Source organism: Moraxella caprae DSM 19149 (genome assembly GCF_000426885.1).
Lineage (GTDB): Bacteria > Pseudomonadota > Gammaproteobacteria > Pseudomonadales > Moraxellaceae > Moraxella > Moraxella caprae.
In genome coordinates this window covers 1-100364 of sequence record NZ_AUGF01000008.1, presented here as the reverse complement: position 1 = coordinate 100364, position 100364 = coordinate 1, and the positions used below count along the sequence as shown (strand labels likewise).

Sequence of the window (100364 nt, the reverse complement as noted above, 5' to 3'; positions counted from 1 at the left end):
AACCACATCAACCAAAAATTTACCAAAGTAGGCAGACCACAAACCAACGGCAAAGCTGAACGAGTGATACGAACATTGATGGAGCTTTGGCATAATCAATATGAGTTTGTCAGCAGTGAACACAGAAAGCAAGAATTAACCAGATTTCTTAATTTCTACAACACTGTTAGACCACATTCATCTTTAACCAAGAAAGATGAGATTACAGGAAAAACTTTAACTTTTACTCCTTATGAGTGGTTGGAGTTTTATTTTAAACAAAGTGTAAATAACGGGTGAGTTTCTTACAATTTAACCCCTTAAAGACATCCACGTTTTGTTTGTTAAAAAACTCAGCTTCTTTATGAGATTGCCATCGCCGATGACGATATAAGACATCATTAATAATTAGCTTTAACCAAACCCTGTCTCTGGGTGCCGAAATTGTCTCATTAGCTTGATACTCCCAACGCTCCACCAAGCGATGAATGGCAGGACTGGCAAGCCTTCTTAATTCTCGTAGATGATACGCCTTTAACAAATCATAAGCTTCCAAACTTTTGCCACGGGAGTTTTGCGAATCAAAATACTGAAAAGCTTCGTCAATCTCGGTTAAAATAACAGTTGCAAAGGTGCATTTGTCAAGGATGAAACCCTTAAAATTCTTAAAATCATCGCCAAGTCCCAAATCCACCACATAGCTTTTTAGATACTCGTAATTTTGTTTAATATGCTCAACACTTTGACTGTGGTTGAATTCATTGTTAAGAAAATTAGGTTCGCCAAATGGATTTTTGTTATCATTTAATACATATAACAATAAAAACAAACTGGTCAATCGTTGTTGCCCGTCCACGATGTTATATTCATCTTTACCTTCATCTTTATGCAAGACAATCACGCCCAAACGGCATTCTTGATTTTTATCCTTTATAAAATAAGAATAAATATCATCAATAAGCTGTTTGATGTGCTTGGTCTGCCATTTATAGGGGCGTTGGTAATCAGGAATGGTTAGCTGATATTCAAACATCTTATTGACGGTTTCGATTCCAACTTCTACATTTCTTTCGGTCATAATAACTCCTTTCTTTCGGTCATAATAACTCCTTGGGGTTGTATGGTTTTGGGGTTTGGCTATGCGGTACTTACTCGATAATAGACATTATCGCACGTTACTACGATAACCCTATAAGGCTCTCCAGCCCCAAGTTTTTGCTGTTTTTTACTTATACGTGCAGGACTTGACTACATCATCTTGCTCTAAAATTACACAAAAAACCATTCGCCTTAAGCTATGTCTGTGGGTGAAGCGGTTTTTTGTTATGGGTAGGTATAGCTCACCACGGATGAAAAACCTTTGTTGTATTTTGAGCGGATTGACTATAAATATCTAGGTAAATGTATTTCTCAGACACGCTCCGTCTTGCAAAAAGTATCTTATCGAACAATGCCAATTATATTAAAGTTCAAATTTATTCTTGTCAAACAACAACCTTGCATAAAAAAATAAGGGCAATCACTCGCCCTTATTTACATACCCTCGATTTTTGATTACTTCGGTGCAACCATCTCAACAGGTCTCACCCATTCATCAAATTCTTGCTCGGTTAGCAATCCAAGCTCCACCGCCACTTGTTTTAGGGTTTTGTTTTCTTTGTAAGCGGTTTTGGCAATTTTGGCGGCATTTTCATAGCCCACATGACGGTTTAGGGCAGTTACTAGCATGAGTGAGTTGTGTAAAAAATAATCAATCTTTTCACGATTTGGTTCAATACCCACCGCACAGTTATCATTAAAGCTGTTGCAAGCGTCCGCAAGCAGGCGAATGGATTGCAAGAGATTATAGCCAATCACAGGCATAAAGACGTTTAATTCAAAATTACCGCTCGCCCCTGCCATGTTTATCGTGGTGTCATTACCCATGACCTGAGCGACCACCATGGTCATGGCTTCTGACTGCGTGGGGTTGACCTTACCGGGCATGATAGATGACCCTGGTTCGTTCTCGGGAATGGTAATCTCGCCCAGACCACAACGAGGACCACTAGATAGCCAGCGGACGTCATTGGCGATTTTGTTTAGGCTACCTGCTAGGGTTTTTAATGCCCCAGAGGCGAACACTTCGGCATCACGGCTTGCCAACGCTTCAAATTTGTTGGGAGCGGTTACAAAGGGCAAACCTGTCAGCTCGGCAATTTTTTGGGCAGATTTGACGGCATAGTCAGGGTGGCTGTTTAGCCCTGTCCCCACGGCTGTCCCACCAAGTGGCAACTGATACAAGCCTTGCAAAGCGTTGTCAATACGCACAAGTGTCAAGTCAAGCTGTGCCACATAACCACTAAATTCTTGCCCAAGCGTGAGCGGTGTGGCATCTTGCAAATGGGTGCGTCCGATTTTGACGATGCCTGCAAAGTTGGCAGATTTTTTGGCAAGCGTATCACGCAACGCCTTGACAGCAGGGATAAGCGAGCGGTTAATTTCTACCGCTGCTGCCACACGAATGGCGGTGGGGAAGCTGTCGTTGGTAGATTGGGCGTGGTTTACATGGTCGTTGGGATGGACGGGTTTATAAGTGCCTTTTGGATTGCCTGCGATTTCATTGGCTCGGTTGGCGATGACTTCATTCATGTTCATGTTGGACTGCGTGCCAGAGCCTGTTTGCCATACCACGAGCGGAAACTGGTCGGCAAGACCGCCTGCAATCACTTCATCACACGCCTGCACTATCAAATCACGCTGGCTACTCTCAATCCGCCCAAGCTCGGCATTGACAATAGACGCACTTTTTTTGACGGTTGCCATAGCGACAATCAAAGGGCGTGGCAGGGTATCACCCCCGATTTTAAAATTATCACGGCTACGCTGGGTTTGAGCCCCAAAATAGGCATTGGCAGGGACTTGCACTTCGCCCATGGTGTCTTTTTCAATACGAAAGTCGGTCATAAATTTTCCTTGTTTGGTGGATAAAAACTGCTAAAATGTTGATATTACTATAACACCATCAAAAACAATTTTCAATCATCAATCATTATCATTTTTAATAATACTTATTGGAAAAACTCATGCCAAACACCCTACTTCGTACTTGTATCCGTAAAGAGCGTAAAGCCTTGACCGCCAAACAGCGTGCCAATTTTGCATTTATGGCAAGTCTGCACCTACCTAAACTCTTGCCCCATTTACCCAAAAATGCCAAAATTGGGCTATATCTGGACGATTTTGGCGAATTGCCCACCGCACCGATTTTGGCATTTTGTCAAAAGCATGGTTTTACGCCGTTTTTACCGATTACCATTAAGAATAAGCCTTTACGCTTTACCCCTGTTGTTTTGCCATTAGCCAAAACACCCCTAAAACGCCACAAACTTGGCATGCAAGAACCCTTTGCCAGATATGACATAAGTGCAGATAACATGGACATGATTATTTGCCCGCTTGTGGCGGTGGATAGGCAGGGCAATCGACTTGGCATGGGGGGCGGATTTTATGACCGCACCTTTGCTCACTTTCGTGGGGTTAAGGTAGGTTGGTGTTATCATTTTCAAGTGGTTGAAAATTTAACGGTTAATAAATGGGATAAGGACGTGGATATGGTGATGACGGATAGGGGTGTAATAAGATGTTAATTATGCTATAATAAATGTACGTCTATTATACTTACATTTAGGAAATGCCATGCAAGCCACCGAACGCATTAACCTTAGAACCACGCCCCACATGAAAGCCATGATTGAAAAGGCAAGCCGTCTTATGGGCGTAAGCATGAGCCATTACATCGCCACGACCATGTACGAAAAGTCATTATACCTTGTCAATAATGCCATTGCCCACGACCCCGACCTTGTGGACGCTTTGGGTTTGATGAGTCATGCCGAGCTGTGGGAGCTGACCAACAAGGACAACGCACTCATCAAATCCCTACTAGACACCCCCACCACGCCCAATGACGAGATGAAAGCACTCATGGCAATGCACGACAAGACATTGGGGTAATCATGAACTTTGACATCAGCCCACTTGCCACATACCACGACCGACAAGGCTTTGACTGTGGGAATGACGACATCAACCGCTACCTGCGGACAATGGCAAATCAGCATAATAAGAAAAACATCGCCAAAACTCATGTTTTGACAAATTTGGATAACCCTAATATTATCATGGGATTTTATACGTTATCGGCGGTGGAGCTTGATGTCGCCATAAAAGGCTATCCTGCCAAAATCCCTGCCATGATGATTGGCAGACTTGGCGTGGATAATCACTATCAGGGTCAAGGTTTGTCCAAACTACTGCTTGCCAACGCCCTATCCAAAATCAAACGCCTAAGTCAAGATGCTGGCATTGCCTTTGCTGTGATAGATGCCAAAAATGACACGTTGGCACATTATTATCAAAAATTTGGTTTTCGTCCGACCGAGCTTGGTCATCGGCTTATTATTGATGTAAATGGGATTGGATAAAAACCGCCTCATGACGGAGCGGTCTATTTTTACAGCCATCACAAAACAAGCGAAGCCACCCACCCAAACACAATAAGCGGAATATTATAATGGATAAAGGTCGGTATCACGCTGTCCTTAATATGGTCGTGCTGTCCGTCCATATTTAGTCCCATGGTAGGGCCAAGCGTTGAATCAGAAGCAGGCGAACCTGCGTCCCCAAGCACGCCTGCGGTCGCAACCAAAGCCAAAGTCGCCATCGGACTAAACCCCATCGCCATACAAAGCGGCACATAAATGGTTGCAATAATCGGCACGGTAGAAAATGACGAGCCAATCCCCATCGTAACCACAAGCCCCACCATGAGCATGGCAAGACTTGCCAGAGCCTTATTCGCCCCAAACAAATCCACCGCCGACTGCACCAGTGGCTCGATATGCCCTGTGGCGGTCATCACCTCAGCAAAGCCTTGGGCGGTAATCATGATAAAGCCAATCATCGCCATCATCTTAATGCCGTCATTAAAGACATCGTCTGCCTTACTCCAGCCGACCACGCCTGTCGCCATAAAAATGGCAAAACCCGACAGCGAGCCAAGCACAAGCGAATCGGTTTTTAGTTGAATGACAAACGCCACAATGATAGCGATGAGCGTTACGATGATTTTAAAGCCCATTTTGGTATCATTGACCAAAGGCACATCATCGCCTTTTACCGCTAGGGTTTTGGCATTGTCATATACTTTGGGTTTACGATAACTTACAAAAATCGCCACAAGCAACCCTGTCAGCATACCGAGTGCAGGAATTGCCATCGCTTTCATTACCGAAATGCCAGACGTATCAAGCCCTGATTTGGCAAGGTTTGCCATGATAATTTCGTTTAAAAATATGTCGCCAAACCCATAGGGGATAAACATATAAGTATTGACAAGCCCAAAGGTAATCAAGCAAGTAATAAGCCGTCTGTCTAATTTTAATTCATTAAACACCGTCAAAAGTGGCGGAATAAGTAGCAAAATAAAGGCAATGTGAATGGGGATAAGATTCTGACTTAGGCAAGCAAACAGCACAATCACGCCAAACACCGCCCATTTGATACCGCCATTTTTGGCATTTTTGACCGCCAAGATGACTTTATCCGCCAACGCCTTTGGTACGCCCGAATGAGCAATCGCCATGGCAAACGCCCCAAGCATGGCATACGACAAAGCAATGCCTGCTCCGCCCTTAATGCCGTTTTGAAAATGCGTCAGCACGCCTGTCGCCCCATTTTCTACGTCCGTCAAGGGCAGTCCTGCCAGCAGACCACCCACAACCGCCCCCACAATCAAACTTAGCACCACATGGACACGAGCAAGCGACAGCCCCACCATCATGATGACTGCCAACAGTACAGCGTTCATTTCTCACCTTCTATCATTAATCAAAAGTCCGATTATACCCCATTTTTACAAAAATACACAAGATAAAAACGTTTTGGTATGATTTAAAAGGCGTTGTAGACCAATCGTACGACAGCCATCGACAAATCTACAACAAACCATTAAATGCAATTAATCAGGACAACCGTTATGCTCACAAACCCATTAATCAGCCATCTTAGTGCATGAACTTAATCATAGACCCAAAAAGTGTTTAAACTGGCAAACGCCTCATGAGGTTTATTTTGATAAAGTATTGAGGTTGGTTTGACAATTTAACACCTTAACATTTTGATGCCCCTTATCCTTTAAATACACCGCTTGCAAACCGCTCATCACGCCTTTTTTGCAGTACAAAAGATAAGTTTTGGTTTTATCCAATTTGTCAAATTCTGTGGCAAGTTTATAAAATGGAATACAAATATGCGGTATGCCAAGCGGGTCATCGTCCGTCTCATCTGTCGCCCGAATGTCAATTACCACGTCATCTTTGCCAATGGTGTGTGCCGTATCAATGGCATGGATATCGCTCGCTTGGTCTTTGATGGTGCGAATGTCAATGGTCATGGCGGTGTCAATGGCATTTTGTAACACACCAAAATCAAACTCGCTTTCGGTGGCGATGAGTTTATGCTCCACCGCCTTGACCGTGGGACTTTTTGAGATAACTCCACAAAACTCAGGCATGAATTTAGCGATGTCTGCTGTGCCGATTTTTTCAGCCGTGGCGATGATGTCTGCCTTGTCTTTGGTGATGAGCGGGCGTAACACCAGCACATCGCTTGCCTTGTCTATCATGGCAAGGTTGGTGAGCGTTTGGCTTGCCACCTGCCCCAAGGCTTCGCCCGTTACCACCGCTTCAATGCGGTTTTTTTGGGCAATCACGCTTGCCACACGCATCATCATTCGCTTTAAGACCACGCCCATTTGATCGTCATCAATCTTGGTCAAAATCTCGCCCACCACAGGCTCAAAATCCACCGTGGTAAAGCGTACCTTATGCGATGAACTGTACCGCTCCCACAGCTTGTACGCCATTTGTTTGGTGCCAATCTCATGCGTGCGACCGCCCATGTTAAAGAACAAATAATGCACCCGACTGCCACGTCTGATAAACTCATAGCTTGCCACGCCCGAATCAAACCCACCCGAGATAAGCGACAACACGTCTTCTTGGGTACTCATGGGAAATCCGCCCATGCCGTCATGGCGTGCCTTGATAAAGAGCATTTTGTCGTGTTCAATCTCAATCTTGACAGTGATGTCGGGGTTTTTGAGTTGTACCTTAGCACTGGCTATCGCCTGATTTAGCCCACCGCCCACATATTTGGCGATGTCCATGGACGTAAATGGGTGTGTGCCACGTCTTTTGACTCGCACGCAAAAGGTTTTGTTTTCAAGGTTTTCTCTCACTTTAGGCAAGGTCTGCTCAAAAATGTCATGCAAATCGGCAAAAGGCGACTCTTCGACTTCTAGGATATGATGAATGCCTGAGGTGCATTGCAATTTGTTGAGCAGTATCGGGCGTGCCGACTCATTGCGATGACGCACTTCAATATAGTCCCAATGCTGGACGACCGCCACCGTCTCATCAAGGGGTTTTAGGACATTACGCAAATTTCCTGCCAAAATCTTAACAAAGCGTTTACGCACGGTGTCGCTTTTCATCATGATTTCAGGGTGGAGTTTAACAATATATTTCATAAAAATCAGGCAAAAGAAAAAGGCGTATTATACACCTTTTTGTTGGTTTAAAAAAACTTTCCATAACGCACCAAAAATCATGCAAACAATAAACGTATTACGGCATTTAGACGTTCTCGGTCTTTTTGATTGTGGGCGTGCTGTTTGATAAGCTCCAACACATCATTATCAAGTAAAGCGGTAATGTCGCTGTCATGATCCTGTTTTGCCTGTAAAAATCGGCTCATTTTGGGATTGGCGTGATTGCGTTTTGCGTGGCTCATGTCCCAATCTTTATAGATTTCATAAATTTCATCTTTCATAATCTTTTTTATCCTGTGCTGTTGCTCGCCAAGCAGAAATAATGCGTGTATTTGGGTCTCTATCCATCCAAATAACTTTTAATAACCTGTTTTGATTACTCATACCAACCATAATAACGGACTTCCCCGTCATAATTACGATAATCTTCATCAGTAATCGCATAAGGGTCAAAAAGACGCTCACCGCTTCTGAAAAATAGACTTTATGCTCTTTTAAATGCTAGGCTTTCTTTGTCTTCGTCCCATTCAAAGACCAAGCCATAAGCATTCATGATAACGGTTTTACCCATAATTTTCCTAGTTTAATACAAATAAATTCAACATTCAAGCCAAAAACTTCCCACAACACGCCTTAAACTTCTCGCCACTGCCACACAGGCACGGCTGTTTGTTGGTTAAGGTAACAGGCACGGTTGGGTCAAGAAAATACCACCGCTCGCCTATTTTGACAAAAGCGGATAATTCATCATGCACCTGCTCGCCATCGCCATTGTCAAAATAGGCTTTAAAATACACTTGGGCGTGGCGTTTGCCGATTTTGTTATGACTTATCACGTCAAGGCGTGTCCAGTTCATGCCGTCTGCCCATGCTTGCAAGGCGGATTTGTCAAGCCTATCTTGCTGGCTTGGGACGGTGGTGGCGATGATATAGTCCACGTTTTTTAGATAAAAAGAGCCAAACCTTGATTGCATAAGATGCTCGGCGGTGGGGGCAGGTGTACCGTCATGATAAGGCTGACAGCACACTGCATAAGGGTTGCCCGAGCCACAATAACAATCCATCAGGCACGCTCGCAGATTTTTTCTAATAGGCACTGCTGGGCGTCGTGAATGTCCGTGCCGTCTTTATCATGATGAACTTGATTCCACTCGCCACGCCCATCAAGCTCCCACGCCTGCACGTTATCGCCAAGGTAGTTTATCAGTCCGTCTTCATAAATGCGTTTAAAGAGTCTCTCATCCAAAATCGGAAACGCCACCTCCACACGATGCAGTAGGTTTCTATCCATAAGGTCAGCACTCGAACAGTAGAGCTTTTCATCGCCATCATTATAAAAATAATAGACACGAGTATGCTCCAAGAACCGCCCCACGATAGAGCATACACGGATATGCTCCGACAAGTTCTTGACCTGTGGACGCAGACAGCAAATGGAACGGACAATCAGGTCAATCTCTACCCCTGCACGGCTTGCCTCATAGAGCTTATTGATGATACCACGTTCGGTGATGGCGTTGCATTTTAGGATAATACGTCCTTTTTTGCCGTTCTTGACGTGATTAATCTCATCATCGATGAGGCGTATCAGCCCATCATGCAGGGTAAAAGGTGCGTGCATGATGTGATGGGATGGTAGTGGTCTGCCCATGCCTGTCAGCTGTCCGAACACGCCTGCCACATCGGCACAAATCTCTTCGTGGGCGGTAAACAGCCCATAGTCGGTATAGGCTTTGGCGTTGCCAGCATGATAGTTGCCCGTACCCAGATGAGCATAACGGCGGATTTTGCCATCTTCTCGACGCACGATGAGCATGAGCTTGGCGTGTGTCTTGTAACCGACCACGCCATATACCACAATGGCTCCAGCATCGGTCAGCATATTGGCGACAGCGATGTTACTGGCTTCATCAAATCTGGCTCTAAGCTCGATGACGGCGGTCACTTCTTTGCCATTACGAGCAGCGGCAGCTAGGGCTTGGACGATTTCTGAGTTGGTGCCAGAGCGATAAATGGTCTGTTTGATGGCAAGCACATCAGGGTCGTTCGCCGCCTGCCACAAGAGATTGACCACAGGTGTGAACGCATCAAAGGGATGGTGTGCCAGCACGTCTTTGTTTTTCATGACATTAAACATGGACGTGTTATCTTTGGCGACCTTGACCGTCTCCATGCCCTTAAATGGCTTGGGGATGGCGTGCATGAACGGGGTAAATTTTAACTCAGGCTTATCAAAACTTGTCAGCATGCGAGTCAGGTTCACAGGACCATTGACCCGATAAAGCTGGCTTTCATCAAGCTCAAATTCTTTTAATAGTAGCTCATACAGCTCTTTGGGACAGTTGGTACTTACTTCTAGACGCACCTTATGCCCAAAACGGCGGTTATCCAGCTCACCTTCTAACGCCTTGGCCAGGTCTTCGACATCATCGGACAGGTCAAGGTCGGCATTACGAGTCAGTCTAAATTGATGACAACCGGTGACTTTCATGCCCAAAAACAGCTCACCCACATGCTCATGAATCACCGCTGAGAGCATGATATGGTGGTCTTTGCCCCCTGTCAGCTCATCGGGCAGACGTATCACACGGGGCAGTGAGCGTGGGGCAGGCACGATGGCAAGCGACAAATCCCGCCCAAAGGCATCTTTACCTTCTAGACTGACGATAAAATTCAAGGACTTATTGACCACTCGGGGGAATGGATGTGCAGGGTCAATACTAATAGGGGTTAAGACAGGCAACACTTGATTAAAAAAGTACTCCCGCATCCACGCCTTTTGGGCATCGGTCAGCTCATGACGTTTAAGATAGCGGATGTCCGATTTGGCAAGCTCAGGCAAGATGTCTTCATTTAAGATGCGGTACTGCTCTTCGACCGCACGGTGTGCCACTTGGCTAATCTCCGCCAGTAGCTCGGATGGTTTTCGCCCGTCCAGACTGCTTGACTTATCGCCATTTTTCATTTTTTGGATAAGCCCTGCCACCCGAATTTCAAAAAACTCATCCATATTTGATGAAAAAATGGTCAAAAAGAACATACGCTCCAACAGCGGATGATGTGGATTGGTCGCCTGAGCCAACACTCGAAGCTGAAACCGTAGCGTGGACAAATCACGATTGATAAAGCAGTCAGGGGTAAAATTGCCTGATTCATCAACAATCTGTTCAATGTAGTGCAAATCGGTCGGTGCAGGGGTCTGCCCGAGCACACTTTGCATGGCTTGGTTTTCAATACTAGGAGCGGTGTCGGCATTTTGGTGCGTGATGGCGTTGGGCTTGCTGATTTGCTTGGCGGTCTTTGGGGCGTGTGGTGCGGTCATGGTGTCTCCTTTTAACTTTTTAAAAATAAACTTTTTTTAAAATAATAAAACAACATCATCTATCTTATCATCATTTTATGAAAATTTGATAAAATTTTAAAGCCCCATTCCGCCATTTTTTCCCCAATTTAAATGGCTTTTATCGTGGCGTATTTATCATTGTTTATTTTGGTTTATTTTGTAAATTCATCTCAAATTTTCATTGCTTTTTTGTGTTTGATTGGTTATAATGACCGCTGTTTTTTGAGAGCCCTTCGTTTCCCAACTCACAAAGCAAGTAAAATCAAGCCTTTGGGCTTTTTTATTTGTTCAACTCTCAAACGTAACTAAATATAGGTTTTATATGACTACTACTATTAGCGCCAAACCCGCTGAGGTTGTACATGACTGGTATGTCGTGGACGCAGAAGGCAAAACACTAGGTCGCCTAGCCTCTGAGATTGCTTCTCGTCTACGTGGCAAACATAAGCCATCGTACACCCCCCACGTTGATACTGGTGATTACATCATCGTCATCAATGCTGACAAAATCGCTGTTACTGGCAAAAAAGCTCAGGACAAAAAATACTATCGCCACACAGGCTATCCTGGCGGTATCAAAGAGACCAACTTTACCAAACTTCTTGCTCACAAGCCAGAAGACGTGCTACATAAAGCCGTTAAAGGCATGCTACCAAAAGGTCCTTTGGGCTATGCGATGATTAAAAAGCTAAAACTGTATGCAGGGAATGAACACCCACATACCGCCCAAGCCCCAAAAGTACTAGACATCTAAGGAGATACACATGGAAAAGAATTACGGAACAGGTCGTCGTAAGACTTCTACCGCTCGTGTCTTCTTATCAAAAGGCACTGGCAACATCATCATCAACGGCAAGAGCCTAGACGAATACTTTGGTCGTGAGACTTCTCGCATGGTTGTACGTCAGCCCCTAGAACTTCTAGAATCTGCTGACAAATATGACCTATACATCACCGTTACTGGTGGTGGTGCAAGCGGTCAAGCAGGTGCTATCCGTCACGGCATTACTCGTGCTTTGATTGAGTCAGACGAAACGCTAAAACCTGCCCTAAAAGCAGCTGGCTTTGTAACTCGTGACGCTCGTGAAGTTGAACGTAAGAAATTGGGTCTACGCAAAGCTCGTAAACGCCCACAATTCTCAAAACGTTAATTTTTGCGTTTTCAAAAAACTCTCGAACTTCGAGAGTTTTTTTATATGCGTTATTCTTGATTAAAATAACTTAACTTGACATAGATTTTTCATTGTTAGATAAATTCACAATTGATATAAAATCTTGTTATTAATGTATGACATAGATTCTTTATTTTAATCAATAGTAACAAAAATTTACATAAAGTTGCAAATAAAGCTGAGTATTTTAGTGGGCATTGTCTAATTTTTATGCAATTTTAAACTTTTTTGTAAATTCATGACAATTTTTATGGATTTTTTTCACAACTTTGTAAAAGAACGATTTATTTTATTACAAAAATAGCTTAAAATAGTCATGTTTAGAAAAATAGGCACAGCAAATGTGGTTTTTTGATAAAACTGTTTTATCATAACCACACACCCAGTATGGGATAACCCCCATTCATTTTCTGGAGGAAGTTTTAATGAGCCATGCCGAAGGCGTGAATGTTAAACGCCGTAGAGTCCTGATTGCGTCCACTGCTGCCGTTGGTGCGGTTGGTGTCGGTGCAATAGCCACCCCATTTGTGCGTTCTTGGTATCCAAGTGCCAAAGCGGAAGCTGCTGGTGCCGCCGTTGTTACCGATACCGCCAGCATCGAAAATGGGCAGATGATTACGTTAAAATACCGTGGCAAACCTATCTTTGTCGTCAAACGTACCGAAGATATGCTTGCCAACCTAAGCAAGGTAGCTCCCAAGCTTGCCGATCCTGAGTCCAACGGGTCTGTACAACCTGACAACTGCAAAAACGAAACACGCTCCATTCAGCCTGAGATATTGGTTGTTGAGGGCGTGTGTACGCATTTAGGTTGTGCTCCCATGTTCCGACCCGAAGTTGGTGTGGCGGACTTAGGCGGTGCTGACTGGATGGGTGGTTTCTTCTGCCCCTGTCATGGTTCTATGTACGACTTAGCTGGTCGTGTTTATAGTAGCATGCCTGCACCTTTAAACCTACCTGTACCTATCTACAAGATTGAAGACACCATCTTGACCGTTGGGGAGGCATAATCATGAGTATTGCTAAGAAATTTATGGGTTGGGTCGATGCTCGCTTTCCCGCGACAGAGACTTATGAATACCATATGTCCAAATACTACGCACCAAAGAACTTTAACTTTTGGTATTTCTTTGGCGTGTTGTCCATGGTCGTACTTGTCAATCAGTTGGTGACAGGTATTTGGCTAACCATGATGTTCAACCCCAGTGCCGAAGGAGCATTTGCTTCACTTGAATACATCATGCGTGATGTCAAAGGTGGTTGGCTCATTCGCTACATGCACTCCACAGGGGCATCCGCTTTCTTCGTGGTTGTCTATCTACACATGTTCCGTGGTCTGATGTACGGCTCTTATAAAAAGCCCCGTGAGCTTGTTTGGATTATCGGCATGGCGATTTATCTGTGTCTCATGGCAGAAGGTTTCTTTGGTTATCTACTGCCTTGGGGCAACATGTCGTTCTGGGGTGCTCAGGTTATTCTAAACCTACCTGCCGCCATTCCTTTTATCGGTGATGGTCTGGCTGAATGGGTCAAAGGCGACTACATCATCTCAGGCATTACCCTAAACCGTTTCTTTGCCCTGCATGTTGTGGCAATTCCTTTGGTATTGGTTGGTCTAGTTTTCATGCACTTGGTTGCTCTGCATCATGTTGGCTCTAATAACCCAGACGGTATCGAAATTAAGAAACTTAAAGACAAAAATGGCGTACCGCTAGATGGCGTACCTTTCCATCCTTACTATACCGTGCATGACATGGTAGGTATCGTGGTGTTCTTTATGTGCTTCTTTGCCGTGGTGTTCTTCGCCCCAGAAGGTGGTGGTTATTTCCTAGAAAAACCCAACTTTGAAGTTGCCAACGCCCTAAAAACACCTGCTCACATCGCTCCTGTTTGGTACTACATGCCATTTTATGCCATGCTTCGTGCCACGCCATCCATGTTCGGCTCTGCTCTACCAGGTGTAATTGTGATGTTTGGTGCGATTGCCATCTTGTTTGTCATGCCATGGCTTGACAAATCGCCTGTGAAATCCATCCGCTATAAAGGCATTTTATCTAAGATTGCCCTAGCTGTCTTTGTGGTTAGCTTCCTAATCTTAGGTTATCTTGGCGGGGTTTCTTCCACACCAACAGGTACGCTAGTTGCTCGTATTTGTACTATTTTATACTTCTTGTACTTCATTCTCATGCCGTTCTACACGTCCATGGAAACATGCAAGCAACCACCAGAACGTGTTACAGGAGGAGGTCACTAATGAAAGCATTTACTCTAAAATCGCTTGGTGCTGGTCTCCTGCTTGCAGGTGGCATGATGGCAACATCTTCTGCCCTAGCGGCAGGCGGTCACGGCTGTGGTGAGTTCACCGAAGCCGATGGCACCAAAGTTACCCTAGAATGTAGCAAAGCCCCCATTGATCTAACCAATAAAGGCTCGCTACAACGCGGTGCTCAGACGTTCATGAACTACTGTGTGGGCTGTCACTCAGCCCAGTATGTGCGTCATTCACGCATTGCCAAGGACTTGGAAATCCCACCAGAGCTTATGGAAAAATATCTCATGGTAACCACCGACCAAATCGGTGACCATATTACTGCTGAGATTGACCTTGATACTCAGGCTCTATGGTTTGGTGCTGCACCGCCAGATTTATCGCTAGAAACTCGTCTGCGTGGCGATGACTGGGTATATACTTACCTACTGTCATTCTACGAAGACCCAAGCCGTCCTTGGGGCTCTAACAACCTAGTGCTTGCCAATGCTGCCATGCCCCATGTGCTACACAACATGCAAAAAGAGCTTGGCAAAGAAGAATATGAAGCTCGTGTGGGCGACCTAGTGAACTTCATGGCATGGATGGCAGAGCCTGTCCGTCATGAACGTAAAGTCTATGGTGCATTCGTACTACTGTTCTTACTTGTGCTACTTATTCCAGTATATCTACTTAACAAAGAATTCTGGAAAGACGTCAAATAAGCCAGCACTGACCAAAAAGACCGATACACATCGGTCTTTTTTATTGACAAAATTTACACACTTTTACCAAAATTTTTGTTACACTTAACACCCAAAAACAGACTCATTCATATCATGGCAGATTTTTCTCATCTTTTACCCACCCAGTTCCTACTCTATGGTGACGATGGCTATGACAGCCATGTGGTGCGGTTTTTGCTAGAAGAAAAAGGCGTGAATCATCAATTCGCCCACCTCCCTGATGAGCGACCCGAATATCTTGCCGAGCTAAACCCTTACAACACCCTGCCTGTACTTGTGGGACGGGATTTGGCATTATATGAGCTGATGGCGATCTTTGAATATCTAGAAGAACGGCACGGTGCCAATAAACTCCTGCCACCCACCCCCAAAGAGCGGGCAAAAGTGCGTCAGTTGGCTTGGCGACTGCGTCAAGACTGGCTCTCGCTTGGGCGGATTTTGATGACTCATCCCGACAGCTTTAATCCAGCAGAAGCGACCCACGCCAAAAAAACCTTGACCGATTCGCTCATCACGCTATCACCCCTATTTGCTCGTCATGACTATTTTATGCAAGATGAGTTTGGGTTGTGTGATGTGTTATTATTACCACTTTTGCACCGTTTACCAATGCTAGGCATTCATTTACCTGCCAAACTGTGTAAACCACTACTGGCATATCAAGCACGCCTATCGGCAAGGGCAAGTTTTCAAAAGACACTCATCACCCCTGCTGTTTATAGCGATGATGATTTTTAATAATTTAACACTCATCAGTTCACTTTAACCAATAACAAGGACATAACCATGCTTACCCCAAAACGCCCCTACTTCGTTCGTGCCATGCATGAATGGCTAACAGACAACGGCTTTACCCCATATCTCATGACGGACGCCACTCACCCTGAACTTCTCGCCCCCACCGAGTACGCCCAAGACGGCAAATTGGTGCTTGCCATATCTTACCAAGCCACCAATAATCTCTTGATTGACAATGATGGCTTATCATTTCAAGGGCGGTTTGGCGGTGTCTCAAAAGACATCTGGATACCCATGCAGGCAGTGGTTGGTATTTATGCCAAAGAAGACCCCAGTGAAGGCTTTTTCTTTGACCCTAGCGAATATGACGGCTACACCCCACCTGACAACCCTGATGACATAGACGACACTGACGATGACGGCGATGATGAGCCACCCAAAAAAGGCGGACATTTAAAATTTGTATAAATTCATTTAACAAATAAAGGCAATTTAAAAACAAGGGCGATATAATTACCGCCCTTGTTTTATTCTAAATGAATTTATTTTAATTTATTCGAGTGCCCAATCTCTCATATTTTTTGCCCTTTTGATAATCGCACAAAGTATACCCACCACTAATAACACAAAAACCCCCACCACAATCGCCACATTAATATCACCGCTCTTGATATATTCAAAAACAAAAACCAATAAAAATAACGCAATCGGAGAAAATATATACAGCCAAAACCAGCCAATCACACTAATATAATGATAAATACCTGTTAAATCATATTCTTCCAAATCCGCCAATTCTTCATATTCACTCATCTCATAATAATCGTCCACCTCTGCTTTGGCGTGCCTGCTGGGTAACGTTGTTAAATAAGCAAAACCCACCATCAATAATAGATAGATAACCACGCCCACATAAGAGTCCATAACAAGCATCACAAAAGCCAATAAAAATGTTACCACCGCCAATAAAATACATAACATCGACCAAGCAATACCACCCCCACCAATACGTGCCTTGATTTGCTGTTGTTTTAATCTTTGAGCGGATAATTTGTTATGTAATCGCTGTTTATAATCGGCATTCTTTTTATTAAATCTATTATGACCCAAATCGTGTTGTCTTTTTTCATCTGCTGATTTGTCGGCATTATTGGCATTTTTAAATTTAATATTTAAAGGTTTTTTAGTAGACTTCCTGCAAAACCCAAAAATAAGGAAAACCGTTCGTGGTGAGCTTGTCGAACCATAACGGTTTTCCGCCACCACTCAACAAGCTCGGGGTGAACGGAAAACCTAGTTTTGCAGGAAGTCTAGTTTTTTCTTTTTTATCATCTTCGATGATTTCAATATCTCGAATGACCCGTTTATTTAAAAAGAAAAACACCAAAGACGGAATACCAAATAATACCAATGACGTGATAAATTCATAGATTTTCTTTTGTCTGTCATGTTGGAATTTGGCAAGTTGTTCATTAAATTCATATATCTTTTTTCCGTCCACTTCCATATCATATAACAGTCCGTCAGCATATAATACCGTTGCTGTTTGGTCTTTGTAGGCATACGCTTTTTCACATTCATCATAATTATCATCAGAGCAGTGTAATTTAACATCGCCAATGACAAAATAATGATGCGTGCGAGAGTATTTACCACCACCTATTCGTACATATTCATATTCGGCAGGTACGGTGGCAATAACGCTGGATAATTGTGATTTATCCGTGATAAAGTCATCTTGGAATAATATGCCTGAATTAATGACAAAACCATACGCCAAAGCAAAAATGGGCGTGGTAAAGATAAATTGATTATTTCTAATGGGCGGATTTCTGTAATGATATACCGAAGATAAAATCAACACCACCATGATGATTATGATAAATATCTGCCAAAAACCCAATAGCAAATATCCACAAATCAGCAGTAGCGACCACACCACCGCATTTAACCAAAAGAACATGATTGGCGTGATACTATCAACAATGTCCAGTAATTCTTGTTTTAATGAAATAATCTTTTGCATAGGACTGCCCCAGAAATTTGCCCCATTATACCCCATTTTGTCATGGTTTTATCACGGCTTTTACGCTATAATAACGCCCATTTATCCTAATTTTCATCCGTTTAAAAAGGTACATCATGACAGCCAAACGCCAAATTCTTGTTACCAACGCCCTGCCCTACGCCAACGGCTCTATCCACATGGGGCACCTTTTGGGCTATATCCAAGCCGATATTTGGGTGCGTGCCATGCGGTCTATGGGGCATGACGTAATTTATGTCTGTGCCGATGACGCTCACGGGACGGCGATTATGCTCCGTGCCGAAGCAAACGGTATCACGCCCGAAGAGCAAATCAAAGGCGTGCAAGTAGAGCATGAACGAGATTTCGCTGGCTTTGGCGTGTCTTTTGACTACTACGACAGCACGCATAGCGAGACCAACCGCAAGCACAGCGAAGCCATTTACCTTGCCAATCACAAGGCAGGCAACATTGCCGTCAAGCCCGTAACTCAGCTATTCGACCCTGAAAAAGAGATGTTCCTATCCGACCGCTTTATCAAAGGCACCTGCCCAAAATGCAAAGCGGACGACCAATATGGCGACTCATGCGAAGTGTGTGGCACGACCTACAACGCCACCGAACTTATCAATCCACGCTCCACCCTAAGCGGTGCAACGCCTGTGGAAAAAACGTCCGACCATTACTTTTTTAAATTGCCAAACTTCACCGAATTTTTGCAAAAATGGACACGAGATGACGGACGACTGCCTGTTTCTATCGCCAACAAATTGGACGAATGGTTTGAGGCTGGGCTTGCCGACTGGGACATCAGCCGAGACGCTCCGTATTTTGGCTTTAAAATCCCTGACACGGACGACAAATATTTTTATGTGTGGGTGGACGCTCCGATTGGCTATATGGCAAGTTTTGAAAACTACTTGACCGCCCACCGCCCTGATGTGTCATTTGATGATTATTGGAGTCCCGACAGCACCGCCGAAGTGTATCATTTTATTGGCAAAGACATTGTTTATTTCCACGCCTTATTTTGGCCTGCCATGCTCACAGGGGCGAATTATCGCACACCCACGAGCCTATTTGTCAATGGCTTTTTGACCGTCAATGGCGAAAAAATGAGCAAATCTCGTGGCACATTCATCAAAGCCGAAACATACCTAAACCACCTAAATCCTGAATATTTGCGTTATTATTTTGCGTCCAAATTGTCTGATAAAGTAGAAGACAGTGATTTAAATCTTGATGATTTTATCGCCAAAGTCAACTCCGACCTTGTCGGTAAAGTCGTGAACATCGCCAGTCGCTGTGCTAAATTTATCAACACCCAATTTGATAATAAATTGTCCGCTACCTGTGCCGAGCCTGAATTGGTAAACAAATTTATCCAAGCTGGCGACAGTATCATCAAGCACTACGAAAGCCGTGAATTTAGCACCGCCATTCGTGAGATTATGGCACTTGCCGACCTTGCCAATCAGTACATTGACGACAAAAAACCGTGGGCGGTTGCCAAAGAAAACCCGAACAGTAAAGAAGTCCAAGACATCTGCTCTGTGGGGCTAAACCTATTTCACAAAATCATGGTCTATCTGTCGCCTGTGCTACCGACACTTGCCGAACAGTCCAAAGAATTTTTGAACGTGGAGAGCATGAATTTTGATGAACGTTTTAACGTCTTAACGCATTCTATCAATGAGTTTAGGCCACTTATGCAACGCATTGACCCCAAAAAAGTGCAAGCCATGGTTGATGACTCAAAAGAAAACCTACAACCCACCGACACCAAAAAAGCCCAAAAATCCAAAGAAGAGAGTAAGCCTATGGAAAATACCGACCAAAACACCTTTATCGGCATTGATGATTTTGCCAAAGTTGAAATGAAAGTCGCCAAAGTGCTAGAATGCAATCACGTTGAAGGGGCGGATAAATTACTGCAATTTACCCTTGATGTGGGCGATACTGATGAACAAGGCGAAAAGCAAACTCGCAACGTATTTAGCGGTATTGCTAAGTTTTACAAGCCCGAAGAACTACAAGGTAAAACGGTGATTTGTGTAACCAACCTTGCCCCCCGTAAGATGAAATTTGGTATCAGTGAGGGCATGATTTTATCAGCTGAAAAAGACGGACAATTGACCGTTGTAATACTGCCTGATAGCATGGTGGCGGGGGCGGTTTTGGCGTAATGAAGGCATTTAAAAATTGCCACTATTTTTGTAGTGGCAATTTGGGGCGTGTCGAACATTGATAACATCATTTACAAAATATGATGAGAATTTAATGCTTTCATTAATTTTTGCATGAAAAATGGCTAAATCTTGTGGCTCGAAGTCAAAAACTTGTCTGATAGAATGACTATCAGCCTACGTTTTTTTCCTTGAAAAACATGCGATTTTTCTCATTTTTCATGGCAAATACCAAAGTTCAATACGCCCTAATGACAAAGGCAGAATAAACATGTTAAAAAATATCGCCATTCTTATTGATGCGGATAATGTCAGTCATCAAAAGATTGATTGGGTTTTTGATAAAATCAGTACGCTTGGCACAATTACTGTCAAACGAATTTACGGTGATTTTACCAAGCCAAATCTGTCATCTTGGGAAAGTGCCATTTTAAAATACGCCATTGAGAAAAAACATCAAACCAGTTATAGCACAGGCAAAAATTCTAGCGACCTTACCCTTGCCATTGATGCGATTGATTTATGGCATACGGGCAGGCATGATGGCTTTTGTATCGTCTCATCGGACAGTGATTTTATTGGTTTGGCATTACGTCTAAGGCAAAACAATATTCAGGTATTTGGTTTTGGAGAAAACAAAACCATTAAAGAATTTACTATTGCTTGTGATGAATTTTTTGAAATCCCAAGCGAACAGGCTAATGACAGTATCACTACCAAGACAACTAAAAAAGATAAACTCAATCAAACCAATACGCAATCAAGCACTAAGAAAAAAGTCGACTTAAAGTCTGATAACAAAACACAAGAGCCATCAAAACCAAAAATCAATCGATTGACAAGCGAGCAATTAAAAAAACAGGCACTCCTCATTAATGCCATAAAAGACAGTATCAATAAGATAAACGGATATTCAGAATTTAAAAAAGTTGTACAATACTTAAATACAAAGTACCCAGCGATAAAAGTCAGTGATTATGGTTATGCAAAATGGCGTTCATTGCTAAATCAATTGGATTTTTTTGAAATAAAAACAGTTAATGAAGTTCTATGCATCCGAACTAGAGCTCCCCACATCGCACCAATAAAGCAATCGACACCCCAAATCAAATACATCACAAAATCTTTAAAGCATAAAATAATGCTCATGATTGACAAAGCTCCCGTTAAAGATAAGTATGGCTATACTGATTTAAATTACATTGAAGAACAGCTTAAAATTATGAATATCAATATTGAAGATTATCACTGTAAAGACATCAAATCTTTTTTAAGAAAAGTGGGCTGTATTTTAAAAGATTGATTTACCATCAATCTTTTAGACTTAATTCATCATGCGTAAAATCATCCACCTAGACATGGACGCTTTTTTTGCCAGCGTTGAGCAAAGGGATAACCCTGCCTATCGTGGCAAGCCCCTTGTGGTGGGCGGTGACCCTAATGGACGTGGTGTGGTCGCGGCGGCAAGTTATGAGATTCGCTCCTTTGGCGTACATTCGGCAATGAGCTGTTATGAAGCCAAAAAACGCTGTCCCCACGCCATTTTTGTCCGCCCCCGTTTTGATGTCTATCGTGGCATCAGCACCCAGATTCGAGACATCATGGGACGGCTAACCGACCTTGTCGAGCCATTGTCGCTCGATGAAGCCTATCTGGACGTTACAGGTCAGCCCCATTGTGGTGGGTCAGCCACACTCATGGCAAACTGGCTCCGCCAAGCGATTTTTGATGAAACGGGGCTGACAGCCTCGGCAGGGGTGTCTTTTAACAAAATGCTTGCCAAAATCGCAAGCGACATCAACAAACCCAATGGCATTGCCGTCATCACGCCTGACATGGCGGATAAATTTTTGTCAGAGTTGCCCATTGAGCGGTTTTTTGGTATCGGCAAAGCAAGTACCAAACGCCTGCACGAGATGGGAGTCAGTACAGGGGGCGAGCTTCGTAAACTCCCCCTTGATGAGCTGGTTCAACTGTTTGGCAATAAGCGAGGGCAGTTTTATCACGACATCGCCCACGGCAAAGATGAGCGAGCAGTCAAACCCGAACGTGTGCGTAAATCCATCGGCACAGAGATTACCTTTTTGCACAATTCTAATGATGATGATTTTATCCTAGCTCAGATTTTCGGAGAAAATGAGAGTACCTTTGCCGACCTTGGTAAGCGAAAATTGACCGCCCATACTGTTACCTTAAAAATCAAATACAGCGATTTTAGCCAAATTACACGCTCGGTCTCTGTCAAGTCCCCTTTTAAGCACAGCGACAGCGTCAAGCCTTACCTGATTGATTTATTTCACCACATCCCCAGAGAGCTTCCCATTCGCTTGGTCGGGGTTACGTTCTCAAATCTAACTCATCTTGATGATATGGTAGAACAGCTTGATTTGTTTGACGGGTAATTTATCAAGTCAAAATAAAACCCCCAAACTAGGCAGTTCGGGGGCTATCTTATAAATGATGATTAATTATTCATCATCTTCATCAGCTTTTACTTCGCCATCTTCTGACAAAATGGTAACCAAAATGTCAGCAGTGATGTCATGGTGTAGCTGAATGGTAACTTTGTATTCGCCTACTTGACGTAGTGTACCTTCTGGCAACTTCACTTCTGCACGGTCAACTGGCAAGCCAGAAGCGGTCAGTGCGTCAGCGATGTCACGAGTGCCGATAGAACCAAATAGCTTGCCTTCATCGCCTGCTTTGGCACGCATGATGACATTCACGTCTGATAGAGCATCAGCACGTTTTTGGGCTTCTTGTAGTTCTTTGGCTTCTTGTGCTTCTAGCTCGGCACGGCGTGCTTCAAACTTAGCAATGTTTGCTTCGTTGGCAGGCAGTGCTTTACCTTGTGGGATTAGGAAGTTACGACCGTAACCTGCTTTTACATCAACAGTCTCGCCAAGTTTACCAAGATTAACGACACGCTGTAATAGAATAACTTGCATGATGGTCTCCTAATTACTTGTGGTTGTCGGTATATGGCAATAGAGCCAAATAACGAGCTTGTTTGATGGCAACAGCAAGCTGACGTTGGTACTTGGTAGAAGTACCAGTGATACGGCTTGGGGTGATTTTACCATTTTCGCTGATGTATTGTTTTAGAAGTTCTACATCTTTATAATCGATGTGGGTAATGCCTTCTGCAGTGAAACGGCAGAATTTACGACGACGATAGAAACGTGCCATGAGTTATCTCCTTAATTATTCGCTTGCATTGTCTTCGCTCTCAGTCTCCTGAGTGCGGACATCATTACGGCGGTTGGCTTTGCGAGTACGCTTGTCTTCGGCTTCTTTTGCCAAAGGCGATTGCTCGGTAATCGCTTCATCACGGCGAATAACTAGGCTACGCAAAATAGCGTCATTGTAACGGAACAATTCTTCTAGTTGAGCCAAAGTCTCATCGTTACATTCGATGTTTAAAAGAACATAATGAGCTTTGTGGATTTTGTTGATTGGGTATGCCAATTGACGACGACCCCAGTCTTCTAGACGGTGGTTGTTACCGCCATTTTCTTCGACGATAGAACGGTATTTGGTTACCATGTCGGCAACTTGGTTGCTTTGGTCTGGGTGTACCAGTAGCACCACTTCATAATGTCTCATAAGGACTCCCTACGGATTAAAACAGCCATTATCACAGATAACAGCAAGGAGATTGAAAATTGATTGATATAAACCAATCTTTTAACAAAGTCCGCTATTATACACGAACTTTTTTATAAATAAAAGGGGAATTTAAGACTTTTGGGCGTTTTTCTCAGCTTCTTCAAGCAGTCGCTTTTGTTCTTGAATGCGTGCTTTTTCTTTGGCTTTGGCAATGTTCACTTCAATCACACCACGCAAAACCTGCCAAATCGCCCCGACAAAGAGCAGAACAATAAACACCATCAAAATCGGCAAAAAGGCACTGACCGCCCCCGACATGTCGCCCATCAAGACACTGTGAGCCACGCCCGCCACCGCAGGAGCAATTTGCCCTGTACCTGTCAGTGTATCACCAGGGGTCAAAAGTACCGCCACCGCCAATGCCCACAACATACCACCAATGGGTCGTGGCATGACACGCACCACAAAGATAAGCAAAAGTAGCACTAAAATAGACGCACCGACATACGCCAAAAATGGCAAATCATTATCTGGCACGTCCTTGACCAGATTTGACCACCAAATCACAAGCTCAGCAATGTACTCACTAATGGTATCCAGTGGCAGACTTTTGACAAGATTTTTTAGCCAATCCATAATTTATCAATCACAAAAACAATCGCCCTATTTTAGCATATTTTTTTGCCAAACTTCACAAATTTTCACTCAAATGCCGTCATTATCGTCATCAGTCATATTTTTTATCTTGCAAGGCTTTGGCACGGGCTAAGGCTTGCTGTGCTAGCACATCGCTTGGCGGAGCTTGCACATAATAGCCCTGCTCGGCAAGGCGGGCTTTGACTGTCTCAATGTCCGCTTGGGCAAGTTTGGTGCGTTCTGCCAAATCTAAGTGCATGACAAATTGACCAAGTCCCAATTTGGCTCGTATGTCGGACGGCAACACCCCAAGCCAATCACGAATCTCATCGGTGTCGTCAGGATAATTTGGGCGGGCGATATAGACATACCAGTCGGGGCTTTTTGGGAATTTATAAACATCACAGTGCATTTTTGTGCCTTAACATTACTAGTTAATTGAAAAACTCAATTAGACTTCTTGCGATACTAGGTTTTCCGTTAGCCCTGAGCCATGCCTGCAGGTGGCGGAAAACCGTTATGGTTCGACTTAGCTCACCACGAATGGTTTTCTTTAATTTGGGGTTTCGCAAGAAGTCTATTGGAAAAACTCAATTTTACAAATTATTTTATAAAATTTGCAAATTTTGCTTGTAAATTGTAGCATTTTTTTTCATAATAAGGGACGTAAATTTTCAGGAGAGATTTTTTTGCAAGATTGGTTTTTATTAAAACCAATCGATGATATTTAAAATATCAAGCGAAAAAACACCGAAGGCGTAAATTACCCCTACAATCGCTCAGGTAAAAGGACTGAAAAATTTAGATAATTCAAAAGGTTGTAGAGTTATCACAAAATCTGGAGAAGGCAGGTCATGCCTACCGAAGGGAAGAAAATGGTTAAATGTTAATATCTTAGCCATTGAAAATCTCAGGTAACAGGACAGATAGGGTGCTTAAAAATTGTTAAATCTTGGTTTACAATGGGCATGTTCAACACGCCCCTACTATCGCCAAATTTTAACAAAACGATTTTAATTTATTGTTTTATAAGCACTTTTAAAAAGGAAATCCAGATGTCTCTACAACGCACCCCCCTATTTGATGCCCACACCGCCACAGGTGGCAAACTTGTGGATTTTGGTGGTTGGGAATTGCCTGTCAATTACGGCTCACAAATTGAAGAACACCACGCTGTCCGCACGGACGCAGGTATGTTTGATGTCTCACATATGCTCGTTACCGATGTGGCGGGCGACAACGCCAAAGCCTTTTTACAAAAACTGCTCGCCAACGATGTCGCAAAGCTCGGTTTTGTTGGCAAAGCCTTGTATTCTGGTATGCTAAACGACAATGGCGGTGTGATTGATGACCTTATCGTCTATCGTATGAATGAAGACGAAACCGCTTATCGTATCGTCTCAAACGGAGCAACCCGTGAAAAAGACTCGGCTCACTTTGCTAAAGTCGGGGCGGAGTTTGGCGTAACCCTTACCCCCCGTTATGAACTTGCGATGCTTGCCGTACAAGGTCCAAAAGCTACCCAAAAACTACTCACCGTCAAGCCTGACTGGGCGGAAAAAGTAAACGCCCTAAAACCGTTTGTCGGTGTGGACTTGGGCGGTGATTGGTTTGTCGCTCGCACAGGCTACACAGGCGAAGACGGTGTGGAAGTGGTAATGCCAAAGGATTTTGCGGTAGAATTTTTCAATGATTTGGCAAAAGCAGGTGTACAACCTTGCGGACTTGGGGCAAGAGACACCCTAAGAATGGAAGCAGGCATGAACCTATACGGCAACGATATGACGGACGATGTCAGCCCACTTGAAGCAGGCATGGGCTGGACGGTGGATTTAAAAGACGAAAACCGTGATTTTGTCGGCAAATCAGCACTTGTGGCATTAAAAACTGCAGGCGTTAAAGCCAAACAAGTCGGTCTTTTACTAGAAGAAAAAGGCGTAATGCGTGCAGGAATGGAAGTTATTACCGAAAGTGGCAACGGCATGACCACAAGTGGTGTATTCTCCCCAAGTCTAAATCAATCCATCGCCATTGCCCGTGTGCCTGCTGACTTTACAGGCGAGCGCGCCAAAGTGATTATGCGTGGCAAAGAAGTGGAAGTACGAGTGCTTAAATTGCCATTTGTAAGAAATGGTAAAAAGCAGTTTGAGTAACAAAAGGGTGTAGATACACCTTAATTACCTGAGAGAAAAAAATGCGTTATTTATCATTTGTCATCGTATGTGTATTTGCCCTAAGTGGCTGTGGTGCCAAAGACCACTGTTTGGACTATGGCGGTTCTTATAATGAAACCACCAAACAATGCGAAAAGTAATTTTAACCCACTCACTAGGAGAGACCCATGAGTAATATCCCAAGCGATTTAAAATACGTTGCCAGCCACGAATGGCTAAAACTAGAAGATGACAGTATCATCACCGTTGGCATTACCGACCACGCCCAAGATTTGCTTGGCGATGTGGTATTTGTGGAATTGCCAGAAGTCGGTCGCACCGTCTCTGCCGATGAAGAGATTGCCGTTGTAGAGTCTGTCAAAGCAGCGAGTGATGTCTATGCCCCAATCGCAGGCGAAATCGTGGAGATTAACGAAGAGCTTGTAGATGCACCAGAGCTTGCCAATGAAGACCCTTATGGTAAAGCATGGTTCTTTAAAATCAAACCTACCAATCCTGCCGATTATGATAGCCTAATGAGTGCGGACGAATACGAAGAAAGTCTGTAATTAAAAAAATGGCGTAAGTTCAATTTGGGCTTACGCTATTGGTTTTATGGCAAGGTGCGTATTACGCACCGTTTTGGAATGATTTTTAAATTGGTGCGTGATACACGCCTTACCACAAAACTTGATTAAAAATTTAATTTAAAATGGTATTTTAAAAATAGTATTTTCAATTAAATTTAACCCAACCCTAAAAGGATAACTTATGTCATTTAACACCTTTTCCGACCTATTTTATGAAAACGCCTTTGTGCATCGTCATCTGGGCAATAGCACCGATGAAGAACAAGCCCTACTTTCTGTGGTGGGGGCAAAAACCCTAGATGAGTTTGTGGATTCTGTCGTGCCACAGTCGGTGCGTTTAAATAAAGCCCTTGATTTGCCCCTTGCAATGAGCGAGCATAACGCCCTTGCCAAACTGCGTGGTATGGCGGACAAAATCACGGTTGCCAAAAGCTATATCGGTCAAGGCTACTCGCCTGCTCGCCTACCTGCCGTTATCCAAAGAAATGTCCTAGAAAACCCCGGCTGGTACACCGCCTACACCCCTTATCAAGCCGAGATTGCCCAAGGGCGTTTGGAAGCCTTGTTAAATTTCCAACAAATGTGCATTGATTTGACAGGTATGGATTTGGCAGGGGCAAGTTTGCTGGACGAAGCGACCGCCGCCGCCGAAGCAATGGCAATGGCGGGGAGATGTAGTAAGTCAAAATCCAATGCCTTTTTTGTGGACGAGCGTACCTATCCGCAGACCCTAGATGTCATCAATACTCGTGCCAAATATTTTGGTTTTGATGTGGTGGTGGGCGATTTTGACGTTGCCAAAAATGGCGAGTTTTTTGGGGCGTTTTTCCAATATGTCGGCAAGGACGGTGATGTCGTGGACTTGACCGATGTGATCAGTGCGGTCAAAGCCAAAAACACCTACGCCATTGTCGCCAGCGACATTATGAGCCTTGTGCTACTCAAATCCCCTGCCCAAATGGGAGCGGACATTGCCCTAGGTAGCACTCAGCGTTTTGGCATTCCAATGGGCTTTGGCGGCCCGCACGCGGCTTATTTTGCCTTTAAAGACAAGGACAAACGAAGTGCCCCCGGACGCATCATTGGTGTAAGTAAGGACGCACAAGGTGGCACAGCTCTAAGAATGGCACTCCAAACCCGTGAACAGCACATTCGCCGTGAAAAAGCCAACTCCAACATTTGCACAAGCCAAGTCCTGCTTGCCAACCTTGCAGGTATGTATGCCGTCTATCACGGGGCGACAGGGCTAAAACGCATTGCCAGCCGTATTCACGCTTTGGCGGTGGCGTTTTATAATGCTGTAAAAGGGGAATTTACTACGGCTTCCGATGTGTTCTTTGACACCATAACCGTCAAAACCGACAAGGCAAGCGAGCTTGTCAAACTTGCAAAATCAAAAGGGTATAATCTGTTCCACAAAGGCGACTTGGTGGGCGTATCGTTCCACGAATTGACCGACGAAAAAGAATTTAATGAGCTGTGTGAAATTTTTGGCGTCAGTGGCAACCTTGACAAAGTGGAAAATGTACTGGGCGAGCTAAACCGTACGGACGACATTTTGACCCATCCCACCTTTAACAGCTACCACACCGAACATCAAATGCTCCGTTATCTAAAATCTTTGGAAGACAAAGATTTGGCGATGAACCGTTCAATGATTTCACTCGGTTCTTGTACAATGAAATTAAACGCCACGAGCGAAATGTTGCCGATTACTTGGGAAGAGTTTGCGGGTGTACATCCCTTTGCCCCAAGTGAAGACACGGTGGGCTATATTGAGATGATTGAAAGTTTGCAAACGCAGTTAAAGGCGATTACAGGCTTTGATGAAATTTCAATGCAACCAAACTCAGGGGCAAGCGGTGAGTACGCAGGACTTTTGGCAATTCGCCGTTATCACGAAAGCCGTGGCGATAACAACCGCACGGTCTGCCTAATCCCCCGCTCGGCTCACGGCACCAACCCTGCCACCGCCCAAATGATGGGAATGCAAGTCGTGGTGGTTGCCACAGATGACAACGGCAATGTGGACTTTGCTGATTTGACCGCCAAATGTGAAGAGCATTCTGCCAATTTGGGGGCATTGATGATTACTTATCCGTCCACGCACGGGGTGTTTGAAGAGGGCATCAAAGACATTTGCGACCTAATCCACAAGCACGGTGGACAAGTGTATATGGACGGGGCGAACATGAACGCCCAAGTCGCCATTATGCAACCTGCCGAAGTCGGTGCCGATGTTCTGCATATGAACCTGCACAAAACATTCTGCATTCCACACGGTGGTGGTGGGCCGGGTATGGGTCCGATTGGTCTAAAATCGCACCTTGCTCCGTTTATCCCAAGTCACAGCGTAAACCCTGTGTTTAACACCCAAAAAGATGAGAATGGGAACGGTCAAACTGCCGTTTCTGCGTCTCCGTATGGCTCGGCAAGCATTTTGCCAATTTCGTGGATGTACATCACAATGATGGGACGAGATGGCTTGCTCTCGGCAACCAAACGCGCGTTATTGAACGCCAACTATGTCGCCACAATGCTAAAAGACGACTACCCTGTACTCTATACAGGCAAAAACGGACGGGTGGCTCACGAGTGTATCATTGACATTCGCCCCTTAAAGGCGGAAACAGGCATTACCGAGACCGACATCGCCAAACGCTTGATGGACTATGGTTTCCACGCTCCGACCATGTCATTCCCTGTGGCGGGTACGCTGATGATTGAACCAACCGAATCCGAGAGCAAAGACGAGCTAGACCGCTTTGTCTCGGCACTCAAACAAATCAAGCAAGAAGCCTTAACAGTACAAAGAGGCGAGGACGGCTGGACGGCGGACAATAACCCATTGGTGAACGCACCACACACCCAAGCCGTCATCGTGGGCGAGTGGGACAGACCGTATAGCCGTGAAGTGGGAGCATTCCCATTGCCTTATGTCAAGGCACATAAATTCTGGCCGACTGTGGGGCGTGTGGACGATGTCTATGGCGATAAGAATTTGATTTGTAGCTGTCCGAGTACCCAGAATTATGAGTAAGTTTTGCTTATAGTTTGAAGTAAAAAATGCCACTCAATGAAAATTGGGTGGTGTTTTTTGTTGGTTAAAATTAATAAAAATCAGCGTTGCGGTATAAACTCTATCGTTGGCAAATGAGCTTTACCGCCATTATTCTTATGATAATGTTCTAATAAACTTTTTAATAGAATTAAATATTCACTGGCTTTGTCATAATTAGTACGAAAATCTCGAACAGCAAATCGTTTTTTCTTATAAAAGAGCCCATCATCACTATAAGTTATATGTTCAATCATTACCAAATAATGACAGTAATTTATTGCATCAAATTGTAGTATTGTAATGCATTCAATGTAGCTGTGATAAATGTCTTTAAAATGAATAACTTGTGTGCGGTTATTTTTAAAGTTAAACGGACTTCTTTTGATGACGGTGATTTTATTGCCATCAATCAAAACATCTTTTAAGCCATTTTTATGTTGATTAAAAATTAATATGGTAAAAGATATCAAGGCAATAAAAATCATTAACCACCAAATATTTTTATTATCAAACATCAATAATAAAAATAAATACAATATCGTTATGATGATAAACACAACAACAAAAATCGTGCTAATGATAACAAATATTTTTGAATGCTGTTTGCCGATTGGTAGGGCAAGATTAGTAATTTTATCATCACCTAATAGCTCACTTATCCCAACATCATCGCCAATGATTTTGGTAACATCACGCCCAATGTCCGCCACTCGCCCTGTCATATCAGGCGGAATGGGGGGCGGTATGACGAATGGGGTTATCTGTGGTATTCATAAAAAAATTGTTGCGATGATATTTGGCGATAGGGGCTAATTTTATCTATAATACGGCATAGTGTCAATTGGGAAAACTGATGAAAACCAACACCCTACTTGCCATTATCATTGTGCTTTTAACGATTTTAATTGGTTTATTATTTTATATGTTTAGCGGTCAAGCCGAAAAACGAGCCATTAACCACATCAAACAAGAGCTGAGTATTAAAAATGATGAAAAAATGGCAAAACTCAAACAAATCGCCTTTGACCACGAAAGCATACAGCTTGCCCAGTCCGCCATCAGCCATTTAAAAATGGAAATGCAAGTTCATCTAATAGACAGGGGGCAACTACCCACATCGCTTGCCGAGCTTAATTTGCCATCCAACTGGACACCCAGCAGTAAAATCAAGTCGATTACATTGGATAATCACTCAGTCTTTACCATTAAAATTGACAATGCCACCAGTAAAGGCACGCTGATTTATACGCCCGCCATTCATCAAAACAGCTACATTGACTGGCAATGCACCACACCTGATATTAAAGACATTGAGCGACATTTGCCAACATGTTCTTATACAGGCACGCCCTAAACTTGCCACATGAAAAATCCGCCTATCTTTATCATCATTTGGCATAGTTAAATTTTGGCAAAATTCTATAAGATATGGCTACTTTTATCAACGTAGCCAACAGGAATGAGCCATGACCGACCTATCCACCCTATCCGCCCAAAACGAGCAAGCGTTTAGCACAGATGACATCTATAGCGACCTTGTGCCACCGCACGGCAGTCCCACCCTTAAACCCCTTGTATTGACAGGCGATGAGCTTGCCAATGCCCTACAAACTGCCGAAAATTTACCCAAAATCACGCTATCTAGCCGTGAGCGTGGCGACCTTATCATGCTGGGTATTGGCGGATTTACACCCCTTGACGGCTTTATGGGGCAAGCCGATTATGAAGGCGTGATAGCGAGCATGACGCTCGCCCAAGGCGGTGTGGACGGCACTTATCAGGGCGTGTTTTTCCCCATTCCCATTACCCTATCCACTGACACCGCCACCGCAAACACCCTAAGCCTAGGCGACAGCGTGGCTCTCGTGGACGACACAGACGCACTCATGGGCGTGCTGATTATTAGCGACATTTACACCCCCAACAAACCTGCCGAATGCCAAGCCACCTTTGGCACGACCGACCCCAACCATGTGGGCGTGGCACAGGTGCTGGGCAGTGGCGATGTGTATTTGGGCGGAAAAGTACAAGTGTTTAGTCAAGGCGAATTTCCCACCGACTATCCCGAAATTTACAAAACCCCTGCCCAGACTCGGGCAATGTTTAAGCAAAAAGGCTGGAAAACTGTCTCTGCCTTTCAAACTCGTAACCCCATGCACCGCTCGCATGAATACCTTGCCAAAATCGCCATAGAAATCTGCGACGGTGTACTCGTGCATTCGCTCTTGGGCAAGCTAAAAGCAGGGGACATTCCTGCCGATGTCCGCCAAGAAGCCATTGGCGTGCTGATTGACAACTATTTTAAAAAAGACACCGTCATTCAGGCAGGCTACCCCCTAGATATGCGATATGCAGGCCCCAAAGAAGCCCTGCTTCATGCCCTATTCCGCCAAAATTATGGGTGCAGTCATCTCATCATAGGGCGAGACCATGCAGGCGTGGGCGATTATTATGGAGCGTTTGACGCTCAAAAGATTTTTGACACCATTGACAAGGACGCACTTATTACCAAGCCCTTAAAAATTGACTGGACGTTTTATTGTCATCGCTGTGGCGGTATGGCAAGCACCAAAACCTGTCCGCACGACTCGTCTCAGCACGTCAAAATCTCAGGCACAGCGTTAAGAGTTGCCTTATCAAATGGCGATGACATCCCCGAAACATTTAGCCGACCTGAGGTATTGGCGGTGTTAAAACGGTATTATCAGGGGGTGTGATTTTTATTTTTAAACTGCAGGGGGCAATGTATTTGCCCCTTTTTTTATTCAAATTAAAATTGGCAATTTTCCAAAATTTAACCCCATTTTCCCAGCCATAAATTCCCAAACTGAATAACGATTTCCCATTTTTATGTTAATCATTTTAAGTATTGTATTTTACAATAACTCATCTTTTTTAAATTGGACTAAAATTGGACTATCTCATGAAAACCGCCCTTTTACCCCTAAGCCTTACCTTATCCGCCCTTGCCCTAACCGCCTGTGGCAACAACCAAACCGCCAATCAAGCCACGACAAGCAACGCAAGCGGTCAAGTGGAGCTGTTAAACGTGTCCTATGACGTGGCACGGGATTTTTATAAGGATTATAATCCCATTTTTATCAAGCATTATCAAGGCGTAAACCCTGACATCAAGGTCAATATCAAACAGTCGCATGGCGGGTCAAGCAAACAAGCCCTATCGGTCAAAAATGGACTAGAAGCGGACGTGGTTACGATGAATCAAGGCTCGGACGTGGAACTACTTGCCGAGAGTCAGCTTGTGGACGGTAAATGGCGACAGAACCTGCCTAACAACGCCATTCCTTTTACCAGTACGATTGTCTTTATCGTGCGAGACGGCAACCCTAAGGGTGTAAAAGACTGGGCGGATTTGGCGACAGACGACAAGGAGATTATCATCGCCAATCCAAAAACATCGGGCAACGGTCGCTATGCATTTTTGGGAGCGTACGGCTATGGGCTACACGCCTTTAATAAGGACGAAGCCAAAACACATGAGTTTGTCAAGGGCTTACTTGGTAACGTTAAAGTCTTTGAAAATGGCGGACGAGCGGCAACCACGACATTTGCCCAACGTCAGATAGGAGACGTACTAATTACCTTTGAAAATGAAGCCAACGTCATCAAAGAAAAATTTGGCAATATCCAAATCATTTACCCAAGCTATACCATCAATGCCGAAAACCCTGTGGCAGTGGTGGACGCAGTTAGTGCCAAAAAAGGCACAACAGACGTGGCAAAAGCCTACCTAGAACACCTATACAGCGATGAAGGGCAGGAGCTTGCGGTCAAGTATTTCTTACGTCCAAGCAATCCCGACATTCTTGCCAAGCACGCCGATAAATTCCCCCAAATGCAGACCTTTTTCCCCAATGATGTATTTGGCGATTGGCAGTCTATCATGACGACTTATTTTAAAGAAGGTGGCGTATACGACACATTGGCGGTGGGGGCGACAGGGCAATTATCGCAATAAGCCAAAAGCATATTAATGATGTTAAGTCCGTTTTATGCGGGCTTTTTTGGGTTTAAAATGGCAAAATATTAAGCGTGTTTTAAGTGATTTAATATTGCCTATCACACCAATTTGGGCTAACATAACCCAAACTTTTAAGAAAACCCTAAGACAAACCCATGAAAACCAAATTTATTATTTTTGCTCTAATTGCTACACTAACAGGCTGTGTAAACCAAATCCAAGTGCAAAGCCAAGCACAAAACCAAAGTTGCCAAGAGCTTTATCTTACCAATCCCCAATCCGCCATTAACATTTGTCAAAATGAGCTAACACAAAATCCTAATAATGCCGAATTGCAGTTTTATTTGGGATATGCTTATGTAAACATAAAAGATTATACCAAAGCCATTGGACTACTTACCAAATCCGCCAATCAGGGATTAGCCCCAGCTCAATATAATCTTGGGGTGATGTATTACAACGGACACGGTATAAAACAAGATTATCAAAAAGCATTTGAGTGGTACACCAAATCCGCCAATCAAGGATTGGTTGAAGCCCAATACAATCTTGGCGTAATGTATGAAGGAGGGCAAGGTGTAAAGCAGGATTATGTCCAAGCCCTTGAATGGTTTGTCAAATCCGCCAATCAAGGATATGCCCAAGCCGAGTACAATCTTGGGGTGATGTATTACAACGGACACGGTATAAAACAAGATTATCAAAAAGCATTTGAGTGGTACACCAAATCCGCCAATCGAGGATATGCCCAAGCCGAGTACAATCTTGGGGGAATGTATTATAATGGTCATGGAATAAAACAAGATTATACCAAAGCCCTTGAATGGTTTACCAAATCCGCTAGTCAAGGAGATACTTTTGCTCAAAATAATCTTGGGGCAATGTATCATAGTGGAGAAGGCGTAAAACAGGATTATGTCCAAGCTCTTGAATGGTACACCAAATCTGCCAATCAAGACAATGCCGAAGCCCAATATAATCTTGGAGTGATATATCACAACGGAGATGGTGTAAAACAAAACCCAAACACCGCCAAGCAATGGTTTAACAAAGCCTGTGAAAATGGCTTGGAAATCGCTTGCCAATACCGCTAACCCATACAAAGATAAATAAGCCCGTCAATGTACGGGCTTATTTATGTCAATTTTGTATAAATCCCAAAACCGAAAATTCATATTCCTTTTTGTCAGTATCATAATTTTGCCAATCTTTTAAAATAAGCCTACCATTTTTACACACAAGATACCATGACAATCCACACCACACCAACCACACAAGTCACCCCCGTCCGCAACAAGCAAAGACGCATCATGCCGTTTTTTGGGCTAAGTCTGGGCGTGAGCGTGTTTGCGTTGTCGCTACTGGTTGTTTTGCCGTTTGTCATGATGATTTTGACCACGCTTGGCATGGGGTTTGGCGAGATTGTCAGCACCATAAAAGAGCCACAGGTTTTTTATGCCATTAAATTATCCCTATCCATGGCGATTTTGGCGACCTTGACCAACCTAGTCTTTGGCACGCTCATCGCTTGGGTGCTGGTGCGGTATGACTTTTGGGGCAAGTCGTTCATCAACGCCCTTGTGGATTTGCCCTTTGCCCTACCGACTGCGGTTACAGGCATTTCACTTGCCACGCTCTACGCCCCTACAGGGTTGTTCGGACAAGTGTTCGCCAAACTTGGTATGGCTACCACAGGCGAGCCGATTCGCATTGCCTTTACGCCCATTGGTATTTGGCTGGCTTTGGTGGTGGTGTCGTTTCCTTTTATCGTGCGAGCGGTGCAACCTGTGCTTGCCGAGCTGTCGGTAGAGTTTGAAGAAGCGTCTGCCGTCATGGGGGCGAGCCGTTTGACGACTTTTGTCAAGGTCATCCTGCCCGAGATTGCCCCTGCCATGCTCATCGGTTCAGGCATGATGTTTGCCCGTGCCACAGGCGAGTATGGGTCGGTGATTTTTATCGCAGGCAACATTCCCATGCAGTCAGAAATCCTACCGCTTATCATCGTCTCAAAATTGGAGCAATTTGACGTGGCGGGAGCGTCTTGCGTGGCGTTGTTTATGCTCCTTGTGTCGCTGGTTGTTTTGTTTGCCATTAACTTTGCTCAATGGAAACTCTCGGCACGACTTGGGGCAAAAACGAATTAAACAAAAGCCAAATGAAAAATAAATTTATTTTTAAAATAAGGGCAAATTTTTAATGATAAATTTGATATATATGGTCGATTAACCCCAATTTGCACCAATACTAAATTTTAAAAAAATTCATTTGTCGCATGGTAAGGTGCGTAATACGCACCTTGCTGTCATTGGTGTATCTTGAAGTTAATTGATTATAAAATAGATTTAAAAATGATAAAAATTGCAATTATTCCACAAGGGCGAATAAATTGCCCCTACACGTCCAATTTAAAATATGTATTTATTTAATCATAATTGAAAATTGCAAAAAGTAAATTATCATTTTGCATTTACCCAATTTTTAAAACCCATTTAAACCCAAACCCAACACGGAAAAAACATGGCAACCCAATCCACCTACGACTACCAACACCACCCCACCACCAAAGACCCTGCATGGGTCAAATACACGCTCATCGCTTTGGCGGTGTCGTTTATGGCGGTCATGCTCGTTGTGCCACTTATTGCCGTGTTTTATGAAGCCCTAAAAGACGGCGTGAGTGCCTATCTGTCCGCCCTTACCGACCCTGACGCATTGCACGCCATTAAGCTCACCTTAATCACCACCGCCATTGTCCTGCCTATCAATACCGTGATTGGCGTAGCGTTAGCATACCTGATTACTCGGCACAAATTTCGGGGCAAATTTATCATCACCACCTTGCTAGACTTGCCCTTTGCGGTGTCGCCTGTCGTGGCAGGTTTGATGTTTGTCTTGCTATTTGGGGCAAATACACTCATCGGCTCGTTTTTTGAAAGCCTAGGCATAAAAATCATCTTTGCCACCACAGGCATTGTGGTTGCCACACTGTTTGTAACCTTTCCCTTTATTGCCCGAGAGATTATTCCGCTCATGCAGTCCATTGGCGATAGCGAAGAAGAAGCAAGTCTCACGCTTGGGGCGAACGGCTGGCAGATGTTTTGGCACGTTACCCTACCTAATATCAAATGGGCGTTGCTCTACGGCATTATCCTAACCAACGCTCGGGCAATGGGCGAGTTTGGGGCGGTGTCGGTGGTGTCGGGGCATATTCGAGGCGAGACGAACACCATGCCACTGCTCATTGAGATTGCCTATAACGAATATGCCTTTATCACCGCTTTTGCCCTGTCAAGCCTGCTTGCCTTGCTTGCTCTTGTTACCCTTGCGGTGCAAAATGTGATGAGTCGTAAAAAGGTTGGGCGAAGTTGAGTTTTTTAATTTGGTTAAATTGGATTTTTAATTAAAATTTAGGTAAACCAATTACCACTTATCAAATATTTTTAACTTGTAAAATCAATTCATCATCAACACGGATACCACCATGAGCATTGATATTAAAAACATTCATAAACGCTTTGGCGAATTTACCGCCTTAAATGACGTAAGTTTTTCGGTCAATTCTGGCGAACTTGCCACGCTACTTGGACCATCAGGCTGTGGTAAAACTACCTTACTGCGGATTATTGCAGGATTAGAGACGTCCGACACAGGGCGGATTTATTTTGACGGCACGGACGTAACCGACACGCCCGTACAACAGCGTGGGATAGGCTTTGTTTTTCAAAACTACGCCCTATTTCGCCACAAAACAGTCGCCCAAAACATCGCTTTTGGCTTAGAGCTACTGCCCAAACACCAACGTCCCACAGGGGGCGAGATTGATAAGCGAGTGGCACAGCTTCTTGATTTAATTCAGCTTCCCCACACCAAAGACCGCTATCCGCATGAGCTGTCGGGTGGTCAGCGTCAGCGTGTGGCATTGGCTCGGGCGATTGCCACAAACCCCAAATTATTACTCCTTGATGAGCCGTTTGGGGCGTTGGACGCCAAAGTGCGTAAAGAGCTACGCACGTCCCTACGCCAAATCCAAAAGGACATTGGCATCACGTCCATCATGGTAACGCACGACCAAGAAGAAGCGGTTGCTGTGTCGGACACCATTGTCATCATGAATCATGGCGTGGTGGAGCAACTGGGCAAGCCTGATGAGCTATTTGCCCGTCCTAATAGCGAATTTGTGGTGGATTTTTTGGGGCTTTAAAATATCATTCTATTTAGCTGATTAAATGGTGCGTATTACGCACCCTACCGCCATTTGGTGTATTTTGACGTTAAATGATACACCCAAGAAACTTTAAAATTACTACAAATACAATGATGTGTGGGCGTAGGGGTGTGCTGAGCACGCCTTGTATAGTCATATCATCAAAGGGTGTGCTCAGCACACCCCTACAAACCCGTGGTAAATATCAAGTTGGTTGGGTGTAATATAAAAACTACCTTGTAAATATTTTAGGATTATGTTAAATAAATTAAGCATAAAAAAACACGCCCCATTGGACGTGCTTTTAGGGCGTGCCTGACTTTGGTATTTGCAATGAAAAATGCCTGTTAAAAAAGCAGGGGAATCGCCCGTTTTTCAAGGAAAAAACTTGAAGCTGATAGTTATTCTATCAAGCAAGTTTTCGCCTTCGAGCCACAATCCGACCACTTAATTTTAAAAATTAAGTAAAAAATCTTAAAATTTACACAGTTAAGTGGTCGGATAGCCGTTTTTCATGCAAAAATCGATAAAAGCGTTAAATTTTCACCTTATTTTATAAAATGTTATCAATGGCAGGCACGCCCTACTAGTTAATGAAATTAACCTTTTAACACCGCAAAAATCTGCTCTTTGACCGTATCAATGGCTTGGGTGCCGTCAAACTGGTGATAAGACGGAGCATTCTCGCCCGACTGAGCCACCGCTTGATAATGCCCCACAAGCGTGGCAGTTTGGGTGTGATAGACTGACAGGCGGTCTCTGACGACTTCTTCTTTGTCATCATCACGCTGTACCAGCTCTTCGCCCGTTACGTCATCTTTACCGTCCACTTTTGGCGGATTGTGAATGATGTGATAAGTGCGACCTGACGGCAAATGAGCTCTGCGACCTGACATACGGCTGACAATCTCATCATCAGGCACGCTAATCTCAATGACATAATCAATGTCCACGCCTGCATTTGCCAGTGCTTCGGCTTGGGGAATGGTGCGTGGAAAACCGTCAAAAATACAGCCATTAGCACAATCAGGTTCGGCTAGGCGGTCTTTGACCAGATTAATGATAAGCTCATCAGAGACCAACTGACCTTCATCCATCACGCTTTTGGCAAGCTTGCCAAGTTCCGTGCCGTTTTTAATGGCAGAGCGAAGCATGTCGCCTGTGGAGATTTGGGGAATGTTAAACTCCTTTGAGATGAACTGAGCTTGTGTGCCTTTGCCCGCCCCTGGGGGACCTAATAAAATAATACGCATGAGTACGCTCCAATGAATCTGAGATAAAATAACACTATAAACCACATTGCCCTATTGTTCAAGTGGTATTTGACCACTATTTATTATAAAAATAATGGCATTTGCCAAACTTACGGCACGATTTGTGAGATTTCCAAATTGACCGTATTTTGCCCTTTTTGCAATATCACAGGGTTCGCCATCAAGTCGCCCGATTCGCTGACCGCCCCACCACTGTGGCTGATACGAGCATTGACTGCAAGGCTAACCCCTGCTTCACGCCCTGCCGTCAAGGTACGCTCGGGCATCATCGCATCCAAATCACTAAGCGACACCGTTACTCCCTGCACCAACTCACGCACCGATAAGCGTTTGACCGCATAAGGAGCACCGCCTGCCACGTCCGAGATAGAGACGAACAGCACGGCATTCTCATCGATTTGGGGGAGCAGACTACTTGCCACACTCACATGGACATTGACCCCTGCCATCGCTTTGGCTTCTTGGGCGTGAATGGTCGCCATCAGCTCATCTAGGCTTGCCAATGCCGACTGCCTGTCCGCACCGCCCTTACTGGTGATACTCTCACGCAGTTTGGCAACCCATGCCTTTGCCATCGTAAAGTTATTGGCACGTGTCTCGCCCATCGCCATCATCATCATCGCCCCTTCATGGTCTGGGGTATTTGAGAGTATGCCATGCAGGACATCACGAGCGGTCGCATCTAGCACGCCATTATTAGCAAAAAAGCTGGACTGAGCATAAGTAATGGCAATCTCATCATTGCTCTGGTCAAGACGATAGGCACGAGCTAAGGCTTCTAAGGCTTGGGGCGTGGCTTCTAGTGCCATGAACAGCTCGGACAGTCGCATCCAGCGGTTGGGGTCATGGGCGTGATGATGAACGTTGGTCTGCATGGCACTGATGAGTGCGGTGCTATCAGCGGTCGCCCACTCGGGGGGCGTGTCTATCTTGCCCGTTAGCAAATCGTCCGCCACTTGTCCCACGCTGTCTTGGGCTTGCCACAGCTTAAACACAGACGTGCGGTCAGCGGTTGTCAGATAAGCAAGCCCTGCCAGCACAGGTATCCACACCATGACAATGGCACGGCTTTTGATACCCACAGGGGCATAGGTCTCGGCATGGGTCTGGGCATCTAACAGTTGGCGTTTGAGTTCAATCTCGCCTGCCTGAAAAGTCGCATCATCAATCCGCCCTGCATCTTTATCCGCTTGTAGTTCGGCAATCCGCTCGCCAAACACCGCCACATTGACCGCCATGAGCTGATTGTCCACCGCCTTTTGTCCTTTAAGCCACGGATAAATCACCACCAATGCCAATACCACGCACAGCAGTACGGCTAAACTAAAAAACAAGAACAGCGTGGGGGTCATGGCGTATCCTTATCGGTTTGGGTGTGGGAATTTTGGGAATTTTGAGCATTAAAATGTTGGGCTTGCTCTGATTTGGAACTTTGGTGCTTGGCTAAAATCTGAGCAACTCGCTCTTCTTCGGCTTTGGATAAGGTAGCAACTTCATCAACCGCCACCGTCCGCCCTTTTTTGGCTTTATAAACCCAGCCTAAAATAAACACCACCAACAAAATGGGCGGAAAAAACCACAAAATCCACGTGGACGGGCGTACAGGCGGTTTATAACTGATAAAATCACCATAGCTATCAAACATAAACTGGCGAATCTCGGTATCGCTCCTGCCATCCTGTATCATCTGATAGGTTTGGTTTTTTAAATCCACCGCAATCGGAGCGTCCGACCCTGCTAAGTTTTGGTTTTGGCATTTAGGGCAACGAAGCTCTTCGATGAGTGCCTTATAACGGGCTTCGTCTTCGGCGCTTTTAAATTCATAAATCTCAATCGCCCCAAAACTTGCCGTACTTATCATCAAAGTCCCGACCACTGCCAGTATGGATAAGGTGTGTTTTAAATAAAATTTCATCATTGGCACGCCTGTGTTCTTTGGATTTGGTTCGCTTGGGGATTGGCTAGGGCATCCATACATGGCTTGATACTTGCTGTCCAGTTGCCTTCGTGTATCTCGCCTGTGATGTGCTTATAGACCACGCCATTGCCGTCCACCACGAACGTCTCAGGGGCTCCTGTCAGTCCCAAACTTAGCCCATATTTACCGTCCAAATCCTGCACCGAGTACAAAAACGGGTCTTTGTATTGGTTCAAATAACCCAACGCATCGGCAAGCTCATCTTTGTAGTTCATGCCCACCATTGGCACGCCTTGAGCGTGTAGCTCCATTAAAAAGGGGTGTTCCACCTTACACGTCGGACACCATGACCCCCACACGTTCATTAAAAATGGCGTTTTTGGCAAATTGTCATTGGTCATTATTCGATTGGGGTCGGATAATAAGGACAAGCTAAACGCTGGCAAGGGCTTATTCATGCTTGTAGTAACCACGATGTCTGTTGGCTTACCCAAACGGTTAAAAAACATCACCATGAGTAAGGCAAAGATGATAAAGGGAATCAAAAAAATCATCATGCGTTTTTGAGTGCGGTTCATGGTGTCATCTCCCCTGCATTGTCATTGACTTTTGTGGTTTGGCTGTCTTTGTCGTTATCTTTGCTAACGTTTTCATCATCTTTGATAACCTTGCCATTATCTTTGCTGTTATTTTTGCCATTGTCTTGATTAACCGTTGTTGGGCTTAGTTTGCTCTTTGCCAAGTCTGCCTTGACTTTTTTCATGCGATAGCGTTTATCAAGCATGGCAATAAACCCACCCAACGCCATGATGATAGAGCCAAGCCACAGCCAACGCACCATGGACTTGACATGTACACGCACCGCCCATGTGTTATTATCCACCTTACCGTCTTTGACAATCGGCTCGCCTAAGGCGACATACAGCTCATTAAACAGGCTCGCTCGCAGTCCCACTTCGGTCATCGGCATCATGGAGACGACATAGTTTCGCTTTTCAGGATAGAGCTTGGTAATGAGCCTGCCGTCTGCTTTGACTTGTATGGTCGCCCGTGTGGCATCATAGTTGGAACCTTGCACTAGGTCAAAATCTTGTAGATAAAAATCATAACCCTGCACGTGCGTGCTGTCGCCCACCGTCATCGCCACGTCTTTTTCCATGCTTAACGCACTCACGCCTGCCACGCCCAGTGCCGTAACCAGCACACCGATATGGGCGATTTGCATGCCATAATAGCTTGGGCTAAGTTTACGCAGTCCATTGGTAAACCCCTTAGCATGGCGAGTTTTGTCCTTAATGTCAAGCCCGATAAACAGTAGCACCCACGCCGACAGACTCGCCGTGATATAAATGGTATGGTCAAAGGACGTATTCTCACCCAGTAGGTTTATCATATACCAACCCACCACACCCAGTAGCAAGCTACACACTACCGTCATCATAAGTATTTTTAACATCGGACGGCTGTCGTATTTATACCGCATGGTTGCCCCCACCCCCATAAGGGCAAGTAACACCCATGATAATGGCACAAATAACGCATTAAAATACGGCGGGCCCACCGAGACTTGACCGAGTTTAAAGGCATCAGCGATAATCGGATACAGCGTGCCTAACAACACCACCAGTGTCGCCACCAGTAGAATGATATTATTAATAACCAGTATGGTCTCACGAGATTTTAACTGATAAAAACTCTCCACGGTCAAACGCCAACCACGCAGAGCAAACATCAATAAGCCCCCGCCAATGACCGCCCCCAAAATCGCCAAAATCGCCATGCCACGAGTCGGGTCAGCGGCGAACGAATGCACAGAGGTAATCACGCCCGAACGCACCAAAAACGTCCCCAAGAGCGACAGAGCAAAGCCAAAAATGGCAAGCATAATCGTCCACGCCTTGAATACGCCACGTTTTTCGGTAACGGCAAGCGAGTGCATGAGAGCAGTACTGGCAAGCCACGGCATCAAGGACGCATTCTCCACAGGGTCCCAAAACCACCAACCGCCCCAACCTAGCTCATAATACGCCCACCACGACCCAATGGCAATCCCTAAGGTCAAAAACACCCACGCCGCCACCGTCCACGGACGAGACCACCGTGTCCACACCGCATCAAGCCGACCCGCCCACAGGCTTGCCATACAAAAGGCAAATGGCACGGCAAGCCCCACATAACCCATGTACAGCATGGGCGGATGAAAAATAAGTCCGGGGTCTTGGAGCAGTGGGTTCAAATCCGCCCCGTCCACAGGCAGATTTGGCAGTGTCCGCACAAAGGGACTTGAGGTAAAGGTCAGCATAGCAAGCATCATCACTTGCACCCCACCAAGCACCGACAGCACTCTGGCTCGCATGTCCAGCGGTAGCCCACGGCTACACACCGCCACGAGCATACACCACGTTGATAGTATCGTCAGCCACAGCAGTAGCGAGCCTTCATGTCCGCCCCATGTCGCTGATAGCTTATAGTACCACGGGAGTAGGCTGTTAGAATGACCTGCCACATACACCAAACTAAAATCGTTGTACAAAAACCCTGCCATGAGTGCCACAAAGGACACCAGCATCACCAAAAACCCTGCCACGGCAAGGCTTGGGGCAAGGCGTTGCCAAGCGGTCTGATGTTTTATCACGCCCAGTGCAGGCAGGACGGTTTGTAGTATCGCAAGCACCAACGCAAGCAGTAAGGCAAAATACCCCAGTTCGGTGATTAGCATAAAGACATTCTCATCAAGTTAGCGACGGCTATTTGGGTTTTGTTTTTACTAATTTTTAAAAATAAAATTGATAAAAATTTGTTTAAAAATGAATTTTAAAATAAATCATCATATTAATGATGTTTAAAATTTATAAGATAATTTTTTAAAAAATAAATTTAGCCATTTGAATTTTATAAATAGATACAGCCAACAAAATTGAATTTTACTACGGAAACCGTTCGCCACAAGCTTGCCTGCAGGTTGGTTTCCGTCATGGTTCGACTTAGCTCACCACGAACAGAAAACCGTGGTACTTTTTCATTTTGTAGAGTGTAAATGGCAGAGTGCATGCCATGCACCATTTAATGCCATAACCATCAAATGTGGCAATAATTTATTTTAAATTTAAAATAAATATTCAAGCCACTCAAAAAAACACCGCAATCAAATGCAACCACCCTGCCAACAGCCCCGTTATCGCCCCCAAAATCACCAATGTCATCTCATCTTCTTTAAAGGCAGGTCTTAGCAGGTTTTGAAATTCATGGGGCGAGAGTTCTCGAATGCGAGATTCAAACAGCCCAAAGATTTTGCTTGCCCGAGATGTGTTAAGTTTGGGGTCTCTAATGGGTATCATGGTTGCATCAATGGATTTGTCAATAATGGTGTCTTTAAAGGCACTTAGCTCTTTGTTATCCATACCCACTTTTAAAATGGATTTGACCACAGGCGACTCTAACAGCTCATATAAGTGCGATTTCATGAGTTCACGGGTTTTTGCCGAGCGAGTGCCGTACATCATCTCACTCATGATGTTCTCTAAAGTAACCAGCTCATTTACGACAATCTCAGCAAACACGCTAGACACTTCATCTTGGCGTTTCATAAAACCGCCCTGCCAGTCATAGACATGAAAATGGGGCAACATGGGCTTGACCCGACCATTGTCATAGCGGAACAGGCGGATAAAGAGGACTTTTTTGGGCTCGACAGGGTTAAACACCATCCAAATGGCAATCCAGTTGGTTAATGCTCCCCAAATCGCCGCAAAAAACGGCACCGTCCAATGCTGTGGCACAAAATAAAAAATCCCCATCTGAATAATCCCAAAACCAAAGCCAATCACGGCACTGATTTTCCAGATGAAGTTAATCTCTTTTTTACCCACTCGCAAAAACATGTCTACCATGAGTTTACGGTCGCTCTCCATGCGTTTGACAATCATCGCCCTCATGTCCACCAGCTCTTCAACATTGGCGGTTAGGTCAATGACTAAGGACTTCATCACCGCTGGCATCTCACTGTGAGCATGAGCATAAATCCGCCGTCTGATGGCGTACGGGGTATGTGTCCACAGGGCGTAGTAGCGTTCGAGCATAATCTCATCAATGAGACTCTCTAAATTCTTATCCACCGTCTCGGTGATGAACTGTGCCATCTCCTCAGGCTCCATCGCCTGCAAAAACTCATCGATATTACCAAGTTTGGATAAGGTCTGATCAACGATGACCCCAGAGATTTTGCCTGCTTTGGCAGGGACAATGCCTTGCCAGCCTAAGCCCTGCAAGCCCCACGGCATACCACGCACACGAATACCCCAAAACTTAATGGGGTGAAATAACATCTCTAACGCCATCCACACATGAGCCCACGTTACAAAAGCCGTAACGGGCGGAATGGTGAGCATGGCGATAAATTCGGGGTGTTCAGCTAGGGCTTGCCAGATGGAATTAAACATAAATCATCACTTGTTGGGGTTTGGCAATGGGCTAGGCGATTGGCTAATTGACAAAATCAAAATTTAACAAAATAAGCAATAGGGTAAAAAATAAAACGGCTAATTCTACCACAGTTTTGTCTATTTTGCCAAAATCAATCCTTTAAATATTCGCCCAACGCCTGCCTTGGATAAATATTTAAAAACGGTAAATATCATGTTTGCCGTTCTTATTTTATCCACAAGGCGGTCATCATGTCATGAGCGTGAAACATGATTGTCATATTGGGATATTTGCCAAAAATTTATGACATAACTTATTGATTTTAAATAGAAAAAATTTGACAAAAAACTGTATAAATTTTATACAATCAACTGCCATTGCCGATTAATCATGGCATAACGCCCCAAATTTTAAAGTTATCCACAGGCTTATCCACAGATTTTGGGGAAAAGTGGGGAAAAGATGGAGAGATGGTAGGGAATTTTTAAAAATATAATAAAAATCAAAAGGTTGTGATGATGTTTTTGGATGTAAAACAATTGTTTTGATTTTAAATGAGATTTGTTCTTGGCGATGTTTCACGGCTTTACGATGGGTTAAAATGCTGATGGGTGAAAAGTGGCGAACAAATCACAACAAAACAACAGCGACCAAACAGCAGGAGTGTGCTACAATAATTTGATAAACATTATTTATCAAAGCATTAAAGGAAAAAATTATGTCTTACGTCAAGCCTGCCAAATCCTTACTTTTTAGTATCATCGCCTTGTCCGCCCTGAGTGCTTGTACTGCCACGCCCACGCCCACAAACGGCACGGCACCGACAACCGTCAGCCAAATTCGCCTTGATGACTATCTGGGTAGATGGTATGAAATCGGACGCTTGCCCATGTCATTTCAGGACAAATGCACCCATAACGTCACCGCCACATACAGCCTAAAAGACAACGGCAAAATCAACGTCCTAAACGCCTGTGCCACCAAAGACGGCATGACATCGGTCAATGGCGAAGCGTACGCCACCGATGAGACTAATGCCAAACTGCGAGTGAGCTTTTTGCCCAGTTTTCTAAAAAAATTACCCATCGGCAAAGCCAATTATTGGGTGCTGGCAAGCGACCAAGATACAAGCGGACGCTATACATCCGCCCTAGTCGGCACGCCCAACCATAAATATCTGTGGGTGTTGTCTCGCACGCCCACGCTGGACGATGCCACTTATGAGCGGTATCTGGGTATTGCCAAGCAAAACGGCTATGAGCTTAGTAAGTTTACCAAAACGCCACAGAAATAAGATGATTAAAAAAGAAGGTTTTGTTGGTTTTTAATATACCCAAGAAACTTTAAAATTGCTACAAATGCAATGATGTTTGGGTGTAGGGGCATGCTGTGCACGCCTATAAAACTGATAGCATTAAAGAACGTGCAGAGCCAGTCTCTACAAACCTGTGATAAGTATCAAATTTGTTAGATGTATTCTTTGAGCGTCTTTTTAAACATCTTTATCAAGCACCATTAAGGAACCCCATGCACCACGTTTTTGGACATACATCGCCCGACACGGACGCTTTTGTCTCGGCATTTGCGTTTGCCCATTGGCTAAATGCCCAAGGCATATCAGCACAGGCATACCGTCTGGGCGAGCCGAACCTTGAAACGGCATTTGTGCTTGCCCGTTGGTTTGAGCGTTATCCCAATGATGAGTTACCCGCCAAGCTTTTGCCGTATCTAGACGCCAGTCGCCCGACCGACATTGTGGGGCGGGGCGATAAAGTGGCATTGACCGACCATAACGAACCTGCCCAGTCCATCAAGGGTTTGGCGGAGTTTGATGTCCGCTACGTCATCGACCATCATAAGCTTGGGCTGACCACGCCCACCCCTGCTTATGTGCGTATCCATCCTGTGGGCTGTACTTGCACCATTTTGTATGAGATGTTTACCACCCAAAAGGGCGTGGACATCACGGAAAGCATGGCGTGGCTCATGCTCTGTGCCATCATCTCGGATACGCTAAATCTTAGCAGTCCCACGACGAGCGATGATGACCGTTTCGTGGTGCAAAAGCTCTGTGAGCTGTGTCAGATGAACGTGGCGGATAAGGATAAACTGGCAGATGAGATGTTTTCTGCCAAAAGTGACGTCAGTCATCTGTCCGCCCGTGATATTTTGCTGATGGATTATAAAAGCTATGAGTTTGGGTCGACGAGGTGGGGCATTGCAGGGATTGAGACGGTCGCCCCCAGTCAGATATTTGCCAGAATCGATGAGCTAACAGCCACTGCCAAACTCATTCAGGCAGAAAAAGGCGTGGATCATCTTATGATTGCGGTGGTGGACATCAAGGAGCAAATGGGCTATGCACTCGCTCATGACCCTGCCCAAAATGTGATTATCTCCAAGGCATTCGGGGTGAACTGTGATGATAAGGTCTTTACCTTGGCAGGCGTGGTCAGCCGTAAAAAGCAAATCATCCCTGCCTTGGAGCGGTATTATCAGTTGTAGGTTTAAGCATGTTTGTTCTTGTCTGTCATGGATTGATGTCTGATTTATATGCCTGATAAATGGCCATAAAAAAGACCTGATGGTGATTCAGGTCTTTTGTTTTAAACACCTTAACGGTTTTAGCTTGCTTTGGTACATTCAACAATGACGGTATCATCTAGCGTGGTGATTTTGGCTTTATCGCCGTCAATGGTCAATGCCATGCCTTTGTCGTCGCCAGCAATGCTATCATCAGAAGTAAAGCGTCCTTTGGTTTGCACGTCTTGGGCTAAGTCATAAGTGATGTCATCGGTGGTTAGGTGAGCTTCGATTTCACCTTCGTGGTTGTGGACGGCGATGTGGGCGGTTTTGTCGCCACATTGGTATTTGTCGCCATCAGCATGGTGGTGATGTCCATTATCATGAGCATGGTCGTGGCTGTGGTCGTGAGCGTGTTCACCATGTTTGTGGTCATCGTGGTCATGACTATGTTCGCCATCTTTGTGTTCGTGGTCATGCTCGCCATGAACGTGGTCATGCGTGGCGGTTTGTTCGGCAGGGGCGGTGGTCTCTGCTTTTGGTTCGGCAGGGGTTTCTTCGGCTTTTTGGCAAGCGGTCAGAGTAAGCGTGGCAATAAGACTGACAACAAGTAATTTTTTAGTCATCATGCATCTCCCAATAAAATTGGTATATTATAACCAATTTATCAAAAATTGCAATGGCTTATCTAACATCATGCAGAGCAATCGCACTAAAAAAATTTTACATAAATTGATTAAAAATCAAGCAAATTGAGCATTTATAGTTAATTTTATCTAAATATATTTTTAACAAATTATTCAAATTTTAATTGACTTGGTGAGCTTTTAAATAATTTTGCATCTAAAAATTACCAATTTGTTTAAACCATCATTTTAGTTACCAAAAATTAAATATGGTGCGATTACCCTGATGATGAATCATAAAATTGAATACACCTTTGAAAATATGCTATAATTAGGGGTTTTTTGCTGTTCTTTTGTGCCAATCATGACCTCATCACGTCCTAACGATTCTGACATCAGCACTCGCGTCTTTGTACGCCGAGTGATCGTGGCGTCGTTATTTGTGCTTATTGGCATGATTGGGCTGTTTGCTCGTTATGGTTTTTTACAGGTTTATCAATACAATAAATACCAAACCAACGCTGATAACAACCGCATCAAACTCATCTCCGACCCGCCATCACGGGGTTATATTTATGACCGTAATGGTGTGTTGCTTGCCGATAACGTACCGGTTTTTTCTGCGGTCATCAGTCCCGATGAGATTGAAGACCCAGCTTACACCCTAAAACTACTTACCCCCATCTTTGGTCTGACCGATGAAGAGATTACGGACATTTTGGCAAGGATAGACAAATCCAAAAACAACCCCATTACCATCAAAATGGATTTGACCGAAGAGCAGATTGCTCAGTTTAGCGAGCGAAAACCTTTTTTTCGAGGGGTGAGCATTCAGACCAAACTCACCCGTGTCTATCCCCATGACGAGCTGTTTGCCCATGTCATCGGTTATGTCGGGCGCATCAACGACAAAGAAGCCAAAAAAATCGCCGAAGACGATCGCAAAAAAGCCCTGTATGCTGGCACCGACCTGATTGGCAAAATCGGCATCGAGGCCCAGTACGAAGAAGTCTTGCTTGGCAAACCAGGCTCTCAGTCGGTAGAGACCAACGCTCACGGCGAGATTCTACGACAGCTAGACACCAAACCCCCTGTGGCGGGCAACGATTTGTATCTAAGTCTAGATTATGGACTACAAATGGCCGCCCAAAAACAACTGGCAGGACGACGTGGAGCGATTGTGGCACTTGACCCCAAAAATGGTGACGTCCTTGCCTTTGTCTCAAACCCCAGCTACGACCCCAACCCCTTTGTCTCTGGCATATCCAACAAAGAGTATGGCATGCTTCGAGATGACATTGACCAGCCTTTATATAACCGTGCCTTACAAGGACTCTACCCGCCTGCTTCCACCATCAAACCCTTTGAAAGCATGGGCTTTTTGCATTATGGCATCATGGGTTGGAATGACACCATTTTTGACCCTGGTTATTTTAGCTTACCGGGGGACAGTCACCGTTTTCGTGACTGGAAAAAAGGTGGGCACGGCACGGTCAATATGAGCAAATCCATCATCATGAGCGTGGATACCTATTATTATAAAAACGCTCATCGCATGGGCATTGACAAGCTTCATGATTGGATGAGTAGCTTTGGTTTTGGTAAAAAAACAGGCATTGACCTACCCAACGAAAAAGGGGGTATCATGCCATCGCCCAAATGGAAAATGGACACCTACGGCAAAGAATGGCTACCAGGCGAGACCATCTCTGTCTCTATCGGACAAGGAGCATTTTTGGCAAGCCCCCTACAAGTCGCCAATGCCACCGCCATGACCGCCATCAAGGGCAAACACCTCACACCCCACCTGCTCAAACGCTCCGAAGGGCAGGCTCCCGTGACCATCATTGACAAACCTGACGGGGTCATCCCCTTTAATGGCACCGAAGCCGACTGGGACAGAATGCATACCGCCATGGAAGACACTGTCAAACGGGGTACAGCAAAGAGCATCTACACCACCCGTTATCGCATGGCGGGCAAAACAGGTACAGCACAGGTCAAATCCATCGCCCAAGGCAAAAGTTATAACAAAGCCGCCATCAACTCCCGTCACTGGGACCATGCGTGGTTCTCAGGTTTTGCCCCCGTGGATGACCCCCAAATCGCCATCGCAGTCATCGTTGAGAACGGTGGTGGCGGTGGTAAAGTGGCAGCCCCCATCGGGCGAGCCTTGTTTGATTACTGGATTCTCCAACGTGAGACCAATCCCATCACACCGCCCAGTGATGAAGAACTGGTAAAAATCCGTGCCGCCAAGCGTGAGGCCATCAAAGCCAAAATCGCCAAGGCAGAAGCCGAAAAAGCCAGAGCAAAAGCCGAAGAAGAACACAAAAAGACAGAAAAAAACAGACAAGCTCATCAGCCATGAAAAAACCAACCAAGTCTCATTACAAAACCACCAATCAAGTTCGTATCATCGGCGGACAGTTTAAACGCCGTAGTATCAGCTTTGTGGACGCTGATGGATTAAGACCCACCCCTGACCGTTTGCGTGAGACACTCTTTAACTGGCTCATGGCAGACATTCATGACGCCAAAGTGCTAGACGTCTGTGCAGGCTCGGGCGTGCTAGGCTTTGAAGCATTATCACGAGGGGCATCTCATGTCGTCATGATAGAACCAAACCCCACCCAAGCACGCACCATCAAACACAATGCCGACATCCTAAAACTCACCCACAGCCAGTTATCCATCATCAATGGCACCGCCCAAACCGCCCTACCCACACTCGGCACGCCTTTTGATATCATCTTTATTGACCCGCCTTATGCCCTTGATATTTGGCATGACATTATCAGTAGTATTATAGAGCATGGACTCTACCACGCTGACACGCTGTGCTACATTGAGAGTGATACCGCCCTAGATGACATCCTCGCCCCTTTTTCTACCAATCTATACAAATCCGTCAAAGTTGGACAGGTTTCTGCAGGGGTGTTTACCCTGCCCATTCATTAGAAAATAGCAAGGCATACCCCCATTGAGAGATTAAGTGACATACTCCCCTTGCTAAAGCAAGGGGCTTCCTCCTGCGAGCGTCTGATGTCCCAGACGGAGTATGTTCTTAGCTCCATTAACATCTCTGTCATGGGTAGCTCCACAACAGCTACATGTCCATACTCTTATTCCAAGACCTGTTCTACCTTTGGGGCTATTGTCTGATATGGTTAGACAATGCGAACAAGTTTGGGTTGTGTACTTTTCATTAACTTCTACTAAGAGACAATTTGCATTCTTGCACTTGTATTCCAGTTGTCTTTTAAGTTCAAACCAACTTGCATCATAAACAGACTTTGCTAGTTTGGTTGATGTGAAGTTTGATGAATTTAATTTGCCAATCACGATTAAGGCATTTTGTTTAATAAGTTTACTTGTAAATTGGTGAATGGTGTTAAGTCTACTGTTTTTAATTTTAGCATGAATGGCTTTTACTTGCTTTTTCTTGTTTGCTCGTTGAGCTTTGGCAAGTTTGTTAGCGTATTTGTGGGTGAACTTGGTAGTGAGTGTGCTACCATCAGAACAAGTAACGGCTGTTTTACAACCTAAGTCTAATCCTACTGACTTTGTGCCACATTGTTGTTTAGGAAAGTCTTTAACTGTAATACAAGCATACCATTTACCACAACTGTCTTGTACGATTTCACAAGTGTTTAAGTCGTAATTGGATAGGTTATATTGGTCAAAGACGGTAATGATGAGCTTTTGACCTTTGGTAAGGGATAGTTGCAGTTTGGATTTTAAGGCTTTTTTGCCTGTTTGGTAGGTCTTGATGAGTTTTAGGGCAGACTTCTTAAAAGGTATCCAGCCCAAAGACTTTCTCTTGGCTTTGGGGTTATTGGTACGCCATGATAGTTTAGCCTTTTTAAACTGCTTACGACTTTTGGTGTGTGTTTCGTTGATGGCTTGGAGGGTTTGGGAGTGTAGATTTAGGTATTCACCGCTACCTTTGGTGTATTCGTTTAGGTTATAGGCAGATAGAAACTTGCCTGTGCGTTGCAAGTAGTTAAAACCAAGCTCGTTGATATAGTTCCACACAAAGTTTACCGAGCTTGACAGTTTTTCAAGTTGGTTTGAGTGTTTGGTGTAGATACGGAGTTTAAGGGTTTTCATGGGGGTATTGTAGCATAGTAAATGCCTTATATCCACCGCCTAAAGTCGGTGGTTTTACGGCGGGGTGGGGTAAATTAACCTTTACCAAAACAATTATTACCAAAAAACACTTGATAAAAACATTTACTTTTGGATGAATTTTATTTAAAATGACCTAAATTGTTTATATTAAATAGTATCGTTGCTTTTTTAGGGCGTGTTTAACTTTAGTATTTGCAACAGACTTCCTGCAAAACCCAAAAATAAGGAAAACCGTTCGTGGTGAGCTTGTCGAACCATAACGGTTTTCCGCTACCCCTCAACAAGCTCGGGGCGAACGGAAAACCTAGTTTTGCAGGAAGTCTAATGAAAAATGAGAAAAATCGCACGTTTTTCAAGGAAAAAACTTGAGACTGATAGTTATTCTATCAGACAAGTTTTTGACTTCGAGCCACAAGATTTAGCCATTTTCATGCAAAAATTGATAAAAGCGTTAAATTTTCATCTTATTTTATAAAAATGTTATCAATGGTAGGCACGCCCTAGTTCTTTGTTCGAATTTTACTCCAATCATTTAAACATCATAAATTTGCCCACCTATTTAATATAAAATCTTTGCTCATCTTATTTTGCCATCACACCCTGTGTGATTTTTATTTAGCAGGTTTTCATGAAACGCATTGTTCTTAGCACATCTTCTTCTAGCTTAAACTACATCAACACGCCTCATACCGTGCGTTTAGTGCCTTTTCACGTCATTATTGATGGCACAGACCATCTTGATATCAGAGACATTGATACCGCACGCCTAAGTCAAATGCTCTACGACAACCCCAATCTGTCGGTCAAAACCAGTCCACCCACCGCCGATGAGATTAATGCCTTATTTGACGAATTGTACGCTGAAGGCTATGAAGAGGTATTGGTTTGCACCATCTCATCCGCCATTAGTAAAAGCCATGAAATTTTTAATACACTAAAAACTAAATTTGTTGGCAAAATGAACATCTATGTGTACGACACCAAAACCCTAAATATTGACGAGGGGGCATTGGCATTTGAGGCAGACTTGATGATGCAAGAAGGTAAATCCATGCTTGACATTGTCAATCGCTTAGATGAATTACGCAAAAACAGTCTGTTTATGTTTACCTTATCTGACCTAAACTTTATCATCCGCAACAAAAAACTATCTGCCCCTGCTGGTTTCATTGCCAACCTATTCGGCATCAAGCCCATCATGTGGGTAGATGAATCAGGACGTGTCATCCCTCGCGATAAAGTCCGTAAAATCGAGCGTAGCATCAACTACATGGCAGAGACAGCCATCGCCCATATTGGCAATAAAGATGCGTTTATCTACATGGTTGATACCTCCATGGGTTTCTTTACCGATGACTTTAAAGAATTGCTAGCAAATGAATATGGACTGCGTGACGTACCTGTGATTCCTGTCTCTACCGTCTCTCTTGCCAACCATGGACCGACAGGCGTGGGATTGGGTGTATATTATGGTAAAGCACCCAGAATCGTTAAATACCTTAAATAATCAAAAGCGGACTTCTGTTCGCTTTTAATCATGTTTTGGCGGTAGCCTAAAAAGCAGGCAGTTAAACCACCGCCAAAAAATTAAAAACCAATCGGTACAATGCCAATTGGTTTTATTGCAAAACATCAAACAATCAAAATCAAACCAACGATTTCACCGCTTCCACGACTTTATCAGTGGTAATACCAAAATGATTAAACAAATCTTTGGCAGGGGCGGACTCACCAAAGGTTGTCATGCCGATGACTTTGCCGTCAAGTCCAACAAATTTATACCAATAATCGGTAATGCCTGCTTCCACCGCCACACGAGCACGGACATCGCTAGGCAATACACTTTCAATATAATCACGGTCTTGCTTGACAAAGATTTCGGCACATGGCATAGACACCACACGCACGCCCACGCCCTGCTCACTTAAAACCTTATGAGCTTGCATTGCCAAGTCCACCTCCGAACCTGTGGCGATGATGATGGCTTGTAAGTCGCCTTGTTCTTTGGCAAGGACATACGCCCCTTTTTCAATCAAAGCAACCTGTTCGTCCGTGCGGTCTTGATGAGCAAGGTTTTGGCGAGATAGGATAAGGGACGAGGGGGCATTGGCGGTTTGTAGAGCAACTTTCCATGCCACCGCCGTCTCCACCGTGTCGCACGGTCTCCAAGTGAAATGGTTTGGCGTTTGGCGTAGGCTTGCAATCTGCTCCACAGGTTGATGGGTCGGGCCGTCCTCACCAAGCCCAATGCTGTCATGGGTATAGACGTTGATGACACGCTGTTTCATGAGTGCCGACATACGCACGGCATTACGAGCGTACTCCATAAACATCAAAAACGTGGCAGTATAAGGGATAAAGCCACCATGCAACGCCACCCCATTGGCGATAGCGGTCATACCAAACTCACGCACGCCATAATGCACATAGTTGCCGTCAGCGTGGTCTTGCACACCCTTAGCACCGCTCCACAAGGTCAAGTTTGACCCTGCCAAGTCTGCCGAACCGCCCAAAACTTCGGGCAATAATGGGGCAAACGCACCGATGGCATTTTGGCTTGCCTTACGAGTGGCGATGGTGTCGCCTTTGGCTTGGCAGGCTTTGATAAACTCGTCCGCTTTGGCGTCAAAATCGCTTGGCAACTCGCCTGACAGTCTGCGTTGCAGTTCGTCCGCCTCACTTGGATATTTGGCTTGATAGTCGGCAAATTGGGCGTTCCAGTCGCTTTCTAACTTATTGCCCTTATCGCACGCATTCCACGCTTGATAAATTTCATCGGCAATTTCAAATGGGTTATTGTTTGCCCAACCCAGCTCGGTACGAGTCAAGGCGATTTCATCGTTGCCCAAGGGAGCTCCGTGGCTATCTTCTTTACCTTGTTTGTTGGGACTGCCAAGACCAATGACGGTTTTGCAGATGATAAGCGTGGGCTTGTTGGTTTCGGCTTTGGCTTGTAGGGTTGCTTCACGGATGGCATCGGCATCATGTCCGTCCACACGCAGTACCTGCCAGTTGTAGCTTTCAAAGCGTTTGGCGGTGTCGTCTGAGAACCAGCCCTCCACCTCACCATCGATAGAAATACCATTGTCGTCATAATAGGCGATGAGCTTGCCAAGTCCTAACGTGCCAGCGAGCGAACAGGCTTCGTGCGACACGCCTTCCATAAGACAGCCGTCCCCCAAAAAGCAGTAGGTATAGTGGTCAATGATGGCGTTGTCGGGCTTGTTAAATTGTCCTGCCAAAGTCTTTTCAGCCAAGGCAAAACCCACCGCATTGGCAATGCCCTGCCCCAAAGGTCCTGTGGTCGTCTCAATGCCGTCCGCATAGCCGTGTTCGGGGTGTCCTGCGGTTTTGGCGTGGAGTTGGCGGAAATTTTTGATGTCGTCAATGGTCAAATCATAGCCCGACAAATGTAGCAAGGCGTACAATAGCATAGAGCCATGTCCGTTTGACAATACAAAGCGGTCTCGGTTTGCCCATTTGGCGTTTTTGGGGTTGTGATTTAAAAATTCACGCCACACAACTTCGGCAATGTCTGCCATACCCATGGGAGCCCCAGGGTGTCCTGAGTTGGCTTTTTGGACAGCGTCCATGGCAAGGATACGAATGGCGTTGGCGTTGTGTCGCTCATTTAGGGAGGGATTAAAGGTGGGGAGAGAAGTCATAATAAGGTCTCAAAGCGTTGGAATGTGGGGGTATTTTAACATATTTTGGCAAATTATGGATAAAAATTGTTTGTTTGTAAATAAAGATAGGATTTACAAAAAACAATAGCAATCAATGATAAGTTTACTGATAAATTATTATAATGTAATAATTCGTACTAAAATTTTATCGGCACAAATAATGCTTTTTATCTTATAAAAAATTTGCTAAAATCAAACAACGCTCTTGGGAGCAAATAATGAACATCATTCATCTATTACCGACTGCCCTTTTGGGCTTGGCATTGACTGCGTGTCAATCTTCCAAAGATGACCCATTTAATACCACGCACACCGCTCCCACCGTTCAAAGTTTTTAAATAAAATTAAACACGCCATTAAATATACGATTGGGTAAAATTGTGAAATTAAAAACGCTTTTATTAATAAGCATTGTGGGTATTGGATTAAATGCTTGTCATAGCAATCAAAATATTGTTAAAGACAACCCTTTAAACCCCACCACACAATCCCAACCAGCCAAATTCCAGAAAGAACGCCTGTGCAATTTAATGACATTCTTTATAATGAAAAATATGCCGACATTCAATGTGGTTCGGTATATCAGCCAGTTTGCGTTACCATTCACCAAAATGGACAAACTTTTAAAAAGACTTTCGACAATCAATACCAAAGCATTGGCGTATTAAATGTGGTTGATAGAACAGATGGGAAGTGTGAGTAATTGTTTAAAATAACCATTTTGACAGCAAAAACAAAAAACACACCCTTATTTAAGCGTGTGTTTTTTGTTTAAACAATAATCCCCTCATAAACCGTCAAATATGACACAGGCACGGATTTAATTAGCCAAACGCCATTTTCGGCTTGATAAAATTCATAACCGTCTTGGTGCATTTTTTTGCTGTCAATTTGTAAAATTTGCACTCTGCCGTGTCTTTTACCAACAGCTTTGGCGGTTTTAGTATCGCCTGACAAATGCACATATTGGCGAGACTTAGGCAATAAACCGTCTTTTAAAATGGACGGTATAAATTGATGAGCCGTGCCGTGATACAAAACATCGGGCGGTAAAACAGGCTCAAAATCTCGTTCTACCACCCGCGTTGAATGCCCTTGCACTGCTCGGATTTGGATGTTGTCTTCGGATATTTCAAAGCGTTTTTTGTCATTGGTGGCAACCACTTCATAAAGTTGTTCATAAGTCAATTTAAAACCCAAACTTGTTTTTTGATTGGTGTTTTTGATTAACTCATCAATATAAGCAAAGCCTTGTTTGTCCAAAGTCAGATTAATGGTTTCTGGGCGGTGGCGTAAAATAAGACTTAAAAATTTACTGATTTTTTTGGCTTTTTGTTCGTTTAGTTTCATTTAACTCATTACTTTTTTTATAAATGGTTAATCCAATTCCCAATCATCAGTATCCGTTGCTCTGGCAATTAAATCATATTAAAAATTGTTAAGCCTTTTAATAAGGATTGGGCATATTTTTTGCTTTTTTGGTGTATTGTCCGCAGGAATTTCTTTAAAAAATACTTCAAAACCTTCATTCTAAATTGCTCTGGTACAGCAATTTGACTAACAGGCGTACGATAAATGGCTTGATAAGCTTGAATTATATTCTTTATCACTTAAAGAATCATTAAACATAAAGTACCCATTACACACCCTACCTTACAATCACCCCATTAAGTCGTGGCGAACAGCACCCGAATCATTGTATTTAATCGCATTCTGTCTTGTGGTGAATTGTGTAATTTTAGCGTTTCTTGTACATCGCTATCAAACAAACTCATTAAATCATCTTGGGGTGGTGCAATTCCCAAATTATCTTGTAATCGCTTAATTTTGGGGTTTTGGCGTGCGGGACGAGCCTTACTCATATCCAAACTTTTGTAGCGTTCAAAATCAAAATCTTGCATTATGATAACCCTTTATTTGTTCGTTACTTGGGAAATAGGCGGTAATAATCCTAAAAGTATCGCCCCTTTCGGTATAAACCACCGCCAACAATCTTGCTTGATTGCTCATACCAATGATGATTGTTCTTTGTTCATTGTAATCACCAACATCTTCAAATTCAATGGCACAATAATCAGCAAATACACTCACGACTTCTTCAAAAGTGATTTTGCGTTTATTTAGCACAAGCTCATATTTTGGGTCGTGCCATTCAAAAATCATTCCACCAAATTCAAGAATTGGCATACCTCACCCAATCACTTCCAAGCCACCCATATAACTCACCAATACCTTAGGCACAGTAATTGTCCCATCGGCATTTTGATAATTTTCCATAATGGCAAGCAAAGTCCGCCCCACCGCCAAGCCAGAGCCGTTTAGGGTATGGACAAGCTCGGTTTTTTTGTCCACTTTGGTGCGGGCAAGCATACGCCGTGCCTGAAAGTCGCCACAATTTGAACAGCTAGAAATCTCACGATACGTATTTTGGCTGGGTAGCCACACTTCAATGTCATAAGTTTTGGTGGCACTAAATCCCATATCTTTGGTACATAGCGTTAGCACACGGTAGGGAAGTTCTAACGCCTGCAAAATACTCTCCGCCTGTACGGTCATCTCTTCTAAGGCTTGCATAGAAGTCTCGGCTTTGACAATTTGCACCATTTCCACTTTTTCAAATTGGTGCTGGCGAATAAGCCCCCGTGTATCACGCCCTGCACTCCCTGCCTCACTTCTAAAACACGGCGTGTGGGCGGTCAATTTAATCGGCAACTCGCTTGGCTCAATGACCGTATCTCGCACGGTGTTGGTCAAGGGAATTTCACTCGTTGAAATCAGATAATAATCTTTTTCACGCAAACGGAACAAATCTTCTTCAAATTTGGGTAATTGCCCTGTGCCTTTTAGACTTTCGCTATTGACAATATAAGGCACATACATTTCGGTGTAGCCACGGGCTATGTGGGTGTCCAGCATAAACTGCACCAAGGCACGGTTTAATTTGGCAAGTTGTCCTTTTAAAACGCTAAACCGTGAACCTGTAAGTTTGCTCGCCATTTCAAAGTCTAAGAGTCCCAAGCCTTCGCCCAAATCGGTATGGTCTTTAATCTCAAAATCAAACGCTCGTGGCACGCCAAAGCGACGCACTTCTACATTGTCGTTTTCGTCTTCTCCCACAGGTACAGACTCGTCTGGTAGATTGGGGATTTTTAGGCTCTCACTTTCAATTAGAGCAAGAAGTTCACGCAAGTCGTCTTCACAGCGTTTCATTTCATCGCTGACTTTTGCCATTTGAGCCATCAAGTCATCGGTATTTTGTCCGTTTTTCTTTAACAGACCGATTTCTTTTGCCCCCCTGTTTTTTTGGGCCTGTAAGTTTTCGGTTTCTACTTGCAAAGATTTTCTTTTGTTTTCAAGGTCTTGCCAAAAAGCAATGTCAAGTTCATAACCCCGAGTGGCGAGTTTTGCTTTCAAATTTTCAAGGTCAGAGCGGAGCAGTTTTGGGTCTAGCATTGTGCATTCCTATATTAATGAACCCAAAATATGATACGGTTTTGTAGGGGCGAATTGCAATTCGTCCGTACGGGACAATGGTTTATTTGTATCATTTTTTAAGTTCTTTTGGTATAAAATTTGTTAAATGTCGTCAATTATAACAAATTTTTTGACAAATTCCCATTAGGATTTTTAATGAAAATTTGCCACAATAGTGCTACAATACCCCATCTTATTTTAAGGAGATACAATGAGCAAGCAAAAAGCCCTTTACCCTTATACCATACAGCCTGTCGCTATGGCGATGACCGAGAGCGAATTTAAATCCGCCCAGCTCGCCCTATTTAACAAATCCAGTCAATCCTTTGGGCTTAGCTCCGTCCGCACCAAAGAATGGCTGGTGCTTGGCGTGCTGGCGGTAGCGAGCATTTTGGGCATTATTTTTGTGTCGGGCTATTCTACGATTTTGTTTTGGCTAACTTTGGGACTGTGCATTGGCTATTTAATTGCCCGCACAAAAGGATTGCAATGGTATGCCAAACGAGAATTTGACAAACAGCTCAATGAGATTAAATTACCGCCTGAGCTTAACCAAATGAAATTGGGCGTACAACCACAAGGCTTGGTGATGAACGTACCGATGGCGAGCGAGCAATTGGAACAAATCCAGTCTGTGAACAAAAAACGTGGACACACCACCCAAGGCTTCACGATGAAAGCCGCCCCAATGCAACAGGCGATTATCCCTTGGACGGCGGTAACTTCATGGGACGAGACCGATGAGTTTATTTTTGCCATGTTTGAACATCAAGGGCAAAAAGGCTCACAAATTATCCCAAAACGCCTAAAAAACAATCACTTACCGATTGATACCATTATCAAGCATTTGGGCGAGGTTACACCAAAAGGGTTAAAGATGGAAAATGTGGCTTAGGACGTGCCTGCTTTTGGTGTTTGCACTAAAAATGACACGTTTTTTAAGGAAAAACTTAAGGTTGATGGTCATTCCATCAAAAGACCCCTTCAAAACCCTTTGATACACTAAAATATCCCAATAAACCATAAAGTATTACTAACCCTGACTACATTAAACTTGATTGGGGTTAAGAATAACAAACTTTCTGTTAAACGCCGTAAAATAAGAGTGTGTAGAATAAGTCTTATCTTGATTGGTTGTTGTTTGGTCGGGGGGTGTAGTGCGATTGCTCTGAACCACCGCTTATTTTATAAAATTCATTCACTTCCACTTTTTGACCGTTTGGTAATTCGCAAATATTGACTTGTTTGCCGTTCACGGTAGTGGGATTGACAAAACCTTTTTGTTTTAAACAAAACTCGGTGGCAGGGGTAGAAATACCAACCATTTGCACGCTTTGCGGTTCAAGATGTACCGAGCAAGCGGTTAGGGTAAAAAGAAGGGTTAGGGGGGAATAAAAGTTTCATAAAGCACCTATTGAGTGGTTGGGTTGATGATTGAAATTGGGTTAATTGTCATTACTGTGATTTGTTTGGGTAAAGTCTTTACTGTCCACCAAATAAAAATAGCCTTTATCATCTATTTTGTAACTATTTTCTTGGGTAGGGTCGCCATCGTGAAAGTCGGTTACTGTGATTTGCTCTTTTGTTAATAGGGAGGTTACTGTCCAATTATGCTCTCTCACACCATCTAAAGCAATTTCTAATACATCAATAATATGACCTTTGTTATCCATGTTGATGAGTTTGGTGGAGAGAATGTCTCTATTTTCTTTAATGGCAACAATCAAACTTTTTATGGTAGGTTGATAATCTACCACACCCAATAAATAAATTTCTTCTGCATTGGGGTAGATGCCTGAAAAATATTTGGCAGTTTTTCTATCTATTTTATTTAAGTTATTATTAAAGCTGATATTCACTTCTAAGGGTAAGGATTGATTGGGAATATTAGAAAAGTCCATTTGATGATAGGACGTATCAGATTTTAAAGTAATTTTATAATAACCCATCACTTTTGTTGGATAACCTTGAGATTGAATGGCATATAAGGTATTATCGTCAGCAAAAAATGTATCGTCCAAAAAACATAACGAACTTTGATAATCCAATTTTAAAACATAATTAAAAATGTCATCAAGTTCTATGATTTTAATCCATTCGCCATTGACTTTCTTTTGGATAAAATGGGTGTGGCATTCTTGTCCACCATAATAAGCGGTCATTTTATAATTGCCACTTGGCGATGATAATCCGTCATAATTGGGATTGCCAACGACTTCTGTTGTTTTTCCTGTATTAAGATTAAAACTCATATCGCTAGAATGCCCACCTTCGGCAAGCAAGACATTATCGTCAGGATAATAGGCGATAAAAGACGCATAGGGCTGATGAATACTGCCGCCGTTTTTAAAATGGATGCTTTTTATAATGCCATCAGCTTCTGTGTTTTCTTCAAATTCTACAATGTCTTGTAATAAAGTTTTGGCTTGTTCCAAATCTTTAATCACGGTGGGTGTTGGCTTTTGTTTTTGGGTAAGTTTGTTAAAGGCGGATTGGTATTCTTGTTTGCTGATTTTTTCAATCAATAAAGGATAATCATCAATGGTAAACCCATTATCAAAAATATCACTTGTAATTATTTCTTTTGGCTTATTGGTTTCTTGCTGGATTTCTTTATTGTCTTGGGGTGTAACTTCTATTAAAGGGGCGGTATTTTGTTTGGATTGTGTATTGTTAGATTGAATGGGGTTTGCTGGCTCTTGATGATTGGGGCAAGCAGTAAGCAATAATAGGGCAGTTAGGGGTAAGGCTATTTTCATAAAAACTACCTTATTCATTTAAACTTAATATGAATTTATTGATTGGCGTAAGGTGCGTATTACGCACCATTTTTTTGGTTTATTATTTAAATGGTGCGTAATACATACTTTACGATTACAATTAAGAACGCTTAAATTCTGGCAAATCAATATTTGCCACATCAAAAGGCGTATTGGTATAAAAAGATAAAAAATGATTGGTGGGTTTGCTTAGATTTGCAACCACCTTCCCATTTTCAGCAAATTAAACTTCTTTGCCATATTCAACCTGTTGTTTGACTTGCTCGGTAATGGCAGGGGGTAATAATGCCAATTCTATTATCATCATTTCTCCTTGTTTTAAATTGATGGTGTGTATATGCTTTTATTTCTGCCAATAAAACAGCGATAAAATCCCTGCCGCAATCAGCGGACCGACAGGCACGCCACGCAAAAAAGCCACGCCAAGCACCGTGCCAATGAGTAGCCCTGCAATCACTTGCGGTTCGCTTATCATCAGCTTAACACCCCGTCCGCCCAGATAAGCAACCAAGAGTCCGACCAAAATGGCAATGAGCGATTTTGGACTGACAAAAGATTGCAAAATCGTCTCACTGCTCAATTTACCACTGGCAATCGGGGTAAGCACGCCAATGGTCAAAATCAAAATGCCCAAACTTAGCCCATATTTGTTCACATAGGGCAACAGCACAGCACCAAAAGGGCTGACTTTGATGATGATTAAGAGAGCGGTCGCCAAAACAATCGTATTATTTTGGCTAAACACGCCCAAGCCCAGCAAAATAAACAAAACAATTAAGCTGACATCAAGGTTGGCAAAGTTCGGCATTTTGATAGCTTATTTAGACATTAACCTGCTTATACATTGAAACGGAAATGCATCACATCGCCGTCTTGTACCACATAGGTTTTGCCTTCTAAGCGTGATTTGCCTGCCGAGCTTGCCCCTTTTTCGCCTTGATATTCAATAAAATCATCAAAGGCAATCACTTCGGCGCGGATAAAGCCCCGCTCAAAATCGGTATGAATGACCCCTGCTGCCTGTGGTGCGGTCGCCCCGACAGGCACCGTCCACGCCCGCACTTCTTTGACCCCTGCGGTAAAGTAGGTTTGCATTTTTAGAAGCTCATAGCCTGCCCGAATCACACGGTCAAGCCCCGCTTCCGCCATTCCCAAACTTTCCAAAAATTCTGCCTTTTCGTCTTCGTCAAGCTGGGCGATTTCTGATTCTAGTTGGTTGCAAAGTGGCACGACAATGGCATTGTCATTTTTGGCAAATTCACGCACCGCATCTAGGTGGGGATTATTTTCAAAGCCGTCTTCACTCACATTGGCAATGTACATCACGGGCTTTAAGGTAATTAGCCCGTACGATTTGATGAGTTTTTTCTCATCGTCGTCTAGATTTGCCATTCTAGCAGGTTTGCCATCTGCCAAAAACGGCTCAATTTTTTGGAACACATCAAGCATTGCACGGGCTTCTTTGTCGCCCCCTTTGGCTTTTTTGGAGGCGTTGGTGATGGCACGGGTTACGGCTTCAAGGTCGGCAAGAGCAAGCTCAGTGTTGATAGTCTCAATGTCGGACAAAGGATTGACTTGTCCGTCCACATGAATGACATTGTCGTCATCAAAACAGCGTACCACATGGGCAATGGCGTCCGTTTCACGGATATTTGCCAAAAACTGGTTGCCCATGCCCTCGCCCTTGGATGCCCCTGCCACAAGCCCTGCAATGTCCACAAACTCCATGCTGGTCGGCAGTACTCGCTCGGGCTTTACGATATCGGCAAGCTGTTTTAGGCGTGGGTCTGGCACAGGCACAATGCCTGTGTTTGGGTCTTTGGTACAAAAGGGGAAGTTTTCGGCGGCGATGCCTGCCTTGGTGAGTGCGTTAAACAAGGTGGATTTGCCCACATTAGGCAAGCCCACAATACCACAATTAAAGCCCATGAGTTATCTCTCTGTTAAATTTAAATCTTTTATTATAGCAAAGTTTAGGCGATAAATTAAGCAAAATTTACGTATTTTCAAACCAACGCAGTTCGATTGGTTTGAAGGTTTGCAGCAAATGGTTAATCTATTTTAAAAATTGTGCTAAAATAAAGTATTTCAAATTAATAGAGCAACCGCCATGAGAACAAGCAGATACCAGCTTATTGTCATCCAAGACCAAACAACCGAAACTCATGCTTTAAATAGCAAAAAACCCCTAAAACTTAAAGCCAAGAAAAATACTGTTTATCAAATCATCAATGAAGAAGGCGAGGTTTTGCACAATCCTGTGATGGAAGTGGTAGGCGATGACATTTATGTGTACTTGCCCGAGGATATTAATGCATCTTTGCGTCTTGAAAATTTTCAAGATGCTTTGCCCATCACCGACCTCACCGCCTTAAGTGATTTAAATGCCAGTCTTGCCACAGCAAATACAACAGCAGGCGGTGCTTTGCACTCGTCTTGGCTGGCTGGGCTTTTTGCCACAGGACTTGGAGCAGCCATTTTACACCACAACAAAAGCACAAATAACCAGCCTATTAAAAATATAGATGATAATCATTTCGTTTCAACGCCCGTGCCTGAGCCAACGCCTACACCCACCATTCCGCTTGAAATTACCATCAACGCCATTGACGATGGTGTGATTAACATTGCTGATAAGGCTTTAAACTTTACTTTAACAGGCACGGCAAATTTTGACCCGACCACCACAGAGCAAAAGGTCATTGTTAAAATAGGTGGACAAGACCACCCTGCCACTTTGACGGGCAACACTTGGACGCTTGATGTATCAGGCGAAACCTTAGCCTTTGCCGAAGGTAGTCAGACCTTGACCGCCATTTTGACCGCCAAAGACCACACAGGGACGGACATTACCACCAACGCCACAGGCGGTTATAATGTCGATACCCAAATTGACACGCCTGTGATTACCTTTGACAATCTTGCCAATGACAACATCATCAACCTTGCCGAAAGTGAGCAAAATTTGGTGGTTTCAGGCACGGTAGAAAACGCCAAAGATGGCGACCTTGTCAAAGTCATCATTGGCGGGGTATCGCAAGATGTGCCAGTACAAGGGGGCAAATTTAGCCTAACCGTGGCAGGTTCTACCCTAAAAAATCACACGCAAATTTCTGCAACCGTCATCACCACCGACACCGCAGGCAACCGTGCCACAGGCGATAAAACCCACAGTTATGAAGTGGATACCGTTGCCCCCACGCCCAAAATCACCCTAAACCCAATTACAGGCGATAACCGCATTGACCTAACCGAGAGTGCCAAACCCACAACCACCATTACGGGTAATATTGGCAATTTTGTCAAAACCGATACCAACGAGTTTGTGCTGATTTGCCTATGCTCCACCTGTGCCAATAACAACCAAAAAACCGTAGAAGCCCATCTCAATGACGATGGCACATTCAGTGCCGACATTGCCACGGATGAGCTGACCAAATACGACAGCGTCAGTGCCACCATCAAAAGCACCGACAAAGCAGGCAACCAAGGCGAAGACAGTGCCAGCCAAACTTATACCGCTGAAAAACCTGTAACACTATCACCTACCACCCCTGCCATTACCCTAAATCCGATTGCAGGCGACAACATTGTCAATGTTGCCGAGTTTAATTATGGCAGTGCCAATCTCAACATTGCCATTACAGGTAAGATTGAGCGGGCGGAAGTGGCAACTTCTACGGTCAAATTGGAATTTTATAAAGCAGGCGTGCTTGCCAAAACCGTGGATGCCGAGCTTGGGGCTGATGGCGTTTATACTTATCGCATTAGCGGGGCGGAACTTCACCGCTCTTATGACACCGTCAAGGCGATTTTGACCACAGGCGGGCAAAGTTACGACCACAGCCAAAGCTATAAGGCAGCCGCTTTCTCGCCAAAATGGGGCAATCCCGCCCTTGTGCCGACCGCCGTTTCTGACGACAATGTCATTGACCAAAACGACACTTGGCACGACACTACCACCATTACAGGCACTTTTAATGCCATTAGAAATACGCTGACCGCCCAAGGCATTGAAAATGCGGTGGACATTACCGTAACCGTGAATGGCAAGCCTTATGCGACCACCGTGACGGGGCAAACAGGCACCTTTACACTCAATGTCAAAACTGCCGACCTACTTGCCGACACCGACAAAGTTGCCGACATCTCCGCCTATTTGTACGACAACGCAGACAACAACGCAGGCGGTGCAATCCGTGCCACGCTTGGCTATACGGTCAATGATAAGCACATTAATCAGCCAATTGTTACCGTCAATCCAATTGACAACATTAACCTTGCCTACCAAACCGCCAACCCAAGCACCACCTTGATAGGTTCGTTCGAGCTTGATGGCGATGTGGCTCTTGCCAATGCTCCTTTGACGGTTGAAATTGGCGGACAAAGTTTTACCGCCCAAAAAACCGTAACCAGCTCTGGCAATGGGCAAAAAACCATTGGCACTTGGACACTTGATGTGCCAACACAAACTTTGATTGACGCAAATGGCAACCTAACCGCCAAACTCTCCGCCACCGACCACACAGGCAACCAAGCCCAAGCAAACACGCCTGCCACTTATAAGGTAGACGTCAATGCCCCAAGCGTGGAAGTCAAACTAAACGCCATTACAGGCGACAATGCCATTACGCCTAATGAGATTGCCGATACCTTTACCATCACAGGCACGGTAACAGGCGAATTTGTGGCAAGTGATAAAGTGACGCTAAACATTGGCAACGAAACTTATAGCCTTGATGTGGTGGGTGGGCAGTTTAGCCAAACCGTGCCAAAAGCGGTGATTTTGGCAAATACAGCTATCAACGCCACTTTAACCACACAAGATGAGCTTGGCAATACAGGCTTTGATGACGACAGCCTAATTTATAATGTTACTGCCCAAGATATTAAGATAGAGCTTGACCCAATTACCACCGACAACCTTATCAATGTCAGCGAACAATCCACGTCCATTGATGTCTCAGGCAAGGTAACAGGGGCAGACGCTAAGGCAGGACAAACGGTGGAAATTAAAGTAGGCGAGCATACATTTACCGCCACCGTTGGCACGGATTTGACCTTTAAAACAGCGATTGACGGGCAACTGCTTGCCAAACACCAAGGCTACACCTTGTCCGCCCAAGTGCTTGAAAATGGGAAATTTTTGGCGTCCAATACCCACAATTATGATGTGCAAAACGATGTCTCAGCCAGCATTAAAATTACCGCCATTGGCGACAATACCAGCGACAATGGCATAGCAGACGGCTTTGGTTCGGTGCGTGTGGCAGGTAAATTAAACCTAAACGACAGCATTTTTGGGCAGGGTTATAATGCCGATGCAATTAAGGCGGTGGTAATTGACATTGGCGACAAGTCCTATATCGCAGGTTTTGACCAAAAAACATTTGCCTTTCACCTAGATTTGAGCAAAGCAGACTACCAAGCGCTCAATGGTCAGCCCATCAAACATCGCTTTATTGCCGATGGCAATATTCAATATTTGACAGGCACCGACACCGCCAAAACCATTCGCCAAAGCAGTGCCAAATCCACGCTTGCCGAAGAAGAATTGAGCAAAATTCGTATTGACTGGGACAACACCTACATCCAAACCCAAGACAACACCACCCTGCTAAATGTTGGCACTCACAGCACAGACATTTGGGGCATTGTGTCTGGCACCGCCCAAATTGGCGATGTGGTAACCGCCAAAGTTGGCAACCAAAGCTATCAAACCAAAGTGTTGGCAGATAAGACCTTTAAACTAAGTGTGGACAGCCAAGCACTGTTGACCGCCAACGGTCAAATCACAGCAAGCCTTAACACGCAAGACTTAGAAAAAAATATCATCAGCGTATCCGACACTGCCCGCTTTGAACAAACAACAACTTCTACAGGTGAATTTGTCAATCAACACACACCTGTTGATACTCGCAATGTACAACATTCTGCTGATAATTACAATTTTGCTTATATGATTGATACGGTTGCCACCAAAAGCACAGGCGGCTTTTTGAGCTACAAACATACACCATTTGGTGGTTTTAGCTCTGATGGCAGTCCCACCAAAATCAAATACTATTTTGGTCAAGAAAAAGACTATGTCGCAGACTGGAGTTATCAAGGCAAAGCATTTGTAGCCAAGGATTCCACCAAAAATTTTACCGACAATCTAAAAACCACCGTACGCAATATCTTGGCAGAATATGAAGCGGTTGCCAACATTGAATTTGTGGAAGTGGGCAGTTATCAAGAAGTTGGCAGTGGTGGGATTAACTTTATTTATGGCGATACAATTGGACCGTTTGCTAGTAGTGGGGCGTTTGCTTATGAAGGTGGCAATGTTGTCTTTGATGTTGCCAACTTTAGCGACAATCCAAACCCCAGCAACTACCACAAATATCTGGCATTACACGAAATTTTCCACACTTTTGCAGGCAAACACACCGACAGCAGATTTACCCAGCTTGGTTTTGCCACGCCAGAAGACCGCACTTCTGAATTTTCTATTATGTCCTATCGTCCCACTTACCAGACAGGGCGAGACAATGGCACCTTGTCCATCTATGATGTGATGTATATGCACTATCGCTTTGGTGTTGCCAAAACAATAGGAGTGGGCGATACTGTTTATGGTTTTAATCATTATACTTCCGCTACCCAAAATGGTACCATCTATATCGCTGATGCCAGTGGCGTGGATACTTTTGACGCTTCGCACGAAAACACAGGCGTTACTGTCAATTTAACCCCTGGTTCTTGGATTTATCATACTAACAAATTCTCAGACACCTTTATCAACAAAAACAAAACCACCATCAGCGACAATGCCACCTATTTCTTTGAGCAAGATTTGACAGGGGTGGAACTTAAAGGGCAAATCCGCAATCACACCCACGCTGAACGAGTGACAGGACAAGGCTTTATTGGCTATGGCACGCAAATTGAACACCTAAAAGGTTCAAACTTTGCCGATGTCTTAACAGGCAACAATGCAAATAACAACATCTTTGGTAATGACGGCGATGATATCATTTATGGCGGGCTTGGCGATGATTATCTGGATGGCGGTCAAGGGGCGGACACGCTGATTGGCGGTCAAGGCAATGACAGCTATGTCATTGACAACGCAGGCGATAGCATTACCGAGCTTGCAGGCGAAGGCACAGATACGGTGTACAGTTATATCAATTATAGCTTAATTGATAATTTAGAACACCTAACTCTGCTTGGCGCAGACAACCTAACCGCCACAGGCAATAGCGAAAATAATACCCTGATTGGCAACAGCGGTAACAACACCTTGATTGGCGGTGCAGGTGATGACACCCTAGACGGTGGGCGTGGCAGTGACGCCTTGACAGGTGGCAATGGGGCGGATTATTTTAGATTTAGCACCCTACTTGATGGCTCGGTAGACACCATCACCGACTTTGATGTCGCCAGTGACAAAATCGTCCTTGATGACGCCATCTTTACCGCTTTGGCAGGTCAAACAACTGTGGGCGACTTTATCAAATACGACAGCACGACAGGCGATTTGAGCTATGATGCGGACGGTACTGGTGTGGTCAATGCCATTGTCTTTGCCAACCTTGGCGCGGGACTTAATGAAAATCAAATCCAATATCAGATTATTTAATCCGATAAAGGTAAATTTGGGGAATGCAAATGCATTCCCCAAATTTTTTTAACACAACGCTCCAACCTTCAAAACACACCGCCAAACAAGCATGGTTGCAAAATCCCATCATTGCAGATGACCAGTCATACTTTAATACTTACATCATGCAATTACAATTAATAATTAATTTTATTTAAAAAAATTTATTTTTCATTTAAAATTCAAATTATAAAAATAATGATTATTTGCTTAACATTTTAAGCCCTTTTTGTTATTATGGTATTTGTTAGCACAGGCTATCATTTTTACAACCCAGTAGGAGAGAAAATTTATGAGCACCAATCAAATCGGTCTTGAAAAAGCAGAACTTACCCCCGTCATCAAAGCCCTAAACGCCCTACTGTCTAGCTACCATCTGTTTTACATCAACGTACGTGGCTATCACTGGAACGTCAAAGGCGAGCATTTTTTTACCCTGCACCCAAAATTTGAAGAGCTGTACACCGAGCTACAACTACAAATTGACGAAATCGCTGAACGCATTCTAACCCTAGGTGGCACGCCATTACACGCATATAGCGATTTTGCCGAGCGTTCTAGTATCAAAGAAAACAAAGGCGTGTTTGATGGTCGTGGCTGTGTAGAAGGCGTGGTTAAGGGCTTGCAAACACTTATCGAAGAGCAACGAGCCGTTGCTGAGCTTGCCGAAGAAGCATCCGACCAAGGCACGTCCGACATCGTAACAGGCTACGTCCAAGCCCAAGAAAAAGAAATTTGGATGTATAACGCCTTTTTGGGCTAATCCAATCATCTACCCCATCATTCAACCCAAATAAAAAGCCCTTAACTTTGATTAAGGGCTTTTGCCATGCCTGTTTATAAAAGTGAATAACAACATCAGCCAAACGCCGGCACACGCTTAGGAATGGCACTCAAAAATTCATTTCGTGCTTGATTGTCCGTCTCATACACCCCAAGCATACAGGTGGTGCGGGTGGTGGACTGTTGTTTGCCCACGCCACGCATCATCATGCACATATGGCTTGCGTCCATGACGACTGCCACACCACGACAGTCTGTGAGTTCATGGATGGCTTGGGCGACTTGTTTGGTTAGGTTTTCTTGGATTTGTAGGCGTTTGGCATACATGTCAACAATGCGAGCCAGTTTGGATAAGCCTAGCACCTTACCATTTGGCAGATAACCGATGTGTGCCACACCAAAAAACGGCAAAATATGATGCTCGCATAACGAATAAAATTCAATGTTTTGCACAAGCACCAAATCAGCATTATCACTGGCAAAAATGGCATCATTGGCAACCGTATGCAGGTCTTGATGATAGCCTGCCGTCAAGTCCCGAAAGGCTTTGGCGGCACGCATGGGCGTATCAAGCAGTCCTTCACGGCTTAGGTTTTCGCCACTGGCAGAGATGATATTGGCGTAGTTCTGGGCGGTGGCTTCTACATCAAAAGAAAAGGCGGAAGTGGCGTGGCTGTTGCAATGTTGGCACATGGTATTATCAAATAAAAATAAACGTGATATTATAGCGAAAAAGACCAGATTTGCCAAATGGTTTATGTGCTTTGCGGTGTCAATGGGTTATAATTTTTGCTTTTTAAAATACCCTTTTAAAACAACCAAATTAAAACAAATGGCGATTTCATTAAAAGTTTACAATCGTTCCTAAATTTTCCCCATTTGCCAAAATCTGTGGTATAATGCTAACAATTTTAACTAAATGCGTGGAGCGACTGATGTTATTAAAAGGTCAACGATTTGTGGTAACGGGCATTGCCAGTAAGCTGTCGATTGCGTGGGCGATTGCCGAATGCTTGCACCGTGAGGGGGCAGAGCTGATTTTGACTTACCCCAATGACAAAATCAAAAAACGGGTGGATATGGCGGCCGAGACTTTTGGGGCGGTGGCGGTGTTGCCTTGCGATGTTAGCTCGGACGATGAGATTGCCAAATGCTTTGATGAAGTGGCTCGCATTTGGGACGACGGGGTGAACGGTGTGGTACACGCCATTGGTTTTGCCCCCGCCGAGCAGTTGGACGGCGACTTTACGGACGCCACGACCCGTGAAGGCTTTGCCATTGCTCATGATGTTTCCAGTTATAGCTTTGTGGCACTTGCCAAAGCCAGTCGTACACTCCTTGCCAAACGTCAAGGTTCACTACTTACTTTGACTTATGAAGGCAGCATTTCTGTATTGCCAAATTATAACGTCATGGGACTTGCCAAAGCCAGCCTAGAATCATCGGTGCGTTATTTGGCAAGCTCGCTTGGCAAAGAAGGTATTCGTGTCAATGCCATTAGTGCAGGTCCGATTCGCACGCTTGCCGCCAGTGGCATCAAGTCATTCCGCAAAATGCTGGACGTTACCGAAAAAGTAACGCCCCTACAACGCAATGTTAATCAAATGGAAGTGGGTAACGCCGCCTTATTCCTGCTATCGCCTTGGGCGAGCGGTATTACAGGCGAGATTTTGTTTGTGGACGCAGGGTTTAATACTGTCGGACTAAGCAGTGAGCTTATGGAGCTGGTGGCGGACGATACCGAGTAAGGCACGCCCAAGGTTTGTAAAATTTTGTAACATTTTAACAGCACACAATCAAGCACGTCTTGTGTTGTGTGCTTTTATTTTTGTCCAAAGTTTTGTAAACTAATTGGTTTGTTATCACTCATTTATCGTTCATGCAAAACCAACTTCCCACTTGGGTACTGTGTGGGGCGGTGGTGCTGGCATTTAGTGCTGGCATTTTGAACACAACCGCACTCATGGGGTTTACCCACGTTTCGGCATCACACGTTACGGGCAACATCAGCCTGCTGGCGGTAACGTCCTTTCATCATGACTGGGAAAACCTGTGGCTACTGCTCGTGTCGGTGGGCTCGTTTTGGCTTGGCTCGGTGCTAAGTGGCATGATTATCGGGGGCAGTGAGCTCCACATCAAACGTCATTATGGCTATGCCATGTACCTAGAATTTGTCCTGCTCTGTGGCAGTCTGTGGCTGTATCTATCGGGCAACGACTACGGGCAAATGCTCATCGCCATGGCGTGTGGACTACAAAACTCCATGGTGGCAACCTATCACGGGGCGGTGGTGCGTACCACGCATCTGACAGGGGTAACGTCCGATTTGGGGGCGACGGTGGGGCATTGGCTTGTGGGGCGAAAGGTCAGCCTTGCCAAAGTGGTGCTACAAAGTGCGTTATGGTGGGGATTTTTTGGCGGTGGTTTGGTGGCGGTGTGGCTGTATGCCAAATATGGCTATTGGTCAATGCTCCTACCCATTACCATTATTTTTCTGTCAGCAATCAGTTATGTGCATATGGAAAAATGGTTTCACCGCTCCGAGCGTATGATTAAATTTATGATAATAAAACGCAAAAGAAAAAGATAGGGCAGAGATTATTATTGGTAGGGTTTTGAAAATATTGGGGAAATTTTAATATCAATGGTTATAACTTTATAATTAAAAATATGATTAATTAAATACTTACAATTTTTAAAATGTATTTTCAAATAAAATACTTGGGCGAATATAATTCGCCCACTACATATCCCAATTTAATAATACCAAATTAAAATAAAATAAAATGATTTAAAAGAAATTAAGATAATAATTTATAAAAAACCCAATATTATGAAATCAGTCATTTTAATATCAGCCCTACCCGTCCACTTTAAAATTTTCCAAATCAGGCAATTCGGGCAATTCTTTTAAATCAGTCAAACCAAATGCGTCCAAAAATGCCTTTGTGGTGTGCAATAAGGCAGGGCGACCCAACACGTCTTTATGCCCCTTCTCCATAATCCAACCCTTATCAAACAGTTGGCGTAAGATATGGCTAGACACGCTCACGCCACGAATATGCTCGATGTCCGAGCGAGTTACAGGCTGTTTATAAGCGATGACACTTAGGGTCTCTAACAGGGCTTGGCTTAGGGTCTCTTGGCGTTCGGGGAACACCTGATGAATAATGCGACTGTATGAGTCCTTGATTTGCAAGCGATAGCCACTGGCGGTCTTGGCAAGGGTCAGCACGCTGTGCGACAAACGCTCTTCTAGCACCGCCAGTGCCACGTCAAATTCATCTTGGCTTATCATTAAATGCTTTTTTAAATCATCTGCCGTCAAAGGCGACTCGCTGGCGTGCAGTAGCACTTCAATATAGCGACTTAACGCTGTGGCAGTGGCGTGGGTGTTTTTGATGTCGTCAGCGATATTGTCGCTATCGCTGTTGGGTGTAAGCGTGGATAAAGGTTGGTTGTTTTGCATACGATTGCCTAATGATTAATGAAGCCAATATAAAGTCTGCTCGGACAAGTCAAAGCCGGTATTATTGATGTTAAATAAAGGGTCTTTTTGCTTGCCTTTTTTGGACGTGGGGGCGTCCATGACTTCAAGCTGAAAACTTTGGGCGATGTCCACATTTATCTCGCTTTTTAGTAGAGCGTCATCACCGTCAGCAAAGCCAATCAGCCCCCGTTTTAGAAGTTCAAGTACCGCCACAAAACTCACGACCACGCCCACACGCCCCTGCGTTTCATCGAGCAATTCGGCAAACGTGCCAGAACCTTGTTGGCTTAACATCAGGCTAATCTTGGCGATACGCTCAGGCAGTGGCACGGGGTCGGTCTTGATATGGTGCATTTGATAATCAGGCTTGATTTGCATATTAATCAAGCTGTTGATGAGTATCTGGGGCGAGTAGCTTGGCAGTTCGGCTTTCATGGCTTCGCTACTAGGCAGGCTCGTAAATGCCAAAAACACATCACGTTCTAGGCGGATTAGGCTATCTAATCGACGACTGGCTTCTTTGATTTGGGCATATTCTTCTAGCCGTCTGATGAGTCGTGCTTTGGGGCTTAGCTCTTCGCCTGTGATTTGTGGTTGGGGGAGCAAAAGTTCGCTTTTTATGGCGATGAGCGTACTTGCCATAAGCAAATAATCGCCCGCTAACTCAAAATAAGTATCATCAAGCTCTTTGATATAAGTCAAATACTGCTCGGTAATCGGCAAAATGGCAGTTTCGGTCAAATCAAAATTATTCTTTTTGACCAAATACAACAAAAAATCAAGCGGACCTGCAAATTGTTCAAGCCATATCGCAAATGCTTGGGGCGGAATATATAAATCATCAGGTAATGATGAAACAGGCGTATCAAAAATACGGATAGGGGTGTCGGGTTGGGTGGTGTCGGTCATTTAATGGGTTTGCCTTAAATGTTTGATGTGTTCTTTTTTATTGATTTTATTATTTTTCAATCTTTTCATGTTTAATAAATGAATTAAACGCTCTATCTCATCTTGGCAAAGTATGGGTTCTTTTATGGATAAAATATAATCCGTAAAATTTGATAAGTAACAAATGTTATCAGGAAAAGAGCTTTTTAATTCACAATTACCAGCAAAAACAATAACAGAATGAAAATAATCATTTGCTAAATTCAAAGTTTTTTCTAAGGCTTTGATATGTCGGTAATTTTGATGTAATGGGTTTTGAAAGAATTGCTTTTTACCATAAATATTTTGCACCCATTTTTTATCATGAACTTTGCCAAAAATCCAACCTTGATAATTTTTGGTTTCCACCACAAAAATACCAAATTTAGAAATATAAATATGGTCAATTTGTGTAATGCCAAACTCATCTTGAATTAAAACATCATGAAAATCATGATAAATATCTGTTGATAAAGTATTATTTGATTTTATATTGACCAATTTTTCGCCAAACCACCCTTTAAAAAAGGGTGATTTCAAAAAGGCAATGAGAAATAAAATTGGCAAAAACCATAAAAGTGGTTTGAGCGAATTTAAAAAAATGGGTAATATGTCCATTATTTTAACTTCACTTATACTTTAACGCTTCTATTTCTTTTTGGTGCTGTTTAATAACCCGTCTGGCAGAATTTTTAATCAATCTATGTACCGCAGGATTCTGACTGTCCAAATCCATAGGGATAATTGGCTCAATTTCCTGTTTTTGAATGTCAAATTTTAAAAATTCTTCAAAAGAAATTCGCATGACTTTTCCTTATTTCAACTTCGCAAGCGGTTTAATCCCAATCGCACGTCTGGTTTTATCCAGTTGTTTTTGGGCGACACGGCGAGCCTTAACCGCCCCCATTTGCAAAATCTCTTCAAGCTCCTTAGGATTTGCCATAAGATGAGCGTATTTTTCACGCATGGGAGCAATCTCACCGTCAATCTTATTAAACAAAATCTCCTTAGCTTCGCCCCAACCGATACCACGTCTATAATGCTCGGCAAGAGCATTTATCTCATCAGGCGTGGCAAAGGCTTTATAAATCTCAAAAATATTACACTCATCAGGATTTTTGGGTTCTTCAGGAGCTTGGGAGTTGGTTACGATTTGCCCGATTGCTTTTTTTAACGCCTTTTGTGGGTCAATGGTGGGGTTGCCGTCCCCAAAGAGCGGAATGGTGTTGCCATAGGATTTGCTCATTTTGCGACCGTCAAGCCCTGTCAGTAGGGGCGTGTTTTCATCCGTTACGGCAGTGGGAAGCGTGAACAGCTCTTTGTATTTAAAATTAAACGTCCCTGCAATGTCTCGTGCCATTTCAATGTGTTGAATCTGGTCTTTACCGACAGGGACGTGCGTAGCGTTAAACATCAAAATGTCCGCACTCATCAGCACAGGATAGCTAAACAGCCCCATGCTAATCCCAAAATCAGCATCCGTGTCTTCTTTGGCAAGATTCATATCCACGCTCGCTTTGTAGGCGTGGGCTCGGTTCATGAGACCCTTGGCACAAGAGCAGTTTAATATCCACGCAAGCTCGGGAATCTCAGGAATGTCCGACTGGCGATAAAAGGTAACTTTTTCGGGGTCAAGACCGCACGCAATCCAAGTGGCGGCAATGGCACGGGTGGAGCGATGAATCTCATCAGGGTCAAAACATTTGATAATCCCATGATAATCCGCCAAAAAGAAAAAAGCGTCATCATCGGAATTTTGTACTGCTTGAATGGCAGGACGAATCGCCCCAACATAGTTGCCCAAATGGGGAATGCCCGTGGTGGTAATGCCTGTTAAAATGCGTTTGGTGGTTGGTTCGGTCATGATTTTCTCTTAATGTTAAACGTTAAATGTTAATGTTTATATTAAATTATTGCTCAATTAAACTTTTGACAGTTTGGCAAATGGGTGTATTATCAATGCATTTAGATTTATTGATAAATCGTTTATCAAAACTGCTTAATGGCAAATAATCATACTGTTTGGCAATGGCTAAATGAATAATTTTCAGCCTGCCCTAATACGTTTATCATCGGCATTGAGCATTGCCATGATGCGTTTACTTTGCTCGTCAATATTTTCATTATCATCGGCAACATCATTTTTTAAAAAAATTGGCGTATTTGGCAATTTCTGGCAAAATGGATTTTTTGGTTGGTTTTTGGGCGGATAATAAAAGCACAGTATCATCATCAAGCACAATCAAGCGATGATAGCCAAATTTTTCAACCAATTCTCTTGTGGTAAGTTGCATGGTTTTATCCTTATCAAAATGAACGTAAATTATAGCAAATTTTCTAAAAATTTTCTTTAAAAATAATTAACCATAATAATCCGTCCCGTCCGCTTGTGTTTTAAACCGCCGATGAAACCACATCCATTGGGTAATGTCTTTTTTAATGTTATGTTCTATCATATCATTAATACGCTGTGCGTCCGCCACTTCATCATCGCTTGGATAATTTTCAATGACAGGCGATAGGCTAATATGATAATGTGGACGTTTGCCTTTGGGGATATTATCAGGCGTTTGGCGAATCATATCAAAAGCGATAAAAACAGGCGGATTTTTTTTATTCATGCCGGCAAATCGCCTTTGGGCGGTAATGGTTGCAGACGGCACACCAAAAAATGTCACCATAATACCATGCTCTAGCCCAAAATCTTGGTCGGGTGTATACCAAATAATCTTGCCTGCTTTTATTCGGTTTATCAATTTTTTTATATCACGATTGGCAATCTGTTCATCATAAATTTGTCGTCTGTTATTAAAAATAAACCATTCCAAAAGTGCATTATTCTGTTTGCGATATACGCAGTCCACTGCAAAAAACTGTGTGGCAATTCGCCCCATTAAATCAAGCGTGGTATAATGCCCACCCAATAATATCACTGCTTTATTTTCTTTTTGGGCAGTAATTAAATGCTGTAAACCTGAAATGCTAAACGTGTGTTTAAAGACATTGGGGCGAAACCATGCGTTTAGCGTCTCAAAAATACCAATGCCTTGATTGACAAAAACTTGTTTGGCGATTAGCACTTTTTCATCATCAGATTTATCAGGGAATGCCAAAGTTAGATTCGTGAGCGTATCTTTTACCCGTCTTTTTATTAACATATATGCCAATTCGCCAATTTTTCTGCCAAGCCAAAACTGGATACGCAGGGGCAAATAAATGAGCGGTAAAAATATCATCAAGGCAAACCAAATCCCCCAATATTTTGGCAATAAAAATTCCCATTGGAATACAGCTTTATCCGCCACGTTTGTTTGTTTGTGCGTGGTGGTCAAATCGGGCATTTTTTTAATGTCAATTTGTGGGTTATTTGATTGTGGGGTTTGGTTGTCGGTGTGGCAATTACCCCCACAGCAGTTTTTATTGCTCATTGTTTTTGCCTGTGTTTATTTTACCAAATTTTCCAATTCGTCCCAACGCTCCAACTTCTCCATTAAAAGCTCGTCAATCTCGCCAAGCCGTTCGCTGTATTGGGTCGCCAATGCCAAATCGCTAACGAATAGCGAACCGTCCGCCAACTTTTCATTCAATTCACTTTGCTCGTTTTCAAGTTCGGCAATTTCATTGGGCAGACTTTCCAATTCACGCTGTTCTTTATAGGAGAGTTTGCGTTTTTGTTCAGGTTTGGGCGTGTCGGATTTTGGTTTGTCGGCTTTGATTGTTTCTGATTTTTCAATTTTATCCGCTTTGAGCTTGGTTGGTTCACTCCGTACTTTTTGGGTGAGATAATCTTGATAACCGCCCACATACTCATCAATCACGCCATGACCGTCCTTGTCCGTGCCAAATACCCACGTCTGCGTTACCACATTGTCCATAAAGGTGCGGTCGTGGCTGATGAGCAAAATCGTACCGTCAAATCCTGCAACAAACTCTTCCAAAAGCTCCAAAGTTGCCATATCAAGGTCATTGGTCGGCTCATCAAGCACCAAGACGTTGGCAGGTTTTAGTAAGTTTTTGGCGAGCAATACACGGGCTTTTTCGCCCCCTGATAGAGCCTTGACAGGCGTTCTGGCACGGTTTGGCGTGAACAAAAAGTCCTGCAAATACCCCAAAATGTGCGTGCGTCTTCCGCCCACGTCCACATAGTCCGAGCCTTCGGAGACGTTTTCGGCAACGGATTTATCAAAGTCTAATTGGTCTTTTAATTGGTCAAAAAAGGCGATATTTAGGTTCGTACCGAGCTTGACTGTGCCGCCTACTTTGGCAGAATCATCAAGCCCAAGCACGGTGCGGATTAGGGTTGTTTTGCCCACGCCATTATTGCCGATGATGCCGACTTTATCGCCACGCATGAGCAGGGTTGAGAAGTTTTTGACCAGTATTTTGCCGTCATATTGCAGGCTTAAGTCCTTGATCTCACAGACGATTTTTCCTGATTTTTCGGATATGTTTTGGGTGAGTGAGACGCTGCCGACAACATCACGACGTTGCTTTCGCTCTTCACGAAGTGCCTTTAGTGCACGCACACGCCCTTCGTTGCGAGTACGCCTTGCCTTAATGCCTTGGCAAATCCAGACTTCTTCTTGGGCAAGTTTTTTGTCAAATTCTTCAAAGGATTTGGCTTCGCTGGCAAGCTCCAACTCCTTTAATTCTTGATAACGAGCATAGCCCTTGACCCCTTGTGTTACGTCATAAGTGGAGAGTTTTCCCCGGTCTAGCTCCACAATGCGAGTGGCAAGATTGTCCACAAATTTGCGGTCGTGCGTGATAAATAGCACGGTCAAATTTTGCCCGAGCAGGTAGTTTTCTAGCCAATCAATACTCTCCACGTCCAAATGGTTGGTCGGCTCATCAAGTAGCAACACATCAGGCTTAACCACCAACGCCCGAGCGAGTAGGACACGGCGTTTTCGTCCGCCTGATAAGTCGGCAAGGCGGTCTGTGGGATTTAGCCCCATGTTGTCAAGCAAGGTGCGGGCGTTGCGTTCTAGCTCCCAGCCGTGCAGGGCGTCAATCTCATGTTGTACGTCCGTCATACGCTCGCAGGCGGTCATGTCGCCCATCCCACATTTGTCCGATAGGTCGTGGTATTGGCGAAGCAGGGTTGCCACTTTTTCATCGCCATTCATGACAATGTCAAGCAAGGTACCGTCATCGCTTGGCACGTCTTGGGCAAGCATGGCAACACGCAAGCCGTCTGCGATGATAATCTCGCCGTCATCAGGGGCTTGCGTGCCGTCAATGAGCTTAAAGAGCGTGGATTTGCCTTCGCCATTTCGTCCAATCAGACACACCCGCTCGCCTGCATCAAGGCTAAAATTAACATGGTCTAAAATGGGGGCGACGCCAAAGGCAAGGGAGATATTTTTTAGATGAATGAGTGCCATAATTTATTTTCAATACGGATTTTCAATGATAAAATGGGGTAATTATAGCAAATTTTACACCTTAAAGGGGAAAATAAAATGACCGCCACCCACGCTGATATTACCGATTTGCAAATCAAAATCGCCTATCTTGAAAATACGGTAGATACCCTAAATGATGTCATCACCCAGCAAGATAAGACCTTAAAGGACTTACAAGACCAATTAAAGCTCTTGTATAAATTCTTAGAAAGTCGTGATGATGACGGCATTGCTCCGTTTGATTTACTCGCAGACAGACCACCACATTATTGAGTAGGTAAAATAAAAAACGGTATTTAATTTATAATAATTATTCTTATTTGTAATATTTTATCCATAATTACAAAAATTTCTGATAAACGGCAAAAAATAGCGATTTTTGCTATTGCGTTCGTGTTTATTTTGTTTTAATATGTAGCGATGAAACATTTGTTAAAACGTTTGTTATACGATTGTAAAAACAGTTGTATGAAGTTTTAACCAAATTTCTAGGCGGTATGTGCGACATACGGAAATTTTATGGTAATCATTGGAGTGGTTTATGTTTAACTACAAATATTTAGCGGTGGCAATCGCATCTATTGGTGCGTCAGGTGTGGCAAGTGCCGCAGGTCTTGACCGTTCTGGGCAAGATGTTACAGCATTTTTGCAAGATGGCACCTATGGTGAGGTGGTTTATACCTATATCGATGCTGATGTGTCAGGCAAGGATATCAGTGGACGCTCAACAGGGGACATCGCCGAAGCCTATGACTTTGCTCGCTTTGGTGTGAAAGCGGACATTAATGACACGTTTAGCGTGGGCGTACTCTATGATGAGCCATGGGGTGCGGCGGTACAGTATGGTGGTGATAATAATTTTGTCTCCAAAGGTGCAGATGATATTGTTGCTGTTTTATCAGAAGGTAGGGTTGGGTCTGTTACTGAGGCACAAGTGGGTTTGGCTCAGGCTCAACAAGGCATTACGCAACTGCAGACAGCCATTGCTAATGTGCAGGCGGCAGGTGGAGATGCAACCGCCTTACAAACGCGATTGACGCAAGCACAGGCACAAGCTGCAAGTTTAGGTCAGTTGGTGAGTGCCTCTCAGGTAATGTCCCCAGCTTTGGCAGGTCAGCAAGGTCAGGGTACCAATGTAGAGATTCGCACCCAAAATGCCACCTTATTGATGGGGGCAAAATTAGGTCAAAATAAAAACTTTCAAGTTTACGGTGGCCCTGCTTTGCAACGCCTAACTGGTGAGGTTCATTTACGTGGCAATACTTATCAAAGAGCTACAGGATATGATGCTAAAATTAGTACCGATACCACGACAGGTTGGGTGGCAGGGGTTGCTTACCACAAGCCCGAAATTGCTCTAAAAGCAGCTCTTACCTATCGCTCTGAGACTGAACATGAGAGTAATATTGCTGAGGTGTTTCCAACTGCGACTCTTTTACGGCAAAATGCCAATAGTTCTTTGCCGTTTAGTGTAACTTTGCCTGAGTCTTGGAATCTAGACTTTCAAACTGGTGTCAACCCAACCACACTCTTGACTGCCAAAGTGCGTTATGTACCATGGTCGGATTTTGACATTCGCCCAACGAGATATACACAGTTAAGTGGATTGCCAATCATCAGTTATGACAAAGACCAATGGTCGGCCGAAGTTGGTTTGGGCAAGAAACTTAATAATAAACTTGCTGTATCAGGCAGTATCGGCTATGACAGTGGAGCAGGCAATCCTGTTAGTACGCTTGGACCCATCAAAGGTTATTATAGCCTAGGACTTGGAGCCAAATATAACGTTACTCCAGAATGGTCGGTATCGGTGGGTGGCAAATACCTGAAATTTGGTGATGCTACCGCTCAGTTGCCTAATGGTGTAAAAGTGGGTGAATTTGATGATAATGATGGCTTTATCGCAGGTGTGAAGCTAGCCTATCAGCAAAAATAATCATGGCAAAATGTTTAAGACAAGTCAAAGCAGATGTTTTGGCTTGTTTTTATTTTTAAAATAAGTAAAAATCTGCTATCATAAGCCAAATTTTAACTTTATTATCTAATATGAAAATTCTACCCCAAAAACCATTTCTCATCGCTCCGTCCATTTTATCAGCCGATTTTGCTCGCTTGGGCGATGACACAAAAGCCGTGTTAGACGCAGGGGCGGACGTGGTGCATTTTGATGTCATGGACAACCACTATGTACCAAATTTGACTTTTGGGGCGATGGTCTGCCGTGCCTTAAAAGACTATGGCATTACCGCTCCCATTGATGTGCATCTTATGGTAAAGCCTGTCGATAGAATGATTGAAGAATTTATCAAGGCAGGGGCGGATATTATCACGTTCCACCCAGAGGCATCGGAGCATATTGACAGAAGTTTACAGCTTATCAAGGATGGTGGTATCAAGTGCGGACTGGTGTTTAACCCTGCCACGCCCCTACACTACCTAGATTATATCATTGACAAACTTGACCAGATTTTGATTATGAGCGTAAACCCCGGCTTTGGCGGACAAAAGTTCATTGACGGCACGCTTGATAAAGTGCGAGCGGTTCGCCGTATGATAGATGAGCGTGGGCTTGACATTCGCTTGGAGATTGACGGCGGTGTCAATCCTGACAATATCCGTGCGATTGCGGATGCTGGCGTGGATATGTTCGTGGCAGGTTCGGCGATTTTTGGTAAAGATGATTATAAGACGGTCATTGACAAAATGCGTGATGAGCTTGCCAAGTCCGATTTGGCTAAATGATGGTACGGTGAATCTATGTCAGAATTAAACACCAATCCCAAATCCCTAAGTCCAAAACCCCCAAGCCTTGTCCCCATTGGTGTAACCATTGGGCTTGCTGTTTTTGCCCTTGTACTTGCCTTGGCAGGATACGGTTTTCGCTTGTTGGCAGGGCATGACGTGGGGGCGGTGGTGCGTCATGCGTCTGTGGTGGTGTCGTTTTTTATGATTGTTGTGCCAGCCTTGTTTGTCGGTGGGGCAAAAATTTTAAACAAATTTAACGGGGCAAATATCCAAACCCAGAACGCCATCACGCTTGGGTATCTTACATCTGTTGTGGCGATTTTGACGATTATGGGGCGGTATAGCTGATGGCAAATTTTAAAATAAGCAACATTTTACCTGACAGCCTTGTCCCCAAAGATATTCCCAAAGGCTTGATTTTGACCCTTATCATCGTTATCATGCTTATGAGTCTGTCTGCTTATCGTTACGGCAATGGCGATACTGTACAAGGCATGCTCCATGTCCTAGAAAACTGGGTGCTATACCTTGTGTTAATCCCAAGCTGTACCGCCCTTGTCAGTCTGCCCATCAAATACCGAGACAACAGCTTTGATGTGCGGATGGCGTATTATCTAGGAATGTTTGTGGGACTGCTGTTTATGATGGCAAAACTTAGATATTGGCGTTAAAACAGTTGCAATTACTAGCTATTTTTGGTATAATGCCAAGCTAACAATTTGGCAAAAAGCCAATCACAGATGACAGAACACCACCCCAATCGGCGTGGTGTTTTTAGCTATGTATTGACAATTATCAGGAGAGACCATGCAACGCTATCCCATGACCCCACAAGGACACGCCGCCCTAGAAGCAGAATTAAAACAGCTAAAAACCGTGGAGCGTCCACGCATTACCGCTGCCATTGCCGAAGCTCGTGAACATGGCGACCTAAAAGAAAATGCCGAATACCATGCCGCTCGGGAACAGCAAGGGCTGTCCGAAGCACGTATTCGTGACATCGAAGCAAAACTTGGCGGGGCTCAAGTCATTGACCCAACCACCCTACCCCAAGACGGGCGTGTGGTGTTTGGCGTGACCGTGGTCATCGAAGACGTGGATTCGGGCGAGCAAAAACGCTACAAAATCGTGGGCGAAGATGAAGCGGATGTCAAAGTCGGTAAAATCTCGGTCGGCAGTCCCATCGCCAAAGGTTTGATTGGTAAGTCAGAAGGCGATGAAGCCAAAATCCAGACCCCAAGTGGTTTGGCAGAGTATGAGATTGTTGAAGTCCTATACGAATAATGAGCTTTGCCAGTCGTCGCAGATAACACAAACAACACAACTTACTAAGGTCGTCTTATGAAACACTTGCATTTACTCATGGTTGTAATTACCATTGGGCTGTTTTTATATCAAGCAGGGCTGATTTTCGCAGACGGTCAAGTAACCCAGTCACGCACCTTTAAGATAGCAAGCCACGTCATCTATCTGCTACTGGTCGTCAGTGGGCTGTATTTGATGTGGCAGTTGTGGCAAGTGGCAGGGGCTCAGTATTGGGCGGTTGTCAAGATTATGCTGTTGGCTGTGGCAATCTCTGCCAATATCAAGGCTTTGCGGGCTCCGCTACTGAGTCAAAAAAAGGCGGGCATGGTGATTACAGGTATCGCCTATGTGGGGATTTTGGTGTTGGCAGTGACTAAGCCCATGCTGTGATATATGATGGCATTCAATGTGCTTAATACCATCCTGTCACGACCGATGTTTTGTGGGTAGCGATATTTGTTGATGTTTATTGGCTGAGGGCAACTAAACACCCCAGCCATTTGCCATTTAAAAATACAATTACCACAATTTTTTCACAAACGTTTTTTCACATACTTTTTCACACAAAAACCTTTTGCACCAATATCATATACAAAATCGTCCCCACACCAATGGAGATAAACATATTTTTTCGCCATAGGTGTAGCCCCACGACCGCCACCCCTGCGATAAACTCCGCCATGCCGTGATGTTGCCCCAAAATATCCACGTTTTTATAGCAATACACCACAAGCAGTCCAAACACCGCGGACGGCAACGCCTTGCCCAAATATTGCACAAAATCAGGCACTTTCTTGTGAGCAGGAAACGCCCAAAACGCCACCCAACGGCACAGCTGAACAGCAACAATGGCAGTGGCAATGGTCAAAAGTTGTTCGTTTAGGGTCATTTTGCCACCTTATTGGTCAATTTGTCATGTAGTGCCGAGCGTCTAACGGTCAAATACACAAAAATGCCAAGCATGGCAGGGATTAAAAAATTACTCTTGCCAAACACCACCAACGCCAACGCCGTCATGCCAATGCCAAGTAGTGAGCTTTCGTGCATAGCCTCCCTACCCCATTGCTCCACAAAAATCACCAAAAACAGTGCCGTCATCGCAAACTCCGCCCCCTTCAAATCAAAGGGCAACACTACCCCCATGACCGCCCCCAGTGCCGACCCCGCCACCCAATAAATGTGCAAAAACAGCGTAACGAGCACCATAAACCACGCCTTATCCACACCCGCCTTGTCCGTGTCGGCGGTGTAGTTAATGGCAAAGCTCTCGTCCACCATGCCTGCGATGAGATACCAGCGTTTCCACCCTGTAATACCCCGAAATTTATCCAACATAGAAATGGCATAAAAAATCTGTCTGGCACTAATCATCACCACAAGCAAAAACACCGATGACGGGTTAAACGCCATGATAAGTAGCCCCGCCACGATAAACTCCACCGACCCTGCAAAAATCAGTACCGCCATGATGATGGGATGCCATGGCGAAAAGCCGAGCGAGTGCATATACACCCCATACGCCATGCCCAAAAACAAAAAGCCCGACAAAATGGGCAAGCTCTGGGTAAAGGCGTATTTGGCGGTGGTTTTAAAACAACAATCGGTGGTCATGGTGTGGGCAGTTCATAAAAAGAGAAATATTTTACTTGAAAAGACGACAACTTATCATGACAAATTATTATCCTTTAAAAAGGAAAAAGTTTGTCATACTGAGTTTGTACAAATCAAGCGATTTTGGCAAAATTATGTTAAAATAACCTTTTATTATTTTGTAATTTTATGATGAAAACCTTATTATTTAGCCTAGCATTGGCACTCACCCTAACCGCATGCGGACAAAAAGGGGCATTATATCTGCCCGAAAAATCCCCCACTCCACCCCACTCCACCCCAACGCAAGGCGAGCCTGTGGATATGCCTGTTAGCACCGATTCCAATGATTATTGATTTTATAAATTTAAACAAATGAAAAAGAGAATCCCATGAGTAAAGTTATCCCCCTATTAAACAAAGACGGCATTGAAAAGATGAAAGTGGCAGGACAACTTGCCAGTGAAGTCCTACAAATGCTAGACCCTCACGTCAAGGCAGGGGTAAGCACGGGCTTTTTGGATGATTTGGCGTACAAGCACATCACCGAAGTCCAAAACGCCATTCCTGCTTGCCTAAACTACCACGGCTACCCCTACACCCTATGCACGTCTATCAACCATGTGGTGTGCCATGGCATGCCCGACCACGAGCGTATCTTAAAGGACGGCGACATCATCAACATTGACGTAACGGTCATCAAAGACGGCTACTATGGCGACACGTCCGCCATGTGGATTATCGGCGAAGGCTCAGTCATGGCAAACCGCCTATGTACAGTCGCCCAAGACGCTCTGTATGCTGGTATCAGTGTGGTCAAAAACGGAGCAAAACTTGGCGACATCGGGGCGGAGATTGAAAAGATTGTCCTACCCGAGCGGTTTTCTATCGTGCGTGAGTTTTGTGGTCATGGCATTGGCACGGAGTTCCACTGCGAACCCCAAGTACTACACTACGGCAAAGCAGGGACAGGCGTGGAGCTAAAAACCGGCATGGCACTGACCATTGAGCCGATGATTAACCAAGGCGTATGGCAAACCAAAATCATGAAAGACGGTTGGACGGCTATCACCAAAGACCGCAAACTCTCCGCCCAATGGGAGCATACACTCATCGTTACTGATAATGGCTGTATCATCACCACAGGGCGACCTGACGAGGATTTGAGCTGGGTGAAAAGCTAGATACCAAGCCTGACACCAAAACAAAGACTCGACTGAGCCATTGGTTTTTCTCGTTGAGTTTTTGACCTACCATGCCACATTTGCACTCCTGCCAATACGGTCGGTTTTAGCAAACAGCTCGTCATGCACCTAGCACAAACCCGACCCTTTTATCACAAACCAATTTTAACCACTCACCATTTTAAGCAATCAAACAGTCATCAATAAACAAGAACAGCAATATGTACACCGACACCCACGCCCATTTGACCTATTTAGACACTTACCAACACGACAAACCTGCCCTACTTGCCAATCTAAAAGAGATGAACGTAAGCCGTATCATGGCAATCTGCTGTGAATTTGGCGAGATTGACGACATCAGACAGTGGGTAGATTTATCCAATAACGACATCAACATCGGCATGAGTATCGGCTTGCATCCTTGCCAAGACAAGGCGATTTTAAAGGCGGTGAGCGTGGACAATTTTGTGCGGTTAAATGACGACAAGGTATGGGCATTTGGCGAAACAGGGCTTGATTATCATTGGGACGACACCAAGAAAGCTGAGCAAAAACATAGCTTTGCCACGCACATTCACGCAAGCCAAACCCTAAAAAAGCCCATCATCGTCCACACCCGCAGTGCCTATCACGACACGCTTGACCTACTAAAAGCTGAAAAGTGCGAACACGGCATTATCCACTGTTTTACCGAAGATTATGCCTTTGCCAAAACCGCCCTTGATATGGGGCTTTATATTTCGTTTTCTGGCATTGTCAGTTTTAAAAAGTCGGTGGAACTGCAAGAAGTTGCCAAAAAATTACCCCTTGACCGAATTTTAATAGAGACCGACAGCCCCTATCTTGCCCCTGTGCCAAAACGTGGGCGGGATAATGAGCCGTCTTTTGTGCCATACGTGGCAAAGGCTTTGGGCGATATTTTTGGCAAATCGGCGGGGAAGATTGGGTTGATGACTGCCAAAAACTTTGATGAGCTGTTAAATCAATATGATTAAATCAGGTGCGGTACATCAGTTTGGTTCAGTTGATGGACTGATAATGCCAAAATATCTGCCCTGCACCAATCTAAACACTGTCAAAATAAGCAGGGCAATCAGGGCAATGTTGGCAAAAACAAACATCATCACACCCAAAGACGATAATACATTGTGCTGATACAGGGCGATGCCAACGCTTGCCATTGATGCTAAGCCAAACGAAAAGCTCCACAAACTTGCCCCAACCCCTGCCTTCAACACCCAAGTAAATAACCTTGCCAAAAACAGCAGTTGCAAAATGCCATAACCAATCAGCATTCTGGCGACCATATCCACCTGCCCTGTCGTGGCGATATAGGCATTTGCCCCCACAAAGGCAGGGGCTAAAATGATACCAAAAGTAGCTCGCAGTTTGGTGGGGATTTCTTGGGTGCGAAGATGTTGCAGTAGCGCAGGCTCAAACATCAGCCAAGCAAGCAATCCTGCCCCAAAAAACAGCATTGCCCAGTCATTTAGCCCAAGCAAACTTAATGCACCAGCACTGGTAAAATTGCTGGCAACGGCTGGCAAATAAAAGGGCGGTAGGGTGGATTGTTGCTTAAATTCTTCGCCCTGCCAAAGCGTGGCAATCCGCCAAACACCGTATAATAACTGCAAACCCACAAACAAATAAATCAGCGATTTGCCCAAAAATTCATAATGCCAAATCATCAAAAGCTCGCCGACAATCATACCACTAACAAAAATCAGCACCACAAAGGCAAAGCGAACAGGGCAATGCAGCTCATCAAGCCAATGTCTGCGATGATAGAGGGCTTTGTGTAGGTACAATCCCAAAAACAACAGCCAACACCCAATCGCCAATATGCCAAGTGCTTGACTGATCATATCGCCAAAGGCAAATGTTTTGTTTGTGTGGTGCCAAGTCAAAGCAAATGCCCCAAGCCCAAGTGGCATAGCGAAAAATGACGCTGGCAGGGGCGTTTTTCCCAAAAATATCTGCTTGTCGGTGTTCATTGTGCAAACTTTTAAGAGATTGTATGTTAATTATTGCGTTAAAATTATAAATGCCAAAACCGCCTTTTGCCCGTATCACAAAAGACGGTTTGAATGCCAATTTAGGGTTTTAAGGTCAATTCAAACAGGCAATCACACCCCCATTTTCTTGACCGTCTCTTTGGTTGTCCATAGGTCATTGGCAATCAGACGGAAGTTTACCAGAGCTGCCAAATAACCATCACCTTCTGGAATACGAGGCCCTGCGGTGGCATCTTTGACCACAGTAACTTCAAAGCCTTGTTCTACAAGTTCACGCAAGTGCGATTCAATGCACAAGTTGGCTGCCATACCCGCCAAAATCACTTGGTCAATTTTGCGTTTTCTAAGCTGTAACACCACATCGCTGGTTTCAGGGCCAAAGATTTTGTGCGGTGAGCAAATGGTGGTTTTGCCGTCAAAAATATAAGGCTTATAGCGTTCCACAAAGTCCGCTCCAGAGCCTTCAAAGCCGTCCATACTGTATGCACTTTTGCGAGCGAACATATTGGTTTTGTGCATAAAGTTTTCGCCTGGTGCCATAAACTCCCATTGGTGGTCAGTTGGGTAATAGTAGTGGGGCGAGACGATGACGGGCATATCCACTTTTTTGGCAGCTTTAAACAGGCTTTCAATATTTTCAACGGTGTTGTTTTCAATGATACTGTCTTTTAGCACGCCCCACATCACGCCATTTGGGCTTAAAAAGTCGTTTTGTGGGTCCACCACCACCAACGCCACTCGTTTTGGGTCAATTTTCATACCAGGGCGTTCAAGTCCGTACTCGTCAGGTTCGGCATAGGGGCTTTTGGTAACGGTTTTGCTTGCTTTGGGAGCGGCGTGGGCAAGGCTACCAAGCCCCATTGCTCCAAGCACGCCTGCACTCATTGCGATTTTGGCGACACTACGGCGAGTAGTATCAATGGTTTCTTGTTCGTTGATGATTTGTTCTGACATAATTACACCTTTTAAATTGCACCTTTAACATTGTTATTTAAAATCAATCATTTGATAATCTGCCTTATCAAACTTGGTGCTTATTATAGGATTATTTTTCCTTATCAATTTAACCAATCGCATTGATAATTTAACCAAAATCTTATTTTGTTGTTGTGTATCGTACTTTTTGTTAGAATAATTCTTATTGATGAAAAAATCTATCTATGGACGCTTTAACCCATTTATTTACCCAATTTTCCTTTCGCACCGAGCTGTTTTTTGTGGGGCTATTGTGCCGTATGGGGCAGTTTGATGAGCCAAATAAGGGCTATTTACACTTTATTTATCAAGGCAGTTGCCGTTTAATTCAAAAAGGACAGCCGCCGATGGTCATTGACCGTCCTTGTGTGCTGTTTTCGCCCGCTGGCTGTTTACACCGTGTTGAGCCTACCAGCGATGATTTGCAGGTGTTTTGTGTCAGTTTTGATTTTGGGCAAGACATTCAAAATCCGCTCATTTATGATTTGACGCAGATTGCCATTTTGTTTTTGGACGATATGCCCCATTTGATGACGGTGGCACAGCAGATTTTTAAAGAAAGCCAGTCGCCCAAATGCGGTCATCAGGCACTCATTTCGTATCTGTGTGGCTATGTGTTGATTTTGGTGGTGCGAGAATGCTTAGAAAAGGGGCTTATTAAAGTGGGGCTATTAAGGGGTTTGACCGATACCGCCCTTGCTCCGCTGTTGCTGGACATTCATCAAAATCCTGTCCACGCTTGGGATTTACAAACGATGGCGGATAAGGTCTTTATGTCCAAAGCCAAATTTGGCAACTATTTTAAGGAAGTGATGGGGGTGTCGCCCAGTGATTATTTGACGACTTGGCGGATTAGCCTTGCCCAAATGCTTTTAAAAAAGGGCTTGCCTGTGGCGGTGGTTGCCCAAAGGGTGGGCTACAGTCATAATGCTTCTTTGACACGAGCCTTTGTCAAGGAAATTGGCAAAACACCAAGTGAGTGGCTTGGCGAAAATTTTGATAAAAAATGGTAGAAAAAAGCTGTTTTTTTGTATATAATAACCAAAATCTACGACAAGCGAGTGATTATGAAAATACAACTTTACTTTTGCCCCTTATTTGAGCAAAGTTGAGTTTATTTTTAATCATTCGCTTTTTTGTGTCTAGGGCGTGCCTGCCCTTTATAACACAATTTAAAATTTACAAATTTCGTAGAAATAAAATGATGTTTTTGCATGAAAAATGGCTAAATCCTATTTTTCATAATAAAAGCTCGTTTGATAGAATGACTATCAAACTTCACTTTTTCCTTGAAAAACGGGCGATTTTTCTCATTTTTCATTGCAAATACAAAAGGCAGGCACGCCCTAAATTTTAGATTATGGCAGTTTTGCCAAAAAATTTTGTCTAAAATTTGCCAACAATAACATTTCTTATAATATTTATCATCTATTTAGCGGAGCGTGTCATGACCAAAAAAGCCATTTTAGCCCTACAAGACGGTACAATTTTTCACGGTGTTAGTATTGGGGCGGACGGTGAGACGGTCGGTGAAGTCGTCTTTAACACCGCCATGACAGGCTACCAAGAGATTCTCACCGACCCAAGCTACGCCAAACAAATGGTTACGCTGACCTATCCGCACATCGGCAACACAGGCTGTAACGAAGAAGACACTGAGTCTGGACGCATTCACAAAGTATGGGCAAGCGGTCTGATTATCCGTGATTTGCCACTGCTTCATAGTAATTTTAGAAGCCAGATGTCGCTGTCTGAATACCTTATCAAGCACAATGTTGTGGCGATTGGCGATATTGACACTCGTAAACTGACCCGTATTCTGCGTGAAAAAGGGGCTCAAAACGGAGCAATCGTTGTGGGCGATGACGTGGAGCACGCCTTAGAAAGAGCATTGGAACTTGCCAAAAACGCCCCTGACATGAACGGACTTGATTTGGCAAAAGAATGCTGTGATAAAGATGGCTTTACATGGACACAAGGCTCATGGGAGCTGGGCGTGGGCTTTACCAAGCCTGAGCTGAAATACCACGTTGTTGCCTATGATTATGGCGTAAAAACCAACATTTTGCGTATGCTTGCCGATAGGGGCTGTCGCTTGACGGTCGTCCCTGCCCAAACCCCTGCCAAAGACGTACTAGACATGAATCCAGACGGCATTTTCTTATCCAATGGACCTGGCGACCCGTCTGCGTGTGATTATGCCATTGACAGCATTCGCACCATTATTGAAACCACCAACATTCCTGTGTTTGGTATTTGTTTGGGTCATCAGCTTTTGGCATTGGCAAGCGGGGCAAAAACCCTAAAAATGAATCACGGTCATCACGGTGCCAACCACCCTGTACAAGATTTGGACAATGGCACGGTGATGATTACTTCACAAAATCACGGCTTTGCGGTAGATGAAGCGACCCTGCCAAGCACTTTGCGAGCGACCCACCGCTCGCTGTTTGATGGCACCAATCAAGGCATTGAACGCACCGATAGAGTGGCATTTAGTTTTCAAGGACACCCAGAAGCAAGCCCTGGTCCGCACGATTGTTCACCGTTGTTTGACAGGTTTGTGAGGGAGATTGAGAAGTTTAAGGCGTAAAATGAAGATTGGTTGGTATTGCTTGTTGTGGCAATACCAACTTTATAAGCATTGGATTAGAAGATAAATGGTCATAAATAATCACAATCAATCACGAGTTTGGGTACTGCGTTTGATGACGGATAACAAAATCCGAAAATCACAAGAAATTTATCAAGAAGTGATTGATTTGGCAAAAATTAGTGATGATGAGGTGAATCAAAAAATTTCATCAGGACAAAGTCGTTTATTGAATTCATTGGCTTGGGCGGTTTCTAGCTTTACCAAAGCAGGGATTTTAAATCGTATCAGCCGTTCGACTTATCATATTACACCACTAGGTTTGCAAATGTATAATGAGTGGAAAGATAAAGCAGAAATTAGTCAAAAAGAATTCATAGGATTGACTGAATGGGATAATTATCAAAAAAGTATTTTAGAAAGAAAACAATCTCAATCTAAGGATATTGAAAAATATTTTGACAATAATGACAATCAGGAGATTGAGAATGTTGATTTTGAAACACAAGCTAAAAATGCCATTAAAGAAATTGAAACAGAAATTGCGGTTGAATTGTTAAATAAATTACAACAAGGCACACCGCTATTTTTCGAAAAAGCGGTATTAAAATTATTGCTTGCGATGGGGTATGGCGGTAAAGAAAATTTATTTGAACATACTGGTAAATCACACGATGGTGGCATTGATGGTGTGATTAAACAAGACCCACTGGGTATTCAAAAAATCCACATTCAAGCTAAACGCTACGCTAGTGATAGTAGTGTAGGCGATGGTGCTGTTCGTAATTTTGCTGGTTCTTTACAAGTTCAAGGTGCAAATAAAGGCGTTTTTATTACCACTTCATCATTTACTACATCTGCCAAAGAATCAGCTCAAAAATTATCAGATAAAATTATCTTGATTGATGGGCAAGAATTAGTTACTTTAATGATTAAGTATAAAGTTGGCATTCAAATCAAAGAAGTGCTTGAAATTTGTGAAATTGACGAAGATTTTTTTGAGTAATTAGAATGCCACAAATTTTAGATAAATTCAACCTAACCCTTGAACAAAATCGTTTTTTGGCTCGTAAAAATATTGTGGAAGTCATTCACAGTATTTCACGGCTAGAAAAGGTAAATACCACTTTTCCCCAGACCAAAACCATTATTGATGGTATGGGCATAAGTGGTGTTTCTACCCACGACATTCAAGTGGTGTTAAATTTAAAAAATGCGTGGCAGTTTATTCTATCAGCAGAGAGTGAATTTGATTTGACATTTGCTTGTAAAGTCAATTCTTATGTTGCTTACAATGAAAGTTTGGCTTGGGGGGAATTACGCACAGGAAATGTCGGCATTAGTGGAGTCAGCTATGTGCCAGATATTCCTGTGCAAATTGATGTTGAAAAAACTTTCAATGATTTTAAAACCTTGCCAATATCAAATACACATCGTATTTTAAAAACAATGTATTATATGATGAGAAGTCAGTTATTTTGGGACGGTAATAAACGCACCGCTTTAATTTGTGCCAATTATCAGCTCATAATGGCGGGCTGTGGCGTGTTAAATATCAATGAAAGTCAGCTTGAAATTTGGAATGCTTTATTATCCGAATTTTATGAAACAAATAATGATGAAAAAATCATTCTTTGGACTTATGAACATTGTTTATATGGAATAACGATTTAGCTATTTTTTATTAGGTAATTAACCAATGGTAGATATTTTTTATTTTTTTGAATTAAGTTATGCTAAAAGGTCATTAGAAAAACCTTTTATTAAAGCTATTTTAAATAATTTTTCAGAAGATGAAATTTATGATTGTTGTGTATATGTAAATAATAGCCCATACAATTTACAATTCCATTTAGAGGTATTTTTTGTAAATGAAACTGCTAGAAAAAAAATTTGATGAATGGTTGAGAGAAAATTTTCCCGATAAGATAATAAAGAGAAATATTAGGAACATTGAACTACTTCGTTCTGGTAATGCAATAAACTTCAATAGAAAAAATTTTGATATGATTGATTTTTTGATTAATGAAAATTCTAGTTTCTTATTCTTTTTTGTTGAAGAAAATAGATTACAAGAATTAAATCCAAGCTATAAAAAAGTATATACACATATTCCAAAAATATTTCTAAGCCATTCATCATTGGATAAAGAAAAAATTGTAGAGCCAATATATGAATATCTACAAAGTCGACAAATCCCTGTCTGGCTTGATAAGTATGAGATAGATTATGGTGATAATATATATCAAAAGGTAAGTGAGGGGATTGATAATTCTGAGTTTGCTATTTTTGTTGTTACAGAAAACTTTTTTAATAGCAAATGGGCAAAAGAGGAATTATCCTCAATGATTGACCTTGTATTTGATGATAATAGTCTAGTTATTGTAGATATGAAAGACAAAACCGATATTCCAAAGTTGATTTCAAGTAGGAAATATATGGAGTGGAATAATGGTTGTTGTTTGAATGATGTTGTGGATTTACTTAACCGAAAATTAAAACTGTAAAGAGAGACCCCTATGCCAAAGCGTACCGACATAAAATCCATTTTAATCATCGGGGCAGGTCCGATTGTGATTGGACAAGCCTGTGAATTTGACTATTCTGGTGCCCAAGCGTGCAAAGCCTTGCGTGAAGAAGGCTTTCGTGTGATTTTGGTCAATTCCAACCCAGCCACGATTATGACCGACCCTTCAATGGCGGATGCGACCTACATTGAGCCAATTACTTGGCAAACCGTTGCCAAAATCATTGAAAAAGAACGCCCTGATGCGGTACTACCGACCATGGGCGGACAGACGGCACTCAACTGTGCGTTGGCACTGGACGCAAACGGCGTGCTAAAACAGTACGGCTGTGAGCTGATTGGTGCAACCAAAGAAGCCATTGAAAAAGCCGAAGACCGCAACCTATTTGACAAGGCGATGAAAAAAATCGGTCTTGAATGCCCCAAAGCCGACATTGCCGAGACCATGGATGAGGCCCTAGAAATCCAGTCCCGTTTTGGTTTTCCTGTGATTATCCGTCCATCTTTTACCATGGGCGGAAGTGGCGGCGGTATTGCCTATAATAAAGAAGAGTTTTTGGAAATTTGCCAGCGTGGTTTTGACTTGTCGCCCACTCATCAGCTACTGATTGACGAAAGTCTTATCGGCTGGAAAGAGTACGAAATGGAAGTCGTGCGAGACAAAAACGACAACTGTATCATCGTCTGCTCTATTGAAAACTTTGACCCCATGGGCGTGCATACAGGCGACTCAATCACCGTTGCCCCTGCTCAAACCTTGACCGACAAAGAATATCAGCTCATGCGTAACGCGTCTATCGCGGTTTTGCGTGAGATTGGCGTGGAGACAGGTGGCTCAAACGTGCAGTTTGGTATCAATCCCAAAGACGGTCGCATGGTCGTCATTGAGATGAACCCCCGTGTGAGTCGTTCGTCAGCGTTGGCGTCTAAGGCAACAGGCTTTCCGATTGCCAAAATCGCTGCCAAATTGGCGGTCGGCTACACGCTTGATGAGCTAAAAAATGACATCACAGGCGGTGTTACCCCTGCGTCTTTTGAGCCGTCCATTGACTATGTCGTTACCAAAATCCCACGCTTTAACTTTGAAAAATTCCCACAAGCCGAGCCTGTGCTAACCACGCAAATGAAATCGGTGGGGGAGGTCATGGCAATCGGTCGCAATTTCCAAGAATCCATGCAAAAGGCACTGCGTGGACTAGAAACAGGGGCGACAGGCTTTGATGAAGTGATGAATTTGGAAAACAAATCGGCAAATGCCATTGTTTCTGAAATTAAAAACCGCCTAAGTATTCCCACGCCTGAACGCATTTTTTATCTTGCCGAAGCGTTTCGTCATGGATTTAGCCTTGATGAAGTGTTTGAATTAACCAAGATTGACCGTTGGTTCTTGGTGCAAATTGAAGATATTGTTAAGACCGAAAGCAAGATTAAAACGCTAGGCTTTGGCGATTTGACCGCCGAGAATATCCGCACCTTTAAACGTAAAGGCATGAGTGATTTACGCATTGCCAATCTTATGGGTATTAGCCAAAAACAATTCCGTAAACAGCGTTGGAATTTGGGCGTATATCCGATTTATAAACGAGTGGACACTTGTGCTGGAGAATTTGCGTCCAATACTGCCTATATGTATTCAAGCTATGATGATGAGTGCGAGGCACGCCCAACCAACAAAGACAAAATTATGGTCATCGGCGGGGGCCCAAACCGTATCGGACAAGGCATTGAGTTTGACTACTGCTGTGTTCATGCCGCCCTTGCCATGCGTGAAGATGGCTATGAAACCATTATGGTAAACTGCAACCCAGAGACCGTCTCAACCGACTACGACACGTCAGACCGTTTGTATTTCGAGCCGATTACCCTAGAAGACGTGCTAGAAATCGTCCGCACCGAAAATCCTAAGGGCGTGATTGTGCAATATGGCGGACAAACGCCCTTGAAACTTGCCCGTAGCCTAGAAGAAGCAGGCGTGCCTATCATCGGGACAAGCCCTGATGCGATTGACCGTGCCGAAGACCGTGAGCGTTTCCAGCAGATGATTAACAAGCTAAACCTAAGACAACCTAATAACAGCATTGTCAAATCATCAGAAGAAGGCATTCGTGAGGCGGTAAAAGTCGGCTATCCGCTCGTGGTGCGTCCGTCCTATGTGCTTGGCGGTCGTGCCATGGAGATTATCTATAATGAAGACGAACTAAAACGCTACCTGCGTGAGGCGGTGCAAGCGTCTAACGAGGCTCCTGTCCTGCTTGACCGTTTCTTAGACGATGCCATTGAAGTGGACGTGGACTGCGTATCGGACGGCAAAGACGTGGTGATTGGCGGTATCATGCAACACATTGAGCAAGCAGGTGTTCACTCAGGCGACTCGGCATGTTCCATTCCACCTTATTCGCTAGGGCAAGACATTCAAGACGAGATGAGAAAACAAACCATCGCCATGGCAAAAGAGCTTGGCGTGGTCGGTCTTATGAACGTACAATTTGCCGTCAAAGGCGATGAGATTTATATTCTAGAAGTAAACCCACGAGCTTCCCGAACCGTACCATTTGTCTCAAAATGTATCGGCACGTCTTTGGCAAAAGTCGCCGCTCGCTGTATGGCAGGACAGACGTTGGCGGAGCAAAACTTTGTCAGCGAGATTGTGCCAAAACACTTCTCAGTCAAAGAAGCGGTGTTCCCTTTTGCCAAATTCCAAGGCGTAGACCCCATTTTAGGCCCTGAGATGAAATCCACAGGCGAGGTCATGGGCGTGGGTCAGACCTTTGGTGAGGCATATTATAAGGCAACGCTTGGGGCAGGCGACAGATTGACAGGCTTGCCACAGGACGGCGAGACCAAAACCGTCTTTATCTCGGTGCGTGATAGCGATAAAGCAGGGGTTGTGGACGTGGCAAAACGTCTGGCAGGCTTTGGCTTTAACATCGTTGCCACAGGCGGTACGCATGACGTGCTTACGGACGCTGGTGTGGCGTGTGAGCGTGTCAATAAGGTCAGCGAAGGTCGTCCGCACATCGTGGATATGATGAAAAACGGTCAGATTCATCTTGCCATTAACACCACCGAAGGCAAACAGGCGTTAGAAGACTCCTTCCCAATCCGCCGTGAAGCCTTGCAAAACAAGGTGCTCATTGCAACCACGCTAAACGCAGGGCGTGCGGTGTGTGAGGCCTATGAGACGACATTGCCGTTTAATGTTTATAAATTGCAAGATTTATAATTTGTTCGTATTACAATTAACCGCTATTAGAGATAATGGCGGTTAATTTTTAAGGAACATCATGACTTTTCTAAAAATCATCTCAGGCGGACAAACAGGCGTGGATAGGGGTTCGTTGGACGGTGCGTTATCTCGTGGTATGCCGTGCGGTGGACATTGCCCCGAAGACAGGCGAGCCGAAGATGGTATCATTGATGATAAATATCCGCTCACGCCCCTAATGGGTGCAAGCTATCGCAAACGCACTCGCCAAAACGTGATAGACAGCGATGCGACTGTGATTATTTACCACGCCCAAATCACCCCAAAAAGTGGCACAGAATTAACCCTAAAAACGTGTATCAGCCAGCATAAACCATATTTACTCATTGATATGAAGGCGTTTTCGGTGGACGTGGCATCTGATTATCTCATTGATTTTATTAAAAATATGACATTAAAACGCTAAATTTTGGTGGTTCTCGTGGCTCGGTTGTACCAACCATTCAAGCCTTTACCAAAGAGACCGTTGAACTTGCCATTGATAAATATCTGATAAATAAAGATTTGTGCTAACATAGCGTTTAAATGATTTGGTATTGTTAAAAACAAATACATAAGTTAAAATAGCTCAATACTTTGCCATAGAGTAAAAACCAATGAACGAAACATTTGATAGTTGTCCTAAATGTAAGCACAAACACTTTGTCAAAGCAGGTTTTAACAATGGCAGACAACGCTATAAGTGCAAAGGTTGCAATCATTACTTTTCAGTACATAAACCAACGCATCATAAAAGCGAAGAAACCAAGCAAATGGCAATCAATATGTATCTAGAAGGTTTGGGCTTTCGTTCAATTGGTCG

Annotated in this window: 96 protein-coding genes, 3 pseudogenes and 2 riboswitches; of the genes and pseudogenes, 53 read left to right on the top strand and 46 right to left on the bottom strand. The window is 44.0% G+C overall.

Annotated features, from left to right (window positions below; genetic code table 11):
- A partial coding sequence (locus K941_RS17045) for an integrase core domain-containing protein (RefSeq protein WP_208854352.1) occupies positions 1–279 on the top strand: 279 nt, incomplete at its 5' end.
- On the opposite strand, the gene K941_RS14625 is transcribed toward K941_RS17045, so the two are convergent.
- Together K941_RS14625 and fumC are read right to left on the bottom strand one after the other, a co-directional pair.
- Entirely contained in the window at positions 254–1057 is an 804-nt protein-coding gene (locus K941_RS14625; RefSeq protein ID WP_051225842.1) for a DUF262 domain-containing protein, read from the bottom strand. The two genes, K941_RS17045 and K941_RS14625, sit on opposite strands and share 26 nt — an antisense overlap.
- A 476-nt stretch (positions 1058–1533) precedes the next feature.
- Positions 1534–2925 (bottom strand): class II fumarate hydratase, encoded by a 1392-nt coding sequence (fumC, locus tag K941_RS0103505; RefSeq protein ID WP_029102518.1) that lies wholly within the window; start codon positions 2923–2925, stop codon positions 1534–1536.
- Between the two features lie 119 nt (positions 2926–3044).
- On the opposite strand from fumC, the gene K941_RS0103500 reads away from it, so the two are divergent.
- The 3 genes from K941_RS0103500 to K941_RS14615 are packed head-to-tail and all read left to right on the top strand — an operon-like array spanning position 3045 to position 4445.
- A complete protein-coding gene (locus K941_RS0103500) occupies positions 3045–3608 on the top strand; it encodes a 5-formyltetrahydrofolate cyclo-ligase (RefSeq protein ID WP_029102517.1) in 564 nt (187 codons plus the stop codon).
- Positions 3609–3657: 49 nt separating this feature from the next.
- Entirely contained in the window at positions 3658–3975 is a 318-nt protein-coding gene (locus tag K941_RS14620) for a type II toxin-antitoxin system TacA family antitoxin (RefSeq protein ID WP_036387366.1), read from the top strand.
- 2 nt (positions 3976–3977) lie between these two features.
- The gene (locus K941_RS14615) at positions 3978–4445 is read left to right on the top strand and encodes a GNAT family N-acetyltransferase (protein ID WP_051225839.1); all 468 of its coding nucleotides are present in this window, start codon (positions 3978–3980) and stop codon (positions 4443–4445) included.
- A gap of 38 nt (positions 4446–4483) precedes the next feature.
- On the opposite strand, the gene K941_RS0103485 is transcribed toward K941_RS14615, so the two are convergent.
- From K941_RS0103485 to ppk1, 6 genes and pseudogenes are all read right to left on the bottom strand, one after another.
- Positions 4484–5830: a Na+/H+ antiporter family protein gene (locus tag K941_RS0103485; protein ID WP_029102516.1), complete on the bottom strand. Its 1347-nt coding sequence runs from the start codon at positions 5828–5830 to the stop codon at positions 4484–4486.
- Between the two features lie 258 nt (positions 5831–6088).
- Complete coding sequence (thiI, locus tag K941_RS0103480) at positions 6089–7552, bottom strand: tRNA uracil 4-sulfurtransferase ThiI (RefSeq protein ID WP_029102515.1); 1464 nt, start codon at positions 7550–7552, stop codon at positions 6089–6091.
- Between the two features lie 77 nt (positions 7553–7629).
- On the bottom strand, positions 7630–7854 hold the full coding sequence (locus tag K941_RS0103475; protein WP_029102514.1) for a hypothetical protein: 225 nt from the start codon (positions 7852–7854) through the stop codon (positions 7630–7632).
- A pseudogene (locus K941_RS18075) lies at positions 7844–8059 on the bottom strand (hypothetical protein); the annotation flags it as partial. The gene K941_RS0103475 and the pseudogene K941_RS18075, both read right to left, overlap by 11 nt.
- A 119-nt stretch (positions 8060–8178) precedes the next feature.
- Positions 8179–8637 (bottom strand): YchJ family protein, encoded by a 459-nt coding sequence (locus K941_RS0103460; protein ID WP_029102513.1) that lies wholly within the window; start codon positions 8635–8637, stop codon positions 8179–8181.
- The gene (ppk1, locus tag K941_RS14610) at positions 8637–10895 is read right to left on the bottom strand and encodes a polyphosphate kinase 1 (RefSeq protein ID WP_407662281.1); all 2259 of its coding nucleotides are present in this window, start codon (positions 10893–10895) and stop codon (positions 8637–8639) included. The genes K941_RS0103460 and ppk1 overlap by 1 nt, the downstream gene beginning before the upstream one ends.
- Positions 10896–11238: 343 nt before the next feature.
- On the opposite strand from ppk1, the gene rplM reads away from it, so the two are divergent.
- The 7 genes from rplM (at position 11239) to K941_RS0103415 (ending at position 16288) form a co-directional block, all read left to right on the top strand.
- Positions 11239–11670, top strand: a complete 432-nt coding sequence (gene rplM, locus K941_RS0103445) for a 50S ribosomal protein L13 (protein ID WP_029102511.1) — start codon at positions 11239–11241, stop codon at positions 11668–11670.
- 10 nt (positions 11671–11680) lie between these two features.
- Positions 11681–12067, top strand: a complete 387-nt coding sequence (rpsI, locus tag K941_RS0103440; RefSeq protein WP_029102510.1) for a 30S ribosomal protein S9 — start codon at positions 11681–11683, stop codon at positions 12065–12067.
- Positions 12068–12513: 446 nt separating this feature from the next.
- Positions 12514–13098: a ubiquinol-cytochrome c reductase iron-sulfur subunit gene (gene petA, locus K941_RS0103435; protein WP_029102509.1), complete on the top strand. Its 585-nt coding sequence runs from the start codon at positions 12514–12516 to the stop codon at positions 13096–13098.
- Between the two features lie 23 nt (positions 13099–13121).
- Positions 13122–14342: a cytochrome b gene (locus tag K941_RS0103430; RefSeq protein WP_029102508.1), complete on the top strand. Its 1221-nt coding sequence runs from the start codon at positions 13122–13124 to the stop codon at positions 14340–14342.
- Complete coding sequence (locus K941_RS0103425) at positions 14342–15061, top strand: cytochrome c1 (protein ID WP_029102507.1); 720 nt, start codon at positions 14342–14344, stop codon at positions 15059–15061. Before K941_RS0103430 ends, K941_RS0103425 begins: the two co-directional genes overlap by 1 nt.
- Before the next feature lie 114 nt (positions 15062–15175).
- Entirely contained in the window at positions 15176–15820 is a 645-nt protein-coding gene (locus K941_RS0103420) for a glutathione S-transferase N-terminal domain-containing protein (protein ID WP_029102506.1), read from the top strand.
- A gap of 48 nt (positions 15821–15868) precedes the next feature.
- Entirely contained in the window at positions 15869–16288 is a 420-nt protein-coding gene (locus K941_RS0103415) for a stringent starvation protein B (protein WP_036387364.1), read from the top strand.
- A gap of 84 nt (positions 16289–16372) precedes the next feature.
- Here K941_RS0103415 and K941_RS0103410 read toward each other — a convergent pair whose 3' ends face one another.
- Positions 16373–16930 carry a hypothetical protein gene (locus K941_RS0103410; RefSeq protein WP_029102504.1) on the bottom strand — a complete coding sequence of 186 codons (558 nt, stop codon included), beginning with the start codon at positions 16928–16930 and terminating at the stop codon, positions 16373–16375.
- Between the two features lie 73 nt (positions 16931–17003).
- Complete coding sequence (locus K941_RS0103405) at positions 17004–17846, bottom strand: hypothetical protein (RefSeq protein ID WP_115341058.1); 843 nt, start codon at positions 17844–17846, stop codon at positions 17004–17006.
- A gap of 116 nt (positions 17847–17962) precedes the next feature.
- Between K941_RS0103405 and metG the strand changes: the two genes are divergently transcribed.
- From metG to dinB, 3 genes are all read left to right on the top strand, one after another.
- Positions 17963–20032 carry a methionine--tRNA ligase gene (metG, locus tag K941_RS0103400; RefSeq protein ID WP_029102502.1) on the top strand — a complete coding sequence of 690 codons (2070 nt, stop codon included), beginning with the start codon at positions 17963–17965 and terminating at the stop codon, positions 20030–20032.
- A 271-nt stretch (positions 20033–20303) separates the two neighbouring features.
- Complete coding sequence (locus K941_RS16335) at positions 20304–21335, top strand: NYN domain-containing protein (protein WP_051225837.1); 1032 nt, start codon at positions 20304–20306, stop codon at positions 21333–21335.
- 31 nt (positions 21336–21366) lie between these two features.
- A complete protein-coding gene (gene dinB, locus K941_RS0103390) occupies positions 21367–22434 on the top strand; it encodes a DNA polymerase IV (protein WP_029102501.1) in 1068 nt (355 codons plus the stop codon).
- A gap of 66 nt (positions 22435–22500) precedes the next feature.
- On the opposite strand, the gene rplI is transcribed toward dinB, so the two are convergent.
- From rplI to K941_RS0103365, 5 genes are all read right to left on the bottom strand, one after another.
- On the bottom strand, positions 22501–22980 hold the full coding sequence (gene rplI, locus K941_RS0103385; RefSeq protein WP_029102500.1) for a 50S ribosomal protein L9: 480 nt from the start codon (positions 22978–22980) through the stop codon (positions 22501–22503).
- Between the two features lie 13 nt (positions 22981–22993).
- Positions 22994–23221, bottom strand: coding sequence for a 30S ribosomal protein S18 (rpsR, locus tag K941_RS0103380; RefSeq protein WP_003657491.1), 228 nt, complete (start codon positions 23219–23221; stop codon positions 22994–22996).
- A 15-nt stretch (positions 23222–23236) separates the two neighbouring features.
- Entirely contained in the window at positions 23237–23638 is a 402-nt protein-coding gene (gene rpsF / locus K941_RS0103375) for a 30S ribosomal protein S6 (protein ID WP_029102499.1), read from the bottom strand.
- A 132-nt stretch (positions 23639–23770) separates the two neighbouring features.
- The gene (locus tag K941_RS0103370; protein ID WP_029102498.1) at positions 23771–24277 is read right to left on the bottom strand and encodes a hypothetical protein; all 507 of its coding nucleotides are present in this window, start codon (positions 24275–24277) and stop codon (positions 23771–23773) included.
- A 91-nt stretch (positions 24278–24368) separates the two neighbouring features.
- Positions 24369–24689, bottom strand: coding sequence for a YcgL domain-containing protein (locus tag K941_RS0103365; protein ID WP_029102497.1), 321 nt, complete (start codon positions 24687–24689; stop codon positions 24369–24371).
- A 253-nt stretch (positions 24690–24942) separates the two neighbouring features.
- A riboswitch (glycine riboswitch) is annotated at positions 24943–25082 on the top strand.
- Between the two features lie 23 nt (positions 25083–25105).
- Positions 25106–25213: riboswitch (glycine riboswitch) on the top strand.
- Between the two features lie 119 nt (positions 25214–25332).
- Here K941_RS0103365 and gcvT point away from each other — a divergent pair.
- From gcvT to gcvP, 3 genes are all read left to right on the top strand, one after another.
- The gene (gene gcvT / locus K941_RS0103360; protein WP_029102496.1) at positions 25333–26430 is read left to right on the top strand and encodes a glycine cleavage system aminomethyltransferase GcvT; all 1098 of its coding nucleotides are present in this window, start codon (positions 25333–25335) and stop codon (positions 26428–26430) included.
- A 188-nt stretch (positions 26431–26618) separates the two neighbouring features.
- Positions 26619–26999 carry a glycine cleavage system protein GcvH gene (gene gcvH, locus K941_RS0103350; protein WP_029102495.1) on the top strand — a complete coding sequence of 127 codons (381 nt, stop codon included), beginning with the start codon at positions 26619–26621 and terminating at the stop codon, positions 26997–26999.
- A 202-nt stretch (positions 27000–27201) separates the two neighbouring features.
- Complete coding sequence (gcvP, locus tag K941_RS0103340) at positions 27202–30060, top strand: aminomethyl-transferring glycine dehydrogenase (RefSeq protein ID WP_029102494.1); 2859 nt, start codon at positions 27202–27204, stop codon at positions 30058–30060.
- Positions 30061–30140: 80 nt separating this feature from the next.
- Here gcvP and K941_RS0103335 read toward each other — a convergent pair whose 3' ends face one another.
- Entirely contained in the window at positions 30141–30791 is a 651-nt protein-coding gene (locus K941_RS0103335; RefSeq protein ID WP_147287555.1) for a hypothetical protein, read from the bottom strand.
- A gap of 143 nt (positions 30792–30934) precedes the next feature.
- On the opposite strand from K941_RS0103335, the gene K941_RS0103330 reads away from it, so the two are divergent.
- From K941_RS0103330 to K941_RS14590, 7 genes and pseudogenes are all read left to right on the top strand, one after another.
- Positions 30935–31435, top strand: coding sequence for a pilin (locus K941_RS0103330; protein ID WP_029102492.1), 501 nt, complete (start codon positions 30935–30937; stop codon positions 31433–31435).
- Between the two features lie 112 nt (positions 31436–31547).
- Positions 31548–32798, top strand: coding sequence for a sulfate adenylyltransferase (gene sat / locus K941_RS14600; protein ID WP_084137660.1), 1251 nt, complete (start codon positions 31548–31550; stop codon positions 32796–32798).
- Positions 32799–33004: 206 nt separating this feature from the next.
- Positions 33005–34060: a sulfate ABC transporter substrate-binding protein gene (locus K941_RS0103320; RefSeq protein ID WP_036387363.1), complete on the top strand. Its 1056-nt coding sequence runs from the start codon at positions 33005–33007 to the stop codon at positions 34058–34060.
- A gap of 158 nt (positions 34061–34218) precedes the next feature.
- Positions 34219–35157, top strand: a complete 939-nt coding sequence (locus tag K941_RS14595; protein ID WP_051225836.1) for a tetratricopeptide repeat protein — start codon at positions 34219–34221, stop codon at positions 35155–35157.
- 153 nt (positions 35158–35310) lie between these two features.
- The gene (cysT, locus tag K941_RS0103310; protein WP_051225835.1) at positions 35311–36207 is read left to right on the top strand and encodes a sulfate ABC transporter permease subunit CysT; all 897 of its coding nucleotides are present in this window, start codon (positions 35311–35313) and stop codon (positions 36205–36207) included.
- Positions 36208–36580: 373 nt separating this feature from the next.
- Positions 36581–37432 (top strand): sulfate ABC transporter permease subunit CysW, encoded by an 852-nt coding sequence (gene cysW / locus K941_RS0103305; protein ID WP_029102489.1) that lies wholly within the window; start codon positions 36581–36583, stop codon positions 37430–37432.
- Between the two features lie 112 nt (positions 37433–37544).
- Positions 37545–38258, top strand: a pseudogene (locus K941_RS14590) (sulfate/molybdate ABC transporter ATP-binding protein); the annotation flags it as partial.
- Between the two features lie 608 nt (positions 38259–38866).
- On the opposite strand, the gene adk reads toward K941_RS14590, so the two are convergent.
- The 6 genes and pseudogenes from adk to K941_RS0103270 all read right to left on the bottom strand — a co-directional run bounded on the left by adk (position 38867) and on the right by K941_RS0103270 (position 45898).
- On the bottom strand, positions 38867–39520 hold the full coding sequence (adk, locus tag K941_RS0103295; RefSeq protein ID WP_029102488.1) for an adenylate kinase: 654 nt from the start codon (positions 39518–39520) through the stop codon (positions 38867–38869).
- Positions 39521–39630: 110 nt separating this feature from the next.
- Positions 39631–40893, bottom strand: coding sequence for a c-type cytochrome biogenesis protein CcmI (gene ccmI / locus K941_RS0103290; RefSeq protein WP_029102487.1), 1263 nt, complete (start codon positions 40891–40893; stop codon positions 39631–39633).
- The gene (locus tag K941_RS14585) at positions 40890–41459 is read right to left on the bottom strand and encodes a cytochrome c-type biogenesis protein (RefSeq protein ID WP_084137659.1); all 570 of its coding nucleotides are present in this window, start codon (positions 41457–41459) and stop codon (positions 40890–40892) included. The genes ccmI and K941_RS14585 overlap by 4 nt, the downstream gene beginning before the upstream one ends.
- Entirely contained in the window at positions 41456–42037 is a 582-nt protein-coding gene (locus tag K941_RS0103280) for a DsbE family thiol:disulfide interchange protein (protein ID WP_029102486.1), read from the bottom strand. Before K941_RS0103280 ends, K941_RS14585 begins: the two co-directional genes overlap by 4 nt.
- 125 nt (positions 42038–42162) lie before the next feature.
- Positions 42163–44178: pseudogene (locus tag K941_RS14580) on the bottom strand (heme lyase CcmF/NrfE family subunit); the annotation flags it as partial.
- A gap of 409 nt (positions 44179–44587) precedes the next feature.
- Positions 44588–45898, bottom strand: coding sequence for a membrane protein (locus K941_RS0103270; protein WP_029102485.1), 1311 nt, complete (start codon positions 45896–45898; stop codon positions 44588–44590).
- A 701-nt stretch (positions 45899–46599) separates the two neighbouring features.
- Between K941_RS0103270 and K941_RS0103260 the strand changes: the two genes are divergently transcribed.
- Together K941_RS0103260 and K941_RS0103250 are read left to right on the top strand one after the other, a co-directional pair.
- Complete coding sequence (locus tag K941_RS0103260; RefSeq protein ID WP_029102484.1) at positions 46600–47175, top strand: lipocalin family protein; 576 nt, start codon at positions 46600–46602, stop codon at positions 47173–47175.
- A gap of 233 nt (positions 47176–47408) precedes the next feature.
- Positions 47409–48386 carry a manganese-dependent inorganic pyrophosphatase gene (locus tag K941_RS0103250; RefSeq protein ID WP_029102483.1) on the top strand — a complete coding sequence of 326 codons (978 nt, stop codon included), beginning with the start codon at positions 47409–47411 and terminating at the stop codon, positions 48384–48386.
- A 119-nt stretch (positions 48387–48505) separates the two neighbouring features.
- Here K941_RS0103250 and K941_RS0103245 read toward each other — a convergent pair whose 3' ends face one another.
- Positions 48506–49030: a hypothetical protein gene (locus K941_RS0103245; RefSeq protein ID WP_029102482.1), complete on the bottom strand. Its 525-nt coding sequence runs from the start codon at positions 49028–49030 to the stop codon at positions 48506–48508.
- Positions 49031–49394: 364 nt separating this feature from the next.
- On the opposite strand from K941_RS0103245, the gene mrdA reads away from it, so the two are divergent.
- Both mrdA and rsmD read left to right on the top strand, forming a co-directional pair.
- The gene (gene mrdA, locus K941_RS0103235; RefSeq protein WP_029102481.1) at positions 49395–51401 is read left to right on the top strand and encodes a penicillin-binding protein 2; all 2007 of its coding nucleotides are present in this window, start codon (positions 49395–49397) and stop codon (positions 51399–51401) included.
- The gene (gene rsmD / locus K941_RS0103230) at positions 51398–51991 is read left to right on the top strand and encodes a 16S rRNA (guanine(966)-N(2))-methyltransferase RsmD (RefSeq protein WP_029102480.1); all 594 of its coding nucleotides are present in this window, start codon (positions 51398–51400) and stop codon (positions 51989–51991) included. Before mrdA ends, rsmD begins: the two co-directional genes overlap by 4 nt.
- A gap of 51 nt (positions 51992–52042) precedes the next feature.
- Here the strand turns inward: rsmD and K941_RS0103225 are convergent, their stop codons facing one another.
- Positions 52043–53143, bottom strand: a complete 1101-nt coding sequence (locus K941_RS0103225; protein WP_029102479.1) for an RNA-guided endonuclease InsQ/TnpB family protein — start codon at positions 53141–53143, stop codon at positions 52043–52045.
- 649 nt (positions 53144–53792) lie between these two features.
- Here K941_RS0103225 and K941_RS0103220 point away from each other — a divergent pair.
- Positions 53793–54671, top strand: a complete 879-nt coding sequence (locus tag K941_RS0103220; protein WP_029102478.1) for a DegV family protein — start codon at positions 53793–53795, stop codon at positions 54669–54671.
- Between the two features lie 139 nt (positions 54672–54810).
- Here K941_RS0103220 and tkt read toward each other — a convergent pair whose 3' ends face one another.
- Positions 54811–56829 (bottom strand): transketolase, encoded by a 2019-nt coding sequence (gene tkt, locus K941_RS0103215; protein ID WP_036387362.1) that lies wholly within the window; start codon positions 56827–56829, stop codon positions 54811–54813.
- A gap of 401 nt (positions 56830–57230) precedes the next feature.
- On the opposite strand from tkt, the gene K941_RS0103205 reads away from it, so the two are divergent.
- On the top strand, positions 57231–57518 hold the full coding sequence (locus K941_RS0103205; protein ID WP_029102476.1) for a hypothetical protein: 288 nt from the start codon (positions 57231–57233) through the stop codon (positions 57516–57518).
- A 103-nt stretch (positions 57519–57621) separates the two neighbouring features.
- On the opposite strand, the gene K941_RS0103200 is transcribed toward K941_RS0103205, so the two are convergent.
- The 4 genes from K941_RS0103200 to serS all read right to left on the bottom strand — a co-directional run bounded on the left by K941_RS0103200 (position 57622) and on the right by serS (position 60303).
- On the bottom strand, positions 57622–58200 hold the full coding sequence (locus K941_RS0103200; protein ID WP_029102475.1) for an RNA 2'-phosphotransferase: 579 nt from the start codon (positions 58198–58200) through the stop codon (positions 57622–57624).
- A 317-nt stretch (positions 58201–58517) separates the two neighbouring features.
- Positions 58518–58751, bottom strand: coding sequence for a hypothetical protein (locus K941_RS0103195; RefSeq protein WP_029102474.1), 234 nt, complete (start codon positions 58749–58751; stop codon positions 58518–58520).
- Positions 58738–59037, bottom strand: a complete 300-nt coding sequence (locus K941_RS0103190) for a BrnT family toxin (RefSeq protein WP_029102473.1) — start codon at positions 59035–59037, stop codon at positions 58738–58740. The genes K941_RS0103195 and K941_RS0103190 overlap by 14 nt, the downstream gene beginning before the upstream one ends.
- 3 nt (positions 59038–59040) lie before the next feature.
- A complete protein-coding gene (serS, locus tag K941_RS0103185; RefSeq protein ID WP_029102472.1) occupies positions 59041–60303 on the bottom strand; it encodes a serine--tRNA ligase in 1263 nt (420 codons plus the stop codon).
- 232 nt (positions 60304–60535) lie between these two features.
- Between serS and K941_RS0103180 the strand changes: the two genes are divergently transcribed.
- The gene (locus tag K941_RS0103180) at positions 60536–61219 is read left to right on the top strand and encodes a YcxB family protein (RefSeq protein WP_029102471.1); all 684 of its coding nucleotides are present in this window, start codon (positions 60536–60538) and stop codon (positions 61217–61219) included.
- A 226-nt stretch (positions 61220–61445) separates the two neighbouring features.
- Here the strand turns inward: K941_RS0103180 and K941_RS14575 are convergent, their stop codons facing one another.
- From K941_RS14575 to ychF, 4 genes are all read right to left on the bottom strand, one after another.
- On the bottom strand, positions 61446–61649 hold the full coding sequence (locus tag K941_RS14575; protein WP_051225831.1) for a DUF333 domain-containing protein: 204 nt from the start codon (positions 61647–61649) through the stop codon (positions 61446–61448).
- Between the two features lie 120 nt (positions 61650–61769).
- Positions 61770–63083, bottom strand: a complete 1314-nt coding sequence (locus K941_RS0103170; protein WP_029102470.1) for a hypothetical protein — start codon at positions 63081–63083, stop codon at positions 61770–61772.
- 364 nt (positions 63084–63447) lie between these two features.
- Complete coding sequence (locus tag K941_RS0103155) at positions 63448–63912, bottom strand: DUF441 domain-containing protein (RefSeq protein ID WP_029102469.1); 465 nt, start codon at positions 63910–63912, stop codon at positions 63448–63450.
- Positions 63913–63941: 29 nt separating this feature from the next.
- On the bottom strand, positions 63942–65033 hold the full coding sequence (gene ychF, locus K941_RS0103150) for a redox-regulated ATPase YchF (protein ID WP_029102468.1): 1092 nt from the start codon (positions 65031–65033) through the stop codon (positions 63942–63944).
- 181 nt (positions 65034–65214) lie between these two features.
- On the opposite strand from ychF, the gene K941_RS0103145 reads away from it, so the two are divergent.
- Both K941_RS0103145 and K941_RS0103135 read left to right on the top strand, forming a co-directional pair.
- Positions 65215–70731, top strand: coding sequence for an Ig-like domain-containing protein (locus K941_RS0103145; protein ID WP_029102467.1), 5517 nt, complete (start codon positions 65215–65217; stop codon positions 70729–70731).
- A gap of 313 nt (positions 70732–71044) precedes the next feature.
- Positions 71045–71515 carry a Dps family protein gene (locus K941_RS0103135; protein ID WP_029102466.1) on the top strand — a complete coding sequence of 157 codons (471 nt, stop codon included), beginning with the start codon at positions 71045–71047 and terminating at the stop codon, positions 71513–71515.
- Between the two features lie 95 nt (positions 71516–71610).
- Here the strand turns inward: K941_RS0103135 and folE are convergent, their stop codons facing one another.
- Entirely contained in the window at positions 71611–72228 is a 618-nt protein-coding gene (gene folE, locus K941_RS0103130; RefSeq protein ID WP_029102465.1) for a GTP cyclohydrolase I FolE, read from the bottom strand.
- 242 nt (positions 72229–72470) lie between these two features.
- Here folE and K941_RS0103120 point away from each other — a divergent pair, with 242 nt between their 5' ends.
- Together K941_RS0103120 and K941_RS14570 are read left to right on the top strand one after the other, a co-directional pair.
- Positions 72471–73283, top strand: coding sequence for an enoyl-ACP reductase FabI (locus tag K941_RS0103120; RefSeq protein ID WP_029102464.1), 813 nt, complete (start codon positions 72471–72473; stop codon positions 73281–73283).
- 131 nt (positions 73284–73414) lie between these two features.
- Positions 73415–74125 carry a YoaK family protein gene (locus tag K941_RS14570; RefSeq protein WP_036387367.1) on the top strand — a complete coding sequence of 237 codons (711 nt, stop codon included), beginning with the start codon at positions 73415–73417 and terminating at the stop codon, positions 74123–74125.
- A gap of 270 nt (positions 74126–74395) precedes the next feature.
- Here K941_RS14570 and scpB read toward each other — a convergent pair whose 3' ends face one another.
- From scpB to K941_RS0103070, 8 genes are all read right to left on the bottom strand, one after another.
- The gene (gene scpB, locus K941_RS0103110; RefSeq protein WP_078273592.1) at positions 74396–75004 is read right to left on the bottom strand and encodes an SMC-Scp complex subunit ScpB; all 609 of its coding nucleotides are present in this window, start codon (positions 75002–75004) and stop codon (positions 74396–74398) included.
- A 15-nt stretch (positions 75005–75019) separates the two neighbouring features.
- Positions 75020–75934, bottom strand: a complete 915-nt coding sequence (locus tag K941_RS0103105) for a segregation and condensation protein A (RefSeq protein WP_029102462.1) — start codon at positions 75932–75934, stop codon at positions 75020–75022.
- A complete protein-coding gene (locus tag K941_RS0103100) occupies positions 75935–76570 on the bottom strand; it encodes a nuclease-related domain-containing protein (RefSeq protein WP_029102461.1) in 636 nt (211 codons plus the stop codon).
- A gap of 10 nt (positions 76571–76580) precedes the next feature.
- Positions 76581–76757 (bottom strand): hypothetical protein, encoded by a 177-nt coding sequence (locus K941_RS17040; protein ID WP_156892295.1) that lies wholly within the window; start codon positions 76755–76757, stop codon positions 76581–76583.
- A gap of 9 nt (positions 76758–76766) precedes the next feature.
- Complete coding sequence (gene trpS, locus K941_RS0103090; RefSeq protein ID WP_029102460.1) at positions 76767–77816, bottom strand: tryptophan--tRNA ligase; 1050 nt, start codon at positions 77814–77816, stop codon at positions 76767–76769.
- A 274-nt stretch (positions 77817–78090) separates the two neighbouring features.
- Positions 78091–78246, bottom strand: coding sequence for a hypothetical protein (locus K941_RS17035; RefSeq protein ID WP_156892294.1), 156 nt, complete (start codon positions 78244–78246; stop codon positions 78091–78093).
- 66 nt (positions 78247–78312) lie between these two features.
- Positions 78313–79380 carry an LpxL/LpxP family acyltransferase gene (locus K941_RS0103075; protein WP_029102459.1) on the bottom strand — a complete coding sequence of 356 codons (1068 nt, stop codon included), beginning with the start codon at positions 79378–79380 and terminating at the stop codon, positions 78313–78315.
- A 15-nt stretch (positions 79381–79395) separates the two neighbouring features.
- Positions 79396–81339: an ATP-binding cassette domain-containing protein gene (locus K941_RS0103070; protein WP_029102458.1), complete on the bottom strand. Its 1944-nt coding sequence runs from the start codon at positions 81337–81339 to the stop codon at positions 79396–79398.
- 78 nt (positions 81340–81417) lie between these two features.
- On the opposite strand from K941_RS0103070, the gene K941_RS0103065 reads away from it, so the two are divergent.
- The 7 genes from K941_RS0103065 to K941_RS0103035 all read left to right on the top strand — a co-directional run bounded on the left by K941_RS0103065 (position 81418) and on the right by K941_RS0103035 (position 85800).
- The gene (locus K941_RS0103065) at positions 81418–81633 is read left to right on the top strand and encodes a SlyX family protein (protein WP_029102457.1); all 216 of its coding nucleotides are present in this window, start codon (positions 81418–81420) and stop codon (positions 81631–81633) included.
- Between the two features lie 268 nt (positions 81634–81901).
- A complete protein-coding gene (locus K941_RS0103060) occupies positions 81902–83296 on the top strand; it encodes an outer membrane protein transport protein (protein WP_036387360.1) in 1395 nt (464 codons plus the stop codon).
- A 110-nt stretch (positions 83297–83406) separates the two neighbouring features.
- Positions 83407–84102: a ribulose-phosphate 3-epimerase gene (rpe, locus tag K941_RS0103055; RefSeq protein WP_029102455.1), complete on the top strand. Its 696-nt coding sequence runs from the start codon at positions 83407–83409 to the stop codon at positions 84100–84102.
- Between the two features lie 15 nt (positions 84103–84117).
- On the top strand, positions 84118–84453 hold the full coding sequence (locus tag K941_RS0103050) for a hypothetical protein (RefSeq protein ID WP_029102454.1): 336 nt from the start codon (positions 84118–84120) through the stop codon (positions 84451–84453).
- On the top strand, positions 84453–84776 hold the full coding sequence (locus K941_RS0103045; RefSeq protein WP_029102453.1) for a hypothetical protein: 324 nt from the start codon (positions 84453–84455) through the stop codon (positions 84774–84776). The genes K941_RS0103050 and K941_RS0103045 overlap by 1 nt, the downstream gene beginning before the upstream one ends.
- A 136-nt stretch (positions 84777–84912) precedes the next feature.
- Positions 84913–85389 carry a transcription elongation factor GreA gene (gene greA, locus K941_RS0103040; protein WP_029102452.1) on the top strand — a complete coding sequence of 159 codons (477 nt, stop codon included), beginning with the start codon at positions 84913–84915 and terminating at the stop codon, positions 85387–85389.
- Between the two features lie 57 nt (positions 85390–85446).
- Positions 85447–85800 carry a SirB2 family protein gene (locus K941_RS0103035; protein WP_029102451.1) on the top strand — a complete coding sequence of 118 codons (354 nt, stop codon included), beginning with the start codon at positions 85447–85449 and terminating at the stop codon, positions 85798–85800.
- Positions 85801–85969: 169 nt separating this feature from the next.
- Here the strand turns inward: K941_RS0103035 and K941_RS0103030 are convergent, their stop codons facing one another.
- Positions 85970–86299 (bottom strand): branched-chain amino acid transporter permease, encoded by a 330-nt coding sequence (locus K941_RS0103030; RefSeq protein WP_029102450.1) that lies wholly within the window; start codon positions 86297–86299, stop codon positions 85970–85972.
- Positions 86296–87021 (bottom strand): AzlC family ABC transporter permease, encoded by a 726-nt coding sequence (locus K941_RS0103025; RefSeq protein WP_029102449.1) that lies wholly within the window; start codon positions 87019–87021, stop codon positions 86296–86298. Before K941_RS0103025 ends, K941_RS0103030 begins: the two co-directional genes overlap by 4 nt.
- Before the next feature lie 168 nt (positions 87022–87189).
- Here K941_RS0103025 and lptM point away from each other — a divergent pair, with 168 nt between their 5' ends.
- The 3 genes from lptM to K941_RS0103005 all read left to right on the top strand — a co-directional run bounded on the left by lptM (position 87190) and on the right by K941_RS0103005 (position 89182).
- Complete coding sequence (gene lptM / locus K941_RS16715; protein ID WP_084137657.1) at positions 87190–87357, top strand: LPS translocon maturation chaperone LptM; 168 nt, start codon at positions 87190–87192, stop codon at positions 87355–87357.
- A 35-nt stretch (positions 87358–87392) separates the two neighbouring features.
- Positions 87393–88184: a type I methionyl aminopeptidase gene (map, locus tag K941_RS0103010; RefSeq protein WP_029102448.1), complete on the top strand. Its 792-nt coding sequence runs from the start codon at positions 87393–87395 to the stop codon at positions 88182–88184.
- A gap of 221 nt (positions 88185–88405) precedes the next feature.
- Positions 88406–89182, top strand: a complete 777-nt coding sequence (locus tag K941_RS0103005; RefSeq protein ID WP_029102447.1) for a TatD family hydrolase — start codon at positions 88406–88408, stop codon at positions 89180–89182.
- A 15-nt stretch (positions 89183–89197) separates the two neighbouring features.
- Here K941_RS0103005 and K941_RS0103000 read toward each other — a convergent pair whose 3' ends face one another.
- The gene (locus K941_RS0103000) at positions 89198–90181 is read right to left on the bottom strand and encodes an SLAC1 family transporter (protein WP_036387358.1); all 984 of its coding nucleotides are present in this window, start codon (positions 90179–90181) and stop codon (positions 89198–89200) included.
- Between the two features lie 132 nt (positions 90182–90313).
- The gene (locus K941_RS0102995) at positions 90314–91156 is read right to left on the bottom strand and encodes a cysteine hydrolase family protein (RefSeq protein WP_029102445.1); all 843 of its coding nucleotides are present in this window, start codon (positions 91154–91156) and stop codon (positions 90314–90316) included.
- 206 nt (positions 91157–91362) lie between these two features.
- Between K941_RS0102995 and K941_RS0102990 the strand changes: the two genes are divergently transcribed.
- The 8 genes from K941_RS0102990 to K941_RS17480 form a co-directional block, all read left to right on the top strand.
- Entirely contained in the window at positions 91363–92190 is an 828-nt protein-coding gene (locus K941_RS0102990) for a helix-turn-helix domain-containing protein (RefSeq protein WP_029102444.1), read from the top strand.
- A 434-nt stretch (positions 92191–92624) separates the two neighbouring features.
- Positions 92625–93770 (top strand): glutamine-hydrolyzing carbamoyl-phosphate synthase small subunit, encoded by a 1146-nt coding sequence (carA, locus tag K941_RS0102985; RefSeq protein ID WP_029102443.1) that lies wholly within the window; start codon positions 92625–92627, stop codon positions 93768–93770.
- A gap of 67 nt (positions 93771–93837) precedes the next feature.
- Complete coding sequence (locus K941_RS0102980) at positions 93838–94776, top strand: restriction endonuclease (protein ID WP_029102442.1); 939 nt, start codon at positions 93838–93840, stop codon at positions 94774–94776.
- Positions 94777–94781: 5 nt separating this feature from the next.
- Positions 94782–95444, top strand: coding sequence for a Fic family protein (locus K941_RS0102975; protein ID WP_208854351.1), 663 nt, complete (start codon positions 94782–94784; stop codon positions 95442–95444).
- A gap of 197 nt (positions 95445–95641) precedes the next feature.
- Positions 95642–96277: a toll/interleukin-1 receptor domain-containing protein gene (locus K941_RS0102970; RefSeq protein ID WP_029102440.1), complete on the top strand. Its 636-nt coding sequence runs from the start codon at positions 95642–95644 to the stop codon at positions 96275–96277.
- A 12-nt stretch (positions 96278–96289) separates the two neighbouring features.
- Complete coding sequence (carB, locus tag K941_RS0102965) at positions 96290–99520, top strand: carbamoyl-phosphate synthase large subunit (protein WP_029102439.1); 3231 nt, start codon at positions 96290–96292, stop codon at positions 99518–99520.
- A gap of 61 nt (positions 99521–99581) precedes the next feature.
- Positions 99582–99968 carry a putative molybdenum carrier protein gene (locus K941_RS14560; RefSeq protein WP_228130355.1) on the top strand — a complete coding sequence of 129 codons (387 nt, stop codon included), beginning with the start codon at positions 99582–99584 and terminating at the stop codon, positions 99966–99968.
- A 190-nt stretch (positions 99969–100158) separates the two neighbouring features.
- The coding region (locus K941_RS17480; RefSeq protein WP_029102438.1) for an IS1/IS1595 family N-terminal zinc-binding domain-containing protein at positions 100159–100364 on the top strand (206 nt) is incomplete at its 3' end.

What these genes read in the sequence shown, in the direction of transcription:
- K941_RS14615 (WP_051225839.1), top strand. Translation starts at nt 3,978, where the DNA reads ATGAACTTTGACATCAGCCCACTTGCCACATACCACGACCGACAAGGC.
- K941_RS0102975 (WP_208854351.1), top strand. Translation starts at nt 94,782, where the DNA reads ATGCCACAAATTTTAGATAAATTCAACCTAACCCTTGAACAAAATCGT.
- K941_RS0103070 (WP_029102458.1), bottom strand. Translation starts at nt 81,339, where the DNA reads ATGGCACTCATTCATCTAAAAAATATCTCCCTTGCCTTTGGCGTCGCC.
- rpsI (WP_029102510.1), top strand. Translation starts at nt 11,681, where the DNA reads ATGGAAAAGAATTACGGAACAGGTCGTCGTAAGACTTCTACCGCTCGT.
- K941_RS0103155 (WP_029102469.1), bottom strand. Translation starts at nt 63,912, where the DNA reads ATGCCGAACTTTGCCAACCTTGATGTCAGCTTAATTGTTTTGTTTATT.
- thiI (WP_029102515.1), bottom strand. Translation starts at nt 7,552, where the DNA reads ATGAAATATATTGTTAAACTCCACCCTGAAATCATGATGAAAAGCGAC.
- K941_RS0103105 (WP_029102462.1), bottom strand. Translation starts at nt 75,934, where the DNA reads ATGACCGACACCACCCAACCCGACACCCCTATCCGTATTTTTGATACG.
- map (WP_029102448.1), top strand. Translation starts at nt 87,393, where the DNA reads ATGAGTAAAGTTATCCCCCTATTAAACAAAGACGGCATTGAAAAGATG.
- K941_RS0103280 (WP_029102486.1), bottom strand. Translation starts at nt 42,037, where the DNA reads ATGAACCGCACTCAAAAACGCATGATGATTTTTTTGATTCCCTTTATC.
- K941_RS0103430 (WP_029102508.1), top strand. Translation starts at nt 13,122, where the DNA reads ATGGGTTGGGTCGATGCTCGCTTTCCCGCGACAGAGACTTATGAATAC.
- folE (WP_029102465.1), bottom strand. Translation starts at nt 72,228, where the DNA reads ATGTGCCAACATTGCAACAGCCACGCCACTTCCGCCTTTTCTTTTGAT.
- K941_RS0103170 (WP_029102470.1), bottom strand. Translation starts at nt 63,083, where the DNA reads ATGAAAATAGCCTTACCCCTAACTGCCCTATTATTGCTTACTGCTTGC.
- K941_RS0103045 (WP_029102453.1), top strand. Translation starts at nt 84,453, where the DNA reads ATGGCAAATTTTAAAATAAGCAACATTTTACCTGACAGCCTTGTCCCC.
- K941_RS0103025 (WP_029102449.1), bottom strand. Translation starts at nt 87,021, where the DNA reads ATGACCACCGATTGTTGTTTTAAAACCACCGCCAAATACGCCTTTACC.
- carA (WP_029102443.1), top strand. Translation starts at nt 92,625, where the DNA reads ATGACCAAAAAAGCCATTTTAGCCCTACAAGACGGTACAATTTTTCAC.
- metG (WP_029102502.1), top strand. Translation starts at nt 17,963, where the DNA reads ATGACAGCCAAACGCCAAATTCTTGTTACCAACGCCCTGCCCTACGCC.
- lptM (WP_084137657.1), top strand. Translation starts at nt 87,190, where the DNA reads ATGATGAAAACCTTATTATTTAGCCTAGCATTGGCACTCACCCTAACC.
- cysW (WP_029102489.1), top strand. Translation starts at nt 36,581, where the DNA reads ATGGCAACCCAATCCACCTACGACTACCAACACCACCCCACCACCAAA.
- K941_RS0102970 (WP_029102440.1), top strand. Translation starts at nt 95,642, where the DNA reads ATGAAACTGCTAGAAAAAAAATTTGATGAATGGTTGAGAGAAAATTTT.
- K941_RS0103270 (WP_029102485.1), bottom strand. Translation starts at nt 45,898, where the DNA reads ATGTTTAATTCCATCTGGCAAGCCCTAGCTGAACACCCCGAATTTATC.
- K941_RS0103485 (WP_029102516.1), bottom strand. Translation starts at nt 5,830, where the DNA reads ATGAACGCTGTACTGTTGGCAGTCATCATGATGGTGGGGCTGTCGCTT.
- K941_RS14585 (WP_084137659.1), bottom strand. Translation starts at nt 41,459, where the DNA reads ATGATGAAATTTTATTTAAAACACACCTTATCCATACTGGCAGTGGTC.
- K941_RS14625 (WP_051225842.1), bottom strand. Translation starts at nt 1,057, where the DNA reads ATGACCGAAAGAAATGTAGAAGTTGGAATCGAAACCGTCAATAAGATG.
- K941_RS0103120 (WP_029102464.1), top strand. Translation starts at nt 72,471, where the DNA reads ATGTTATTAAAAGGTCAACGATTTGTGGTAACGGGCATTGCCAGTAAG.
- K941_RS0103330 (WP_029102492.1), top strand. Translation starts at nt 30,935, where the DNA reads ATGAAAACCAACACCCTACTTGCCATTATCATTGTGCTTTTAACGATT.
- K941_RS0103225 (WP_029102479.1), bottom strand. Translation starts at nt 53,143, where the DNA reads ATGAAAACCCTTAAACTCCGTATCTACACCAAACACTCAAACCAACTT.
- K941_RS0103420 (WP_029102506.1), top strand. Translation starts at nt 15,176, where the DNA reads ATGGCAGATTTTTCTCATCTTTTACCCACCCAGTTCCTACTCTATGGT.
- K941_RS0103195 (WP_029102474.1), bottom strand. Translation starts at nt 58,751, where the DNA reads ATGCAAGATTTTGATTTTGAACGCTACAAAAGTTTGGATATGAGTAAG.
- K941_RS0102990 (WP_029102444.1), top strand. Translation starts at nt 91,363, where the DNA reads ATGGACGCTTTAACCCATTTATTTACCCAATTTTCCTTTCGCACCGAG.
- K941_RS0103405 (WP_115341058.1), bottom strand. Translation starts at nt 17,846, where the DNA reads ATGCAAAAGATTATTTCATTAAAACAAGAATTACTGGACATTGTTGAT.
- K941_RS0103035 (WP_029102451.1), top strand. Translation starts at nt 85,447, where the DNA reads ATGAAACACTTGCATTTACTCATGGTTGTAATTACCATTGGGCTGTTT.
- ccmI (WP_029102487.1), bottom strand. Translation starts at nt 40,893, where the DNA reads ATGACCCCCACGCTGTTCTTGTTTTTTAGTTTAGCCGTACTGCTGTGC.
- rsmD (WP_029102480.1), top strand. Translation starts at nt 51,398, where the DNA reads ATGAAAAAACCAACCAAGTCTCATTACAAAACCACCAATCAAGTTCGT.
- K941_RS14570 (WP_036387367.1), top strand. Translation starts at nt 73,415, where the DNA reads ATGCAAAACCAACTTCCCACTTGGGTACTGTGTGGGGCGGTGGTGCTG.
- K941_RS0103245 (WP_029102482.1), bottom strand. Translation starts at nt 49,030, where the DNA reads ATGACTAAAAAATTACTTGTTGTCAGTCTTATTGCCACGCTTACTCTG.
- sat (WP_084137660.1), top strand. Translation starts at nt 31,548, where the DNA reads ATGACCGACCTATCCACCCTATCCGCCCAAAACGAGCAAGCGTTTAGC.
- rpe (WP_029102455.1), top strand. Translation starts at nt 83,407, where the DNA reads ATGAAAATTCTACCCCAAAAACCATTTCTCATCGCTCCGTCCATTTTA.
- K941_RS0103415 (WP_036387364.1), top strand. Translation starts at nt 15,869, where the DNA reads ATGCTTACCCCAAAACGCCCCTACTTCGTTCGTGCCATGCATGAATGG.
- K941_RS0103050 (WP_029102454.1), top strand. Translation starts at nt 84,118, where the DNA reads ATGTCAGAATTAAACACCAATCCCAAATCCCTAAGTCCAAAACCCCCA.
- mrdA (WP_029102481.1), top strand. Translation starts at nt 49,395, where the DNA reads ATGACCTCATCACGTCCTAACGATTCTGACATCAGCACTCGCGTCTTT.
- K941_RS0103250 (WP_029102483.1), top strand. Translation starts at nt 47,409, where the DNA reads ATGCACCACGTTTTTGGACATACATCGCCCGACACGGACGCTTTTGTC.
- tkt (WP_036387362.1), bottom strand. Translation starts at nt 56,829, where the DNA reads ATGACTTCTCTCCCCACCTTTAATCCCTCCCTAAATGAGCGACACAAC.
- serS (WP_029102472.1), bottom strand. Translation starts at nt 60,303, where the DNA reads ATGCTAGACCCAAAACTGCTCCGCTCTGACCTTGAAAATTTGAAAGCA.
- trpS (WP_029102460.1), bottom strand. Translation starts at nt 77,816, where the DNA reads ATGACCGAACCAACCACCAAACGCATTTTAACAGGCATTACCACCACG.
- cysT (WP_051225835.1), top strand. Translation starts at nt 35,311, where the DNA reads ATGACAATCCACACCACACCAACCACACAAGTCACCCCCGTCCGCAAC.
- K941_RS0103425 (WP_029102507.1), top strand. Translation starts at nt 14,342, where the DNA reads ATGAAAGCATTTACTCTAAAATCGCTTGGTGCTGGTCTCCTGCTTGCA.
- K941_RS0103200 (WP_029102475.1), bottom strand. Translation starts at nt 58,200, where the DNA reads ATGAAACTAAACGAACAAAAAGCCAAAAAAATCAGTAAATTTTTAAGT.
- scpB (WP_078273592.1), bottom strand. Translation starts at nt 75,004, where the DNA reads ATGCAAAACAACCAACCTTTATCCACGCTTACACCCAACAGCGATAGC.
- K941_RS0103180 (WP_029102471.1), top strand. Translation starts at nt 60,536, where the DNA reads ATGAGCAAGCAAAAAGCCCTTTACCCTTATACCATACAGCCTGTCGCT.
- adk (WP_029102488.1), bottom strand. Translation starts at nt 39,520, where the DNA reads ATGCGTATTATTTTATTAGGTCCCCCAGGGGCGGGCAAAGGCACACAA.
- K941_RS0102980 (WP_029102442.1), top strand. Translation starts at nt 93,838, where the DNA reads ATGGTCATAAATAATCACAATCAATCACGAGTTTGGGTACTGCGTTTG.
- K941_RS0103135 (WP_029102466.1), top strand. Translation starts at nt 71,045, where the DNA reads ATGAGCACCAATCAAATCGGTCTTGAAAAAGCAGAACTTACCCCCGTC.
- K941_RS0103005 (WP_029102447.1), top strand. Translation starts at nt 88,406, where the DNA reads ATGTACACCGACACCCACGCCCATTTGACCTATTTAGACACTTACCAA.
- rpsF (WP_029102499.1), bottom strand. Translation starts at nt 23,638, where the DNA reads ATGAGACATTATGAAGTGGTGCTACTGGTACACCCAGACCAAAGCAAC.
- K941_RS16335 (WP_051225837.1), top strand. Translation starts at nt 20,304, where the DNA reads ATGTTAAAAAATATCGCCATTCTTATTGATGCGGATAATGTCAGTCAT.
- ppk1 (WP_407662281.1), bottom strand. Translation starts at nt 10,895, where the DNA reads ATGACCGCACCACACGCCCCAAAGACCGCCAAGCAAATCAGCAAGCCC.
- K941_RS0103460 (WP_029102513.1), bottom strand. Translation starts at nt 8,637, where the DNA reads ATGGATTGTTATTGTGGCTCGGGCAACCCTTATGCAGTGTGCTGTCAG.
- K941_RS14575 (WP_051225831.1), bottom strand. Translation starts at nt 61,649, where the DNA reads ATGGTTGGTATTTCTACCCCTGCCACCGAGTTTTGTTTAAAACAAAAA.
- rpsR (WP_003657491.1), bottom strand. Translation starts at nt 23,221, where the DNA reads ATGGCACGTTTCTATCGTCGTCGTAAATTCTGCCGTTTCACTGCAGAA.
- greA (WP_029102452.1), top strand. Translation starts at nt 84,913, where the DNA reads ATGCAACGCTATCCCATGACCCCACAAGGACACGCCGCCCTAGAAGCA.
- K941_RS0103000 (WP_036387358.1), bottom strand. Translation starts at nt 90,181, where the DNA reads ATGAACACCGACAAGCAGATATTTTTGGGAAAAACGCCCCTGCCAGCG.
- gcvP (WP_029102494.1), top strand. Translation starts at nt 27,202, where the DNA reads ATGTCATTTAACACCTTTTCCGACCTATTTTATGAAAACGCCTTTGTG.
- K941_RS0103100 (WP_029102461.1), bottom strand. Translation starts at nt 76,570, where the DNA reads ATGGACATATTACCCATTTTTTTAAATTCGCTCAAACCACTTTTATGG.
- rplM (WP_029102511.1), top strand. Translation starts at nt 11,239, where the DNA reads ATGACTACTACTATTAGCGCCAAACCCGCTGAGGTTGTACATGACTGG.
- ychF (WP_029102468.1), bottom strand. Translation starts at nt 65,033, where the DNA reads ATGGGCTTTAATTGTGGTATTGTGGGCTTGCCTAATGTGGGCAAATCC.
- dinB (WP_029102501.1), top strand. Translation starts at nt 21,367, where the DNA reads ATGCGTAAAATCATCCACCTAGACATGGACGCTTTTTTTGCCAGCGTT.
- rplI (WP_029102500.1), bottom strand. Translation starts at nt 22,980, where the DNA reads ATGCAAGTTATTCTATTACAGCGTGTCGTTAATCTTGGTAAACTTGGC.
- K941_RS17040 (WP_156892295.1), bottom strand. Translation starts at nt 76,757, where the DNA reads ATGCGAATTTCTTTTGAAGAATTTTTAAAATTTGACATTCAAAAACAG.
- K941_RS0103320 (WP_036387363.1), top strand. Translation starts at nt 33,005, where the DNA reads ATGAAAACCGCCCTTTTACCCCTAAGCCTTACCTTATCCGCCCTTGCC.
- K941_RS14595 (WP_051225836.1), top strand. Translation starts at nt 34,219, where the DNA reads ATGAAAACCAAATTTATTATTTTTGCTCTAATTGCTACACTAACAGGC.
- K941_RS0103220 (WP_029102478.1), top strand. Translation starts at nt 53,793, where the DNA reads ATGAAACGCATTGTTCTTAGCACATCTTCTTCTAGCTTAAACTACATC.
- K941_RS0103370 (WP_029102498.1), bottom strand. Translation starts at nt 24,277, where the DNA reads ATGGATTGGCTAAAAAATCTTGTCAAAAGTCTGCCACTGGATACCATT.
- petA (WP_029102509.1), top strand. Translation starts at nt 12,514, where the DNA reads ATGAGCCATGCCGAAGGCGTGAATGTTAAACGCCGTAGAGTCCTGATT.
- K941_RS0103260 (WP_029102484.1), top strand. Translation starts at nt 46,600, where the DNA reads ATGTCTTACGTCAAGCCTGCCAAATCCTTACTTTTTAGTATCATCGCC.
- K941_RS0103500 (WP_029102517.1), top strand. Translation starts at nt 3,045, where the DNA reads ATGCCAAACACCCTACTTCGTACTTGTATCCGTAAAGAGCGTAAAGCC.
- K941_RS17035 (WP_156892294.1), bottom strand. Translation starts at nt 78,246, where the DNA reads ATGCAACTTACCACAAGAGAATTGGTTGAAAAATTTGGCTATCATCGC.
- K941_RS0103065 (WP_029102457.1), top strand. Translation starts at nt 81,418, where the DNA reads ATGACCGCCACCCACGCTGATATTACCGATTTGCAAATCAAAATCGCC.
- K941_RS0103075 (WP_029102459.1), bottom strand. Translation starts at nt 79,380, where the DNA reads ATGAGCAATAAAAACTGCTGTGGGGGTAATTGCCACACCGACAACCAA.
- K941_RS0103475 (WP_029102514.1), bottom strand. Translation starts at nt 7,854, where the DNA reads ATGAAAGATGAAATTTATGAAATCTATAAAGATTGGGACATGAGCCAC.
- K941_RS0103060 (WP_036387360.1), top strand. Translation starts at nt 81,902, where the DNA reads ATGTTTAACTACAAATATTTAGCGGTGGCAATCGCATCTATTGGTGCG.
- K941_RS14620 (WP_036387366.1), top strand. Translation starts at nt 3,658, where the DNA reads ATGCAAGCCACCGAACGCATTAACCTTAGAACCACGCCCCACATGAAA.
- gcvH (WP_029102495.1), top strand. Translation starts at nt 26,619, where the DNA reads ATGAGTAATATCCCAAGCGATTTAAAATACGTTGCCAGCCACGAATGG.
- fumC (WP_029102518.1), bottom strand. Translation starts at nt 2,925, where the DNA reads ATGACCGACTTTCGTATTGAAAAAGACACCATGGGCGAAGTGCAAGTC.
- carB (WP_029102439.1), top strand. Translation starts at nt 96,290, where the DNA reads ATGCCAAAGCGTACCGACATAAAATCCATTTTAATCATCGGGGCAGGT.
- K941_RS0103365 (WP_029102497.1), bottom strand. Translation starts at nt 24,689, where the DNA reads ATGCACTGTGATGTTTATAAATTCCCAAAAAGCCCCGACTGGTATGTC.
- gcvT (WP_029102496.1), top strand. Translation starts at nt 25,333, where the DNA reads ATGTCTCTACAACGCACCCCCCTATTTGATGCCCACACCGCCACAGGT.
- K941_RS0102995 (WP_029102445.1), bottom strand. Translation starts at nt 91,156, where the DNA reads ATGTCAGAACAAATCATCAACGAACAAGAAACCATTGATACTACTCGC.
- K941_RS0103145 (WP_029102467.1), top strand. Translation starts at nt 65,215, where the DNA reads ATGAGAACAAGCAGATACCAGCTTATTGTCATCCAAGACCAAACAACC.
- K941_RS0103030 (WP_029102450.1), bottom strand. Translation starts at nt 86,299, where the DNA reads ATGACCCTAAACGAACAACTTTTGACCATTGCCACTGCCATTGTTGCT.
- K941_RS0103190 (WP_029102473.1), bottom strand. Translation starts at nt 59,037, where the DNA reads ATGCCAATTCTTGAATTTGGTGGAATGATTTTTGAATGGCACGACCCA.
- K941_RS14560 (WP_228130355.1), top strand. Translation starts at nt 99,582, where the DNA reads ATGACTTTTCTAAAAATCATCTCAGGCGGACAAACAGGCGTGGATAGG.